The 115,343-nt window shown below is 34.0% G+C and carries 91 protein-coding genes and 2 pseudogenes (2 of these 93 cut by a window edge); 44 read left to right on the forward strand and 49 right to left on the reverse strand.

Annotated features, from left to right (window positions below; translation table 11 throughout):
- A protein-coding gene (locus OA85_RS03935) for a diphthine--ammonia ligase (protein ID WP_039109343.1) crosses the window boundary here: on the forward strand, positions 1-351 show its 3' end. 387 nt of this gene lie to the left of the window's left edge; 351 of the gene's 738 nt are visible here — the last part of the coding sequence; its start codon lies off the left edge, out of view; the stop codon is at positions 349-351.
- 71 nt (positions 352-422) lie between these two features.
- Here the strand turns inward: OA85_RS03935 and OA85_RS03940 are convergent, their stop codons facing one another.
- The 4 genes from OA85_RS03940 to OA85_RS03955 form a co-directional block, all read right to left on the reverse strand.
- Positions 423-1,907, reverse strand: coding sequence for an aminopeptidase P N-terminal domain-containing protein (locus OA85_RS03940; protein ID WP_039108187.1), 1,485 nt, complete (start codon positions 1,905-1,907; stop codon positions 423-425).
- A gap of 247 nt (positions 1,908-2,154) precedes the next feature.
- Positions 2,155-2,577 carry a hypothetical protein gene (locus tag OA85_RS03945; RefSeq protein ID WP_039108188.1) on the reverse strand — a complete coding sequence of 141 codons (423 nt, stop codon included), beginning with the start codon at positions 2,575-2,577 and terminating at the stop codon, positions 2,155-2,157.
- Between the two features lie 208 nt (positions 2,578-2,785).
- Positions 2,786-3,331 carry a DUF1697 domain-containing protein gene (locus OA85_RS03950; RefSeq protein WP_039108189.1) on the reverse strand — a complete coding sequence of 182 codons (546 nt, stop codon included), beginning with the start codon at positions 3,329-3,331 and terminating at the stop codon, positions 2,786-2,788.
- Positions 3,332-3,484: 153 nt separating this feature from the next.
- Positions 3,485-3,928, reverse strand: coding sequence for a DUF2059 domain-containing protein (locus OA85_RS03955; protein ID WP_039108190.1), 444 nt, complete (start codon positions 3,926-3,928; stop codon positions 3,485-3,487).
- A gap of 155 nt (positions 3,929-4,083) precedes the next feature.
- On the opposite strand from OA85_RS03955, the gene recG reads away from it, so the two are divergent.
- From recG to OA85_RS03990, 7 genes are all read left to right on the forward strand, one after another.
- The gene (gene recG / locus OA85_RS03960; protein WP_039108191.1) at positions 4,084-6,192 is read left to right on the forward strand and encodes an ATP-dependent DNA helicase RecG; all 2,109 of its coding nucleotides are present in this window, start codon (positions 4,084-4,086) and stop codon (positions 6,190-6,192) included.
- Positions 6,193-6,498: 306 nt separating this feature from the next.
- Entirely contained in the window at positions 6,499-7,560 is a 1,062-nt protein-coding gene (locus OA85_RS03965; RefSeq protein WP_039108192.1) for an efflux RND transporter periplasmic adaptor subunit, read from the forward strand.
- 91 nt (positions 7,561-7,651) lie between these two features.
- A complete protein-coding gene (locus OA85_RS03970; protein WP_039108193.1) occupies positions 7,652-10,747 on the forward strand; it encodes an efflux RND transporter permease subunit in 3,096 nt (1,031 codons plus the stop codon).
- Positions 10,748-10,808: 61 nt separating this feature from the next.
- Positions 10,809-12,062, forward strand: coding sequence for a TolC family protein (locus OA85_RS03975; RefSeq protein ID WP_231557074.1), 1,254 nt, complete (start codon positions 10,809-10,811; stop codon positions 12,060-12,062).
- Between the two features lie 28 nt (positions 12,063-12,090).
- On the forward strand, positions 12,091-12,954 hold the full coding sequence (locus OA85_RS03980; RefSeq protein ID WP_039108194.1) for a bestrophin family protein: 864 nt from the start codon (positions 12,091-12,093) through the stop codon (positions 12,952-12,954).
- A gap of 263 nt (positions 12,955-13,217) precedes the next feature.
- Positions 13,218-14,171, forward strand: coding sequence for a hypothetical protein (locus OA85_RS03985; protein ID WP_039108195.1), 954 nt, complete (start codon positions 13,218-13,220; stop codon positions 14,169-14,171).
- A gap of 243 nt (positions 14,172-14,414) precedes the next feature.
- A complete protein-coding gene (locus OA85_RS03990; protein ID WP_052257136.1) occupies positions 14,415-15,341 on the forward strand; it encodes an AraC family transcriptional regulator in 927 nt (308 codons plus the stop codon).
- Positions 15,342-15,343: 2 nt separating this feature from the next.
- Here OA85_RS03990 and OA85_RS03995 read toward each other — a convergent pair whose 3' ends face one another.
- Positions 15,344-15,718: a DUF779 domain-containing protein gene (locus tag OA85_RS03995; protein ID WP_039108196.1), complete on the reverse strand. Its 375-nt coding sequence runs from the start codon at positions 15,716-15,718 to the stop codon at positions 15,344-15,346.
- A gap of 75 nt (positions 15,719-15,793) precedes the next feature.
- Positions 15,794-17,299 carry an aldehyde dehydrogenase family protein gene (locus tag OA85_RS04000; RefSeq protein ID WP_039108197.1) on the reverse strand — a complete coding sequence of 502 codons (1,506 nt, stop codon included), beginning with the start codon at positions 17,297-17,299 and terminating at the stop codon, positions 15,794-15,796.
- Between the two features lie 264 nt (positions 17,300-17,563).
- Here OA85_RS04000 and pheT point away from each other — a divergent pair, with 264 nt between their 5' ends.
- Complete coding sequence (gene pheT, locus OA85_RS04005; protein ID WP_039108198.1) at positions 17,564-19,984, forward strand: phenylalanine--tRNA ligase subunit beta; 2,421 nt, start codon at positions 17,564-17,566, stop codon at positions 19,982-19,984.
- Positions 19,985-20,110: 126 nt separating this feature from the next.
- Here pheT and OA85_RS04010 read toward each other — a convergent pair whose 3' ends face one another.
- A complete protein-coding gene (locus tag OA85_RS04010; RefSeq protein WP_039108199.1) occupies positions 20,111-20,665 on the reverse strand; it encodes a fasciclin domain-containing protein in 555 nt (184 codons plus the stop codon).
- Positions 20,666-20,881: 216 nt separating this feature from the next.
- Between OA85_RS04010 and OA85_RS04015 the strand changes: the two genes are divergently transcribed.
- The gene (locus OA85_RS04015; protein ID WP_052257137.1) at positions 20,882-21,826 is read left to right on the forward strand and encodes a cation diffusion facilitator family transporter; all 945 of its coding nucleotides are present in this window, start codon (positions 20,882-20,884) and stop codon (positions 21,824-21,826) included.
- A gap of 72 nt (positions 21,827-21,898) precedes the next feature.
- Here OA85_RS04015 and OA85_RS16975 read toward each other — a convergent pair whose 3' ends face one another.
- From OA85_RS16975 to OA85_RS16980, 11 genes and pseudogenes are all read right to left on the reverse strand, one after another.
- Positions 21,899-25,549, reverse strand: coding sequence for a T9SS type A sorting domain-containing protein (locus tag OA85_RS16975; RefSeq protein ID WP_052257138.1), 3,651 nt, complete (start codon positions 25,547-25,549; stop codon positions 21,899-21,901).
- 179 nt (positions 25,550-25,728) lie between these two features.
- Positions 25,729-27,513, reverse strand: a complete 1,785-nt coding sequence (rpsA, locus tag OA85_RS04025) for a 30S ribosomal protein S1 (RefSeq protein WP_039108200.1) — start codon at positions 27,511-27,513, stop codon at positions 25,729-25,731.
- Positions 27,514-27,870: 357 nt separating this feature from the next.
- Positions 27,871-29,127 (reverse strand): nucleoside permease, encoded by a 1,257-nt coding sequence (locus OA85_RS04030; RefSeq protein WP_039108202.1) that lies wholly within the window; start codon positions 29,125-29,127, stop codon positions 27,871-27,873.
- 73 nt (positions 29,128-29,200) lie between these two features.
- Positions 29,201-29,896, reverse strand: a complete 696-nt coding sequence (gene cmk, locus OA85_RS04035; RefSeq protein ID WP_039108203.1) for a (d)CMP kinase — start codon at positions 29,894-29,896, stop codon at positions 29,201-29,203.
- A 7-nt stretch (positions 29,897-29,903) separates the two neighbouring features.
- Positions 29,904-30,923, reverse strand: coding sequence for a type IX secretion system protein PorQ (porQ, locus tag OA85_RS04040; RefSeq protein ID WP_039108204.1), 1,020 nt, complete (start codon positions 30,921-30,923; stop codon positions 29,904-29,906).
- Positions 30,924-31,090: 167 nt separating this feature from the next.
- Positions 31,091-33,544, reverse strand: a complete 2,454-nt coding sequence (gene lon / locus OA85_RS04045; RefSeq protein WP_039108205.1) for an endopeptidase La — start codon at positions 33,542-33,544, stop codon at positions 31,091-31,093.
- Between the two features lie 261 nt (positions 33,545-33,805).
- On the reverse strand, positions 33,806-35,131 hold the full coding sequence (locus OA85_RS04050) for an MFS transporter (RefSeq protein ID WP_039108206.1): 1,326 nt from the start codon (positions 35,129-35,131) through the stop codon (positions 33,806-33,808).
- 207 nt (positions 35,132-35,338) lie between these two features.
- Positions 35,339-36,154 (reverse strand): M48 family metallopeptidase, encoded by an 816-nt coding sequence (locus OA85_RS04055; RefSeq protein WP_039108207.1) that lies wholly within the window; start codon positions 36,152-36,154, stop codon positions 35,339-35,341.
- Positions 36,155-36,242: 88 nt separating this feature from the next.
- A pseudogene (locus OA85_RS04060) lies at positions 36,243-36,650 on the reverse strand (DUF5110 domain-containing protein); the annotation flags it as partial.
- Positions 36,580-37,818: a hypothetical protein gene (locus OA85_RS04065; RefSeq protein ID WP_039108209.1), complete on the reverse strand. Its 1,239-nt coding sequence runs from the start codon at positions 37,816-37,818 to the stop codon at positions 36,580-36,582. The gene OA85_RS04065 and the pseudogene OA85_RS04060, both read right to left, overlap by 71 nt.
- A 229-nt stretch (positions 37,819-38,047) precedes the next feature.
- On the reverse strand, positions 38,048-42,277 hold the full coding sequence (locus tag OA85_RS16980; protein ID WP_052257139.1) for a T9SS sorting signal type C domain-containing protein: 4,230 nt from the start codon (positions 42,275-42,277) through the stop codon (positions 38,048-38,050).
- Positions 42,278-42,792: 515 nt separating this feature from the next.
- On the opposite strand from OA85_RS16980, the gene OA85_RS04075 reads away from it, so the two are divergent.
- Positions 42,793-43,269, forward strand: coding sequence for a regulatory protein RecX (locus tag OA85_RS04075; RefSeq protein ID WP_039108210.1), 477 nt, complete (start codon positions 42,793-42,795; stop codon positions 43,267-43,269).
- A gap of 25 nt (positions 43,270-43,294) precedes the next feature.
- Here the strand turns inward: OA85_RS04075 and OA85_RS04080 are convergent, their stop codons facing one another.
- The 4 genes from OA85_RS04080 to OA85_RS04095 form a co-directional block, all read right to left on the reverse strand.
- Positions 43,295-44,449 (reverse strand): beta-ketoacyl synthase N-terminal-like domain-containing protein, encoded by a 1,155-nt coding sequence (locus OA85_RS04080; protein WP_039108211.1) that lies wholly within the window; start codon positions 44,447-44,449, stop codon positions 43,295-43,297.
- 99 nt (positions 44,450-44,548) lie between these two features.
- Positions 44,549-45,820, reverse strand: coding sequence for an adenosylmethionine--8-amino-7-oxononanoate transaminase (bioA, locus tag OA85_RS04085; protein ID WP_039108212.1), 1,272 nt, complete (start codon positions 45,818-45,820; stop codon positions 44,549-44,551).
- 55 nt (positions 45,821-45,875) lie between these two features.
- Positions 45,876-46,493 carry a dethiobiotin synthase gene (bioD, locus tag OA85_RS04090; protein ID WP_039108213.1) on the reverse strand — a complete coding sequence of 206 codons (618 nt, stop codon included), beginning with the start codon at positions 46,491-46,493 and terminating at the stop codon, positions 45,876-45,878.
- 9 nt (positions 46,494-46,502) lie between these two features.
- Complete coding sequence (locus OA85_RS04095; RefSeq protein ID WP_039108215.1) at positions 46,503-47,642, reverse strand: 8-amino-7-oxononanoate synthase; 1,140 nt, start codon at positions 47,640-47,642, stop codon at positions 46,503-46,505.
- Positions 47,643-47,938: 296 nt separating this feature from the next.
- Here OA85_RS04095 and OA85_RS04100 point away from each other — a divergent pair, with 296 nt between their 5' ends.
- The 6 genes from OA85_RS04100 (at position 47,939) to OA85_RS04125 (ending at position 54,018) form a co-directional block, all read left to right on the forward strand.
- Complete coding sequence (locus OA85_RS04100) at positions 47,939-48,478, forward strand: hypothetical protein (RefSeq protein WP_156129408.1); 540 nt, start codon at positions 47,939-47,941, stop codon at positions 48,476-48,478.
- 476 nt (positions 48,479-48,954) lie between these two features.
- Positions 48,955-50,160 carry a hypothetical protein gene (locus tag OA85_RS04105; protein ID WP_156129409.1) on the forward strand — a complete coding sequence of 402 codons (1,206 nt, stop codon included), beginning with the start codon at positions 48,955-48,957 and terminating at the stop codon, positions 50,158-50,160.
- 108 nt (positions 50,161-50,268) lie between these two features.
- Entirely contained in the window at positions 50,269-51,171 is a 903-nt protein-coding gene (locus OA85_RS04110; RefSeq protein WP_039108217.1) for a transporter, read from the forward strand.
- Between the two features lie 9 nt (positions 51,172-51,180).
- Positions 51,181-52,737, forward strand: a complete 1,557-nt coding sequence (locus OA85_RS04115) for a vanadium-dependent haloperoxidase (RefSeq protein ID WP_039108218.1) — start codon at positions 51,181-51,183, stop codon at positions 52,735-52,737.
- A 224-nt stretch (positions 52,738-52,961) separates the two neighbouring features.
- Complete coding sequence (locus tag OA85_RS04120) at positions 52,962-53,384, forward strand: DoxX family membrane protein (protein ID WP_231557075.1); 423 nt, start codon at positions 52,962-52,964, stop codon at positions 53,382-53,384.
- Positions 53,385-53,475: 91 nt separating this feature from the next.
- Positions 53,476-54,018: a GNAT family N-acetyltransferase gene (locus OA85_RS04125; protein WP_039108219.1), complete on the forward strand. Its 543-nt coding sequence runs from the start codon at positions 53,476-53,478 to the stop codon at positions 54,016-54,018.
- A 51-nt stretch (positions 54,019-54,069) separates the two neighbouring features.
- On the opposite strand, the gene OA85_RS04130 is transcribed toward OA85_RS04125, so the two are convergent.
- The 7 genes from OA85_RS04130 to OA85_RS04160 form a co-directional block, all read right to left on the reverse strand.
- A complete protein-coding gene (locus tag OA85_RS04130; protein WP_039108220.1) occupies positions 54,070-54,351 on the reverse strand; it encodes a F0F1 ATP synthase subunit epsilon in 282 nt (93 codons plus the stop codon).
- A gap of 69 nt (positions 54,352-54,420) precedes the next feature.
- Positions 54,421-55,932: a F0F1 ATP synthase subunit beta gene (gene atpD, locus OA85_RS04135; RefSeq protein WP_035668832.1), complete on the reverse strand. Its 1,512-nt coding sequence runs from the start codon at positions 55,930-55,932 to the stop codon at positions 54,421-54,423.
- A gap of 259 nt (positions 55,933-56,191) precedes the next feature.
- On the reverse strand, positions 56,192-57,754 hold the full coding sequence (locus OA85_RS04140; protein WP_039108222.1) for a lipase: 1,563 nt from the start codon (positions 57,752-57,754) through the stop codon (positions 56,192-56,194).
- Positions 57,755-57,785: 31 nt separating this feature from the next.
- The gene (locus OA85_RS04145) at positions 57,786-60,620 is read right to left on the reverse strand and encodes a TonB-dependent receptor domain-containing protein (protein WP_039108223.1); all 2,835 of its coding nucleotides are present in this window, start codon (positions 60,618-60,620) and stop codon (positions 57,786-57,788) included.
- A gap of 360 nt (positions 60,621-60,980) precedes the next feature.
- Positions 60,981-62,828, reverse strand: a complete 1,848-nt coding sequence (glmS, locus tag OA85_RS04150; RefSeq protein WP_039108225.1) for a glutamine--fructose-6-phosphate transaminase (isomerizing) — start codon at positions 62,826-62,828, stop codon at positions 60,981-60,983.
- Positions 62,829-62,836: 8 nt separating this feature from the next.
- Positions 62,837-64,519, reverse strand: coding sequence for a DUF4270 domain-containing protein (locus tag OA85_RS04155; RefSeq protein ID WP_039108226.1), 1,683 nt, complete (start codon positions 64,517-64,519; stop codon positions 62,837-62,839).
- Positions 64,520-64,540: 21 nt separating this feature from the next.
- Positions 64,541-65,347, reverse strand: a complete 807-nt coding sequence (locus tag OA85_RS04160; protein WP_039108227.1) for a glycogen/starch synthase — start codon at positions 65,345-65,347, stop codon at positions 64,541-64,543.
- 78 nt (positions 65,348-65,425) lie between these two features.
- Here OA85_RS04160 and panC point away from each other — a divergent pair, with 78 nt between their 5' ends.
- The 8 genes from panC (at position 65,426) to OA85_RS04200 (ending at position 74,497) form a co-directional block, all read left to right on the forward strand.
- A complete protein-coding gene (gene panC, locus OA85_RS04165; protein ID WP_039108228.1) occupies positions 65,426-66,304 on the forward strand; it encodes a pantoate--beta-alanine ligase in 879 nt (292 codons plus the stop codon).
- A gap of 14 nt (positions 66,305-66,318) precedes the next feature.
- Positions 66,319-66,669, forward strand: a complete 351-nt coding sequence (gene panD, locus OA85_RS04170) for an aspartate 1-decarboxylase (protein ID WP_035668843.1) — start codon at positions 66,319-66,321, stop codon at positions 66,667-66,669.
- A 126-nt stretch (positions 66,670-66,795) separates the two neighbouring features.
- A complete protein-coding gene (locus OA85_RS04175; protein ID WP_039108229.1) occupies positions 66,796-67,941 on the forward strand; it encodes an alpha/beta hydrolase in 1,146 nt (381 codons plus the stop codon).
- Positions 67,941-69,302: a DNA repair protein RadA gene (gene radA / locus OA85_RS04180; RefSeq protein WP_039108230.1), complete on the forward strand. Its 1,362-nt coding sequence runs from the start codon at positions 67,941-67,943 to the stop codon at positions 69,300-69,302. Before OA85_RS04175 ends, radA begins: the two co-directional genes overlap by 1 nt.
- 186 nt (positions 69,303-69,488) lie before the next feature.
- Positions 69,489-71,132 (forward strand): carboxylesterase/lipase family protein, encoded by a 1,644-nt coding sequence (locus OA85_RS04185; RefSeq protein ID WP_039108231.1) that lies wholly within the window; start codon positions 69,489-69,491, stop codon positions 71,130-71,132.
- A 269-nt stretch (positions 71,133-71,401) separates the two neighbouring features.
- A complete protein-coding gene (locus OA85_RS04190) occupies positions 71,402-71,806 on the forward strand; it encodes a hypothetical protein (protein WP_039108232.1) in 405 nt (134 codons plus the stop codon).
- A 75-nt stretch (positions 71,807-71,881) separates the two neighbouring features.
- Positions 71,882-72,322 carry a hypothetical protein gene (locus OA85_RS04195; RefSeq protein WP_039108234.1) on the forward strand — a complete coding sequence of 147 codons (441 nt, stop codon included), beginning with the start codon at positions 71,882-71,884 and terminating at the stop codon, positions 72,320-72,322.
- Positions 72,323-72,529: 207 nt separating this feature from the next.
- Positions 72,530-74,497, forward strand: a complete 1,968-nt coding sequence (locus tag OA85_RS04200) for a transglycosylase domain-containing protein (protein WP_039108235.1) — start codon at positions 72,530-72,532, stop codon at positions 74,495-74,497.
- Between the two features lie 69 nt (positions 74,498-74,566).
- Here OA85_RS04200 and OA85_RS04205 read toward each other — a convergent pair whose 3' ends face one another.
- The 3 genes from OA85_RS04205 to OA85_RS04215 all read right to left on the reverse strand — a co-directional run bounded on the left by OA85_RS04205 (position 74,567) and on the right by OA85_RS04215 (position 77,627).
- Positions 74,567-75,604 (reverse strand): NADP(H)-dependent aldo-keto reductase, encoded by a 1,038-nt coding sequence (locus tag OA85_RS04205; protein ID WP_039108236.1) that lies wholly within the window; start codon positions 75,602-75,604, stop codon positions 74,567-74,569.
- 163 nt (positions 75,605-75,767) lie between these two features.
- A complete protein-coding gene (locus OA85_RS04210) occupies positions 75,768-76,709 on the reverse strand; it encodes a flagellar motor protein MotB (RefSeq protein ID WP_039108237.1) in 942 nt (313 codons plus the stop codon).
- Positions 76,710-76,865: 156 nt separating this feature from the next.
- Positions 76,866-77,627 carry an exodeoxyribonuclease III gene (locus tag OA85_RS04215; RefSeq protein WP_039108238.1) on the reverse strand — a complete coding sequence of 254 codons (762 nt, stop codon included), beginning with the start codon at positions 77,625-77,627 and terminating at the stop codon, positions 76,866-76,868.
- Positions 77,628-77,829: 202 nt separating this feature from the next.
- Here OA85_RS04215 and OA85_RS04220 point away from each other — a divergent pair, with 202 nt between their 5' ends.
- Entirely contained in the window at positions 77,830-79,632 is a 1,803-nt protein-coding gene (locus OA85_RS04220; RefSeq protein WP_039108239.1) for a lysophospholipid acyltransferase family protein, read from the forward strand.
- A gap of 50 nt (positions 79,633-79,682) precedes the next feature.
- Here OA85_RS04220 and OA85_RS04225 read toward each other — a convergent pair whose 3' ends face one another.
- Positions 79,683-79,964 (reverse strand): TM2 domain-containing protein, encoded by a 282-nt coding sequence (locus OA85_RS04225; RefSeq protein ID WP_039108240.1) that lies wholly within the window; start codon positions 79,962-79,964, stop codon positions 79,683-79,685.
- A 458-nt stretch (positions 79,965-80,422) separates the two neighbouring features.
- Positions 80,423-81,361 (reverse strand): annotated as a pseudogene (locus OA85_RS04230) (2-hydroxyacid dehydrogenase); the annotation flags it as partial.
- Positions 81,362-81,484: 123 nt separating this feature from the next.
- Between OA85_RS04230 and nhaA the strand changes: the two are divergent.
- Positions 81,485-82,657 (forward strand): Na+/H+ antiporter NhaA, encoded by a 1,173-nt coding sequence (nhaA, locus tag OA85_RS04235; protein ID WP_039108241.1) that lies wholly within the window; start codon positions 81,485-81,487, stop codon positions 82,655-82,657.
- Positions 82,658-82,748: 91 nt separating this feature from the next.
- Here nhaA and OA85_RS04240 read toward each other — a convergent pair whose 3' ends face one another.
- The 13 genes from OA85_RS04240 to OA85_RS17475 all read right to left on the reverse strand — a co-directional run bounded on the left by OA85_RS04240 (position 82,749) and on the right by OA85_RS17475 (position 94,188).
- A complete protein-coding gene (locus OA85_RS04240) occupies positions 82,749-83,345 on the reverse strand; it encodes a hypothetical protein (protein WP_039108243.1) in 597 nt (198 codons plus the stop codon).
- 63 nt (positions 83,346-83,408) lie between these two features.
- Positions 83,409-83,789 (reverse strand): Dabb family protein, encoded by a 381-nt coding sequence (locus tag OA85_RS04245; protein ID WP_039108244.1) that lies wholly within the window; start codon positions 83,787-83,789, stop codon positions 83,409-83,411.
- Between the two features lie 106 nt (positions 83,790-83,895).
- A complete protein-coding gene (locus OA85_RS04250; protein WP_039108245.1) occupies positions 83,896-84,291 on the reverse strand; it encodes a hypothetical protein in 396 nt (131 codons plus the stop codon).
- Between the two features lie 398 nt (positions 84,292-84,689).
- Positions 84,690-85,340, reverse strand: a complete 651-nt coding sequence (locus OA85_RS04255; RefSeq protein WP_039108247.1) for a tetratricopeptide repeat protein — start codon at positions 85,338-85,340, stop codon at positions 84,690-84,692.
- Between the two features lie 507 nt (positions 85,341-85,847).
- Complete coding sequence (proC, locus tag OA85_RS04260) at positions 85,848-86,624, reverse strand: pyrroline-5-carboxylate reductase (RefSeq protein ID WP_039108248.1); 777 nt, start codon at positions 86,622-86,624, stop codon at positions 85,848-85,850.
- Positions 86,625-86,739: 115 nt separating this feature from the next.
- Entirely contained in the window at positions 86,740-88,089 is a 1,350-nt protein-coding gene (mgtE, locus tag OA85_RS04265) for a magnesium transporter (RefSeq protein ID WP_039108249.1), read from the reverse strand.
- Positions 88,079-88,858, reverse strand: coding sequence for a 16S rRNA (adenine(1518)-N(6)/adenine(1519)-N(6))-dimethyltransferase RsmA (gene rsmA / locus OA85_RS04270; RefSeq protein ID WP_039108250.1), 780 nt, complete (start codon positions 88,856-88,858; stop codon positions 88,079-88,081). Before rsmA ends, mgtE begins: the two co-directional genes overlap by 11 nt.
- 102 nt (positions 88,859-88,960) lie before the next feature.
- Positions 88,961-89,485, reverse strand: coding sequence for an ORF6N domain-containing protein (locus tag OA85_RS04275; protein WP_039108251.1), 525 nt, complete (start codon positions 89,483-89,485; stop codon positions 88,961-88,963).
- A gap of 189 nt (positions 89,486-89,674) precedes the next feature.
- Positions 89,675-89,986, reverse strand: a complete 312-nt coding sequence (locus OA85_RS04280; protein ID WP_039108252.1) for a DUF4286 family protein — start codon at positions 89,984-89,986, stop codon at positions 89,675-89,677.
- Positions 89,987-90,045: 59 nt separating this feature from the next.
- A complete protein-coding gene (locus tag OA85_RS04285) occupies positions 90,046-91,824 on the reverse strand; it encodes a tetratricopeptide repeat protein (RefSeq protein ID WP_039108253.1) in 1,779 nt (592 codons plus the stop codon).
- Positions 91,825-92,001: 177 nt separating this feature from the next.
- Positions 92,002-93,273, reverse strand: coding sequence for a serine--tRNA ligase (gene serS / locus OA85_RS04290; RefSeq protein WP_039108254.1), 1,272 nt, complete (start codon positions 93,271-93,273; stop codon positions 92,002-92,004).
- Between the two features lie 92 nt (positions 93,274-93,365).
- Positions 93,366-93,905 carry a DUF4375 domain-containing protein gene (locus OA85_RS04295; RefSeq protein WP_039108255.1) on the reverse strand — a complete coding sequence of 180 codons (540 nt, stop codon included), beginning with the start codon at positions 93,903-93,905 and terminating at the stop codon, positions 93,366-93,368.
- A gap of 112 nt (positions 93,906-94,017) precedes the next feature.
- Entirely contained in the window at positions 94,018-94,188 is a 171-nt protein-coding gene (locus OA85_RS17475) for a hypothetical protein (protein WP_197056052.1), read from the reverse strand.
- Positions 94,189-94,377: 189 nt separating this feature from the next.
- Here OA85_RS17475 and OA85_RS04300 point away from each other — a divergent pair, with 189 nt between their 5' ends.
- The 8 genes from OA85_RS04300 to OA85_RS17480 all read left to right on the forward strand — a co-directional run bounded on the left by OA85_RS04300 (position 94,378) and on the right by OA85_RS17480 (position 101,936).
- Complete coding sequence (locus tag OA85_RS04300) at positions 94,378-95,049, forward strand: hypothetical protein (protein ID WP_156129410.1); 672 nt, start codon at positions 94,378-94,380, stop codon at positions 95,047-95,049.
- Between the two features lie 178 nt (positions 95,050-95,227).
- Positions 95,228-97,288 (forward strand): methionine--tRNA ligase, encoded by a 2,061-nt coding sequence (metG, locus tag OA85_RS04305; protein ID WP_039108257.1) that lies wholly within the window; start codon positions 95,228-95,230, stop codon positions 97,286-97,288.
- Between the two features lie 186 nt (positions 97,289-97,474).
- Positions 97,475-98,062 (forward strand): transposase, encoded by a 588-nt coding sequence (locus OA85_RS04310; protein ID WP_039109358.1) that lies wholly within the window; start codon positions 97,475-97,477, stop codon positions 98,060-98,062.
- 63 nt (positions 98,063-98,125) lie between these two features.
- Positions 98,126-98,812, forward strand: a complete 687-nt coding sequence (locus tag OA85_RS04315; RefSeq protein WP_039108258.1) for an HAD family hydrolase — start codon at positions 98,126-98,128, stop codon at positions 98,810-98,812.
- A gap of 243 nt (positions 98,813-99,055) precedes the next feature.
- Positions 99,056-100,312 (forward strand): OmpA family protein, encoded by a 1,257-nt coding sequence (locus OA85_RS04320; protein WP_039108259.1) that lies wholly within the window; start codon positions 99,056-99,058, stop codon positions 100,310-100,312.
- 214 nt (positions 100,313-100,526) lie between these two features.
- Positions 100,527-101,156 carry a chloramphenicol acetyltransferase gene (locus OA85_RS04325; RefSeq protein WP_039108261.1) on the forward strand — a complete coding sequence of 210 codons (630 nt, stop codon included), beginning with the start codon at positions 100,527-100,529 and terminating at the stop codon, positions 101,154-101,156.
- Between the two features lie 39 nt (positions 101,157-101,195).
- Positions 101,196-101,714 (forward strand): ferritin, encoded by a 519-nt coding sequence (locus OA85_RS04330; protein ID WP_039108263.1) that lies wholly within the window; start codon positions 101,196-101,198, stop codon positions 101,712-101,714.
- A gap of 51 nt (positions 101,715-101,765) precedes the next feature.
- Entirely contained in the window at positions 101,766-101,936 is a 171-nt protein-coding gene (locus OA85_RS17480) for a hypothetical protein (protein WP_197056054.1), read from the forward strand.
- A 158-nt stretch (positions 101,937-102,094) separates the two neighbouring features.
- On the opposite strand, the gene OA85_RS04335 is transcribed toward OA85_RS17480, so the two are convergent.
- Positions 102,095-102,427: a single-stranded DNA-binding protein gene (locus tag OA85_RS04335; RefSeq protein WP_039108265.1), complete on the reverse strand. Its 333-nt coding sequence runs from the start codon at positions 102,425-102,427 to the stop codon at positions 102,095-102,097.
- 186 nt (positions 102,428-102,613) lie between these two features.
- Here OA85_RS04335 and OA85_RS04340 point away from each other — a divergent pair, with 186 nt between their 5' ends.
- The 5 genes from OA85_RS04340 (at position 102,614) to OA85_RS04360 (ending at position 108,662) form a co-directional block, all read left to right on the forward strand.
- Entirely contained in the window at positions 102,614-104,143 is a 1,530-nt protein-coding gene (locus tag OA85_RS04340; protein ID WP_039109359.1) for a bifunctional GNAT family N-acetyltransferase/carbon-nitrogen hydrolase family protein, read from the forward strand.
- On the forward strand, positions 104,140-104,490 hold the full coding sequence (locus tag OA85_RS04345) for a hypothetical protein (protein WP_039108266.1): 351 nt from the start codon (positions 104,140-104,142) through the stop codon (positions 104,488-104,490). Before OA85_RS04340 ends, OA85_RS04345 begins: the two co-directional genes overlap by 4 nt.
- A 100-nt stretch (positions 104,491-104,590) precedes the next feature.
- Positions 104,591-106,912: a M28 family peptidase gene (locus OA85_RS04350; protein WP_052257190.1), complete on the forward strand. Its 2,322-nt coding sequence runs from the start codon at positions 104,591-104,593 to the stop codon at positions 106,910-106,912.
- Between the two features lie 12 nt (positions 106,913-106,924).
- On the forward strand, positions 106,925-107,728 hold the full coding sequence (locus tag OA85_RS04355) for an NAD(P)H-binding protein (RefSeq protein WP_039108268.1): 804 nt from the start codon (positions 106,925-106,927) through the stop codon (positions 107,726-107,728).
- 1 nt (position 107,729) lies between these two features.
- Complete coding sequence (locus tag OA85_RS04360; RefSeq protein WP_039108269.1) at positions 107,730-108,662, forward strand: DMT family transporter; 933 nt, start codon at positions 107,730-107,732, stop codon at positions 108,660-108,662.
- A gap of 60 nt (positions 108,663-108,722) precedes the next feature.
- On the opposite strand, the gene OA85_RS04365 is transcribed toward OA85_RS04360, so the two are convergent.
- A complete protein-coding gene (locus OA85_RS04365; RefSeq protein ID WP_039108270.1) occupies positions 108,723-110,786 on the reverse strand; it encodes a M13 family metallopeptidase in 2,064 nt (687 codons plus the stop codon).
- Between the two features lie 854 nt (positions 110,787-111,640).
- Here OA85_RS04365 and OA85_RS04375 point away from each other — a divergent pair.
- From OA85_RS04375 to feoB, 4 genes are all read left to right on the forward strand, one after another.
- Positions 111,641-113,959: a TonB-dependent receptor gene (locus tag OA85_RS04375; protein WP_039108272.1), complete on the forward strand. Its 2,319-nt coding sequence runs from the start codon at positions 111,641-111,643 to the stop codon at positions 113,957-113,959.
- Between the two features lie 136 nt (positions 113,960-114,095).
- The gene (locus tag OA85_RS04380; protein ID WP_039108273.1) at positions 114,096-114,761 is read left to right on the forward strand and encodes an SCO family protein; all 666 of its coding nucleotides are present in this window, start codon (positions 114,096-114,098) and stop codon (positions 114,759-114,761) included.
- Positions 114,762-114,930: 169 nt separating this feature from the next.
- On the forward strand, positions 114,931-115,173 hold the full coding sequence (locus OA85_RS04385) for a FeoA family protein (protein WP_039108275.1): 243 nt from the start codon (positions 114,931-114,933) through the stop codon (positions 115,171-115,173).
- A protein-coding gene (gene feoB / locus OA85_RS04390) for a ferrous iron transport protein B (protein ID WP_039108276.1) crosses the window boundary here: on the forward strand, positions 115,167-115,343 show its 5' end (the start). It continues 1,926 nt past the right edge of the window; 177 of the gene's 2,103 nt are visible here — the first part of the coding sequence; its start codon is at positions 115,167-115,169; its stop codon lies off the right edge, out of view. The genes OA85_RS04385 and feoB overlap by 7 nt, the downstream gene beginning before the upstream one ends.

Below are 115,343 nucleotides of genomic sequence, written 5' to 3' on the forward strand. Positions count from 1 at the left end.
ATTCCAACCCAAGATTTGATTCAAGAATTTATAAGTCTGGGTTTCAAAACCATCGTCGTTTGTGTCAACGAACGATTTTTAGATAAAAGCTTTGTAGGTCGCGTTATCGATCAGGATTTTATCAACGATTTACCAGAAAACGTAGATGTTTGTGGTGAAAATGGTGAGTTTCATACGTTCACTTTTGACGGCCCAATTTTCTCCAAACCCATAGATTTCGAAATTGGAGAAGTCGTATACAGAAAATACGAAAAGCCAAAAGAACAAGATTCATCGAATACCGCTTGTGACACGAGTGCTTCCGATGCATATGATTTTGGATTTTGGTATTGTGATTTAGTAGCAAAATAATTTTCAATAAAAAACTCCGAAGTCATGAGACAACGGAGTTTTAATTTTTTAGATAATTCTAAAGAAGGTTTTTAATCCAATTTTGGTAAAGAAAAACTATCAAAAATACTTTTTTCTTTCATAAGCGCTTCAATTTCATTTGATTTTCTAGGTGCTTCCCCAGATAAATTTACTGGCCCATTAGACGTAATCAAAATATCATCTTCTATTCGCACAGCGATTCCCCACCATTTTTTATCGCAATCGCTTCCGTTAGGGATATAAATTCCGGGTTCTACTGTGAGTACCATATTTTCTTCAAAATTATTATACAAACCTGGATCATGCACATCTAATCCAATGTGATGGGAAGTTCCATGTGGGAAATACTTTCTAGATTCATCTGCTGCTTTAATAATTCCTAATTTAACTAAACCATCACTGATTATTTTACGTGCCGCCACATCAGGAGCACTGATGCTGTTTCCTATTTTTGCAGTAGCAATTCCTGCTTCTTGAGCATCATAAACCAAATCATAAATTAGCTTTTGCTCAGTAGAGAATTTTCCATTAGCAGGAATAGTTCGGGTAACATCCGCACTGTACCCGTGATATTCAGCTCCTAAATCCATTAGAACCAAATCATTTTCCACTTTCATTTTGCTATTTTCAATATAATGCAATACACAGCCATTATTTCCGGCTCCCACGATTGATGGATAACCTTCAAACTCGCAACCATACTTTTTATATACAAATTCATGTACACCTTGTATTTCGCTTTCAGACATTCCAGGATGCATCGCTTTCATTATTTCACGTTGTCCCATTGCCGAAATTCGAACCGCCTTGGTAAGTAAAACCATTTCCTCTTTGGATTTTTTCTCACGTAAACTCGCCATAAAAGTTGTAATCGATTTGGTATCAGTAGAGGCTTTTTTTGAAGTAATGCTCTTTTTAGGATTAATTTCATTTTGTAAATTAGAATCGGCTTGTTTTTCTGTTTTTACATCATATCCAATTTGTGTTTTAAAAGCTTCAATCAATTTGTATAAATCGGCTTTATCCCGTTTTGAATTTCTGGTGTCATTTTCAAATTCCTTAAACAACACATTGTTGAAACTCATGTAATCAATCCCGGAATTCAGAAAATCTTTTCCATTTAAAGCGACCTCAAAACCTAAATCCTTTTTAGCGCCTTCCGTTCCCAAACGTATTCCGGTCCATTGCTCCGCTTTTGGATTTTTTTCCTGAACGTAAAGCATTTCATTATAGGTTTTTCCGTCTTTATCTGTTTGATTATTCGAAAAAACAACCAAAACACAATTGGGCTCTTTGTATCCTGTTAAGTAATAAAAATCAGGATCTTGATGGTACACATAATCAACATCATTAGCTCGGTTGCGAACAGGATTTCCAAAAAATACTGCCACACTATTATTTGGCATTTTTTTACGCAAAGCCTCTCTTCGTTCTTTGTGAAATTGAGCCGATAAGTAATCGTTTGGAGTTCCATTTTGAGCAATCGAAGTACAGACAAAAAGTACTGTGAGGATAAAAGAAAGTCTAAAAGTCATCTGTTTATAAGTTAGGTTTTAAATACTACAGCTACGCTTCTGTATTGTTAATTAGGAGTAAATGTAAATAATTTTGTGTTTATTATATAACTTTTTCATTCAGAATTGTTTGTTATTTTAGTCTAAAAAAAGAAAAAGAGCACACAAAAGTTAAAAAACTTCGAGTACTCTTTTCAGAAGTGCCACATAATCCTAGAATTAACCCTAACCAAATCTTATGAAAAATGTTGTAACCTGCACTTATAATTTACTTTTTGTATTCTAATCCGGGACCATCACAGCTTTTCCAAGTATTTGATAAGTTGTTGTTATCCGTAAAATAAAGCATCTCTTTTTGATTTCCATAGCAGCTGCCTATAATCTCACTGTCATTAGGATATGTCAATTCTAAATACATTCCGTCCGAATGAATTGAAGTAACATAAGTTCCTGAAATGGTTGTTTTAATTGCATTTCTTTCTCTTGATTTTGTAAATGTTCCGTTAGTGTTGAATAAATAAAATTCTTGCCATTCCATAGCTGTGCCTGTCGTTTCGGAATTAGCCATAGAACCCGACATTTTTACCAAAGTCCATTTTCCATAATAACCCATACTATCATTTACTACAGCATCCTTTGAACAGGAATTAAAAATGGAAAGGAAAGCAACAAGAATGACAAAATGTTTCATGTATCGGTTTTTTCAACTATTAGTTAGATGACAATAATTATAAAAGGTTGCGTTAAATTATATTTATTTTTTTCTAAAGTCAAAAAGGGTTAAAATTGATATTATTTATTGGTTCGTTACCATGTATAAATGAATAGCCGCAGATTCTCTGTTTATAAAAAAATCAGGGAATCTGCGGCTTATTTTTTTACCTGTGAAGTGCTTTGTTTTATCTTTCCTCGTACAGTTGCAACAATTGCGTCACCGTATTCCAGTTTCGGATAGTTGCCGTAACATTTAGTTTTTTCTCGATGTATTTTTGATCAAATCTGGTTTTTCCGGCTCCAACAGCGTATTTAATAAATATTCTGCTACCATCAATACTAGCTTCATCCGGCTTGAATTGACTAATTTTCAAATCATTGATACTAGTGCTTTGCAAAGCTGTAGAAATAAACGCCACGTATAATTTTTTAATATCGATATCCTTTTCCTTCAAAAAAGGATTATTCTTGAAACACGCTTCCAAATCTTCTTTGGCAATTACCACAATAGGCACTTCATGTCCAAAAACCTTGAAAATTTCCTGCTTGATTAGAAAACCAACTTTAGCAGGGCTTTCTTCTTCTGTATCCACAAAAACATTTCCCGATTGTATATACGTTTGCACATTTTGAAAACCAATGGCTTCCAAAGTCGTTTTTAGCGCCTCCATTTTTATCATGTTGTGACCAGAAACGTTTATACCACGTAGCAATGCGAGATGAGTTGTCATTATTTAAGCTTTTTATTTTGCGAAGATATTGTGTTTGGAGGGAATTTAAAACTTTAGTTTAGTATCTCATTATTTTATTATAAACTATTAATTTTAAATAAAGAAATCTTAGAACATTGATAAACACTTAGAGCGAGGATTAGACGACTGTGATTATTCTTTTGGCGCAAATCCTTTTTCCTTTAAATCACTAAAAACTTTTTCTCCAATCTCTTTTCCCCAAGTTTGTCCAACTTGCATTGATTCTTTTACAACTAACGGCATTGTAGATATTACTTTCTTTCCTAAAGAGGACTGATAAAATTCCGTTAGTTGTTTTATTTCCGATTCAGTATAATATTTGTCATAAATTGGAATAATCAAATTTATTAGAGTGTCAGAATTCATTTCTTTTAAAAAATCATCCCAAAATTCAACGGGTACATTAGGATAACTTTTTTTAAAGCTATTAATCATATTTTGTCCAACTTGGACTCCTAATTTTCCAGAGCCAGTTAATTCAAGAAGGTTTTTAATATTATCTGTTTTTGATGAAGATTGTGAAAATCCGCTTGTGAGAAGCCCACATAAAAATAGTGTAATTGAAAATCGTTTCATTTAATTATTATATTTATAATTAGGATCAGTAATATGTTTAAATAAAAACATATCAAATGAATAATATAATTCATTTCTCAAATATACAAATTTTCCTACTCCAATTCTAAACAATCCCATTTCCAAATTTCCAAACAAAAAACTATCTTCGCAGTATGCAGCAAAACCTCCTACTCACACCTATCGAATACCTCAAAGGCGTTGGTCCCAATCGGGGTGAATTGTTGCGTAAGGAATTGGGAATTCATAAGTATGTGGATTTGGTTAATTTTTTTCCAAACAGATACATAGATAGAACACGGTATTATAAGATTAACGAACTGCAAAACAATATTGCCGAAGTTCAGATTATCGGTAAAATCATCAACATCAAAACCGTTGAATTTGGCAGAAACCAAAAACGATTGGTGGCGACTTTTGTAGATGATACGGGTCAAATGGAACTTGTTTGGTTTCAAGGGCACAAATGGATTCGAGAGAGTTTAAAGCTCAATGAAATATGTGTGATTTTTGGGAAATGCACTTCTTTTGGGAACGCTTTCAACATGGCGCATCCGGAAATTGAGTTGATGAGCGAACACGAACAAAGCCTACGTTCGGCTATGCAACCCGTTTATCCTTCTACAGAAACTTTGACAAATCGCGGGATTTCAAATCGGGTGATTAATAAACTGATGCAACAATTGTTTTTGGAAACGCAGGCTTTATTTACGGAAACCTTACCGGATTATTTGATTAATGAATTGAAACTTATTCCTAAAAAAGCGGCTTTATTCAACATTCATTTTCCAAAAAGCGCAGACGTTTTGGCTAAAGCCAAATTCCGATTAATTTTCGAAGAATTGTTCTTTATTCAACTGCAATTAATCACGAAAAATCTCATCAGGAAACATAAAATAAAAGGACATCCGTTTACCACAGTGGGCGAATATTTCAATGATTTTTATCAGCATCATTTGCCTTTTCAATTGACTAATGCCCAAAAAAGAGTCATCAAAGAAATACGAACTGACATGGGCAGCAATGCCCAAATGAACCGATTACTGCAAGGCGATGTAGGTTCCGGAAAAACAATTGTGGCTTTTATGAGCATGCTTTTGGCACTCGATAATGGTTTCCAAGCGTGCTTGATGGCGCCCACGGAAATCCTCGCTAATCAGCATTTTATTGGTTTATCCGAATTAGCCGAAACTCTACATATAAACATCCGAATCCTAACAGGCTCTACCAAAATAGCACAACGCAGAATTATCCATGAAGAGCTGGAAAACGGTACTTTACATATTCTCATCGGAACGCATGCTTTACTGGAAGATAAGGTAAAATTCAAGAATTTAGGCTTGGCCGTGATTGATGAACAACACCGTTTTGGTGTAGAACAACGCTCTAAATTGTGGAAGAAGAATGCGATTCCGCCACACGTTTTGGTGATGACTGCTACTCCTATTCCCAGAACTTTAGCGATGAGTTTGTATGGCGATTTAGACATTTCAGTAATTGATGAATTACCACCGGGGCGAAAACCCATTCAAACCGTTCACCGCTTTGACAGCAATAGATTGAAGGTTTGGAAATTCCTGCGGGACGAAATTGCTTTGGGCCGCCAAATCTATATTGTTTATCCATTAATTCAGGAATCTGAGAAAATGGATTTCAAAGATTTAATGGATGGTTACGAAAGTATTTCCAGAGATTTTCCATTACCGCAATATTCTATTTCAATCTTGCACGGAAAAATGAAACCGGCGGATAAAGATGCTGAAATGAAGCGCTTTTCGGAAGGAAAAACGAATATTATGGTCGCAACTACAGTAATTGAAGTCGGAGTGAATGTTCCTAACGCCAGTGTGATGATTATCGAAAGTGCGGAACGTTTTGGATTATCGCAACTGCATCAACTTCGGGGTCGCGTAGGACGTGGCGCCGAGCAAAGTTATTGCATCCTGATGACGAGCCATAAATTGAGTTCCGATAGTAAAACCCGAATGGAAACGATGGTGCAAACCAATGATGGTTTCGAAATTGCCGAAGTAGACCTTAAACTTCGTGGTCCTGGCGATTTAATGGGGACGCAACAAAGTGGTGTTTTAAATCTTCAAATTGCCGATTTAGTAAGAGACAGAGATACTTTGGCATTAGCCAGAAATTATGCTTTAAAATTACTTAAAGAGGATGCTGGAATGCAAAAACCAGAACATGCTGCTTTAAGAGTTATTTTCATAGAAATGACCAAAAAGAAAAACATTTGGAATTATATTAGTTAAGTCAATATAGGACACCTATTTCTTAAATGTTTAAAACCATCATTAATTCCTATTCACTGAATTAATTCTCCAAAAAATGTTTCTTTTTTCAATTACTGATTAAACCATTTCATCTTTTAAAAGTCCTACTTTCAATTGCATTGTGGGTATTTCTTTTAATTTCAGAATACTATTTTTTGTTAATATTAATATTTGTATGTACAAACGTTAAATAAAAATTAACAAATCCACTAATCTCAGTTCTATAACCTAAATTTGTTTTTTAACAAAAAAACTGACACTTAATCCTACTTTATACCATAAAATATGAAACTAAAATACCTTGTTTACACCTTACTGCTTGTTGGAATTGGTGGTTTTATTGCCTATCGAATTACAACAAACATTTCCAAAAATGATAACTCAAAAGATAAAAACGGGAAAGACAAACCCATGAACGTAAGTGGGATTGTTGTTAAGACGCAAACTTTTGATAACAACCTATCCCTTTCTGGATCTATTGAAGCAAATGAACAAGTAGAAATCAGAAGTGAAGTTTCTGGTATTGTTGAAGGTATTTATTTTCAGGAAGGCAGTAATGTCAGCAAAGGACAAGTACTTTTTAAAGTGAATGATATTGAGCTAAGAGCGCAATTGAGACAAATGACCACAAAAGAAGGTTTAGCATCCGAAAACGAAAGAAGAGCCAAATTATTATTACAAAAAGAGGCCATTAGTCAAGAAGAATATGATGTTGCCAGAGCAGATTTAAAATCGGCACAATCGCAAAGTCAACTGATAAAAGCACAAATATCAAAAACATCCGTAAGAGCACCATTTTCAGGAAAAATAGGACTGCGTTCTATTTCGCCTGGAACGTATATCACACCAACTATTCTAGTAGCTAAATTGGTAAATATTGGTAAACTAAAAATTACTTTTTCGATTCCTGAGAAATATGCATCTCAAGTAAAAACAAATACGCAATTAACTTTTACTGTTTCAGGTTCTCCTGAAAAATATACTGCTAAAATTTATGCCATCGAGCCAGGAGTTGAAGTAGCAACAAGAACATTACAAGTTCGAGCAATTGCAGAAAACAAAAACGGTAAATTATTACCGGGAACATTTGCGAATGTTGAATTGCCTTTGGATATTATTAAAGACGCCATTGTAGTTCCTTCAGAAGCCATTATTCCGGTACAAAACGGGAAAAAAGTTTTCATCTCAAGTAATGGAAAAGCTAAAGAAGTAATGATAGAAACCGCAACAAGAACCGATGCTTCTATTCTAGTTCTTTCAGGCTTGAAAGCTGGAGATACCGTTTTGACAAGTGCTGTAATGTCATTAAAAGATGAAATTCCTGTTAAGGTAAAAGTTAAGTTATGAGTTAATAAATTATGATTTATTGCCTAAAATATAAATCATAGTTAAGAAGCAACAATTCCTAATTCATAGTTACTAATATATAATTCAAAAAATGAGTTTATCTACCACAAGTATAAGAAGGCCAGTATTTACCATTGTCATTAATTTAGCAATTGTATTATTTGGTCTTATTGGATATAGTTTTCTGGGAGTTCGTGAATTTCCTTCGATTGACCCGGCCCAAATTTCGATTCGGACAAACTATGCCGGAGCCAATTCAGATATCATTGAATCCCAAATTACTGAACCGCTCGAAAAAGCCATTAACTCGATTGACGGAATCAGAAACGTTACTTCTTCGAGTGCCCAAGGAAGCAGTAATATCACAATCGAATTTAATTTAGATAAAAATCTGGAAGAAGCTGCCAATGATGTGCGTGATAAAGTGTCACAAGCCGTGAGAAGCTTACCACAAGATATTGATGCTCCACCAGTTGTTTCTAAGGCTGATGCCAATGGAGATGCCATTATTTCGATGACGGTACAAAGTGATACCCGAAATGCATTGGAACTGAGTGATTATGCCGAAAATGTAATTTCACAACGATTAGAAACAATTCCAGGGGTAAGTGGTGTCCAAATTTGGGGGCAAAAACGATACGCAATGCGCTTGTGGATTGACCCTATTAAATTAGCGTCTTATGGCTGTACGATTTCGGATGTTCGAGATGCGTTGAATAAACAAAACGTGGAACTCCCTTCAGGAAAACTGACCGGAAAAAACACGGAACTTACGGTTAAAACCGTTGGTAATCTATCCAAGCCTGAAGAATTCAACAACATCATTATACGTTCAGTTGGTGAAAAAGTAATTCGCTTAAGTGATATTGGAACTGCAAGTTTAGGTCCTGAAAATACCGAAACTCAAATGACACAATCAGGTACGCCTTTAGTTGGTGTGGCTATTGTGCCACTTCCCGGAGCTAATTATTTAGATATCTCTGCCGCTTTTTATAAAGAATTCGCAAAATTAAAAAAAGACTTACCTAAAGATATTAAGTTAAACATCGCCATCGACAATACCATATTTGTAAAAAAATCAGTTATTGAAGTTGCCGAAACCTTAGGGATTTCTATCATTTTGGTAATTTTAATTATCTATTTATTCTTTAGAGATTGGGCTATTGCTTTCAGACCTTTAATTGATATTCCCGTTTCGTTGATAGCAACATTCTTTATTATGTGGCTTTTTGGGTTTTCGATAAATGTATTGACTTTACTGGCGATTGTCCTTGCTACTGGTCTTGTGGTCGATGATGGAATTGTGGTAACCGAAAATATTTTCAAGAAAGTAGAAGAAGGCATGACGCCTATAGAAGCAGCAATAAAAGGATCCAATGAAATATTTTTTGCGGTAATTTCGATTTCGATAACCTTAGCCGCTGTATTTTTACCTGTAATTTTCCTCGAAGGCTTTGTTGGGCGGTTGTTTAGGGAATTCGGTGTGGTTATTGGTGCTGCAGTGCTAATTTCAGCATTTGTATCATTGACCTTAACCCCTATGTTGAATGCCTATTTGATGAAAGGTGGCGAACAAAAAAAATCAAAATTCTATATTCGTACAGAACCGTATTTTGAAAAACTAAACAGTAGTTACGCTAGTGCTTTACAGCGTTTCATGAAAAGAAAATGGTTGAGTTTTCCTATTTTGATTGCTTGTTTTGGACTGATTTATTTGTTTTTTAATATTTTGCAAAAAGAAACTGCCCCTTATGATGACCGTAGTGGATTTGTAATGCGAATGTCAACTCCTGAAGGATCTACCTATGAATATACCGATCGTTTCATGCAGGAAATGTCAAAATTAGTAGATGATTCCATTCCTGGAAAAAAAGTGAGTTTAGTGATTACTTCACCTGGATTTGGATCCTCATCTGTGAATAGTGGATTTATTCGGGTTTCTTTGGTAGAACCTAACGAAAGAAAAGATTCTCAGAAAGAGATAGCAGAAAAATTGACCAAATGGTCCAAACAATATCCTGATGCAAAAACCTCGGTAATTGAGCAACCTACAATCGCTGTAAACAGACGAGGAGGATTACCGATTCAATACATCATTCAAGCTCCAAACTTTGAGAAATTAAGAGCAAAAATTCCAATATTTATGGACGAAGTGGGTAAGAATCCAACTTTTGCAGTAAGTGATGTAAATTTAAAATTCAATAAACCAGAAGTTAATGTAAGTATCAACAGAGAAAAAGCAGAGAGTTTAGGAATATCTGTGATTGATATTGCACAAACCCTGCAGCTTTCTTTAAGTGGTCAACGTTTTGGTTACTTTATGAGAAATGGAAAGCAATATCAAGTCATTGGACAGTTTAATCAAGAAGACCGTTCAAAACCATTGGATTTAACCTCAATGTATGTCAAGAACAATAAGGGGGAATTGATTCAAATGGACAATGTGGTAACCATTGAAGAGAAAAGTAATCCCCCACAATTGTATCACAATAATAGATACATGTCAGCTACGGTTTCTGCAGGTCTTGCTCCAGGCAAAAGTATCAGCGATGGTATTGATGCCATGAATGAAATAAAAGCCAAAGTTTTAGACGACACTTTCACCACTGATTTAGGTGGTGAGTCAAGAGATTATGTAGAAAGTAGTTCAAATACTTCTTTTGCATTTGGATTGGCTTTACTATTGATATTTTTAATTTTGGCTGCCCAATTTGAAAGCTTCATTGATCCGTTTATTATCATTTTAACAGTACCAATGGCCGTTGCCGGAGCATTATTTTCTTTATGGCTATTCAACCAAACCTGGAATATTTTTAGCCAAATTGGGACCGTAATGTTAATTGGTTTGGTAACCAAGAACGGAATTCTGATAGTAGAATTTGCGAATCAGCTACGAGAACAGGGGAAATCTAAAATTGATGCAATTTTAGAAGCTTCAGAAGCCAGACTTCGTCCAATTTTAATGACCAGTTTAGCCATTTCATTAGGGGCTTTACCTATTGCGATGTCGCTTGGTGCTGCTTCAACGAGTAGAATTGGAATGGGAGTCGTTATTGTTGGCGGAACTATTTTCTCTTTGGTTTTAACATTATTTGTAATTCCAGCCATGTATTTAATGTGGTCGAAAGCCAGAAAACATTATCCCGAATTTGATCACATCGAAGAATATGAAAAAGAAAGTAAGTAACATGACAAATTCAAAAAATATATTTAAAAGCTTGATTTTATTTTTCTTTTGCATTTTAAAAATGAATGCTCAAGAAGTTTTAACTGTTGAAGATGCCGTAAAAATTGCATTGGAAAACAATTATGAAATCAAAATTGCATCGAACAATCTATTAATTGACAAAGCCAACGTAAGTTCAGGAAATGCGGGAATGTTGCCAAAAGCAACAGCTACTATTGTAGACAATAATGGTATTCAAAACATTTCACAAACGCGATCAGATGGCACCGTTAATAAACTGGATAATGCCAAAAATAATAGTTTGACTTATGGCGTAGGTTTAGATTGGACTGTTTTTGACGGATTAAAAATGTTTGCAAAAATGGACCAATTAAAAGAGTTGCAAAAATTGGGTGAAGCCCAGTTAAAACTTACTATAATTACCAAAATAAGTGATGTCAATGCGACCTATTTTGATTTGGTACAACAACAACAGCAATTATCCGCTTTAGACTCAACAATAGTCATTTCAAATCAGCGATTGACTTTGGCACAAAACCGATTTACAATTGGAAAAGCATCAAAACTGGAAGTTTTAAATGCACAAGTGGATTTAAACACGGATAAAGTTACACTGTTGAGACAAAAAGAATTATTAGCCAATACTAAAATTCTATTGAATCAAATACTTGCCAGAGATGCTAAAATTGATTTTAAAGTGGTTTATAGAATTGTTGTTGACAATAAATTATTGCTTCCTGAATTAAGCGCTTTGGCAGAAAAACAAAACCCGCAATTAGAAGCCCAAATCATTAATAAAAGAGTTTCAGAATTGCAATTGAAACAAATAAAAGCAGCGCGTTATCCAACCGTAAAACTAAATACCGGCTATAATTTTTCTGATAGTCAATCCAGTCTTGGTTTTACCACACAATCTTCTGCCAGAGGATTGAATTATGGTTTTAGTGCCTCATTGAATTTATTTGATGGATTTGCACAAAACCGAAACGAAAAAATCAGTAAAATTCAAATTGATAATTCAAAAATAGCAATTGATCAACAAAATTTGGCGCTAAATTCACAGTTAGCAACTTCCTATCAAACCTATTTGACAAATTTAGAACTGATAACTTTAGAAGAAAAAAATGAAGCTATTGCAAAACAAAATCTAAATATCACATTGGATAAATTCCGAATTGGAACGATAACCACTTTAGAATTCAGAACAGCACAATTAAATTATGTAAATGCAAAAGTACGTTACAGCAATGCTCAATTTCAAGCTAAATTATCTGAAATTGCTCTGAAAGAATTAGCTGGAAATCTCAGTTTTTAATTTAAATTTGAATAAAATTTTAGCCTAAATGATTTCATACAATACAAAAGACTGGTTTACTTTTATCTTTCGTTTCCATAAAGCAGATACATTTAGAACCTTATTTCCAATAATGCTAGCCATAGGTGCTTATTCTGGAATTATTGGATATTTAGAAGTTGAATATTGGCAATTAGCAGACAATAGCTACGTGAAGAATATTACCATCATGCACGGAATGTTGGGTTTTGTAATTTCGTTATTGTTAGTTTTCAGAACCAATACTGCCTATGACCGTTGGTGGGAAGGACGTAAAATGTGGGGAAGTTTAGTCAATAACAGCCGGAATTTTGCCATAAAATTATCAGTAATCTTACAGGATGAAAAAGATCGGAATTATTTTAGAAAAATGATTCCGAGTTATGCTTCCATTTTGCACAAACATTTGAATGATGCAGATACCAGTAAACAACTATTTGATGATGTAGATTTAGAAATTGACCATCACAAACACAAACCCAATCAGGTAGCAAAAATGCTATTTCAAAAAATCAATGATTTATATACTTCAAAGAAAATAACCGGTGATCAATTGATTATTTTAAATGCTGAAGTATTATCTTTTACTGAAATTTGCGGTGCTTGTGAAAGAATAAAAAACACGCCTATACCTTACTCTTACAGTGCTTTTATCAAAAAATTCATCTTCTTTTACGTGATGACTTTACCTTTTGGCTATTCTTTCAGCCTTGGTTATTATGTGGCACCTGTTGTTGTTTTTATATTTTATGTATTGGCTAGTTTAGAGTTAATCGCAGAGGAAATCGAAGATCCTTTTGGAACAGATGAAAATGATTTACCTACTCATAAAATTGCCGAAAACATAAAGAAACATGTAGAAGAATTAATTTAATTCGTTTTCATAAACACTTTACAAAATGTAAACTATTAAAAAATAGATTCTTCGTTGTTTTCCCTAAATTTTATTAAATAACACTCTTAAAACTGAACTTATATTGCATTTTTAGCAGCATAATTCACACAATCTAAAAATAAAAACTATAAAAAAGTAGTTAAACGTTTAAAAAAACATTTAAACGGGTTTATTTTTTATATATAAACTATATGATAATATTTACAAAAACTTAAATATTATTAATAACTAAACTATTTTAAATGAAAAAAATTATTTTAATCCTTTTTGTTACTTTAATTGCGTTAAGCTGCAACAATGAGCAAGTTGCTGTTGATAGCCAAGCTATTACTACTAATAATAATTCTGCATTAACTGCTAAAGCTGCTGCTTCAACCAGCAACTGGGGAGATTATAACATTGCTGTTTCTGTAAGTGCAGATGGTTCTGTGTGGACTTACAATATTACTCGTGTAAAAGCAAATTCTAAAAATTTAAGCCATTTTATTATTGACCTTAAAAATTGTGGAATTAATAGTGCAACTTTTGGCGATATCCTTTGGGCTACTGTTAATGGTAACCCTGCAGACTTATCACCTACAGAAGGTTCTGGAACAACTTGTAACCCACAAGCTACTACAGACAACTTTGTAAAGTTTGCTAATGTTCCAGCTTCAACAACAGGTTGGACATTAGTGTTGAAATTTGATCGTGGTTACGAAATTTTTACCACTGGAGCTGCTTGGCTTAAAGCAGGAACGTCTTGTAACCAAGGTGTAATTGCCGCTCCCGGTTGTCCAAAAGAAGAACGTTGCTCTTTTTCACAAGGGTATTTCTTTGCTAATGGAGCTGATAATAATGGAGCAAGTGCTTTATGGGTAAACGGACTTACTATTGGAGGAATCAATTATACACAGACACAAGGTAATACTGCTTGGTTTATTGACCGTGGTCGCGGTGGAGATCAAACTATGAACGGATTTTTCCAACTTGGTGCTGTACGCTTGAGTGGTGCTGAAAGTGAAGTTGCTACTGATGCTGCCATCATTGACGCCTATTTTAACGGAATTAATATATTTACAACAGTTGTAACAGTTAATGCACCAACATACCAATATTTCAATCTTCCTGCTTCATCAGGAGGTTATACTAAAGCTCAGGTTATTGCAGCTGGAGCTAAAATAGGAGAATACATTGATGTAAATCACTGTAATTAATTAAAAAATTCTATTTTCCTTAATTATAGATTCATTTTGAAAAGAGGTTTTCCGATAAGGAAAGCCTTTTTTATTAGCAATTAAAAATTTTATTTTGACATAATTTTGTCAAATTAGTTAATACCTTTTATAATCGTATTGGATTTTCTTTTAATTATTTTGAAGAATAAAAATATGATTGAGAATTAAAAAAATCATTTATTTTCATTAAATTTAAACTTTGTCCTTATTAAGTTTGAAACTATGAATAACAATCGTGCTTTTATAAATCCACCGCATTTATCAAACGAGAAATCGTTAAAAACATTAGTAGAAAATAGAACTGTTTACTCACTAAATCATTGTGAATTAAACCTTTTCGAAACCTATGAATCTTCAGCTTTAGTTCCTTTGAAGTTTAATGATTTGGTCGTAACAAGCATGCTAAGAGGTAAAAAAGTAATGCATCTTTTTGACGACCCAAGCTTTGATTATTTACCAGGAGAAACAGTTGTTATTCCTTCGAATGTGGAAATGAAAATCGATTTTCCTGAGGCTACAAAAAGTAATCCTACGCAGTGTTTGGCTTTGGCGATAGACCAAACTAAAATTACCGATACACTGCAATTTTTAAACGAACGGTATCCAAAAGAAGGCAATTCCCAATTCTGGCAATTGAACTATCAAAACTATTTTTTTTACAACAATGTAGAGCTGGCAACAACCATAAACAAATTGATAAAAGAATGCATGAGCACTTCGATTACCAAAGATGCTTTGGCCGATTTGACTTTACAGGAATTATTGATTCGAATTATTCAAACGCAAACTGCAAAAGCAATTGATGACGGTTTGTTTATTGACCCAAAAAATCCTATTACCCAGGTGGTAGAATTCATCCGATTGAATTTGAAGGAAAACATCAGTATGAAACATTTGAGTGAAAAAGCATGTATGAGCACCGCTTCTTTCTACAGGCTTTTCAAAAGAGAATTAGGAATGAGTCCAATAGAATTTGTAATCAGCGAAAAGATAAGATGCGCCAAACAATTGCTTAAAAACCCTACGATACAAATCAATGAAGTTTGCTATTTATCTGGTTTTGAAGATTCTAATTACTTTATTCGGTTGTTTAAAAAATATGAAGGAATTACCCCTAAACAATATCAATTGTTATATATAATAAACTAGATTTATTCAATATATTTCAAAGGTTCAAGCGATTTTTCTTCTTCTGGTGTAAAAATTCGATATTCAATTCGGAATGTTTTTTTTAACGGTGTTTCCAAGGAAAACCCTCCTACCCCAAATGCATCAATTACATCCAAAGTAAAATGAGCATGCTTCCAATATTCGAATAAATCCTTATCCACCCAGAATTCAGTGTTTTCTATTATTCCAATGCATACATCGCCCATTCTCTGATAGAATCCACCTTTTTCAAAACATTGTGGTTGTGTTCCCTCGCAACATCCACCCGCTTGATAAAACATCAAGTCTCCATGTTTTTCCTGCAATATTTTAATTAATTCTATTGCTTTTTCTGTGGCATCAATTCTTTTTATCATCTTTTTTCTTTTAAAATAAAACCTGACAAATTATACAATCTGTCAGGTTTACGATTAACCAATAATCTGCAACTACTAAAAGAAACCTAATTTCTTTTTATCATAAGAAATCAACATATTTTTTGTTTGGCGATAATGTCCAAGCATCATTTTATGATTTTCACGACCAATTCCTGATTGTTTGTACCCTCCAAAAGGAGCTCCTGCTGGATAAGAATGGTATTGATTAATCCAAACTCGACCGGATTGTATTGCTCTTGGAACCTGATAAATTTCATGTGCATCACGCGTCCAAACTCCAGCTCCTAAACCATACATCGAATCATTAGCAATCGCAATAGCCTCTTCCGTTGTTTTGAAAGTAGTCACAGCCAAAACAGGTCCGAAGATTTCTTCCTGAAAAATACGCATTTTATTATGCCCTTTGAAAAGTGTTGGTTTGATATAGTAACCTCCCGCAAGATCCCCATTCAATTGGTTTTCTTCACCACCAATTAACAATTCGGCACCTTCTTCTTTTCCTAATTTAATATAGCTCAGAATTTTCTCTTTTTGAACTAATGAAGTCTGAGCGCCCATCATAGTGGTTCTGTCCAATGGATTTCCTAATTTAATTGCTGCTGTCCTTTCAATAACTCTGGCAATAAATTTTTCATAAATATCCTCATGAACTAATAATCTGGACGGACACGTACAAATTTCTCCCTGATTTAAAGCAAACATTACTGCGCCTTCAATCGCTTTATCAAAGAAATCATCATCAGCATCTCCAACGGATTTCATAAAAATATTTGGTGATTTCCCGCCTAATTCTAATGTTACCGGAATAATATTTTCTGTAGCATATTGCATAACTAAACGACCCGTAGGAGTAGAACCAGTAAATGCGGCTTTTGATACTTTTTTGTTAGTTACTAAAGCTCTTCCAAGTTCTGCTCCAAAACCATTCACAATATTTACAACCCCTGGAGGAAGAATATCGCCTATCAATTCCATTAAAACTAAAATAGAAATTGGCGTGCTTTCCGCTGGTTTTAAAACTACGGTATTTCCTGCAGCTAATGCAGGAGCTAATTTCCAAACGGCCATCAAAATTGGAAAATTCCAAGGAATAATTTGCGCAATTACTCCTAAAGGTTCACTCAAAGCAATAGAAACTGTTTGTGAATCCAGTTCAGCAATAGAACTTTCCTCTGCACGAATTACACCAGCAAAATATCTGAAATGGTCTATCGCCAAAGGAATATCTGCTGCTAAAGTTTCTCGGATTGCTTTTCCGTTATCTATGGTTTCAACGGTGGCAATATATTCTAGATTATCTTCAATAACTTGTGCTATTTTATTCAATAAATTGCTGCGTTCTGTAACAGATGTTTTTCCCCATGTCTGAAAGGCTTCATGTGCTTTATCAACTGCCAAATCAACATCTACTTTAGTCGAATGTGCAACTCTTGTAAAGACTTTTCCATCAATTGGAGAAACAACATCAAAATATTGCCCACCGATTGGCGCAACAAATTTTCCTCCTATATAATTATCATACGTTGCCTTGAATTCAGGTCTTTTTACTATATTATCCATGTCGTTATATATTTTATTTTATCAAAAATAGTCTGCTATTCATCATTAGAATAGCACAATTCATTCAACTAGTAGCATTAAATTTTCATATATGCTTTTTTAACGTTATTTTATTATTTTATTCTTATATATTCATATCTAATACTGTTAAATCATTATTTTCAATACTCCTGAAATGTGACAAATCAGTTATAAAAAACCAAAAAAATTGTTTCTTACTCCAACCTGCAATCCTTATATTTGCAATCTTATTAAAATTGACAGATGAAAATATCTTACAACTGGTTAAAACAATTCATTAAAATAGACTGGAAATCCGAAGAAACAGCAGCATTGCTAACAGATTTAGGTCTGGAGGTAGAAATTGTTGAAAAATACCAATCGGTAAAAGGCGGATTAGAAGGCATTGTTGTAGGACATGTACTTACGTGTATTCAACATCCTGATGCCGATAGATTAAAAATAACTACAGTAGATTTAGGCAATGGTGTCCCTGTACAAATTGTATGTGGAGCCAGTAATGTTGCTGCGGGACAAAAAGTTCCTGTTGCTACAATTGGTACTGTATTGTACGATGCAGCAGGTGTCGCATTTTCGATAAAAAAAGGAAAAATACGCGGGCAAGAAAGTCATGGTATGATTTGCGCAGAAGACGAATTAGGCCTTGGTGAAAGCCATGACGGAATCATGATATTGGATGAAGCTTTAGTACCAGGAACTCCTGCTGCAACTGTTTTTAAAATTGAAAATGACGAAGTATTCGAAATTGGATTAACACCTAATCGTGCTGATGCAATGAGTCATCTTGGAACTGCCCGTGATTTAAGAGCGGGAATGTTACAAAGTGGTGTTAATGTAGAATTGATAACTCCTTCAGTAAGTAATTTTAGAGTAGACAAAAGAATATTGAAGATTGATGTCGATGTAAAAGAAGCTAAACTTGCTCCTAGATATTGTGGCGTTACTATTTCTGGAATTACTGTAAAAGCATCACCAGCTTGGCTGCAAAACAGATTGAAAGCGATTGGAATAAATCCGAAAAATAATATTGTCGATGTAACCAATTATGTTTTACATGAATTAGGTCAGCCACTTCATGCTTTTGACGCTTCAAAAATAAATGGTAAAATAATTGTAAAAACACTTGCGGCAGGAACTAAATTCATAACTCTTGATGACGTTGAAAGAACGTTACACGAGGAAGATTTAATGATTTGTGATGAAAAAGGACCATTGTGTATCGCAGGGGTTTTTGGTGGGAAAAAATCTGGAGTTTCAGAAAATACAAATTCAATTTTCTTAGAAAGTGCTTACTTTAATCCTGTAAGTATTCGTAAAACTGCCAAAAGACATCAATTGAACACCGATGCATCTTTTAGATTTGAAAGAGGAATCGATCCTACTATTACTGAATACGCATTGAAACGAGCAGCTTTATTAATTCAAGAAGTGGCCGGTGGAGAAATAACTTCGGATGTAATTAATGTGTATCCAAAGAAAATAGAAGATTTTACCGTGTTTTTAAACTTTAGTAAAGTAGCCAAAATTATTGGTCAGGAATTACCAAAAGACACCATTAAGAAAATATTAGTTTCATTAGACATAAAAGTAAACAGTGTTTCTGATGCTGGATTGGGATTAACAATTCCTGCATATAGAGTTGATGTACAAAGAGAAATTGATGTTATTGAAGAAATTTTGAGAGTTTATGGATACAACAACATTAACTTTTCAAAAAAACTAAATGCTACAGTTTCTAATTCTCCAAGAAACGAGGATTACAAAATACAAAATACAATTGCTACACAATTAAATTCTCAAGGATTTAATGAAATGATGGCTAATTCATTGACTACAGCATCGTATGTAGCACTTTCTGATGTTTTAAATTCAGAGCATAATGTGACAATGCTAAATCCTTTAAGCAATGATTTAGCAACAATGCGTCAATCTTTATTATTTTCGGGATTAGAAGCAATCTCTTATAATATCAATCGTAAAAATGCCGATTTAAAATTATTTGAATTTGGAAAATCATACCATAATTTCCCTTCAGGTTATGAGGAGCATAAACACTTAACTTTATTCCTTTCTGGAAACAGAAATCAGGAAAATTGGGCTAGTGCGCAAAAACCCTCGGATTTCTTTTTATTCAAAGGATATGTAAACGGCATACTTTCTAGATTAGGCATTCAAAAAACACAAAATTTACCAGTAACATCTGATGTATTTTCTGAAGGAATTGCAATTGGATTTGGTCAAGACATTCTAGTTGAACTAGGAGTAGTTAAAAAATCAATATTAAAACATTTTGGAATAAAACAAGAAGTGTTTTTTGCTGATTTCAATTGGGCTTTAATTTTGAAATTAATTTCTACCAAAATAAAATATACGGAGATTCCTAAATACCCTGAAGTTCGAAGAGATTTAGCTTTGCTAATTGACCAAAACGTAACTTACGATAGTATTTACAATATTGCACGTCAAACAGAGAAATCACTCTTGAAAGATATTAATTTATTTGATGTTTACGAAGGTAGTAATCTTCCTGAAGGTAAAAAATCATATGCTTTAAGCTTTACCATTCAAGATAATTCAAAAACGTTAACTGATGCTCAAATTGATAAAATCATGAGTAAATTGCAAAATAATTTTGAAACAGAGCTTGGAGCGAGCCTAAGATAAAGCCTATTTTATTCTATTAAAAAATCCCAATTCTGAATCTAGAATTGGGATTTTTTTTTCACAAAAAAGTCCTGTATAATTACAGGACTTTTTCAATAAACAACTTTCAACCTCTAATCAAAAAAATTATTGTTTTGGTAATACAACTGCATCAATTACATGAATCACACCATTTGATTGATTCACATCTGCAATTGTAACTTTAGCAGAATTACCATTTTCATCAGTAATGTATAAATCTTTTCCTTTCATCCAAGCTGTTAAAATTCCACCACTAACAGTTTTTAAAGTTGCTTTTCCTTTACCCATTTTAATTGCTTTAGCAATATCTGAGGCATTCATTTTTCCTGCTACTACATGGTAGGTAAGAATTGTTTGTAACATTTTTAAATTTTCAGGTTTCAATAATGTTTCAACTGTACCTTTTGGTAATTTATCAAACGCAGCATTTGTTGGGGCAAAAACGGTGAATGGTCCTTTACTTTGTAAAGTTTCTACTAAACCTGCAGCTTTTACTGCTGCAACTAGTGTAGTATGGTCTTTAGAGTTTACTGCATTTTCAACAATATTTTTAGTCGGATACATGGCCGCTCCACCAACCATAACAGTTTTTTGAGCGAAAGAAGTTGCTCCAAATACTAATGTAAAAAATGCAATCGATAAAAATTTTCTAGTTTTCATAAAATTTATTTTATTAAGTTATATAAATGCATTTACGCTGCTAGTTTGCTTTTGGTTTTAAAAAAATGAAATTATTTTCTAAAAAACTAATTTTCAGATACCTATAATTATAAAATAAATTTATTTGCAAATCATTTTATCAGTTATATTTTCAAGAAAACACCCAATTGATTAATCAATATATCCTTATTTTTATATTTTTAAATTAAAAGCAAAATGGATCAAAATTCTAAAGAGGTTACTAAGGTTGGTAATGGTTCACATCATATTATTCAAAGTCTAATAGTGAACGTCGTGATTGTAATTTCAAAAGGATTTGCAGCTTTTATGACTGGTTCCGGAGCGATGCTGGCTGAAACTATCCATTCATCTGCTGATTGTGCCAATCAATTACTATTATTATTAGGTGTAAAACAAGCCAGACGACCAGCAGATACCCAACATCCTTTTGGTTATGGAAAATCAGTTTATTTCTGGTCATTTATGGTGGCAATGCTCCTATTTTCTATTGGAGGAATGTTTTCTATATATGAGGGAATTCACAAATACAATAATCCTGAACCTGTTCATGAAATTGCATGGGGAATTGGAGTTTTGTTATTTGCTATAACTTTAGAAGGATATGCTACCTATTCCAATATAGTTGAACTCAATAAAAGAAAAGGAAGCTGTAGTTTTTTTGGTTATTTGCGTACCACAAAGGACAGTGATTTGATTGTCATATTTGGAGAAAATTCAGCAGCTGTCTTAGGTTTAGTTTTAGCAATAATTGCGTTGTTAGTTTCTTATTATACAGGAGATAGTCGTTATGATGCCATAGGTTCACTTGCGATTGGTGTAGTGCTGATTTTAGTAGCCATTTTTCTTGCCGTTGAAGTAAAATCACTTTTAATTGGTGAAAGTGCAGATTCAATTATTTTAGAAACTATTGAATCCATAACACTAAAGGATCCTCTAATTATTGAAGTTTTAAATTGCAGAACTATCCAACAAGGCCCAGGAGAAGTTTTAGTTTGTGTAAAAATAAAATGCAGTCCAGATCTAACTACACAATCTATAAGCCAATTGATTAATAACTTTGAGCAAGAAATAAGAACCGTTCATCCTGAAGTAAAATGGCTTTACGTAGAACCTGATTTTCAGGAATGGAAGACAGTTTAAAAATTATTTTTATACATAAAAAGACCATTTCAAATTATCTGAAATGGTCTTTTTTAAATTATGTTCTTTTGATTATTCCTTAATAAACCTTGTATTCGAAGTTCCTTTATCTGAATTTATTTTAATGAAATAATTTCCTGCTGTTAAACTTGAAACATCAATTTTCGAAACTTTCTCCGCATTTGGAATCACCAAAACCAACTGTCCTAAAGTGTTGTAAAAACTGATGGATTCAACTTCAATAGTTTCTTTCGAACTAATATTCAAAACTGATTTGGCTGGGTTTGGATATAAAGTAAAATAATTAGAAAACTCAAAGTCTTGTGTTGTCAAGGTTTTAAATGTTGAAGCTGCTTTGTTAGTTACAACGGGAAAATTATAATCAAAAAAGATGCTTGCGTCATTGGTAAAAGTATCATTGACTGCAAGTGTTGGCAAAGTTTTTATTTTGAAAGCAATATAACCATCATTATTCGCATCGTCAAAAGGAAGATTTATGTTTTCGAAAATAAATTCTACTTTATTACCTTCAGAAATTTTGGTTGTATAGGAATGACTTGCACTAGTAGGAATCAAAGTTGAAATATCAAATTTAGATAAATCAATCATATCTTTTACAACAATATTTTGCGCTGAATAGGTTCCATTATTTTCAAACCGTATCATATAATGAACATATTGACCAATTAAATCTGGAGAAATAATTGTTCCTTCTAAACAGGTTTTATCATTTGGGTCGAATGAATTTACAACAGTTTGGTTAAAATCAAAAGTATTATCTATTGACGTTTCATCTGTTGCTGAACTTGTTATAGCTGCTTTGTAAACTAAAACAAAACCACTATTCACAGCCGGAGTTTCTGTTGGTGAATTTACATTTAAAGTAAATTCAATTTCTCGAGTTTCAAAGGGTCTTAAATTAGTAAAATTCCAAGATAAATTATTGGCAGTTTGAATTGAAGCTAAAGGATTAGCTACAACGAAATCTAAAACACCATCATTAAAAGTAAGATTTACAACTCCTGATTGCATTGTATTTCCTTTGTTTTTATAAACTATTTTATAGTTGGAATCAAAACCAGGTCTTGCGGGTTGCAATGGTAATAAAGTAACTTCTAAATCCGGATGTATTCCATTTGGCACAATGCAGAAATTTTGTGTAAACGGACTGGCTTGTGTTGGGAAACTAACAGTTACAGTATTTGGCGAAACATTGAAATATGTTGGATTTTCTAGAATTGGAGTTATTGTGTGTGTGCCATTTATTAAAGCAGCATTATAATTTCCAGTAGTGTTCGTTATATAATTAAAACTATTTGCTCCTGAAGAAACACGTAATTTTAAATTTGTAAAAGCGTCATCGTTTATATCACAGCCATTACTGTTTGAGTCAATTTTATTTTGACCTTGCATGAAATTATAATCTTCTCCTAATAATCGATTCAATCCTGCTCCAGGATTTTCTATAGAATTTGATAAATTCCCATATATTAAAATTTTACCATCGGTTTGAGAATAAACATTAACCGAAGAATTCCCTGAAGGAATAAATTGATTAAATGTATTATCAACTGAGCCATCACTATTAAGCCTCATAATCGTATGCACAGGAAAGTATAAAGATCCACTAGCTAAATCAATTATAATTTTTTGATTAGGTGCCAATGTAATGTTTCTAACTAATGTAGAGTTATTTTGGAGTGTAAAATTAAATGATGTATCTAAAGTTCCATTACTTAAAATTCGTACGAGACTTTTAGTCACACCACTGATTACAAACTCTCCTGATAATATAATTTTATTATCCTGTTGCACTTCAATTGAAGTAACACTACCTCCACTCAACGATGGATCTATGACAAAAGAAGTGTCAAATGACCAAGAATCTAAATTAAATCTTTTAATTGCTCCAATAGAATAATTTCCTGAACCTAAATGACTTAATCCTATTAACACTTTTCCATCGTTCTGCGTTTTCAAACATGTCACATCATTTCCTACATCAGGAAAACCTAGCCTGCCTCCACTACTGTTCAACGCTAATACTCCATAACAATTAGCCCCATTATATATGCTAAAAGCCCCTGCAACTAAAACAGAGCCGTCTGGTAAAGCTAATAAATCTTTAATTATCCCAGGACTTGAATATCCGTAATCAATACCTTCGCCTACATTGAAAGTTGAGTCATTAGTTCCGTCCACATTTATTCTAACTAAACGATTTGCTTTTTGTCCATTATAAGTAGAAAAACGACCTCCAATATAAACTTTACCATTCGATACAGGTTCAATTGCAGTAATTTCACCAATATTACTATTTGTTTTATTACTACTGTTGTCTTCAAATCCATTTAACCCTCCATATGTTAAAGTAGAATCTACAGAACCATCATAATTTAACCTTGTGAAACCATAGCATTTTGAACCATTATAAGCATGAAAATTTCCTCCTACTAAAATTTTACCATCTGTAATTTGAACAACAGTATTTACAACAGTGTTAAAAAAGCCTTTACTTATATTACTAAAACTGGTATCTTTTGTACCATCGGTATTAATCTTTACAATATAATTACCTAGTTTTTTATTGACACCTAAACTTCCTGAAACCAGAATTTTTTGATCACTAAAAAATGAAACAGAACTAATAGTGTCAAAATCCAAAAAGCTATATAAATTAACAAAAGTATCGTCATTACTGCCGTTTCCATTTAATCTTACTATATTCACTCTATTTAATTGATTAAACGTCATAAAGCTACCACTGACTACTAATTTGCTATCTGATTGTTGAATAATATCGCTGACGGAATCCAAATTATAAGATGAAGACTCATCAAAACCATAGCCTATCTGAAACGAAGTATCGACCAAACCATTACTATTTAGTCTAACTAAATCTCGGGAGGAAGTTGAATTACAACCCGTAAAACTTCCTCCAACAACAATTTTTCCATCGTTCTGAATTAATATTTTTTTTACATAAATATCGCTAGAAGAACTTAATTGAGCAGTTGAAAAACTAGTATCAAAAGAACCATCCGCATTTAATTTGGCTATTTTATTAACCTGTGAATAAAAATCATTATTTGTATTATGAATAACCACATACTTTCCATCAGCTTGAATAGCGACTTTCCCAAAACGATAATTGGGTACTGTAATTAAAGAAGTATCTAATGAACCATTAGAATTCAACCTCTTTAAATTGTCAAAAAATCCTCCAATATTAGTTTCATCTGCTATTATAATAATTTTGTTGTCAGCTTGTATTTCAATTTGTATTACTCCTTCATTTTTCAGACTAACTCCCTGAAGATTAAAACTTTCATCAAGGCTTCCATTTTGATTGAGCCTGATTAACCTTGGAACAGTTACCCCATTATATAAATTAAAAATTCCACCTATAATAATTTTGCCGTCTGGTTGAACAGCAAAATCTTTTAATATACCATCACTACCATTGCTATTGGCAAATCCAATCCCAGTATTAAAGCTAGTATCAATTTGATTTCCCTGCAATCTAACTAGATATCTTCCATTTTTTATCAATATAATTTTTCCATCTGATAAAACTTTACTTTTATTTACTTGGGCATCTACAAAATAATGATTCAATGGTAAATTAAATTGATTAAAGTCTGGATCTACATCCGCAGGATTCTGTGCCCTAAGCCCATTTAAAACACATATAGCAATAACTAAAAAATAAAGTTTTTTCATATTTACGATTATTTAGATGTGTAAATATAAGGCGACAAAATCATTTAATGTATTTTTTCTTACAAAAAAAAACACTCACCATCTGATAAAAATTATTTTAAATAACTCTACAGCATATCCTTAAACAAAAAAAGCCCCGCAAATTGCGGGGCTTTTTATATTCAAAAAGTTTCAAGAAATTATTTTTTCTCTGACTTTTCCATTTTAGCTTTCAATGCAGCTAATACATCATTGTTGTCTCCTAAAGTTGCAGCTGGTGCATTTGTAGAAGAGTTAGATGAACTAGAAGTGTTTTCAGTAGCTGTTTTCACATTTTTCTCTTCTTCTTCACGGAAGATAGCAGTGTGAGATGCAACTACTCTTTTGAATTCTTTGTTGAATTCAATTACTTTGAAATCAGCTGATTCTCCTTTTTTCAATTTCTTACCGTCTTCTTTTTCAAGGTGACGTGTAGGAATGAAAGCAACGATATCATCACCAAATTCTACAGTAGCTCCTTTGTCAACGATTTCAGAAATTTCACCTGTATGGATAGTTCCAACTGCGAAAGAATCTTCGTATTGATCCCAAGGATTAGCAGTAGTTTGTTTGTGACCTAAAGATAATTTACGTCCTTCAACATCTAATTCTAATACTACTACATCAAGTTTTTCTCCAACGTTTACAAATTCAGATGGGTGTTTGATTTTCTTAGTCCAAGATAAGTCAGAGATGTAAATCAATCCATCAATTCCTTCTTCTAATTCTACGAAAATTCCAAAGTTTGTAAAGTTTCTAACGATACCTGTATGTTTAGAACCTACCGGGTATTTAGCAGTGATATCAGTCCAAGGATCTTGAGACAATTGTTTGATACCTAATGACATTTTACGGTCATCTCTATCTAAAGTTAAGATAACAGCTTCAACAACATCACCTACTTTTACGAAATCTTGAGCAGAACGTAAATGAGTAGACCAAGACATTTCAGAAACGTGAATCAAACCTTCAACACCTTCAGCAACTTCGATGAAAGCACCGTAATCAGCGATTACAACTACTTTACCTTTTACTTTGTCTCCAATTGCTAATTTAGCATCAAGAGCATCCCAAGGGTGAGCGTTTAATTGTTTCAATCCTAATTGAATTCTTGTTTTCTCGTCATCGAAATCAAGGATTACAACATTTAATTTTTGGTCTAATTCAAGAACTTCACTTGGGTGGTTAATACGACTCCAAGAAAGGTCAGTAATGTGAATCAATCCATCAACACCACCTAAGTCAATAAAGACACCATAAGAAGTAATGTTTTTAACAACACCTTCTAATACTTGTCCTTTTTGTAATTGACCGATGATTTCTTTTTTCTGGATTTCGATATCCGCTTCAATAAGCGCTTTATGAGAAACAACAACATTTTTGAATTCGTGGTTAATTTTTACCACTTTGAATTCCATCATTTTGTTTACATATACATCGTAGTCTCTAATTGGTTTAACATCAATTTGAGATCCTGGTAAGAAAGCTTCAATTCCGAAAACGTCAACGATCATCCCACCTTTAGTTCTGCATTTTACAAAACCATTAACGATTTCTCCTGTTTCGTTAGCCGAAATAACTCTATCCCATGATTTGATAGTACGTGCTTTTCTGTGAGATAATACTAATTGACCAGTTTTATCCTCACGGATGTCAATTAATACTTCAACAGTATCACCTACTTTTAAGGCTGGGTTGTAACGGAATTCATTCAATGAAATAACACCTTCCGATTTTGCGTTGATATCAACGATAACGTCTCTATCTGTAATTCTAACAACTACACCATCTACAACTTCTTCTTGATCAGTAGCGATAAATGTTTTTGAAACTAGTTCTTCGAATTCTAATAAGTTTTTCTCATCAACTGCATCAATACCTTCTTCGAAATTGTGCCAGTTAAAATTTGCTAAAAACTCTTCTTGTGATTTTAATTGTTCAGACATGCTGATTAAAAATTTGTATTCTGTATTTTCTCGAGTTTCTTAATGTGCTAGAAAACAACAGAAGTTGTTTGTATAATTAGTTGAACCCTAAAGGAAACTCTTATTCACCAAAAGGACTGCAAAAGTAACACATTTATCTTAAATAGCAAAATTTTACAGACAAGATAATCAATTGAGAATCAGGAGCGAATTAATTGGCTTTTTTGCAGGCAAAGTTCCCGCTCTCGCCTTTATCTCTCCGCTGCGCTACGAGGATATCAGCTCCATCGGGGCTAATTAGGTTTTATAGTGATTTTTCAGCAATAAAAAACCCGATAACTCTTAAAGCTATCGGGGTGAATTTTATAAAAAAGGATTTTAATGATTAATTTTTCCTAAAACTTTAGGTCCAAATTTATCTTTAAAAACAAAAGGAAAAATTATTGCAAGAACTAAAGCATACGATGCAAAAGTGATCCAGATATGGAACCAGTCTTTACTTCCATCTTCTAGCGTAAAATATTTTTGAATAATATAACCGCTCGTAAAACTTCCTATTAATGCTCCAAAACCATTTACCATCATCATAAACATTCCTTGCGCACTTCCTCTGATTTTTGAATCTGTTTGTGTTTCCACAAATAAAGAACCTGATATATTAAAAAAGTCAAACGCCATTCCGTAAACAATACAAGACATAATAATCATCCAAAGACCATCTGACGGATTTCCAAAAGCAAACAATCCAAAACGCAATACCCAAGCCAGCATACTAAACAGCATCACATATTTAATACCAAATTTTCTAAGGAAAAATGGAATTGCCAATATAAACAGTGTTTCTGAAACTTGCGAAATCGACATGATTATGGCAGGATATTTTACAGCAATCGTATTTTTATAGATATCGACAGTAGCAAAATCGTGAATATAAGTATCTCCATATGCATTAGTCAATTGCAAAGCAGCTCCCAACAGCATAGAGAATATAAAGAAAATGGCAAATTTCTGTTGTTTAAACAATTCAAAAGCATTCAATCCCAAAGCCTGCGTAAAAGAAGTGCCTTTTTCTCCTTTACACATTGGAGGACATTTAGGAAGTGTAAATGCGTAAATCCCTAATAGTACAGAAACGATTCCTGCAATATAAAATTGATTTGCAGAAGTTTCATTATGCGTTAAACTAACCACCCAAAGTGCAACAATAAAACCTATGGTTCCCCATATTCTAATAGGCGGATAATCTTTTACGACATCCATATCTTTTGCAATTAATGCATTATAAGCTACCGTTATTGATAAGGAAATTGTTGGCATGTAGAAAAACATATTGACTAACATAACCCAGAAAAAAGTAGTAGGATTATCTACTTGAGGTAAGTAAAATAAAGCTGCTGCTCCAAAAAAATGAAGCAAACCATATAATTTTTCAGCATTTATAAATCGATCTGAAATAATTCCTGTTAAAGCGGGCATAAAAACCGAAGAAATTCCCATTGTTGAAAATATGATTCCAAACTCAGTTCCAGACCAATGTTTGTTATTAAACCAATACGCACCAATAGTAAGTAACCAAGAACCCCAAATAAAAAATTGAAGGAAGTTCATTAATACCAACCTGTTTTTAATTCCCATATGATGAATTGTTTTTTATTTTTAAAAATTAACAAAGCGTAAATCTAATATTAATAAAGAGATCTGCAAAAGATTAAAGTATTTTAACAACTTCATCCACTAAATCCAAAACAACTTTAAATTGTTCTTCACGAGTAAGGTAAGAATTATCGATTTCAATGGCGTCATCAGCCATCACCAAAGGTGAATCCTTTCGGTGCGTGTCAATATAATCGCGTTCTTCTACATTTTTTAATACTTCTTCATACGTAACTGAATCTCCTTTTTCCTGCAATTCATCAAAACGCCTTTGCGCTCGGGTATCTGCCCCTGCCGTCATAAAAATTTTAAGTTCTGCATCCGGAAAAACGACGGTCCCAATATCTCTACCGTCCATAACAATAGCTTTATTCTTACCCATTTCTTTTTGTTGCTCCACTAATTTAGCTCGCACTTCCGATATTTCAGCCACTTTACTAACAAAATTAGAAACTTCGATAGTTCTTATTTCTTTTTCAATATTAACATCATTCAAATACATTTCGGCAAAGCCTAAATCAGGATTGAATTTGAACTGTAATTTTATACTTGGCAAACTGTTAATCAATGTTACTTTATCAAAAGAATCAATATTTATGTATCCGTTTTGCATTGCAAAAAAGGTAACAGCACGATACATTGCTCCAGTGTCTACATATACATATCCCAAGTGCTTTGCAAGCTGTTTTGCTAAAGTACTTTTCCCAGTGGATGAAAATCCGTCAATTGCTATGGTAATTTTTTTATCCAAAATAATATTATTGTAAGTTAATAGTTAAACCAAATAAGCTCGTATTTCCCGCTAATGTATATCGGGAATACGAATAATTAAATTTTAATTTATTCATTTTTAATCCAAAACCTAAAGAGACTCCCGAAAAATTGCGTTGCTCCAAAAGTCGTAATTCTTCTGCTCTCCGAAAATTATAACCTAATCGAATATTAAACGATTTTTTAGGAAAAAGCTCAACCCCCATAATTACATGGCGCAAAGCATTATTTATTACGGATACTTTTTCGGCAGTAGAACTTCCATCAATTGAAGATTGAGCTCTTTCTGGATTAGAAAAAGCAATATTCCATTGTTGTAAATTTTCCAATGTAAGATGCCAGCGAATGGGTACATTTTCTAATTCTTGTGAAACACCTGCTATAATTTCAAGGGGCAGTTTTTCGTTTGTACCATTGTAAGTAGTAAATTGAGTTCCTATATTTCGAATTGCCAAACCCCAATTTACATCGTTCCTTTCGTCTATAAAAAGAGCGCCTATGTCAATCGCCCCTCCCAAAGAACTATAACTTTCTAAGGTCGAAGAAATCAATTTAGCATTTGCCCCTAAATGAATAGTGGTATTGGGAATATTGTACGCATAACCTAAAGAAAGAGCAATTTCACTTCCAGTAAATGAGGATGTGGGCTGACCATTTTCATCATAACCGTCAAAATTACCATAATTCACATAATTTACACCAGCCTGAAAAGTTTGCAAATGGCGGTCATAGGTATAAGCATAAGAAGCGGTTCCATACGTCACTTCTTTGAAATAACTCCCATAATTTAAAGCCAAATGATTATTCATATCCGCATTCAGTGTTGCTGGATTAAAATTGACCTGATTCACATCATCGTCATAAATTGTGACAGTTTTCCCTCCTAAAGCTGCTTGTCTTGGCGAAGTCACCAAGTTCAAAAACTGATAGGTGTACTTCCCTCCTATTTGACTGTAAGATACAGCGCACATAAAAACTAAGGAGTATGATAAAAGTTTTTTTAACATGCTTTAAATCGCGATTTATGTAAGGTAAAACGCAAATGCGAAGATAAAATTATAAATACAATAAACAGCAACTTTCAAACTCGTAATTATAAATAAAAATTCCAAATCTCAAGCACTGCAGAACAGGTTTTGAAATTTGGAATTCATATCTTTTTGCTTGTTATCTGTTATTTCAGATCTTTTGCATTTTTTACTTTTTGATCTGTCAAAGCATATTTAAGCACTTCGCTCATTTCTCTAACATAATGAAAAGTCAAACCTTCAAGGTATTCCGGTTTTATTTCATCGATATCACTTTTGTTTTCATGACATAAAATAATTTCTTTGATATTAGCTCTTTTGGCTGCTAAAATCTTTTCTTTTATTCCTCCTACTGGTAAAACTTTTCCACGCAAGGTGATTTCTCCTGTCATTGCTAAGTTTTTCTTAACTCGTTTTTGTGTAAACAATGAAACTAATGAGGTCAACATCGCAATTCCGGCACTAGGACCATCTTTTGGAGTAGCTCCTTCCGGAACGTGTAAATGAATATTATATTTAGAAAGTATCTCCGAATCTAATCCTAAAAATTTAGCATTTGCCTTAATATATTCTAGAGCTATCGTTGCTGATTCTTTCATTACTGTCCCTAAGTTCCCAGTAATTGTCATGGTTCCTTTTCCTGGAGAAAGTAAAGATTCTATGAAAAGAATATCACCACCTACAGAAGTCCAAGCCAAACCAGTTACCACACCGGCTACATCATTGTTCTCGTATTTATCTCTTTCTAATCTTGGAACGCCAAGTGTTTTTATAATATCCTCGTCGGTTACTTTCTTGTTATATGGTTCTTCCATCGCAACTGATTTTGCTGCATTACGAATCACTTGGGCAATTTTAGCTTCTAAACCACGAACTCCTGATTCACGAGTATATCCTTCTACAATTTTTTCTAATTGTTTTTTTCCAATGGTTAAATCTTTAGTTGTTAAACCATGTTCTTTCAATTGTCTTGGAAATAAATGCTGACGCGCAATTTCTACCTTTTCTTCAATCGTATAACCTGACATTTTGATGATTTCCATTCTGTCTTTCAACGCAGGTTGAATTGCAGCCATATTATTAGACGTAGCAATAAACATGACTTTCGACAAGTCATACCCCATTTCAAGGAAATTATCATAAAACGAATTGTTTTGTTCCGGATCTAAAACTTCCAGTAATGCCGAAGAGGGATCTCCATGACTACTATTCGATAATTTATCAATTTCATCCAAAACAAATACAGGATTTGAGGTCCCAGCTTTTTTCAAACTTTGGATAATTCTTCCTGGCATTGCGCCAATGTAAGTTTTTCTATGTCCACGAATCTCCGCTTCATCACGTAAACCACCCAATGAAATTCTAACATATTTTCTACCTAATGCTTCTGCTATAGACCTTCCAATAGATGTTTTTCCAACTCCCGGAGGTCCTGTCAAACAAATTATTGGTGATTTCATATCATTTCGCAATTTTAAAACTGCCAAATGTTCAATCATTCTTTTCTTAACATCTTCAAGACCAAAGTGATCTCTATCCAATATTTTTTGTGCTTTCTTTAAATCAAAATCATCTTTAGAATATTCATCCCAAGGCAATTCTAAAAATAACTCTAAATAGTTTCTTTGAATACCAAAATCTGGCGCTTGAGGATTCATGCGACGCATTTTTGATAATTCTTTTTCGAAATGTTTTTTAGTTTTTTCGTCCCATTTTTTCGTCAAAGACTTTTGCAACATTTCATCCATTTCCTCTTCCTGTGAAACACCACCTAATTCTTCTTGAATGGTTTTCATTTGTTGGTGAAGGAAATATTCTCTTTGTTGTTGGTCTAAATCGAAACGAACTTTAGATTGAATATCATTTTTTAATTCGAGTTTTTGCAACTCAATATTCATATAACGTAAAGTTTCTAAAGCTCTAACTTTTAACTCATTAATAGCTAATAAATCTTGCTTTTCTTTAACTGTCAAATTCATATTAGAAGTGACAAAATTGATTAAAAATGATTGGCTTTCAATATTTTTAATCGCAAAAGTAGCTTCACTGGGAATGTTTGGACTTTCTTTTATAATTTGAATCGCTAATTCTTTTATAGAATCAAGAATCGCGATAAACTCTGTATCATGTTTTTTTGGTCTTTTTTCTGGAACTTCTTTAATTTTTGCTGTTATGTAGGGACTTTCGACAATTACAGAATCAATTTCAAATCGCTTTTTCCCTTGAAGTATAACGGTAATATTTCCATCAGGCATTTTTAGAACCCTTAAAATTCGAGCTACTGTACCTATACTATGAATATCTTCGGGAGTTGGATCTTCGTCCTGCTCATTTTTTTGAGCTACTACACCAATGATTTTACCTGCTGCATTAGCATCATTAATTAATTTTATTGATTTATCGCGTCCAGCAGTAATTGGTATAACAACTCCTGGAAATAAAACCATATTACGCAATGGTAAAATAGGCAAAGAATCTGGCAGTGCTTCATTATTCATTTCCTCCTCATCTTCAGGAGTCAATAATGGGATTAAATCAGCTTCAGAATCAAATTCTTGAAGTGACAGATTGTCAATAGTAAGTATTTTATGATTTGACATATATTATTTAAGTCTTTTTGTCATTAAAAATTTTAATTTGTCAAGCAAATATAAAGTATCATAGCAGGAATTTTAAATAAATCGATATATGACCTGATTAATTAGCTTAACACTAAAAGAGTCAATCATTATGCCAAAGTGAAAGTAAAATAGATTACATCTTCTTACAAATAAAGAAAAAATTTAAAAAACAATAATTAGGAAAATAGCTATTTTTTAAAGTTAAAAAAATAAAAATCAGAAATGCTATTTTATGTTTTATTAATTCAAAGCATTGTTTTTGGGTACTCTTTTCAATAAAACAACACCTATTATAAAAAACACTCCTAAGAAAACTATCGCAAATCGCGGACTTCCGGTAATTTGGTCAATAATTCCATAAACCAACATTCCGATAACAATTCCAATTTTTTCGGAAACATCAAAAAAACTAAAAAAGGAAGCCGTATCCTCTGTCTCTGGTAATAATTTAGAATAGGTTGAACGCGATAAAGCCTGAATTCCGCCCATTACGAGTCCTACTAAACCAGCCATAATGTAAAAATGTATTGGCAATGTTATAAAGTAAGCTGCCGCACATAATAAAACCCAAAAACAATTAATCACAATAAGAGTTGGAATGTTTCCAAACTTCTCTGAAGCTTTTGAGGTTAAAATTGCACCAACAATGGCTACTAACTGAATTAATAGAATGCAAATAATTAAACCTGTTGTACTTTCACTTTTTGATGCCCAAGTAATTTCTTGTGCTCCAAAATAAGTAGCGATAAGCATAACCGTTTGAACAGCCATACTATAAACAAAAAAACTAACAAGATATTTTTTTAAAGCACTATTTTCTTCCAATAAATGCCAAACTTTTTTTAATTCTCTAAATCCATTAAAAACTAAAGCTTTAGTCACTTTGCGCTCCGCATTTCTACTTCCTTTTGGCAAATAATAATATGTATATTGACTAAAAACAATCCACCATATTCCTACCATGATAAAAGAGTATCGCATGGCTTTCATAGCAGCTTCTCCTTTAGTTCCAGTTATACCAAAAATATCCGGCATCATAATCATGCCTAAATTGACTATTAACAATATAACACTTCCTATGTAACCATAAGAATACCCTTTGGCACTTGTTTCATCTTGTTGTTCAACAAAAGCAATATCAGGCAAATACGAATTGTAAAACACTAAACTTCCCCAAAAGCCAATCAAACCTAAAAAATAAAATAATAAACTGATATAAATATTTTCTAAACTAAACCAATACAATCCCACACAGGATAAGGCTCCCAAATAACAAAAAAACTTCATAAAAGATTTTTTATTACCAACATAATCTGAGATTCCTGATAACAAAGGAGAAATTAGCGCCACTACTAAAAAAGCAAATGCAGTAACAAAACTAATCAACGCAGAATTTTTGACACTAAAACCAAAAACGGTTATGTAATGATTTCTATCTGAAAATAATGCTTCATAAAAAATAGGAAATACTGCAGACGAAATGACTAATGGATAAACTGAATTAGCCCAATCATAAAAAGCCCAAGCATTTAATAATTTTTTACTTCCTTTTGGTAAATCTGCCATGTTTCTTTTTTTATGTTGCGAATTTATTTATTTTTTATTTAGTATGATTCAAAAAGTAACTAATTTGACATTAATAAATCGTTATTAACTAATAATCAACCCTATATCATTACAGTTAAAATTAAAAAAATAGGCTATTCTCGTTTGATGAGAATAGCCTATTTAAATCTTCGTTAAATAATAATGATATAAATCAACAATGTGTTTTTATCTGTAAATAACTCCAACTTTAGCAGCTGTTGCTTTAGCTTCAGGAATCAATGCTTTTAAATTTGCAATTCTTGTAGCATCAGATGGGTGTGTACTCATAAATTCCGGTGGTGCTTGTCCTGCAGACTGTGCTGCCATTCTTTGCCAAAAAACCACAGCATCATCTGGATTATAACCCGCAATTGCCATCAATGTAAGTCCAATTTTATCAGCTTCACTTTCATGACTTCGGCTAAATGGAAGCATAACTCCTACTTGAGACCCTAATCCATAATATTGTTGCCACATTTGTTGTTTTTCGGCACTTTGACTACCAGTAGCAACTGCAACTCCTACAGCTCCCAATTGTTGCAATTGAGCAGCACTCATTCTTTGTGCACCATGATTTGCCAATGCATGTGAAACTTCATGTCCCATTACTGTAGCTAAACCCGCATCATCTTTAGTTATTGGTAATATTCCTGAATAAACAACAATTTTCCCTCCTGGCATACACCAAGCATTGACTTCTTTACTATCAATTAATTTATATTCCCAACGGTAATCATTCAAATATTGTGATTGTCCTAAATAGGTTAAATATTTTTCTGCTGCTGCTTTAATTCGCATCCCAACTGTTTCTACTCTTCTTGCATCGGCAGTTCCGGTAATTACTTTATTTTCTTTTAAAAAAGTTCCATATTGTTGAAACGATGATGGAAACAACTCACTGTTTGAAACAAAATTTAGACTTTTCTTTCCTGTAAGAGGATTTGTAGCACAAGAATAAACGAGTCCTAACGCACAAACTCCTAATAATAAGTGTTTTTTCATAATTTTAAGTTTAATTAGTATACAAAAATACAAATAGTTATTAATTTTCTTTTTATATAATTAAATTCAAAAGTATCAACTTTTTTGTTTATTCCCCAATAATATGCAGCTCAGTAAATTCTTTATCTACAATTAGATAATTGCTATTTTCAAAAGTTTTTTTATCAAATAAAACTTTTTCATTATCAATTTCTATCTTTTTAACTTTAAATGGTAATCCGATAAGATTTATTTTATATTTTGAATAATTAGTATCGTATTTTCCTTCTTTATGAACCTGTATTATTAGTTCTTTTTCCTTTCCTGTTGTTTGAAATGACAGAAAGCTATATCGCCCTTTTTTATAATCATATCCATCTTGAGCATCCTCATAAACTACCGACTTTTCTTTGCCTGCTTTGTAATAAACATCCAATGTTAACTCGTCAAATTCTAATTCTCCAACGTATTGTTGAATAGGATATTTTGGAATTATGGAACCTGATTTTACAAAAAGTAGGTTGCGCATTAATGGTTACACCAGATGATGCTACTGAGGTACAAGTTCCCAGTGTAGCCGTTAAGGCATAACTTCCTGTTGGAGCAGTTACTGTATTTCCTGAAATTACAACCCCAGTTGATGGACTTGCAGCATAGGTATAAGATGCATTATAATTAGTTATTGTAAAACTTCCTGTTGAGGTGTTGCAGGTTGGTTGAATTGAAGCGCTTAAAGTAGGCTGAGACGGTGCAGTATTAACAGTCAATATCCCATAATTCCCACTCTTTGTACAAGAAGGAGACCCGGCTGTAATTTTAGCTCTATATTTGTAATTATTCATCCCAGAAACAACACCACTAATAGTAAGAGTTGACGAGGTTACTCCTGAATAAGTAGCACCATTTGTTAAATCAACCCATCCAGTACCATTAGTATTGACCTGCCATAAATATGTAGGTGAGCCGCCATTCGTTGTAACAGTAAAAATAGCATTAAATCCAGAACAAGCAGAAACACTTGCTATATCAGTAATTGTAAATATACAGCTCCCTCCATAAATAACTAGATTAACCAAATCAATTACCGTAGAAGTTTCCGTAGAAGGAAAAATACCCGGAGTTACGTTTCCGTCAATTGTAATAGGCATAATTGATACAGTCGCATTAGGGTCGACGGCATAAATCTGACCTGTTCCATTACCCCCAGTTGTATCAAAAACGCCTATAATATTACCCCCAACAATAACATTCCCTTGCTTTTGAAGGGTTGAAGTCTGAGGGCTAAGTAAATCTCCCGCAATTACAACTGTACTCTTCCAGAAATCAGTAACTCCATTATTAATATAATTTCCATAAACTGCTAATTCAGCCAATCCATTTCCTGTAGGCATCAGAAAACTTCCTCCAGAATTAACTGTGAAATCTCCACTCACTGTAAGCCGTGTTGCATCATTAAGTTTCAAAGTCCCCGAAATACTTACAGTTTTTCCTGATGCATTTGCAGAAATAGTCACAGTTTTTCCTGATGGAATTACAACATTATGTGATGCTGTTGGTACTAAACCTAAAGACCAGTTTGAAGCAGTATTCCAATCACCGTTAGAACCTGTATATGTATTGGTTTGTGAAAAAACAACAGCCTGAACCAGCACTAAAAAAAGAGTAAAAAGTAATTTCTTAACCATATATCTGATGTTATTTTAATACGTTAATTTATAAAGTTAGGTTCTTGTAAAAGAAAAAACTTACATTAAAAAACAAATTAAAATAAACAATATCATAAAACACAATAAAGTCGTTGATAAGCATTTTTATTCGTTATACAACTGTTTTACATACAATTAAAAATCGCCAAAAAAAATACCCTGTCCATTTGAAACAGACAGGGTATTAATGTAAGTAATTTAATATTTTTTAATAAATAATTTTTCTGGTTACTGTTTGTCCATTTTTTAATACAATCTTCAGCAATAAAGTTTGCTCACTGGAAGTCAAGTTCAAAATTGTCATTTCATTGTTGTCAATGTTGACTTTTTTATAAATTAGCTTCCCCGGTATATCAAAAATTAAAATTTTATCAATTATTTCAGTTTCCGAATTAATTTTTATTTGTTTATTTTTAACCGAAACAACTACCTGATTATTTTCTTTGTCAAAATCTCCAGTTCCTAAGGTTTTATCGGTATAACACAACACGAATCTATCATTGAACACACCATCTTCTGTTTCAAAATCATAAGGTGATTGCTTCAAATCATGGATAACACTCAATAACTTATCTTCAAGATAAACAGTTTTATCAACAAATAAACCATCAACTTGACCAATACTTATTGAAAATCCTTCTTTTACACTAGAACTATAACCTAGAACCACTTTATCGTTTTCATCAAATGGTAACGATCTTCCTTGTATGGTTAAATTTTTATCTTCATGAACACTGTAAAAATCAATAAACTGATTCCCATCTAAACTTTCTCCATCAAAAGTAGTATCAAATCCTTCATTTGTAGCATTGGTAACATAACCAACCAGCATTTGTTTAAAAGCCCCTTTTTCATTTGTTAGGTTAAGCCAAACTCTATGTTTTTCAATCGTATTAGCTATTTTTTGTTTTGAATTACTAAACTTAAAAAACTGTGAATTATCCCCAGTAATAGCTCCTACGCCAACTCTCATGCTATTATTAAACACTGCATTCCCATTAGCTATTCCTGTTGCAAAAAATGCTTGACCCGCTGCTATTTTACCTGTTGGGATTACCCCTCCACTAATTGCCGAAGCTGTCGCAATACCTCCAACACCGTTATAAGAAGCATAATCATCTGATGTATAAGCATAAATTCCAGAACCGGCATATGCAGGAAGAACGATAGCCGAAGCTAATTGAATAGTTGTATTATGCGTCCAAAAATAGATTGTACCATCCAGCAATGTTTTATTTGCTAATAAAAATGCATCTGCATCTAAAGCGGACGGATATGGATTTCCTATAAGATTTGATGTTTCAACGCCAGTATAAACAACTGGAAATGTATAATTTCCGTTATTCGGAACTCCAAAAAAAGAAGCTTTATGATATCCGCTTGGAGGGTTTGGTGCAGGAAAAAACTGTGGACCACGTACAATATATCCCTTTCCAATTACCATTGCAATCCCAGTATTAGCAAAATCCCAATAATCCGTAACTGGATTAAAGGAATAAAACTTATCCCAAAGTGTATTAGGAGACAGGTCATACAACGTTTGTGGTGAAACTGGAGAGGACCAGTATGTAAAATCAAATTTATTGATTAAAGTTGTATTTCTTTTATATTTTATGTTTCCTGCATTTACAGCCGCATCATTAATCTGAACCAAACTTGCATCATTTTCAAATGTTAAAGTTCCAGCTCCTACTCCTGTTCCTAAAACAGTCACTTCATTAACTATTTTCAAAATCCCTCCTGACAAAATGGTTGCTGAAACACCTGCGCTTACCTTGCAAGAACAACCATCAACATTGGTTGCTGATGAATAAAATCCATTAAAAACAATATTGTCTGAAAGAGTTGGTGCTCCATTAAGCCAAGTTGATCCATCCCATGTTTTTGTAATCAATCCTATTACAGGCACATTTGCAGACTGAGATGAAGTACAAGTACCATTAGAAACTGTATAATTATAAGTTCCTGCTGCAATTCCAGAAATAGTGGTACTTATACCTGAGCCAGTATATCCTCCTGGATTTATTGTCCATGAGCCGGAGGACGGCAAACCGCTTAAGACTACACTCCCAGTTCCTAGAGCACAGGTGGGTTGAGTAATCATCCCTACTATTGGAGCTGACGGAGTTGATGGTTGTGGATTTACAGTAACACTTTTTATTGACGAAACACATCCTGATGCATTTTTTGCCGTAACATTATAAGCTCCTACTCCCACAGAGCTAAAAACACCTGTTGTATTTGTATAATTAACCCCATCTATACTATATGTCATTCCTGAACCCGTTGGAGCAGTAATCGTTATTGTTCCACTAGCACTTGAACAACTAGGTTGTGAGGTTACACTTGCAGTTGGTGTGGCTGGAGAGCTATTGCTTAAACTAACCCATAAATAACTTTGACCAGTGTTACCACATCCTAAATTATTAGCATATACTGAAATATTATTACTTTGCAATGTCGTTCCTGTTGTAACTACTAAAGAAGTCGTTCCCTGTCCGCTAACATAAGTCCATCCTGTAGGAATAACCCACGTATAACTAGATGCATTCGCTACAGGTGCAATACTAAATGTTACAGCTGTTGAGGCACAATACGTTGTTCCTGGCGATGCCGCAATACCAGCTCCACCATTTACAGATATCAATCCAGGAGTAGAAACGGTTCCATAAACCGTAATTTTAACTGAATTTGAGTACAATAAACTACAACCTCCATTTTTTACCACTGCACGATAATAAGTATCAGCAGTACGGTTACTGGCAGTATAAGGAGATCCTGTATTCGCAATAGACGTGCCAGCAGTAGCAAAATTATCAGTAGAAGATTCCCATCTGACAATGCTTCCTGTATATCCTGATAATGTTAAATTAGTGCTATTAAACCCTGAGCAAACGTTAGTATTAGCAGGCGTTAAAGTTCCGGCAACTGTTGTTGCAGATACTGTGACAAAAGAATATGCTGCTCCCGAAGTACCACAACCATTAGCTGCTGTAACAGTAATATTACCTGAACCAGCAGAACCAGTTGTTATAGTAATTGAATTTGTTCCTGCACCACTTATTATTGTCCCTACTGGAACTGTCCAGTTATAAGTAATCGCATTTGGGACAGCAGCAACACTATATACCTGCCCCGTAGTTGTTGCGCATTGAGCAGTTAAACCTGTTATTGCACCAGGTGTTGCTGGTGCAGCCGGACTAATTACAAAAGAAACAACATTGCTATTATTACTACAACCTGCATTTACATTACTTGTTATTACACGTCGATAATATCTATTTAAATTACCAGTTGCTGCTGTAGCAGTAATAATAGGAATAGTATAATCCTCACTGGTAGCTCCTGATATATTTGCCCAATTTGAATTATCAGAAGAAAACTGCCATTGAAAAGTAATTGTTCCAGCAGGAAATCCATATGTTGTAAAACTAGATCCGTCTAATGTAGTTGTAAAAGGTGAACAGACATTAATCGTAGGCTGTACTACTGTATTCAAAGTGCTTAACGATTTAATATCAAAACCTACCTGACTTAACCCTCCATTTTCGTAATAATCATAAATCAAATTACTACTGCCTGAAAGATATACCATAGCATAACCCGTTTGAATACCATGATCATTCCAATTATCATAAACCCTTGTACCGTCTACGTAAAGTCGATTTCCGTCATCTCCTTTTAGAGTAACGATATAACAACCCGCAGCCTTCGTTGATTTCATGCTATATCGAACTGCAAAACTTTGCGCATCTATATTTACTAAATTAGTTCCGTTTGATAAAACCGGAAAACAATAATTATTTGTTGCAACACCTCCTCCAGAAAATTCTTGATAAAAATTCTCTGATTCAGTATAATAACCTGCATAGCTACTAGATAAATAAGGATTTGTATTGGTTGGAACTGTTGTTGGAGATGCTCCTCCAGGAGAACCGCCGGCTACATAATTGTATATATGACCTATCCAAGAATCGGCACCTTGAGCAGTTTGTGAATCTTGAGTATTTCCTAGACTTACTAATGTCAAAGTAAGTGTTCCCCCAAGTGAATTATCATTTAAACAATTGCCTCTTGATAAAAGAATTTTTATTTGTCCAGAAATTGTAGAAGTCCAATTTGTTATAGAAGCCGTATTTCCGCCACTTGCTGAAACAGGTATAGCAAAATTCGCATTAGTTGAAGCATCAAGAAGGGTAAGATTTTCTTGACCAGAAAAAACATTTCCAACATAAAAAGTATAAGTATACCCTTTTACAACATTTAACAAAGCATATTGGCCTGCATTTACGGTTGCAGTAGTTATAGGGCTATTATTATCAATACAAAAAGTGTATGTTCCTACGGACGTAAGTGGAGTACCTGTATAAGTACACTGTCCATAACCTATTACAATATTTAAAAAAAGTGAAATAACGAGAAGTGAAAATTTATTCATTAAGGGGGCTTGGTATCTAACTGAAATTTATTTGACAAATACTATTTAGTGTTTTAAAAACATCTTCCAACTAAATAATTTAGCAGAGAAAACATTTAACATGTTTTAAGTATTTAAATACTAATTACTTATCTTACAAAGATACTCTGCACGCATGGCTTATCAAAACAAATTAAATTTTATCGACTAAAAACCATTTTAATCGATTTTATACCATTTTGTTTAACACATAAAAAATAAATAAACATTTAAATATATACTAATCAATAAATTAAATTAAAAAATTAAAAAAAATAAGTTAAACAAAATAAAGACTAATTCACTCTATAATTATATTTAAAAAATATACGAAAACGTAATAGTAAAAATGAATTAACTTATTTAATTCTAAGAAATAATAGTTCAAAAAACAAATCCCCTTTTTTATATTTCAAAAAACAAATAATTAAAATGTTATTTTTACCACTAATTTATCTCTATTATTCTTTGCATATTTACAGATTCTTCCCATAACCATGAATGATATTTTTTCCATAAAAGAAGCCATAAATAAGATAGAGCATTTTTGTGCCTATCAAGAACGTTGTCACGAAGAAGTAATGCAAAAATTGAGAACTATGAAAATGGATTCAGAAGAAATCGACACCATTATGGTGCATCTTATCAGTGATAACTTTCTCAATGAAGAACGTTTTGCCTGTAGTTTTGCAAGAGGAAAGCACCGAATTAAACAGTGGGGGAAAATTAGGATTATAAACGAATTAAAGTCAAAAAAAATAACACAAACTCTTATCAATATTGCATTGAAAGAAATCTCATCTGAAGAATATGCAACAACTTTTCACACTTTAGCAGAAAGAAATTGGGAATCCATACGAGAAACTAATTTGATAAAAAAACGTAAAAAATTCTGTGATTATATGTTACGCAGAGGGTTTGAGAGCAATTTAGTCTTTGAAAAAGTCAAAGAGCTGGAGAATTTAAAAGAGTAATAAAAAACACCTATGGAATCCTAAATTACAAACTCAAAAGTACGCTTACAGCATTTCCACCAAAACCTACAGCATTAATTAATACTTTTCTAATCGGTTTTGTCTGCAATTGTGCTTCCGCATAAGGAACTCCGATGAAGGTATTGTGTTGCATCATCATCATGGCCAATTCCATACTGAGTATTCCTGAAGCGCCAAAAGTGTGTCCAATTTTCCATTTATTGGTAGTCAACAAAGGAAGTGTTTCACCAAAGACTTTCTCAATGGCCCTGTATTCAGTTAAATCACCTTTTATAGTTCCCGGTGCGTGCATGACAATCACATCAACTTCGGATAAATCCGTATTTTGTAAAGCCATTTTCATCGATTTCTGGAAACAAGTCGCTTCCGCCGAAATGGAAATATTATGTTCCAAAACTTCCGTAGCATAACCAATTCCTTCTATATAAGCCAGTGCATTTTCTGTTGCACCAATTTCGAGACAACAAACTCCGGCACCTTCCCCAAGAATCATCGTGCTTTGTTTCTTTTCTAAATCAAGAGCACGATTGGGATACGTCTCTTCACTATTCGAATAAATTTTCAACGCCCGCATTTGCGCAATCGTAAAATCTGTTAAAGGCGCTTCGCTACCACCAACCAGAAATTTATCAGCCATTCCAGATCGTAGCCAAGCCACTCCATTTAATACTGCATGCAAAGCGGTGGAACAAGTTATGGAATGCGAGATTTCCGGACCTGAACTTTGCAAATCATGGCTCACCCACGAGGAAATATTTCCCAGAGTTGTTGTAGGTGAAGCAAGTGTATGCGCTTTTCCGGTTTCTAAATAGTCGCGATAATGCTTTTCGAATAAATCTGTTGCACCGCGAGAAGAACCAATGTTGATTCCAAAAACATCATTTTGAGTCCAACCTGCATTTCGCATCGCTTTTCTTGAAGCTGCCATTGCATACAAAACGGACTTATCTAACGATTTGTATTTATTATCCGATTCTCGTAATTCGGAAATAACTTGCTCTGAGTTAGTGTCTAACGCCGCTACAAAGGTCTTTTTACAATCTAAGTCAAGCTTTGTAAAACAATGATTTTCATTCCGGTAATTTTTCCAAATCTCTTCTGGTGTATTCCCTAAAGGTGAAATGGAAGCTATGGCAGTTATGGAGATTGTTTGAGACAAAATAGTTGTTATTTAAGCGCAAAGGTCGCAAAGTTTTTTGCAAAATTCACGAGGGTTTGAAAATTTATACATTCAAAACACCGCTTTATTGTTATAAATTTAAGCTATTTCTAAAGCCTTTTCGACCACTTGATATACTTTTTGCAATTGCTCATCGGTGATAATATAAGGAGGCAAAATGTAAACTATGTTGCCTACAGGACGCAGAATTATTCCGTTTTCGATAAAGAAATCATAGAGTTTGTTGCGCAAGGTTCCATAATAACTGGCGGCACTGTCGGTTTTTATTTCTAATGCAAAAATGACTCCGAGTACACGCGTTGTGGTTACTTTTGGATGTTTTTTTATATGTTCCTGAAAGTCCAAATGACTTTGATTTACTCTGACAATATTAGCTTGCATTTCATTGGTTTTCAACAATTCAAAACTTGCCAAAGCCGCCGCACAACCCGTAGGATTTGCCGTAAAAGTATGTCCGTGAAACAATGCTTTATTAATATCTTCATCATAAAATGCCTCGAAAATGTCTTGGGTAAAAGTCGTAATCGCCATAGGAATAGTGCCGCCGGTCAACGCTTTTGACAAACACATCATGTCTGGCTTTTCAACCTGATAATCTGTTGCAAAAGTTTTACCTGTTTTTCCAAAACCCGTCATCACTTCATCGGCAATGGTGAGCACTTTATTTTCCTGACAAATACGCATCAATTCATCTAATGCTTCCGGCTCATACATCACCATTCCTGCTGCTCCTTGAACCAAAGGTTCATAAATAAAACCAGCGCAGCTATTCTCTTTTATTACTTTATTCAGTGCATCGTAACTTTCCTGTTCTTTTCCTTTCATGGGAACCGGAATCCGAACCACATCAATAAACATCCCTTGAAAAGCTTGCGTATAAAATGAAATTCCGCTTGCCGCCATTGCTGCAAAGGTATCGCCATGAAAAGCATTTTCAAAAGCAATTATTGTAGTTCTCTTTTCCCCTTTATTGAAAAAATATTGTAAAGCGACCTTTATAGCTACTTCAACCGCCGTAGAACCATTATCCGAAAAGAATATTTTTTGCTGATTTTTTGGTAAAATCTCCATCAACTTCTCCGCAACAAAAATAGCTGGCTCATGTGTAAACCCACCAAAAAGTACGTGTTCTAATGTCGTGAGTTGTTTGTAAATCGCATCGGCAATGAATTTATTTGAATGCCCGTAAGGATTCACCCACCAGGAAGCGATTGCATCAATATATTCTTTATCATTTTCGTCCCAGAGCAAAGCGCCTTCTCCTTTTTTAATAGCAATTGGCAACGCTGCAGTTTTATGTTGTGTATAAGGATGCCAAAGATATTGGCTGTCTCTTTCTTTTAAATTCATTTGAATTTTTGATTTTTGATTAACGATTGCTGATTTCAGATTTCTAAATTAGATGTTACAACTCCAATAAGTTATCCCGAAACAAATCAGCATATTCTTTTATTACATTTTGGTCAAAATACGGTTCTTGTTCAATTCTTCCAATGCATTTTATACCAGTTTTATTCAAAATTATTGTTTCCGTAGCTTTATTTTCTTCACCATTAAATAGGATTCCAGCAATATTGATTTTTCGATTTTGCAACGCTTCAATCGTGAGCAAAGTATGATTGATACTTCCCAAATAATGTCTGGAAACAACAATAACTTTATAATCGGGTTGAATCAAATCAATAACCGAATCCGTATCATTTAATGGAACAAAAACACCTCCAGCACCTTCAATTACTAAATGATTAGCTGTCTTAGGTTCTGTGATTTTCTTTAAATCAATAATGATCCCATCTAATTCTGCTGCTAAGTGCGGACTTGCCGGCGTATTCAAAGCATAACTATTAGGATGAATTACCGTCTTTTTATTAGACAAAAACGATTTAATTTTATGACTGTCCGAATTTTCTAAATCACCAGCTTGGATTGGTTTCCAATAATCGGCTTCTAGTGATTCCGTTATAATGGCTGATGCAATGGTTTTGCCTACATCGGTAGATATGCCTGTAATGAATAGTTTCATTTTTTTATTTTAAAAGACAAAAGTACTCAACAATCGTAATACTTCGGAGATTTCTTCTTTTGAATTAAAGCTGTGCAAACAAAATCGCAAACGCTCTTGCCCTTCAGGAACGGTAGGAGATAAAATAGCTTTTACATCAAACCCTTTTTCTTGTAGTTTTTGGGCTATGGATTTAACATTTTCATTTCCCGGAATAATCGCTGATTGTATGGCTGATTTGCTTCGAACAAACAATTGTTTTAATCCTAATAAATTCTTCTCTTGGTTGAAATGAATGATGTTTTCTCTAAGTAGTTCTATATTTTTATTTTCTTTGTCTAAATAGCGGTACCCCATTAAAATCGTGGCAACCGAATGTGGCGAGAGCCCTGTGGTGTAAATAAAGCTTCGGGAAAAATTCACTAAATAATCCCTCAATTCTGGAGCACCTAAAATCGCAGCACCATGACATCCCAATCCTTTTCCGAAAGTCATAATCCGGGCGAAAACCTGATCTTGCAAGTTTAAATACTGAACCAATCCTTCGCCTTTTGAGCCAAAAACTCCCAAAGCATGCGCTTCATCAATAACTAAATAACAATTGTGTTTTTCAGACACTTGAACTAATTCTTCAAGATTTGGCGTATCACCATCCATCGAAAAAACAGACTCGGTAACTATATAAATGACAGCGCTTTGATTTCTAAGAATTAATCGTTCCAAATCCTCAAAATCATTATGATTAAATTTATACGCTTTGGCATTCGATAATTGTATTCCATCCCGAATGGAAGCGTGACACAATTCGTCGTATAAAATCAAATCCCTTTTTTGCGGAAGCGAACTAAAAAATCCAACATTGGCATCATAACCTGAATTAAAAATTAATGCCGATTCCGATTTATGAAACTGTGCTATGAAGTTTTCAGTTTCCTGATATAGTTTATGATTTCCAGATAATAATCTGGAGCCAGTTGCACCGTTTTGAATATCATTAGTTTCAATTAGATACTGGTGCGTCTTGTGAAAAATAGTTTCTGATTTAGACAATCCAAGATAATCATTGGAGGCAAAATCAATCCCTTTACTTGATAAAGGCAATTGTCGCAAGGCATTGTTTTGCTTTCGGACTTCAAGTTTAACAGATAGATTTTCTGGAAATTTTCTCATAGGTCACAAAAATAAGCAACTTTTTCGGTTTATATATTTTGTATCATTTTTGTTTGACGACTTCTTAAAATTAAGCTGTTTTTAAGATATTGCTTCGACTTCCAAATTGCATTATATTATTCATAAAAATTAAATTCTTTAAAAATTAACAATTGAAAAATAATAGCTGAAATAAAATTGATAAAAATTTACGAAAACGGTTTCGATTCAATATTTTGTTAATATTATGTTAAAATTATCTTAAAATTAACTCCAAAAATATTTCATTATAAAATAGTTTTCTACTTTCGGCCATTATGAAACGAATTGCATCACTTTTCTTATTAGTAACATTGTTTTACAATGTTCTGGGATACTATCTGATGTTTGCTTATCAACAAGAGCAAGCATGGGTGACTAGTATGGAAAAAGCACCTAGTTCAGAGATGCACGTAATTAAATTGAATGCCACTTTATATTCTTTCATTGAAGACACTGATTTTGAATACGTAAATGAAGATGTGGTTATTAACAATAAAAGTTACCATATTTTCAAAAAAAGAATTCAAAATAACATCCTAAGCCTTTATTATCTTCATAATTCACATCAAGATGCAATAGGCAAAGACTTAAAAGACATTGTTGACAATCAATTATTCAATGGCGCTTCTTCAAAAGATGCTCCTGTAAAAAAACTGATGAAATCTTTTCTACAAGATTACATCCCAAATAATACTGTTGCGGTTGATTTTTCTCCCAAAACAGCTATACATTCGATTGAACCTATCATTACGCCAAACATGGCATTAGATTCTGGATACTTTTCTTTATCGTATTCTCCACCAGACATCGCATAATCTTCTTTTATTTCTTGTGAAATCTTTCACAGAGGTAAACATTTGCAAAAGCATTATAATTCATGATTGCTTAAGCTAAAATGTACATTAATTACAAATATTTAAAATTCACCAGTTAGAAAACACAAACCATTTTACTGTGTTTTTAAAAACTTCTCGTTTTTGAGAGTAAAATATTGGCCTATTTACTATTTTTAATTTGCAGTTACGTTTTTCTGCTTTCTTTATCTAGACTTAAATTCATTTGCAAATCCCTAAAAGAATTTCTTAAAACCATTTGTTCCAAAGTAATCTTTTAGTCATTCATTTTCTTTGTTAAACTAGACAAAAAAATTGGCGAAAGCCAAAAAAATCTCATTTACAAAGTTAAGAAATCTATTAATCAGCTTACATTTTTTTAATACCAACCTACTCTATCGCGAAAGAAGTTGTTGTTGGTGAATTTTATACTATTAACCATTCAAACAAACCAAACCTTGAAAAATTTATCTTTTTTACATTCCGCTTTTATTTTTATTTTATTCCTTACAATTGCTTTTAATACTCAAAACATGACAGCTCAAGGTTGTGTAGCCGTACGTCAAATGGGAGGACAAAACATGAACTCTTCTAATTCCTACGATCTAAATGAAGGTGAGTTCCAGGTTGGAACCAATTATCGCTATTTTCATTCTTGGAGACACTTTGTCGGTAAAGAAGAACAACCACAACGCCAATTAACTGGAGGTGGATTTGATGCAAATGGGAATGAACGCGGTAATGCAGTAAATATCTATTCTCATGCAGTCGATTTAAATATATCTTACGGATTAACTGACCGTATCCAGTTGAATGCGACATTACCTTATGTAAATAATGAACGCTCTCAAGTACTAAAACAAACTACTCCGGTAAAAAACACCTATCGTTATAGTGTTTATGCTGATGGTATAGCTGATGCACGTTTAAGTGTAAACTATTGGGTTTTTGATCCTAAAACGGCAAAAAAAGGAAACCTTATGGTAGGATTAGGTGTGAAATTAAACACAGGTAGTCATGATCGAAGAGATGATGCTCCACAAGCAGACGGAACTACCAAAAGTGTTGTAATGGACCAAGCTATTCAACCTGGTGATGGAGGTGTTGGTTTTTCAGTAGAATTACAAGCCTTTAGACAATTAACTGGGCGTCTTTATGGTTTTGCAAATGGATATTATTTATTTAATCCAAGAGAATCTAATGGCACTTTCAAATCAGCACCAAAAGCTGGATTGGAAGGATATGAAATCTACGCTAGTCCAGACCAATATTTTGGCCGAGCTGGTTTTATGGCTGCTGTTGACAAAAAAGAAAATTTCACAGTATCATTAGCCGGAAGATTTGAGGGCATCCCTGCTTATGACGCTTTTGGTGGCCAAGTGGCATACCGTCGTCCTGGATATGTTATTGCTGTTGAATATGGCTTTTCGTATCGCATAGGAAAACATGGTTTCAGTCTTTACATCCCTTACAATGTTGTAAAAAACCGTATTCAAAGCGCTGCTGATATTGCTTCTCAAGATTTACAAAATTCAGTAATTACTGATCCAAGTAAATATGTACATGTTCAAGGTGATGCCGCTTTTGCTGATTACTCTATCAATGTTGGTTATTCGTATCGTTTCAATTTAAATAAAAAAATGACAATGTCAATGAAGCATTAATTTTAGATTAATAAATGAAGAGAATTAATTCTCTTCATTTATTCTTTTAGAAAAAATTGCAAACAAAAGATTACTAATGCCATTTCATAATTAAACCATTTTATTAAAATGAAAAAATTTTACTTAAGTTGCTTATTATTAGCGCCTATTTTTATGAATGCTCAAACAGATATTGACGGTATCATGATGAGTAAAAACAATTTTTGTGTTGGAGCAATATATCAATACAGTAGCTGGGATGAATATTGGGAAGGATCTCTTAAAAGAGAGAATCTAAATCTTGGCACGGTATCCACAAAATCAATTGGACTTATGGGAAATTATGGTATCTCAGATAAATTGAATGCTATTTTTAGTGTGCCGTATGTAGAAACAAATGCTTCTGCCGGAACCATGAAAGGTCAAAAAGGAATACAAGATCTTTCGCTTACGCTAAAATACATGCCTCTGGAGAAAACAGTTGGCCAGTCAACCTATTCCATTTATGCATTGGGAAGTTTTTCAACACCTCTATCCGATTATCCAGCTGACTATTTACCCTTAAGCCTTGGTTTACATAGCAAAACAGCTACATTGCGATTAATGGGAGATTATCAAAGAGGAAACTTCTTTGCTACATTATCTGGTGCTTATATAAAAAGAGCGAATATAACAATTGACAGAAATGCTTATTTAACTGACGAAATCCATTACACGAACGAAGTTGATATGCCTGATGCTATTTCAGTGAACTTTAGAGCTGGTTATCGTTCTAATAGATTAATTGCTGAGTTCATTATAGACAATTGGGTAACCCAATCTGGAGGATTTGACATTACAAAAAATAATATGCCTTTTCCAAGTAATACCATGAATGCACTAAAATATGGTGTTAATTCAAAATATACATTTAAAAAAATACCTGAATTATCTCTTGTAGGCGGTTATAACTATGTTGTAGAAGGTAGAAACGTTGGAAAATCAGACACCTTTTATGGTGGTTTGTTTTATGTGATTAATTTTAAAAAATAGCAAATCAAGATGAAAAATAATATACAAAAAATAGCCTATACTACTCTTATAACTTTATTTCTTGCCTGTACTTATTCGTGTAGTGATGATATTACTGAAAAAAACGAACAATTTCAAGCTTTAAATCCTACCAATACAGACGATGCAGCCGGAACTTGGAAAACTTTTTTATTAACAACTCCAAGCGAATTCCCACTTGATGCACCTGTTGCCACAAGTACACCAGCATACACAAGAGAAATCAATGAAATAAAAAGCTACCAAGTCAATATATCAGAAGATCAAAAAAGAATAATAAAATATTGGAGCGCTGGTGGCGTTTTACGCTGGAATGAAATCATGCGAACTTTAGTGGCAAGACACAACCGTCCTCCTTATCAAAATGAAGATGGAACCTATCCTGCACCATCAGCGGCGAATCCTTTTGCAAATCCGCAATTTCCATTTTCAAATCCACCTTATGCAGCAAGAGCTTATGCCTATGTAAGTGCAGCCCAATATGATGCAATGGTTGCCACTTGGTATTATAAAAAACTATACAATAGAGCAGCTCCGTTTACTGTTGATGCAACATTACAAGTTTTAATTCCAAAAAGTCCTATGCCTTCTTATCCTTCAGAAGACGGTGTATTATCTGGTGTAACTGTTGAATTATTAAAACTATTGTTCCCAACTGAAATCGCATACATTGACGGAAAAGCGGAAGAACAAAAACTATATCGTATTATTAGCGGTGCTAATGTTCGAAGTGACGTAGAAGCCGGTATTATTTTAGGCAGAAAAATTGCTGCAAAATTTATTGCACGTGCCAGTACAGATGGGGCTGGAGCTGCAATTGGAACCCCAGCAATTTGGGCTCAATTAGAAACACAAACTGCGGCTACAGGAGAAACACCATGGAAGTCTTTGGATTTACCGGCAAGACCTCCAATGTTGCCTTTATTTGGAAAAGTAAAATCATTTCTTATGACTCCTGAAATGGTTGTAGCGAGTCGTCCAGTGGCACCGCCTTCCACAAAATCAGAGCAATTTGCAAAAGAATTAGCTGAAATAAAAAATTATGGCAATAATCCATCAAGAAAAAACATGGAAATTGTTACTTTTTGGGCTGATGGTGTAGGAACTTATACACCACCTGGGCACTGGAATGCTATTGCATCAGCGTCATTTGTAGAACAAAATTATAGCGAAGTGCGATGGGCAAGAAATATGGCATTACTGAATATTGCCATGATGGATGCCGCCATTAGCTGTTGGGATGCTAAGTATACTTATTTTAATCCAAGACCATCACAAATGGATCCTTCTATAAAAACAATAACTGGAGTTCCTAATTTCCCTTCCTATGTATCGGGTCATTCTACTTTTAGTGGTGCTGCTTGTGTTGTTTTATCGCATTTTATTCCTGCAAAATCACAAATTTTTATAAATATGGCAAAAGAAGCATCTGATTCTAGAATGTTTGGCTGTATTCACTACAGAAGTGATTGTGAAAAAGGACTTGAATTAGGTGAAAAAGTAGGTGGCTTTGCCATTGCAAGAGCCGCTACAGACGGTGCTGAATAATTTAAATAAATAAGTTGATACTTTGTTTTAATGGTTTGTTTTAATATTTCATTTTATCAACCAAAGCCTAACAGACGTTGGAAATCTGTTAGGCTTTTATTCTTTAACTATTCAAAATACAACAACAATCTTTTCTGATTTTCGAAAAACAGGAAATGCATACAACTAATAATTTCATTATGAAACCAACATTCAACATCCTTTATTTTAGATTTAGCAAAAAAATGGAAAAACACAGTGTCAATATGATGCGAATATCTCTAGCCATTGTCTATGTCTGGTTTGGTGCATTGAAAATTTTTGGAATGAGTCCTGCTGGTGATTTAGTAGAACAAACAGTTTATTGGTTTAAACCAGAAATATTTATTCCAATTCTAGGTGTTTGCGAAGTAATTATAGGACTTGGTTTGCTCATAAAACGATTCATTCCTTATACAATTATATTGTTATTGATGCATATGGCCGTTACATTTTTTCCAATTTTTATACTAAAAACAGTCTGTTTTGACGCTTTCCCCTACTGCCCTACTTTAGTTGGTCAATACATAATTAAAAATCTTATTTTAATTTCAGGAGCTCTTGTAATTGCAGCAAAATACAATGAAAAGTATTATACTGAAATGAATTCGAAACTAATTATAAAATAAAAATTTGCTAAGCATAATCTAAGATTTCCTAATTTTATAATTACAGCTAAAACAAATCGTAATTAATAAACGTGTTAATCAATAGAATTGGATGAAACCTATAATTTATAAAAGAGCGTCAAGTCTAGACGAACTAGAACAAATTAGAACACTACAATTACAAAATAGTTCTCAAAACATAACTTCTGAAGAAAAACTTCAAGAAGGATTTGTTACCGTACAACACACCATTGCCTTATTAGAACAAATGAATTCAGCCTGTGCACATATCATTGCAAAAGACAATGATATCGTAGTAGGTTTTGCATTGGTAATGCTATCCAGCTTTAGAAACGAAATTGAGGTTCTTATACCCATGTTTGAAAGAATTGATGGATTAGTGCCCAAGGATAAAACATTCGTTGTAATGGGTCAAATTTGCGTAGATAAAAACTATAGAAAACAAGGAATATTTCGAGGTCTTTATCATTTTTACAGAAAGGAGCTGCAACATGAATTTGATTATTTAATCTCCGAAGTTGCCACTATAAACCTTCGCTCAATGCAAGCACACGAAGCCATTGGTTTCAAAACAATCGATAATTATGAAGAAGAGGATACAGTTTGGAATATAATTGCTTGGGATTGGACATAAAAAAAGCCTAACGATTAAGTTAGGCTTTAATTTTTTATAATCGAAATTACTTTAGTCCGCTAAAATAATAACTTTATTATCTTTCATTTCAATTGTTCCTGAAGTGATTGCTAGCGTATAATTTTGATCATCTAGCTTTGTGAATTTACTGGCTACTTCTTTTGCGAAAGCAAAATTAGAAGCTGTAATTTTCACAACACCTTTTCCTAAAATAGAAACGATTGGTGCGTGGTTATTCAAAATTTGAAAGCTTCCATCAACTCCTGGCAATGTAACCGAAGTCACTTCTGCTGAAAATAATTTTGCTTCTGGTGATACTATTTCTAAAATCATAGTTTTTAGTTTACAGTCTCAGTTTACAGTCACAGTACTGAATACTGCGACTGAATACTGAATCCTAATTTATGCTTCAGCCAACATTTTTTCTCCAGCTTCGATAGCTTCTTCAATGGTACCTTTAAGGTTAAAAGCTGATTCTGGCAAGTGATCTAATTCACCATCAATAATCATATTAAATCCTTTGATAGTATCTTTAATATCAACTAAAACTCCTTTTAATCCTGTAAATTGCTCAGCAACGTGGAAAGGTTGAGATAAGAAACGTTGAACACGACGCGCTCTTGAAACGGCTAATTTATCATCTTCTGATAATTCTTCCATACCAAGGATCGCGATGATATCTTGTAATTGTTTGTATTTTTGTAAAATTTCTTTTACTCTTTGAGCACAGTCATAATGCTCATCACCTAAAATTTGTGGTGTAAGGATTCTTGAAGTTGAATCCAATGGATCCACTGCAGGATAAATCCCTAACTCAGCAATTTTACGAGACAATACAGTAGTAGCATCAAGGTGAGCAAAAGTTGTAGCCGGAGCAGGGTCAGTTAAATCATCCGCAGGAACGTAAACCGCTTGTACAGATGTAATAGAACCTTTGTTTGTTGATGTAATACGCTCTTGCATCGCACCCATTTCAGTTGCCAATGTTGGTTGGTAACCTACCGCAGATGGCATACGACCTAAAAGTGCCGATACCTCAGAACCAGCTTGTGTAAAACGGAAGATATTGTCAACGAAGAACAATACGTCTTTTCCTTGATCAGTACCTGCTCCATCACGGAAATATTCAGCGATAGATAATCCTGAAAGTGCTACACGAGCACGAGCTCCAGGAGGCTCATTCATTTGTCCGAAAACGAAAGTAGCTTTAGACTCTCTCATTCCTGGCATATCAACTTTAGATAAATCCCATCCTCCATTTTCCATAGAGTGCATGAATTCATCCCCGTATTTTATAATTCCTGACTCTAACATCTCACGAAGTAAGTCATTTCCTTCACGTGTTCTTTCTCCTACTCCTGCGAATACTGAAAGTCCACCGTGACCTTTTGCGATATTGTTAATCAACTCCTGAATCAATACTGTTTTACCAACACCAGCACCACCGAACAATCCAATTTTACCCCCTTTTGAGTAAGGCTCAATTAAATCAATTACTTTAATACCTGTGAATAAAACTTCAGAAGAAGTAGATAAATCTTCGAATTTTGGTGCTTGTCTGTGAATAGACATTCCGTTTTCACCTGTTTTTGGCAAGTTTCCTAAACCATCAATGGCATCTCCAATTACGTTAAACAAACGACCGTAAACATCGGCACCGATTGGCATTTGGATAGGGTTTCCTGTTCCAACTACTTCATAACCTCTACTCAAACCATCTGTTGAGTCCATCGAAATGGTACGAACTGTGTTTTCACCAATGTGAGATTGTACTTCAAGTACTAATAATGTACCATCTTTTTTTGTGATTTCTAACGAATCATAAATTTTTGGAAGTTCAACATCCTTACCGTTGAAAACAACGTCAACTACTGGGCCAATGATTTGGGCAACTTTTCCTATTACTTTAGACATTACTTATGTATTTATTAAATAGCTATTTAGGTTTATGAAATAATACCAACCGAAACTTATCGATTAGACACTTTTTTCAGTGTGCAAAGATAATTTTTTAAAATATAAAATCAATATTTTTTTTTATAAAAAACAGCATAATTTTATCGCTTTGTTTTTAATGTCGTTTTAAAACACACAAAAACCTATTATTTAGATGAAAACAAAAAACCACCACGTCATAAAACGGGTGGTTTTTTTGGCTTGACCAAAATCACGATTATGGAATTATGGCCGGATATAATATTGGATAATGACTCAAATCAACAGGTTTTAATGTTGAAGAATATTTAGCATTAATGGCCGCCGTAAATGCATTTGCAATTAATGCATAACCTCTTGGTCCTGGATGAACACCATCAAGAGAAAACGCCCCACCAGTTACATAAGTAGAAGTAAGTGTAAAACTATTACTGACAATTCCTCCACTTGACAATTGAGTCATAATCACTTTCGTGTCAACAAAAGCCAATCCTTTAGCATCAGCAATTGCTTTTATGGTAACATTATAAGCATCAGTAGCAACTTTAACATCCGCAATTTCAGTTGGTATCAATACATGCTTGTCTTGAAGCGGATATGTAATTCCAAATTTATTTAATGGCGATGGTGGTGCCATCCCTATACCGGAATCAAGAGCTGTAGGAGCTGCACCTATTGCAGATTGAGTAGGCAAAAGTACTAAATCTGTAGCAGTAGCTTGTCTAGCTTGTCCAAAAACATTTCCATAAAAAGTCGCAGTAGCTAACCCCAAACTAGGAGTAAAAGCCGCGGTTAATTGAGCAGACAAATTTGTTAAAGACTCATCTTTAATCAACATTGGATTAGCCGCCGTTGTAGAAAGAAGGTTAATCCTCTCTCCTGCTCCAAATGCTGTTAAAGCTTGTTTTAACGGTCCGTACAACTGAGCATTTAAAGCCGTTATAGTAGCTTGACCAACAGCTACATCGCCTCCTCCAAGAACTTTAGCCGTCAATGGATTGTAAGGGACAGTCGTGAAATAAGGAAGCGTACTTACATAAGGAAGATTTGCAACCACTCCTTTTGCTCCATTTGCCGTTAAATTAGTAACCAAACTTGAATAAACACTTGCAAAAACATTAGGATCGGTTATATCATTTCCACCATAAGTAGCTGGATTTAAATTTCCTGTTTGGTTTACACCAATTCCACCAGAAGTTGCATAACCTAAAACATCATTACCCCCAATCCACAATGAAAAGAAAGTAGGTGTTTGAACTAAAGCATCTGCCAAAACGGTCGTCCCGGACGAAGTTGCAAATCTTGCAAAATAAGGATTTGCTTTACCCGTCGGAACTCCAGCAACATTTCCATATCCTGGCGCTACTAAATGATAACTTTTTGCCCCTGGAACTCCTAAATTATTAAATGGTCCAGTAATCTTAGTACTCACTTCAGTCGTAGGTGTTCCACTAACCGGCACAGGTCCCGTACCGTTAAAATATAAACGAACTCCAGCAATTACATTTCCTCCCAACAACAATCCACCAAAATTATCTGATGTAAAAGGCGTTTTGAAGTCTCCTCCTCCAGCAGTAGCAAATTGCTGAGACACTATATTCACATAAGAACCTTCTTGCCCTTTTTTGAAAAGCGCACCGTCACTATATCCTGCAGCAAAAGAATCTCCTAATGCTACATATTTTGTAAAACTAGCCGTCCCTGAACTCACTGGCTCTTCAACAACAGTTGTATTATCATCATTATTACATGCTACAAAGCTTAAAGAAACCAATAGTAGCCATTTGAAATTTTTTATCATGGTTGTATTTTTTTTTAAATTAAAGCCTTAATTATGGGTTGATTGTCCAAGAAGCAAAAAACTGCTGTCCAATTAATCCCGCACCTAATACTTGAGTATATTCTTTTCCACCAATGTTTGAAGCTCCTAACTTAAGAGTTGATTTTAGTTTTGGCATGTTATAATTTACTTGAGCATCGATTACTGTAGCTGAAGCGATCATACCATCCACCATTGTAGATTGCCATAAATACTCACTATTCCATCTTCCGCTAACGTTAAATCCAAAATTATCAAATAACTTTTCATTTCCAAATGATGCTTTTACTCTATGTTTTGGTGTATTAAAACCAGCTTCAAAACTTGGATCTTTCTCTTGATCGAAATTAAATTCAGCATAATTATAGTTCACCCCAACTTCGAAATTTCTATATACTTTTTTAGAAAGCCCAATACCAAAACCAAGGGATTTGATTTCTATATTAGTATTCGTATACAATTGATACGCTCTGTAATTACCATTTTGAAGCGCATGTAATGACTGTGCTCCAGAATCTGTTGGTCCTCCTAAAGGATTTGGAGAGTCTTGTGCTGTACCATAAAAAGGAGCTACAACATTTAAATTTCCAATAAAGTCATTGTAAATATTATAATATCCATTAATATCAATTGATACGTCTTTTATGAATGAACGATATCCTAACTCAAATGCTTTAACCTGCTCTGGTTTTACATAATTTACATTTGTTTTTCTCAACAAAGCTGACCCAGCAACAGGATTACTCGCTGCCAAGGCGCTGAACGCACCTACCGAAGATGCTGTATAGGAGTTATTATAAGCATTCAATCCCGTCATAACAACAGTTGATCCACCAGCAAAAGCTTGACCTACTGCAGTCGAAACCGGTAAAGTTTCACTATATCTTGTTAAGTTATCAGGAGCTGAACCAAGCAATATCGCACTTCCCACATTGAAACCAATGTATTGATCTTGTGTTGATGGATTTCTAAAACCGGTTTGAAAAGAAGCTCTAAAGTTGTGTTTCTTACTTTCTCCAGCAGAATATACTAGAGATACTCTAGGTGAAAAACTACCATCGAAATTTTTTGATTTATCATAACGAAGAGATCCTGTAAATTTCAATCTATCCTCTACAAATCTTTTTGTTAACTGTGTATAAGCACCGTATTCATTGTAATTAATAGGTCCGTTTGCATCTGTATAAATTCTACCATGAGAGTTTAATTCATATAATCTAAAAGATCCACCCACTTGAATTTCGGCAAATTTTATAACATCCTTAAAATTATAATTTGCATCCGAATGGTATATTTTAGAATTATCAACCAATTTTGAACCCGAAAGCACACTTGGATCAGCAATTACTTGATTGAAAGCATTTTTAAACTCTGGTGAACCTGGCAAAAATCTACCTGTATCAGCAGTAGCTCTAGCCGCTATATGCGCATTTTCAGGAGTCATACCTGCTAATGTAGACTGAATGTAAGCACCTGCGTACTGTCCAAACCATGTTTTATCATCCTTCCATTTTCTATTTACATTAATCCCTGTAAAAAGCATATCATAAGAATCTCCACCATCTTCAGTAGTAGTATACCCTCTTACAAAAAAGTTCTTCCCTTTAAATTCTAATTTATGTTGTTGCATAAAAAAGTTATTTAAATAATACCTATTAGCCCCTTGATATACTGCATTTCCAAAACCAAATTTACTTTGCCAAATAATTTCTAAATTCTCATTTCCAAAAGGTCTGTAATGAAGAGAGAAATCAATTTTAGTATTACTTGCTTTGTTATCTGTTAAATTAACCTCGTTATACCCAGTTCTACTTACATTATAATTAGGAAGTAAGTTTACGGCTCCTTGAGGTATTAATCCTAAAGTAGCTAATGATTGTCCAACTCCTTTTAAATTTGTAGTAACTTCATCCCCATATACATTTATACCATCGTAATTTACATTACTTCTGTCTATACCAGGATGAGTCTTGTCATCATAATTTGTCGCATGCCAATCTGTACCTCTCATATAAGTAAAGTTAACTTTACCTGCTAATTTTGAACTAAACGCATGTGCCATTCTCACTCCATAATCAATAAAATCATTTGACCCTGCAGCCTCTTGACTGGTTTGTCCATATTTTGCGTAAGCTGTAATTCCCTGACTTGTAAATGGACTTTTACTGTTCATAAACAAAATACCATTAAAAGCATTTGCCCCATATAAAGCAGACGATGCACCTGGCAATAACTCAACATTTTGAACGTCTATTTCTGAAACACCAATCAAATTCCCTAATACAAAATTCAACAACGGTGAAGAATTATCCATTCCGTCAACCAATTGCATAAAACGGGTATTCGCTACAGTGGCAAAACCACGAGTATTTATTGACTTAAAAGACAAACTACTAGTATTCATCTGAACTTCTTTCAAATTTTCTAAACCATCATAAAAAGTTGGAGATGCTGTTTTTTTAATATCCGCAATACTCATTCTTTCAATTGTAACCGGAGATTCTAATACTCTTTCTGGGGTTCTAGAAGCAGAAACGACAATCTCATTCAATTTTGTTTCTTCATCGGCAAGTTTAACCGTCACTTTTTGATTATTTGAAGAAACATTTACTCTTTGAGAACCATAACCTACACTTGTAACAGTAAGCACATAGGGTGGTTTTTTTGATGAATTTAAAGTAAATTTTCCATCAATGTCGGTAATGCTACCAGCGGTTTCTCCAACAATTTTGATGTTGGCTCCAGGAATAGGTTGATTGTTACTGTCTGTAACAATACCTGAAATTGTGTTTTGAGCAAAAGTTAGGCTACAAAAAAACAATGACAAAAAAAGTAAATACACTCTCATTGGGTTATAATTTGTTGGTTTATGAAGCCAAAATACAAATATTTTTGATATTAATAAAAAACAGCCTTTAAAATTTCATAATTATCAGTGATTTTAACCCATTTATGCTTATTCTTTATTTTTTGTTTTTTATTTTTTGTTAAAAATTAAGTAAAAATATCAAAATAACACTATGCACGCATATAATAAATGCATTAATCTTAATAATTTTATTAATTTTTAGCTATTTAATAAAAATGATTTCAAGAAGAAAAAAAATCGTTTTTCAAGATATTTTTTCTTCTTGGCAAAAAAACAAGCATAAAAAAACCTCGAAAGAAAAATCTTTCGAGGTTATATCTTAAAGCAAATAATATCTTATTATTCTACAGTAACTGATTTTGCTAAATTACGGGGTTGATCAACATTACAATCTCTCATCACAGCAATATGATATGACAAAAGCTGTAAAGGAATTGTTGTTATTAACGGTGACAAAGCATCTGAAGTTTCTGGAATTTCGATTACATAATCTGCCAATTCACGAACTTGGGTATCACCTTTGGTTACTACCGCAATAATTTTTCCGCTTCTGGATTTAATTTCCTGGATATTACTGACAATCTTATCGTAATGACCTTGCTTAGGCGCAATAACAACAACTGGCATATGCTCATCAATAAGCGCTATTGGACCATGTTTCATTTCAGCAGCCGGATACCCTTCCGCATGGATGTATGATATCTCCTTAAGTTTCAAAGCGCCTTCAAGAGCTACCGGGAAATTATATCCTCTTCCTAAATACAAACAGTTAGGAGCATCTTTAAATGTAGCAGCAATTTCTTTTGCTCTTTCATTTGTTTCTAAAGCCTCTTTTACTTTTTCAGGTATGATTTCTAATTCTTGCAAATACCTATGGAAATCTGTATTAGACATTGTTCCTTTGGCTTTAGCCAAACGCAACGCCATCATTGTCAATACTGTAATTTGAGTAGTAAATGCTTTTGTAGAAGCAACACCTATTTCAGGCCCTGCATGAGTATAGGCTCCTGCATGAGTTTCTCTTGAAATAGAAGAACCTACGACATTACAAACCCCAAATACAAAAGCTCCATTTTCTTTAGCCAATTTTATCGCTGCCATAGTATCAGCAGTTTCTCCTGATTGAGAAATTGCAATAACAACATCTTTACTGCTTATTATTGGATTTCTATATCTAAATTCAGAAGCATATTCCACTTCAACCGGAATACGAGCAAACTCTTCAAATATATATTCCGCTACTAAACCGGCATGCCAAGAAGTACCGCAAGCCACAATTATTATTCGGTCAGCATTTAGAAATTTTTCTAAATTATCCTCAACACCAGACATTTGAATAATTCCTTCATTTGCATGAAGTCTACCACGATACGTATCTTTAATTACGCTAGGTTGTTCGTAAATCTCTTTCAACATAAAGTGATCGTAACCTCCTTTCTCTATTTGCTCCAAATTCATTTGAAGTTCTTGAATATAAGGATCAACTAAAGAATCATCTTTAATTTTTCTTACTTTCATTGGTTTATGCAACCTGATGTTTGCCATCTCACCATCTTCTAAATAAATGGCGTTTGAAGTATATTCAATAAATGGAGAAGCATCAGAAGCAATAAAATACTCCCCTTCACCTACACCAATTGCTAACGGACTTCCTAAACGTGCCGCAACAATTTCATTTGGATTTTTTTTATCAAAAACGGCAATTGCATAAGCACCAACCACTTGGTTTAAAGCAACCTGAACTGCTTTACCAATTTTTAATTTTTCTTTTTTCTGAACTTCTTCGATAAGATTTACAAGAACTTCAGTATCTGTATCAGAATGAAAAACATATCCTCTTTTTATCAACTCCTTTTTCAATGGAGCATAATTTTCAATAATTCCATTGTGAATTATAGCCAAATCACCTGAATTAGAAAGATGTGGATGCGAATTTACATCGTTTGGAACACCATGTGTAGCCCAACGCGTATGTCCCATTCCTATAGTTCCATTAATAGAAATTTCTTTTACAGCTCTTTCTTCTAAATCTACAACTTTACCTTTAGTTTTAGAAATTTTCAAGTTCTCGCCATCATATAACATGACACCGGCACTATCATACCCTCTATATTCTAATCGTTTCAACCCTTTTATAACAATAGGGTAAGCTTCTCTATAACCGATATATCCAACAATTCCACACATAGCTTTACTTAATTAGGTTTTGTATAAAAAATTTCAAGTTTTAATCTTTTGTCATAATTAGGATCACCGAAAGGAATGTTGTTTCCAAATAAAATGGTCCCTAATGGATTCATTACACTGGCTTTTGGAGCTTGAGTAATAACTGTATTTGGTGTTCTCAATTTATACGAAGCAACAGTATTTATATCTTCAGTAACCACTAATCCTAATTTAACATTAGTTGAATCGACATTTTTAATAAGATTACGAATCTGATTTGTAATCCTGATTTTATAGGTCAATCCTCTTTTAGAAGTAGCATCTGTATTTATATTACCATCAAATACTAATTTTGATTTTTTAGCATCAGCACTTGTTGTAGCGTCATTGTAATAATCAACAACAGGCCTATGATTTGTAAAATCGTACAAATAAATCCTTCTTGGCTCATAGTTATTAGCCATTGTACTTGCATCAATATGGAAAACAAGATTCGCTTCATTGACTAACCACTTTTTACCATCAGCCGGATATCTTAAATCATCTAATTCATCTGAAACTCCATTAGGCCCAGTTAGATTCCCGTTAACATCATATCCTTTCAAATCTTTTTTATCAAACAGATCAATGATAGCCATAGAACCTTCACCACCTTTTAAATATAATTTCCCATCTCCAGCAGTTGTATTTCCAGTATTTGGCAACGCATTATAGGTAACACCCGCAGCTCCAAAGCTATTATTCAATAAACTTACAGAATTTCCGGTCATGTTAAGAACGATACTTTTTTTAACTCTTGTCACTGTCACAACACCACTTGTTGCTGTAGTAGATAAATCTTCATTATAATTAATGGTAATTTTTCCAGCTTTGAAATTTAACATCGCTACATTTCCTTCGCTACTTCCTGATTTCTCCATTTTAAAATAAAGCCCTCTAAAATACTCTTTGAAAACATCATTTGAGGCCAACTTACCAGCAATAGCACCGTCAATAATCTTTGTTTTAAAATAACCTTTATTCAAATTCAACTGCATTCCCGGAGGAGTTCGTGTTACAGTCTCTACTTTAGTAATAGAATCCGTTGTTTTAACAACATGTTCAGCCGGATCAAAGAAAAAATCATCGTTCTGAGCTAAATCACTATCATCATTCAAACGACTGGAAACTTTAGCATTTTCGAAATCAGTATTTTGGTTGGTATAATATTTTTGAGCTAGTTGAAATCCACCTGTAGGATCCGTATCTCTCATATAATATCCAGATTCGTAAACGCTTAATTTCATTGGTGCTTTATCAACACCATAAATCGAGTCTAATGTATAAACATGACTACCGTCAGTATTTGTAACTGTTTTCGAAGCATTATAATAATAAGGAATCGTCAAAACTACACTCGTAATAAAAGGCTTTGCACTAATACCTGTGGCAGTTACAGTGGAAGCTAAAGTCAATTGTGTGTTAAAATTGGCAGTCGTTTCTCCAAAATTAGGATTTTTATATATTCCTAATGGATTAATAGCAAGATTATCAGATTGAATAGGTCCAATTTTTTGGTTATAAGCCAACACATTTGATGTATATGTGCTAAGATCAAAATGGTTATCCCCAATTAAATCTCCACCAATCGCATTATAATCTTTATCACAGGAATACAAAAGAATGATACTTGATAAAACCAGTATTTTCTTGAAAAAAGAAATATTGTACATATTAAATAATAAAAGTTTAATTTAAAGAACCTCGTTTTTATAGAAATTAGTATACGCTTCCGCGAATTTATCTTTCGGGACGAAAGGTAAAAAAGGTTTACCCGAAGATTCTATAAATTTTGTTAAACTTGAAGACAGGTTTTCTGAAGCAATAATTACTGCATCAGAATGCATTACAGTTGCTTTTATAATGTTTTCATAATCTGGAACCGACAAATCAGCTATTGCTTCATCAGGAATACCATCAAATTTAACCTTATTTATCATCTCTACGTCTAAAGTCCCTTCAAAAGACTGACTGTAAACTGAGGTTACAATCTTTGTTTCTGAAAATAAAGCTTCATTTTTATAAAAATGTTTCATGTAAATAGGCAACATTGCCGCCATCCATCCATGAACATGAATAATATCAGGAACCCAATTTAATTTTTTCACGGTTTCTACCACTCCTTTTGCAAAGAAAATAGCGCGCTCATCATTATCTGGGTACATAACCCCTTCTTCATCTGCAAATGTGGCTTTCCTTTTGAAATATTCATCATTATCAATAAAGTAAACTTGTATCCTCTCTTTAGGAATTGAAGCTACTTTTATAATCAATGGCATATCTAAATCATTTACTACCAAATTCATCCCCGAAAGTCTAATTACTTCGTGTAATTGGTGTCTTCTCTCATTTATATTTCCATATCTAGGCATGAAAATTCTTATTTGTCCTCCCTGATCATTAATCATTTTCGGCACGTCATAAGACATTAAAGAAACCTCATTTTCAGCGAGATAAGGCACCACTTCAGATGATACATATAATATCCTCTTATCTTTCATATTGTAATTTACTTAGTTTATTGGTAATAAAAACCACGCAAAATTACAAAATTTTATGCAGTTATTAACTAAAATATTATGTTTGCATTTAATTTTAATAATACCACCATGCATATTTTCTATGGAAAAGCAGCTTTGAGAGACTATTTGAAATCTATCAAAACTTCAAATTCCACCATTGGATTCGTTCCAACTATGGGCGCTTTACATCAAGGTCATTTGGCTTTAATGCAAAAATCGCTATTGGAAAATGAAAATACTGTAGTGAGTATTTTTGTAAATCCTACTCAATTTAACAATCCGGAAGATTTAGCAAAATACCCAAGGACTTTAGAAGAAGATGTGAAAAAACTTACTGCTTTGAATCCAAAAATTATCTTGTATGCTCCAACTGTCGAAGATATTTATGATGGGCAGCCACTATCACAATCCTTTGATTTTGACGGATTAGAAAACCAAATGGAAGGAGAATTCAGACCCGGACATTTTAATGGTGTTGGCACTATTGTAAAACGTCTTTTTGAAATTGTAGCACCTACAAACGCCTATTTTGGCGAGAAAGATTTTCAACAATTGCAAATCGTCAAAAAAATGGTTGCTAAAGCCAACTTGAAAGTAAATGTAATTGGTTGTCCAATTTACAGGGAACCCAACCATCTGGCTATGAGCTCCCGAAATGAACGTTTATCCTCACATGAAAGAGAAGAAGCCGCAATAATCTACAAAACACTAACAATTGCGAAAGAAAAATTTCAAACAGAAAGTCCCGAATCAGTAACGGAATGGGTTAAAAAAGCTTTCGAAAACAACACCCTTTTCGCATTAGAATATTTTGTAATTGCCGATGAGGAAACACTATTGCCCAGCGCAATAAAAGAACCAAATAAGAAATACCGCGCTTTTATTGCCGTTTTTGTCAACAATATTCGTTTGATTGATACCATTTCATTAAATTAATTTACTTTTGTAGCATGCAAATTCAAGTCGTAAAATCAAAAATACACCGAGTAAAAGTAACTGGAGCCGATTTAAATTATATCGGAAGCATTACTATTGACGAAGCTTTACTAGATGCTTCTAACATTATTGAAGGTGAAAAAGTCTCCATCGTAAACATCAACAATGGGGAACGCTTTGATACTTATGCTATCAAAGGCGAGAAAAATTCAGGTATCATTACCCTAAATGGTCCGGCTGCTCGAAAAGTACAAAAAGACGATATCATCATTATCATTTCATATGCCACTTTAGAATTTGAAGAAGCCAAAACCTTCAAGCCGTGGATTATTTTTCCAAATGAAAATGACAATTCATTGACCTAGATTTTTAGAATAAAAACAAATTGTTTGCTTTTTTGAACTGTAGTGTTTTTTGCTATTTCTATTTTAATAAAAGTAGTATATTGCTACTCCATTTAGAATAAATTTAATTTCTAAAACACCCAAATCATGAAACAAGTAGTACTCTTTTTACTCTTTTCTATTTCAGTATTTTCTCAAAAAACAACACTCCCTTTCGATTCAAACAAATTAGGAAGCCGGGAAATCACAATTGGATTACCGCCGTCCTATGAGAAAAATCCAAACAAAAGATATCCAATACTCATTTTACTTGATGGTGACTACTTGTTTGACCCCTTTTATGGTGCTTTAAACTATGGTGCCTATTGGGATGATTTGCCGGAAACAATAGTTGTTGGTATCAACCAAAATAAAAAAGACGAACGAGTAGACGACAGTAATTATGATGCTGCAGATGGAGTTCCCTCAGGAAAAGGAGCTGATTTTTTTGAATTTATCGGTGGTGAATTACTTCCTTATCTCGAAAAAAAATACCGTACCGCACCCTTCCGAATTATTGCGGGACATGATACCACAGCAGGGTTTTTAAACTTTTTTCTATACAAAGACGCGCCATTATTTAACGCCTATATTTCTTTAAGTCCAGAACTGGCTCCTGAAATGGAAAACCGCATCCCAGAAAAACTTTCGAATACAAAACAAGCTATATTCTATTACCAATCCACAGGAGACGGTGATGTAAAACAACTTCAGGAGCCTATAAAAAGCCTCGACCAAAATATGAAGCTAGTTACAAATCCTTTAGTCAATTACAAATTTGATAATTTCAAAGGAGCGTCACATTATTCACTCGTACTTTATTCGATACCAAATGCTTTGTATCAGTTTTTCGACTCCTACAAACCAATTTCATCAACTGAATACGCCGATAAAATTGCTATACTTCAAGCTGGCTATGTAGATTATTTGACGAATAAATACGATGTTATGTCAAAAAATTTAGGCTTAAAAATCCCCATTCGAATCAATGATTTCAAAGCAATTGAAGCGGCAATTCTAAAAAACAAAGCCTATCAAGAATTAGATAAACTCTCTGATATTGCCAAGAAAAATTATCCAAAATCCATGCTTGCCAATTATGAATTAGGGCTTATGTATGAAAAAATGGGTGATGCTAAAAAAGCAGCAAAATTATATCAGTCCGCTTCACAATTAGAAGAAATTGGATCTTTGACCAAAGATATGATGTACCAAAAATATGACGATATGAAAAGTCTAACACCAAAAAAATAATGTCAAAAGTAAAAACTACTTTTTTTTGTCAGAACTGTGGAGCGCAATATGCCAAATGGCAAGGACAATGCAATTCCTGTAAAGAATGGAATACTATAGCGGAAGAAATCATTCAAAAACAAGAAAAAGTAGCTTGGAAAAGCGAACCAACTTCCAGTAATAAAGCACCAAAACCATTAAAAATAAACGAAATTGATTCCACTCAGGAAATCCGCATGGATACTACTGACGGCGAACTCAATCGCGTACTTGGTGGCGGAATAGTTCCCGGTTCTTTGATTCTTTTAGGCGGTGAACCCGGCATTGGAAAAAGTACCCTTTTACTTCAAATATCTTTAAAACTACCTTATAAAACCTTGTATGTTTCGGGCGAAGAAAGTCAGAAACAAATAAAAATGCGTGCCGAAAGAATCACGCCAAGCGGAGACAATTGTTATATACTTACTGAAACCAAAACCCAAAATATCTTTAAACAAATTGAAGCCATACAACCTGAAATCGTGATTATCGATTCCATTCAAACGCTTCATACGGATTATATCGAATCTACCCCGGGAAGTATTTCTCAAATACGCGAAACTACGGCCGAACTGATAAAATTTGCCAAAGAAACCAATATTCCCGTGATTCTAATTGGTCATATTACCAAAGACGGAAATATTGCAGGACCAAAAATTCTGGAACACATGGTCGACACGGTTTTGCAATTTGAAGGCGACAGAAATCATGTGTATCGTATTTTACGTTCGTTGAAAAACCGTTTCGGTTCCACTGCTGAAATTGGTATTTATGAAATGTTAGGCAACGGTTTGCGCGAAGTTTCGAATCCTTCGGAGATATTGATTTCACACAAAGACGAGGAATTATCAGGAACTGCAATTGCCTCCACTCTTGAAGGCATGCGTCCTTTAATGATCGAAATTCAATCCTTAGTAAGTACCGCAGTTTACGGAACTCCGCAACGCAGCACAACAGGTTATAACGCCAAAAGACTAAATATGATTCTGGCCGTTTTAGAGAAAAGAGCTGGTTTCAGGCTTGGCGCCAAAGATGTTTTCCTCAACGTAACCGGAGGAATATCTGTAGATGATCCTGCGATAGACTTAGCCGTTGTTGCTGCCATTTTATCTTCGAATGAAGACATTCCTGTAAATAAAGATTTTTGTTTTGCTGGCGAAGTGGGACTTTCCGGTGAAATTCGTCCTGTAAACCGCGTGGACCAACGCATTCAGGAAGCCGAAAAATTAGGATTTTCGACCATTTTCGTTTCGAAATATAATAAAATTGCCTTGAAAAACACGGGAATTAAAATTCGATTGGTTGCAAAGATTGAAGACATCGCTAGTGAATTATTTGGATAAGACTCGATTTACTCCCATAAAAACACTAAGCAAAGCATTTCACAATCAGCTATGTAAACACAAATTAGCTTCAGATTTATAACAGAATTCAGGAAATAAGTGAAATGAGTGTCTTATTTAGTTTTTACTTGTAACTATTTATCCTTTATGAAAACAAATAACATTACACGATAAAACACATAAATTATGAATCTAAAAATAAAATGCATTGGGTTTATGCTACTGGCAATTCCCTTCTTTTCACAAGCGCAGCATGCCGAAAATCAAAATGCTTTCCCTGTTCAGATAACCACTGCAAACGGAATTATAGAAGGCGAATTTGATGTAAAAACAAACATTCAAAGCTTCAAAGGAATTCCCTTTGCACAGCCACCAGTGGGTAATTTACGATGGAAAGCGCCTCAAGCTTTAACGAATTGGGTCGGAGTAAAACAAACGAAAAAATTTGGACCAAGAGCAATCCAGTCCAATGTATTTGGCGATATGGGTTTTAGAAGTGACGGGACGAGCGAAGATTGCTTATATCTTAATGTTTGGTCTCCAGCTAAATCTGCCAATGAAAAACTTCCTGTTTTAGTCTATTTCTACGGGGGTGGTTTTGCCGCTGGTGATGGTTCCGAAAATCGTTATGATGGCGAAAATATGGCCAAAAAAGGAATTGTAACGCTAACCGTAAACTATAGATTAGGGATTTGGGGATTTTTCTCCCACCCAGAATTGACTAAAGAATCTCCAAATCACGCTTCAGGAAACTACGGATTATTAGATCAAAATGCTGCCTTAAAGTGGGTGCAGGCCAATATTTCAAAATTTGGAGGTGACCCAAAACGCGTCACTATTGCAGGAGAATCAGCAGGTTCAATTGCCGTGAGCGCTCAAATGGCTTCTCCATTATCAAAAGGACTTATCGCAGGAGCTATTGGCGAAAGCGGCGGTTCCATTTTCCCTACTTTATCTCCAGTTCCTTTGGTCGAAGGCGAAAAAACAGGTCTCGATTTTGCCAAAAAAATTGGTGCTTCATCCTTAAAAGACCTTCGTGCTATGTCCACTTTTGAGCTGTATCAAAAATCAGTTGGAACAAGTTTAGGTGTTTTTAAAACAACCATTGACGGCTATTTTTTACCAAAATCGTTACCGGAAATTTTTGAAGCCAAACAACAAGCTATGGTTCCTTTATTATTGGGATGGAATTCAGAGGAAATGAACTACCGCGCTTTAACAATGGGAAAAGACTTAGACAATGACAGTTATATTCAAAAAATAAAGGAATTATATGGCAACAAAGCGGATGAAGTATTGAAATTATATCCTGCTGGAACTCCTGACGTAACGGAACAATCTGCCACCGATTTGGCAGGAGACCGTTTTATTGCCTACAGCACTTGGAAATGGTTTGATTTGCATCGAAAAAACAGTACACAGCCTGTATATCGTTATTATTATGCACACCCAAGACCCGAAATGCGCGACAATGAACTTGAAGCCGCTCTTGCAGGCGGTGTCATTAAAAAAGACAAAAACACTCCAAAAGCACCTATACCAAAAGGGGCGGTTCACTCTGCAGAAATAGAATATGCTATGGGGAATTTAGCATCTAATAAAAATTATGCTTGGACAGACGATGATTATAAAGTTTCGGATACAATGATGAACTTTTTTGCCAACTTCATTAAAACAGGAAATCCAAACGGTGATAAGCTTCCTATTTGGCCTATCGCAAAAAATGAAGAAAATCCAGAAATTATGGTTATTGATGTAAATTCAAAATCAAAAAAAGCAGAAAATGAAGCACGCTACTTATTTTTAGAAAAAGAATATTCGAAAAAATAATTTTACTGCTTTTGCAAAAAAGAGGATGTCATTAAAAACGGCATCCTTTTTTTTATGCCCACATAATTATAATTAGTACGATTTCTATTCATAAGAAAAAGCCATAATTACTCCGAGTCAATCTGAATGATTATTTTCATTTTATTTGAAAATCAAGCGATTATACACAATAAAATAAAAATACTACTTAATAAAAAATGAAAATCCAGAATGAGATTCATTATTTTGTTGTAAATTTATGTGTTGTTTTTTTATCTAAAGATTGAAAAATGAAACCATCACACCAAACTATGACTCACCTCTATGAACACTTAGGAAAAGTGTTTTATTGTATTGCGGCCATAGATAAAACTATTCGAAAAGAGGAAATCGCACAACTCAAAGAAATTGTAAAAACAGAATGGCTTCCGCTTGAAAATACTTTTAATGAATTTGGAGACGACACAGCCTATGAAATTGAAATTGTTTTTGACTGGCTTGTAGCCAATAAATGGGACACTGAACAAGTAATTCCTGATTTTAAAATTTTCAGAAAAGAGCATGACCATTTGTTTACCCCAGAGGTTATCACCTTGATTCTTAAAACTGCAAATGCCATTGCAAGTTCTTTTTTAGAAAAAAATAAATCAGAACATGTTTTCATAAGTCAACTAAGCGCTATTCTGATAAAATAATAGGTGATTAAATCTTTTTTGAATCAAAACAAAGCTGTTTTAAAACAATCTACTTTAACATAAAAAATCAAAGACATGAAAAAGCAAACTGGCATTTGGATAGACTCCTCAAAAGCAATAATTGTTGCTCTTGATGGTGATACAGAAAAAATTACCGAAATAGATTCTGATGTTGAAAACAGCGTTTATCACAACAAAGAAGGCAATAAAGGAACTTTTTCGGGAAGTCATCATGGCGATAGCGATAAAAAATTTGATACCCGAAAAAAACAAGAACTGGATTATTTTATAAAATCAGTACTATCTTATGTTAAAAAATCGGATGAACTTATTGTTTTTGGTCCGGCACAAACCAAAACAAAACTGGAACAAAAATTAATGGATGAAAACTTAATTGAACCCGGAAAACTAAAATCAGTGGAAACAGCAGATAAAATGACCTTAAATGAAATTGTGGAAAAAGTCAGACGATTCTATAACCCATTTGAATACAAAGAACCAAAGCCGAAAAGCTAATTTAAATACCCTAAAACAAATTTAGAAACTACAATACTTTTAGGTTGTAGTTTTTTCATGCTTTTTAAAGAAAATAAATCGTTTTTACGCATCAAAATTCTAAAGAAAACCATAAAAAAATTTCCTTTTGTATTATTTTCCTTTTCTTTATACGCTAGATTCTAAGTACTATCTATTTTAGAATTTTTATCAAATACGAAACTGTTTATGAAAACCGGAAAACAAAAAATAATTCTAGCGACAAAAATACTTTGTGTAGTATTTGTAGCTCTAATTGTTGCTTTTTACATCTTTCGTGATGCGGTTTTACAGCAAACCATTGCTAAGGTTTCTAATGAAATGGAAGTCGATTACAACAGTACTTTTTCAGTAAAAAAAGCTTCTTTTGACGGAATCTCAGGGGTAAATCTTTCTGATGTAGTATTAGCGCCAAAAAATGCCGATACCCTTTTTAAAATACAAAAACTGAAAACGAGTGTCAATATATGGCAATTATTAGTAGGCAATGTGCAACTGGGAACTTTAGAAATCAAGAATGGTTTTGTACAGCTCGTAAAGAAAGGAAAAGTGAGAAATTTTGATGCTTTTCTAAAAAAAGACAAACAAACAGAAATAGGGAACGAAAAAAGAGATTACGCTCAATTTGCCTACAGAATCATCTCGAAAGCGCTGAATTTAGTTCCAACCGATATGGTTTTGGACAATCTTTCGTTTCGACTGGATGACAACGGAAAAAAAGCGATGATTAATTTACAAAAATTGAGATTGGTCAACAAGCAGCTTGAAACTTCAATAAAAGTCCAAACCAATACCTTTACACAACGTTGGAAAATCAAGGGATTTGCAGATCCAAGAAATAAAAAAGCCGATATTCGTTTCGTAAATATTGATACTGGCGCCATTAAAGTTCCTTATTTTGACGAACGTTTCAATTTGAAATCGAGCTTTGAATCCATACGGTTGAATATTGAAAACATCGATAAAGATGGTGACGAACTTCATATCGATGGTTTTATGGCTATTGCCAATTTAAAAGTAAATCATCCAAAAATTGCCAGTAAAGATGTAGTAATCAAAAATGCTAAATTTGATTACCGATTCTTATTGGGTTCTGATTTCATTTCAATAGACAGTACTTCAACAGTTCAATTCAATAAAGTGAAATTCCATCCTTATGTGGCTTATGAAACCGAGGAAGATACTATCTTCAAGCTCAAAGTAGCCATCCCAAAAATGAAAGCACAGGACTTTATCTCTTCGCTTCCTGATGGCTTATTCACCCATTTTCAGGGAATGGAAGCCGAAGGCAATTTTGACTACAATTTGAATTTTATGTTCAATAAAAACAAACCCAACCAACTGGTTTTTGACAGTAAGTTGAATAAAGAAAATCTAAAAATTACAAAATACGGCGAAGCAGATCTTAATAAACTCAATGGAGAATTTATTTATCGGGCACTTATAAAAAATGTATTGCAACGCCCAATTTTAGTTGGCTCAGCAAACCCTAATTATACGCCTTTAGACCAAATTTCCCCTTATTTAAGAAAATGTGTTTTAACAACCGAAGACCCTTCGTTCTTTTCACATCATGGTTTTATTAACGAAGCATTCAAGCAATCCATTGTTAAAAATATAAAAACCAAAAAGTTTTCCCGTGGTGCCAGTACCATCAGCATGCAGTTGATAAAGAATGTTTTTCTTACCCGAGAAAAAACAGTCTCGCGAAAACTGGAAGAAATTTTATTGGTTTACATCCTGGAAAATAACAGAATCGTAAGCAAGGAACGCATGCTGGAAGTCTATTTTAATATTATCGAATGGGGGCCAAATGTATATGGAATTGGCGAAGCGAGTCGGTTTTACTTCCAGAAGAGTCCTTCAGAATTGAATTTAAATGAATGCCTTTATCTTGCCCGAATTATTCCGAGTCCAAGAAAATTCATGTACCAGTTTAATGACCAAGGGATGCTGAAAGATTTTGCCATGAAACAAGAGTCTTTTTTAACCAATATCATGTTTAGAAGAGGGCTTTTGAGTCCTGACGACACCATTTATAAAACGCAACCTATCCTAATTTCAGGGCCTGCAAAATCTTTTCTAAGGATAAAAGCTCAAGATACCACACAAATAAAAATCGATTCTTTGGCAGTTGACGAAGAATTTGATCTTTAATTAAAAAACCCTGTCAGGGTTCAAAACTCTGACAGGGTTTTTTATAAATTACTTTATCTTTTCAACAAATTATGGTGCCGGATCAGGAATTACCGCTTGAACTTCGTCAATTGCTTTTAAGATTTCATCAGAAAGTGAAATATGAATTGTATCAATATTTTCTTTTAATTGTTCCATTGTGGTGGCGCCAATAATCGTGCTGGTTACAAACGGCTGTTGCTCTATGAATGCCAAAGACAATTCAGTCAAGGTCAATCCGTTTTTCTTGGCAATTTCCTGGTACAATCGAGTAGCTTCATAACATTGTTCGCTGTTGTATCTTGAAAATTGTGGGAACAAATTGATTCTCGCATTTGGAAGACTTTCGCCAGTTAGAAATTTACCCGACAAAACACCAAAAGCCATTGGTGAATACGCCAATAATCCCACATTTTCTCGCATACAAATCTCAGCGGAACCCGCTTCAAAAAGTCTGTTGAGTAACGAATACGGATTTTGAATCGTTTTTATTTTTGGCAAATTATGGTATTTGCTTTCTTCCAGAAAACGCATAATTCCCCAAGGCGTTTCATTAGAAAGTCCAATGTGTTTGATTTTTCCTTCTTTGACAAAACCGTCTAAGGTTTCGAGAACATTGTGAATATTATCTTCCCAAGCATCTTCCTGCACTTTGAAACCGCGTTGCCCAAAAAAATTAGTTTTGCGTTCTGGCCAATGCAACTGATACACATCAAGATAATCGGTTTGCAAGCGTTGTAAACTTTGGTCTAATGCAAACTTGATACTGGCTGGCGAAAAATCATTTTTCTCCCGCATGTATGTGAAATTAGGATTTGGTCCCGCAATTTTTGAAGCCAAAACTACTTCTTCTCTTTTGCCTGATTTTTTGAACCAGGTTCCAAGAATTTTCTCTGTACTTCCGTAGGTTTCCTGACGTGCTGGAACAGAATACATTTCGGCGGTATCAAAGAAATTAACTCCGTTTTCTAAAGCATAATCCATTTGGGCATGACCGTCAGCTTCTGTATTTTGTTGTCCAAAAGTCATGGTTCCAAGGCAAATTTTGCTGACTTTTATATCGGTATTCGGTAAAGTAGTATATTTCATAATTAAGGGAATTGTATTTTAATTTTTCAAAAACAAAGATAAAATTAGTTTATTGTTTTGGTTTCCAGTTAACAGAAATTTTGGAAACGTTTATACATTTTGACAATAAAAAAGGTCCAAAGTAAAACTTTGAACCTTTGTATTTTTAAACCTTTACTTCTATTTAATTGATATCATTCAACATTTTAGAAATCTCATCTAATCTTGGTGTCAAAATAATTTCGATTCTGCGGTTTTTTGCTTTTCCTTCAGCGGTTGAATTGCTTGCCAAAGGAGAAAATTCTCCTCTACCTGCAGCGGTTAAGTTTTCCTTATTGATTTTCTTGTTTTCACTTAAAATGGCAACAATTGCGGTGGCCCTTTTAGTGGATAAATCCCAGTTGTCTGCAATTGGTCCTGAAGCTGTAAAAGCATCGTCATCCGTATGTCCTTCAATAAGAACCGAAATTTCCGGGTTATCACCCAAAACTTTTCCTAACTCTACTACTGCCTTTTTACCTTCGGAACCCACTGCCCAGCTTCCAGAATTGAAAAGCAGTTTGTTTTCCATGGAAACATATACTTTTCCATTTTTTTGTTGAACAGTCAACCCTTTTCCTTCAAAGCTATTCAAGGCTTTAGACAGCGTTTCTTTTAGTTTTTTCATGCTGGCTTCTTTGGCAGCAATCAAGGATTCCAACTCATCTAAACGTTGTGCGCTTTTGTTTAAACGCTCTTGTTCTAATGCTAACGCCTTTCCTTTCTCGTCTAATTGATCCAGCAAATCACGATTTTTCTTCATGTTGTTTTGCAAAGCGTCACTGCTATTTTTTTCTAAAGCTGCATAGGAATCCTGCAACACTTTAAATTTATTTTGGGCGGCTGCATAATCGGCTTTCAATTTTTCCAGTTCCGATTTTGATTTACTTAAATCTGATGTTAAAGCACTTCGGTCTAGTTCTAATTGATTTTTAGCCTTTAAAAGATCTTCATTCTCATCCATTAATCTTCTGTTTTCTTTTTTGGAATCGGTGTACTTGCTTTCTAAATCATTGTATATTTTCTTGGATACACAGGATGTTGAAAGTGCCAATACTAGTAATCCGATGGAAACTCTTTTTATCATTTTTATTGGTATTTATGTTGTTTCTACTGTTGTTTTGAAAGCAAAACGCAAATTATATTCGGATGCCCTAGCCCCGATAAAAGTGAAAATCCTTGTTGTTTTTTCTTTAAAAACAACAAGATTGCAACGGATAGCGGGAAATAGCTCCAGAAAATATTACTCCATTTCTACCAAAATAGGGCAATGGTCTGAATGCACTGCGTCTGATAAAATAACGGCTCTTTTTAATTTATGTTTTAAGGTGTCGCTAACTAAATTGTAATCAATGCGCCAACCCTTGTTGTTTCCTCTTGCTCCGGCGCGGTAACTCCACCACGAATATTGGTGTGGTTCACTGTTGAAATGGCGGAAACTATCCACAAATCCGGACTTCATGAATCCATCAAGCCAAGCTCTTTCTTGTGGCAAAAATCCCGAAACGGTTTTGTTTCTGATGGGATCGTGAATATCAATTGCTTCGTGACAAATGTTGTAATCCCCACAGATAATCAGGTTTGGCGTTTCTTTTTTGAGTTCGTCAATGTAAGTCTGAAAATCATCCATGAACATAAATTTATGGTCTAATCGCTCGATATTTGTCCCCGATGGCAAGTACAAACTCATCACAGAAAACCCATCAAAATCAGCCCGAAGGTTTCTTCCTTCAAAATCCATGTGGTGAATTCCGGTTCCATGAACGACATTATTGGGCTTGATCTTTGATAAAATGGCCACACCACTATACCCTTTTTTGGTAGCTGAATAATAATATTGGTATGGATAACCCGCCTTTGTGATATCATCTACCGGGATTCGGTCTTCGGTAGCTTTAATTTCCTGTAGACAAATAATATCCGGGTTTGCGTGCTGTAACCAGTCTATAAATCCTTTTGAAATGGCGGCTCTTATTCCGTTGACGTTGTATGAAATAATTCTCATTAAAGTATTTTTTTGAGTTTGATTCGATAAATTATTGTTAGCCTAAAGTTTTCAGGAACCCACTTTTTAATTTTATCGAAAGAAACATATTATTTTTTATGTGGGTTTCAAATGTAATAAAAAAGTATAAGTTTGGTTCAGAAAAAGAGAGAAAATGGAGTTTTTTGCTATCTTTGTTTCTTGCCTTAAAAATAAAAAATACATGGGTTTAGTTACCGCCAAAGAAGTTGCAAAAGCAATAAATGCTGATAAGTATGGAGTTCTGGGTACTTTTTCTGGATGGTTGCTTATGAAGGTGCTAAAAATTTCTACCTTAAACAAAGTATACGACAGAAACAAGCATTTGAAAGATGTTGATTTCCTCAATGGAATATTGGATGATTTACAAATAAAATTCGAAATTCCTGAAGAAGACTTAAAGCGCTTGCCAAAAGAAGGCGCTTACATCACGATTTCAAATCATCCTTTGGGAGGAATTGACGGTGTTTTATTATTGAAATTAATGCTTGACAAAGAACCTAATTTCAAAATTATCGCCAATTTTCTTTTGCATCGAATTGAGCCACTCAAGAAATACATCATGCCGGTTAATCCTTTTGAAAACCATAAGGATGCCAAATCTAGTGTTGTAGGAATAAAAGAAACCTTGCGCCATTTAAGCGACGGAAAGCCCTTAGGAATGTTTCCTGCAGGGGAAGTTTCTACGTATAAGGACGGAAAATTAATGGTTGACAAACCGTGGGAAGAAGGCGCCATAAAAGTTATCAGAAAAGCCCAAGTCCCTGTTGTTCCTATTTATTTTCATGCGAAAAACAGTCGGTTTTTCTATATGCTTTCAAAAATTGGCGGCACATTACGTACCGCTAAATTACCATCGGAAGTGTTTAGCCAGAAGAATCGTGTGATAAAAGTACGTATTGGAAAACCTATTTCGGTAAATGAACAAAACGAACATAAAACCATTGAAGAGTACACAGAGTTCTTGAGAAAGAAAACCTATATGCTTGCCAATCCATTTGAAAAAGAAAATAATTTTTTAAATACGTCCAGTTTAAAAAGTCCAAAAAGTCCAAAGCAAATCGTTACTCCTGCAAATGGAGAAAAAATGATTGCCGAAGTAAATGCATTGAGAAGTACGGATTGCAGGCTTTTGCAAAGTAAAAACTACGAAGTGTTTTTTGCCGAAGCCAATAAGATTCCAAATATCCTTCATGAGATTGGTCGATTGAGAGAAATTACTTTTAGAGAAGTAGGTGAAGGAACTAACGAATCGATTGACTTAGACAAATACGATCAATATTACCACCATCTTTTTTTGTGGGACGATGATACTAAAAAGATTGCCGGAGCCTATAGAATGGGCTTAGGGGCAGAAATATATCCTAAGTATGGAATAGATGGTTTTTATTTAAACAGTCTTTTTCGTTTTGAACCTGAATTACACGACATGATGCACAAATCCATTGAAATGGGAAGAGCATTCATCATTAAAGAATACCAACAAAGACCAATGCCATTGTTCTTGTTGTGGCGCGGAATTATTCATACCACCTTGCATTATCCGGAGCACAAATTTTTATTGGGTGGTGTAAGTATCAGCAATCAATTCTCAGATTTTTCAAAATCTTTGATGATTGAGTTTATGAAATCACACTATTATGATCCTTACATTGCGCAATATATTCATCCTAAAAAGGAATATAAAGTAAAACTAAAGGATGCCGACAAAGATTTTGTATTCAACGAAACAGATGCCGATTTGAATAAATTTGACAAAATCATTGACGAATTAGAACCTGGCGTACTTCGTTTGCCTGTTTTAATTAAAAAATACATCAAGCAAAATGCCCGTTTGGTCGCTTTTAATGTTGATCCGTTATTCAACAATGCTATTGATGGATTAATCTACTTGAGAATAGCGGATATTCCGGAAAGCACCATGAAACCGGTAATGGAAGAATACCAAGCCGAACTGGAAAGAAAACTGAACGATAAAGAAGATTGATTTCAGATTATATAAAAAAATCCCGATTTTAAATCGGGATTTTTTATGCTTTAAAACCAAGCTTTTTTACCAACCTGATAGGTTTGATAAAACTCTTCATCTGATTTTGTTAAATATATAATTCCCTCAATTAAACCTAATACACCTGTTACTGTTCCACAAGTACACAAACTAATTACCAACCATATAATACCTTCATTAGTATAACCTAAAAGGAACTTATGAATTCCTAAAGGTCCTAAAAGAATAGCAAGAAGTCCCGCTGCTATTTTTTTATTGTCTTGATAAACTGGTCTTGGATTATTCCATTCTTCATGCTTTGAATTTTCCATAAATTAATTGTTATAAGATTGTTTTTCAGTGATTAAAAGTATAAAAATTATTGGAATACTTTATCAATTGGCTCCCATAGTTCTATTTTATTCCCTTCGACATCCAGAATCCAACCAAATTTACCATACTCATAAGACTCCATATCACCCACAATTGTTACACCTTCCTCCGATAATTTTTTTAACAAATTTTCTAAATCATCCACTCTGAAATTTTGCATGAATTGTTTTTCGCTTGGCGCAAAATAAGTCGTGTCGTAAGCAAACGGTGACCATTGGGTAGAACAATCATTCCCGTCTTTATCTTTCCACCAAAAAGCAGCGCCATAATCATCCGTTTTTAAACCCAAGTGTTTTCCGTACCAAGCTATCAATTCTTTTGGATTCTTTGATTTAAAGAAAAAACCACCAATTCCCGTAACCCGTTTTTCCTTCTCATTAACTTTGGCTTGACCAAAATATTTTGCTTTAATCTTATCTACAATCACTTGCGCCAATCGTTCATGACTCTCGAATGTCCAACCGGCAATATGAGGAGAAAGAATTACATTCTTAGCTTGTAACAAATACTGGAAAGCCTCCGGTGTATTTTTATCTTGAAAAAGGGTTTCAAAAGACAATTTCTCATATTCTAAAACATCTAAACCGGCTCCAAGTATTTTACCTGATTCCATCGCCGAAACTAAATCGGCAGTGACAATATTCTTGCCACGAGAGGTATTTATAATCCAAAAGGATTTGGCAAACCCATTGATAAAATCAGCATCAACCATTTTATTAGTTTCAGGAGTCCACGGAATATGAAGGCTTACTACATCTGCTTTTTGTTGAAATTCTTCCAATGAAACTTGCTTGGCATTGCTGTCCCCAACATTTTCCTGAATGTCATAACACAACACTTCCACATCAAAACCACGGAGTTTTTTGGCAAATGATTTCCCCATATTTCCGTACCCAATAATCCCAACCGTTTTCCCATCAAGTTCATGACCGCGGTTGCTTTCCCTGTTCCAGTGACCGGATCTAATCTCGCTATCGGCTTCATTCAATTTATTGAAAAGTGACAAAATCATTCCTAAAGTATGCTCGGCTACTGCATTTTTATTTCCTTCGGGTGCTGCTATAAGTGTAATATTTTTTGACGATGCATACTCACAATCGATGCTTTCTAAACCTGCTCCTACGCGTGCTATAAATTGCAAATTAATGGCTTTATCCAAGAATGTTTTATCAATTTTGAATCGACTCCGAATAACAATCCCCTGATAATCTTGAATTTTAGCTTCAATTTCTTCTTTGGATGATGTGAAATCACTGTGATTTATAAAACCAGCATTTTGCAGTTGATCCCAAAGTAAGGGATTATTGCTATCGATATGAAGGATTTTAATATCCATAAAAAAAGTTTCTAAGTTTTTGTACCCCAAATTAACAAAAAAATAGCTCCCAAATGTGTAAATTAGCATTCTTTCTATTTTTGAGACACATCTCAAAAGTTCATTAGTAATAAAACTCAAAAAATGAAATTAACAAAAACATTCAAGGCATTCTTTGAAAGTGAAAAAGCCGGAGGATTACTTTTACTCTTTGTAACCATTCTTTCTCTTTGTCTTGCTAATTCTCCTTTTCAAACGGAATATATTGCATTTTGGGAAACCCAATTGGCGCATCATTCCATTACACATTGGATTAATGACGGACTGATGACTATCTTTTTCCTATTAATTGGTTTAGAGCTGGAACGTGAAATTTATCAGGGTGAATTGTCCAGTATCAAGAATGCTGCGTTGCCTATTTTTGGTGCTTTAGGTGGGATGGTTGTTCCTGCCGGAATCTTTTTAGCGCTAAATTTTGGAACAATTACACAAAATGGAGCCGGAATTCCTATGGCTACGGACATTGCTTTTGCTATTGGTATTTTATCCTTATTAGGAAATCGTGTTCCTACATCGCTTAAGGTATTTCTAACTGCCTTAGCGGTAATTGATGATTTGGGCTCCATAATTGTCATTGCCATATTCTACACGGCAACAATTGCTTTTGTAAATTTATTTATAGCCTTTGGTATTCTAGGCTGTTTGTTTATTCTGAATCGAATGAAGGTTCACAGTTTATTCCCGTACTTAATTGGCGGTGTTGCCATGTGGTATTTCATGCTTAATTCTGGAGTGCATGCCACTATAACTGGGGTTTTATTGGCTTTTGTAATTCCGTTTGGTGATGGCGGCAAAAAAACATCATCTTATAAAATTCAGCATTTTTTACACAAACCCGTAGCCTTTGTTATTCTGCCTTTGTTCGCTATAGCCAATACGTGTATTGCGATAGATTCTAATTGGCATGAAGGACTGAACCATCCTAACACGATAGGAATCATATTAGGACTTGTTATTGGAAAACCACTCGGAATTTGGCTTTTCTCTTTTTTAGGTGTCACTCTGGGGATTTGTGTTTTGCCCAAAGATTTACAATGGAAAACTATTATTGGCGCAGGAATGTTGGGCGGAATTGGTTTTACGATGTCCATATTTATAACACTCCTTGCTTTCAAAAATGACGGCGAAGAAGTAATTACCTATTCTAAAATTGCGATTCTGATTGCTTCCTTTATAGCCGGAACTGCTGGTTTTCTTTGGTTGAAATACAGCTTAAAAACCCCAATCAAAAAAAGGAAGATTAAACCAATCGTTTAATTGATTTATCCAATAAAAAAGGGTGTTTAGCTTTAAAACTAAACACCCTTTTTTATTTTTTTCAATCTGTATTCGATTGGTTCAATTCTTACTAAAAAATGTAGCCAATTCCCACATGCACATATGGAATGTATTGATTTCTATTATAAGCGCCATCTACATTTTGAACATTCCCGTTAACCGAATTCTCTTTCAAATACACCACGCGATACCCAAATCCTACAGCGGTTTCATACGTAAAATGAATCCCTATTTGACGTTTCACCCCCCAGGTAGGAACAATTGCTAAATCAGCTGTTTTAGTTACATTATCCGCTAAATTTATTACAAACCAATCTGGATGATAACTTGTTTTAATGGAGAAATAATTCCCGCTATTATTCGCAGTATTTTTACCTTTTGAATTCCTTTTTTCCAGATTGTAATAATATCTGGGCTCTACTGTTAATACCGGTTGCAAAATAAAACCGGCGCCGTCATAATGATCTCCAACAGTAAAATCTTTTTCAAGACCAATCTCGCTTCGTAATGCGATGCTATTTGATAATTTACTTTCATTATTGAACCAAATTCCTATGTGTACTCCAAATCCAGCATGTACTCCAAAAATTGATTTTTCAACGCTTACTTCTTGAGCGGTTGCATTTATATTGAATACCAGAATTAGGAATGCTATTACTTTTTTCATTTAAAGGATGCAAATTAATTATTTAGTAATTGTTTATTTTCTGTATTTTAAAATAGATTTCGCTTACTTATTAGCCCAATAATCAAACACCGTGACTTTCTCAGGAGCAGGATTTAAAAGCGCTACAAAAGCTTTGTGATCCGGATGAATGAGATAAGCATCTCTATCACTTTCGCTACTGAATGTAAGTATAAAGCAATGCGTTAAACCATTATTCAAATTTTCAGGACTGTTATTGGTTCCCCACTCAAATGATTTAATGGTTGGGATTTTATGCTTCAAATCACTCAAAGCTGTTACCACTTTATTGATGTAAGCAGCATCCGTTCCTTCTTTCCATCCAAACATCACTACGTGGCGCAACACCGGTTTGTGTTTCTCTTGTTGAGCGTTTACGGTATAAGTTGAAAGTAAAATAAGAGTAAATAACAATAGTTTTTTCATGGTAGTTTTTTTTGAAATATACGAATTATATTAGATTGGCAAGAGGCATGAAAACTATTTGAAAAGAATTAAGAATGTTATTATTGCAAATTCCCATTATCGCTAATTATTGTTTGACATATTCACTTTGATAACAATCATAACATTCATCGTTCAAAAATAATTTATCTCCTACTACACTAAATGATTGACTAGGCTTACCCAAAGCATACACCATCATTTGTCGCTGTCCCCCAAAAATTGACTCTTTTGTTTCAATAGCATAGGGGTTGTTTGATGATAAATTTCCATTCTCTAGAATTTTCACTTCCAAATTTGATATTTCTATCACAATCGATTTACCAGTAGAACTTGGTGTTAAGGTTTCGCCAGAAATTCCACCACTAGATTTTGTCCATTCCCATTTCCCAATAATTGACTTTTGCTTAATAATGGATTCACTGTTATTGGAACAACTAAAAAAAGTAAAAATTAGAGCACCGTAAATTAAAAGTTTTTTCATAATCCAAAGTTTTTAATAGAGATACCAAATAGTTCAATTGGTTGCGTTGATTTCTATTATACTTTCATTTTACAACCAATCCCAGTTTATACTTACTTATGCCATTTGTTTATTGTTGTGGGTGCAAAATCAGAGACGTTTGCGCAGCTACACGACGAACACTTTGCGGAGCAGGTTCATTTCTATTATACTTTCTAGCTGCTGTTTTTAAGCAATCTTAGCTTATAATTACTTATGTTATTTGCTTATTGTTATGGGCGCAAAGTCGAGACGTTTGCGCAGCATAAACGACGAACACTTTGCGGAGCTGGGGTATTTTTGGCTAAACGAAAATACGAATTAAAAACGATAAATTCCACTAAATTCCGCAATAGCTACAAACGTGTGTTGGCAGGCGTTTATTTCTTTTTAGCAATATTTCTTACTTCAGGATTAACAAATTTAGAATCTATTTCGTCAGTCTTTTTTATGTATTTTATTAAACTGTCTTTCTGCATTAAATAAGCGTATGAACTCGCTAATTGTCCTAATGCTCTTCCATTTTTAGGTTCAATTTTTACTGCTTTTTTTAAATTTTCAATTGTCAGATTTAAGTATTTAATGTCTTTCGTTTTAAAAAATATTTGTCCGTAACTTACAGAAATACATTCGTAAACTTTAGCATTGTTTGGATCTAAATCAATTGATTTTTTTAAGAATTTGACAGATTCATCAAATTTGTTTTTCTTACCTAATAAATTTCCAAAGCCCCAATAAGTTTGTGGATTTGATTTGTCTAAAAGCCAAGCTTGATTAAATCTTTTCATTGATGTGTCATTGTCATCTTTATAAAAATATTCCCAAGCTTTAGAAACATAATATTCAGATGCTTCTTTTCTATTTTTGAATTGTTTTTCAGATTCTATGATAAATTCATTGTCTAATTCAATTTGTTTTTCACACTTTTGAACTTCGCCATACATTGGTAACAAATTGATTCCTTCTGGACATTCAGTTTGTGATTTACAACTAATTTGACATAAAAAAATTAAAAATAATATTTTCTTCATTTATCTTGTTAAGTATTGATTTTGTTGAGTTTTTTCTTAAATGTCTGCCAGCTTGTGACTTTGCGCTATAAAGCAGCGTATATACACCCAATTTGTTGGCTTTGCGCTATAAATACAGTGTATTCATTCTCTACCAAAATTAATGATTTTACTTACATAAAACTAATTTCACAATAAAACGCATTTTAACAGCGTCAGATTTGAAGTAAAAACTAACTAGTATTTTTATAAAAAAATAGTCTCTATAACAAATCTATCAAGATGAAAACACATTACTTTACGGCTTTCCTCATTTGAGTAAAAAAAATAAAATGATTGTAGATTTTGATCAACGATTTTTGATTTTTAGCTATAGAGAACCACGTACAAAATCGCTTAAAGTTGCGTGAGGGATAGAAGCTAGCTACCGAAGTAGCGCGGATAGCCCGACGCCAATAAAAAAAAGGGTCCTCTCAACAGTTACGCTGAGAAGACCCTTTTTTTATTGGGGGCACGCCCTAATGACGTTTATCCCTTGATTTGTTTCAAAGAAGTTTTGATTCCTCGTATCAATGAGGAACTGAATCCGTGCATTTCCATTTCGTTCAATCCCGCAATGGTACAGCCTTGTGGTGTGGTTACACGGTCAATTAATTGTTCCGGGTGTATTTGTTCTTCCATGATCATTTCGGCAGCGCCTTTTACGGTTTGTGCCGAAATTGCTAGTGCGGTTTGCCAGTCAAATCCTATTTCGATTCCGGCTTGCATCGATGCACGAATGTAACGCAACGCAAATGCAGTTCCACTAGCCGCAAGAACGGTTGCTGCATCCATCAATTTTTCGTCTATAATAGGAGCAGTTCCTAAATCTTTAAAAAGAGCCACCGTATTTTGAGCTTTCTCTTTATTTTTTTCGTTAAAAGCAATACAGGTTGCCGAAGCGCCAAATTGTGAAGCGATATTGGGCATAATGCGGACGGCGCTATTCCCATCGCCTATCTTATTTTGTAAATTTTCTATGGACAATCCACTCACTGCCGAAGCGATTACTTTATTAGAAATTACAGGAAGAATTTCGGCCAAAACGGTATCTACCTGATACGGTTTTATAGTAAGAATGATAATATCTGCATCTTGAATTTGATGTTTGTTATCTGTTGAAACAGTTACGCCCAGTTGCTCCAAATAAAGAATGCTCGCTGTATTTCTTCGGGTGATGGTAATTTGATTTCCTTGCGAAAATTTTGATAATCCTTTTGCGATAGCTACGCCAAGGTTTCCTCCGCCAATTATATGTACTTTCATGCTGATTGTGGTTTTCCTCTCCCCTCCCGAAGCTTCGGGACCTCTCCGAAGAACTTATGATATGGGAAAGTGTTAATTATAATTTTTAGTTTTTTGGTTGGTTGTGTTGTTAGTATTAAAATCCTAAAATGAGATTGGCAATTCCGAAGTAAATCATAATTCCAAAAACATCATTTGTTGTTGTAATAAAAGGTCCTGTTGCAATGGCGGGGTCGATATTGTTTTTGTGCAGGAAAAGTGGCACCAAAGTTCCTAAAGTAGCAGCAAATAATATGACTACAACAATAGATATGGAAATTGCCATTCCCACCTGAAATTGTCCATACATAAACGTATGATAACCCAATACCAACAGTGCAATTATAGTCCCGGAAATCATGGCTACAGAAATTTCTTTACTAAAATAATTACGGCTAAATTCTTTCAAAGTACCATTTGCCAAACCTTGGACAATAATTGCCGAAGCTTGTACCCCAATATTTCCTGCTGTTGCCGAAAGCAAAGGCATAAAAATAATTAAGGTGTAAAATTTTTGGGAAGTGGCTTCATTTCCTTTAATAACATAAGATGCAATAAGTTCAATGAACATTCCGATTAACAACCAAGGCAAACGTGCTTTGGTATGCTCGTAAATACTGTCATTTGTTTCAACATCTTGGGTAATACCCGCAGCCATTTGGTAATCTTTGTCGGCTTCATCCTTGATTACATCTATAATATCATCAATGGTGATTCGGCCTACAAGTCGTCCCAATTCATCAATAACAGGAATGGCTTCTAAATCATATTTCTGCATGATTCTCGCCACCTCAACATCTTCAGTATCTACATTCACCGAATTCAATTTTCGGATGTACACATCACTTATCGCCGTTCTGGTTGAAGTCGTCAATAAATCCTTAAGCGACAATCGTCCTTTTAACCGGTCTTCATCATCCACCACATAAATAGAATGCACCCGAGAGATATTTTCGGCCTGGATTCGCATTTCTTTTACACAAGTAAGCACGTTCCAATTTTCATTGACCTTAACCAACTCTTTGTGCATAATTCCACCCGCTGTATCCTCATCATAACGCAATAAGTCAACGATATCCTTGGCATGCTCAACATCCTGAAGTTCTGATATTACCTCTGCTTTAATCTCTTGCGAAAGTTCGGCGATAATATCGGCGGCATCATTCGTCTCTAATTCATCTAATTCTTCGGCAATCTCTTTTGGCGAAAGCCTGCTTAATATATTCTCCCGCAAATCATCTTCTAATTCAAGAAGAATCTCAGCCGTTTTTTCACTGTCTAATACTTTAAAAATATAGGTTGCTTCGTCAAAATCAAGCTCGTCAAGAATCTCGGCAATATCAGCATGATGCATGTCATTGAGTAAGGATTCTAATTCCTTATCATTTTTATTAACAATGTGTTGCTCTAATTCCTGGATTAGCGCTTTGCTGATTTTAAACTCCATCGGCTTCTATTTTTTGAGTGAGTTCTATGAACTGTTCTACATTTAATTGCTCTGGTCGAAGATCAAAAACGGTATCTTCTCTTAAACTATCGGACAAATTTAAGGTTTTTAAACTGTTTCGCAAGGTCTTTCTGCGTTGTTGAAAAGCCGTTTTAACCACAGTGAAAAACAATTTTTCGCCGCAAGGCAAACTATAATCTTTTTTTCTACGCAAACGCAACACTCCCGATTTTACTTTTGGCGGCGGAATAAATACATTCTCGTCAACGGTAAATAGATATTCGGCATCATAAAAAGCCTGAACTAAAACCGACAGAATTCCATACGCTTTTGTTCCCTTTTTTTCACAAATACGCTGTGCCACTTCTTTTTGGAACATACCCGCAAATTCAGGAATCTGATTGCGATATTCTAATGCTCTAAAAACAATTTGAGTCGAAATATTATACGGGAAATTCCCAATTATAGCGAATTGCTTTCCTTCAAAAATTTCGTTAATGTTGTATTTCAGAAAATCTTTGGAGATAATCTTATCCTTTAATTTTGGATAATTTTCGTCTAAATACGTCACTGATTCGGTATCGATTTCTATCACATACGTATTGATTGGTTTGTCCAATAAATACTTTGTCAAAACACCCATTCCGGGACCTATTTCTAATACATCATCATATCCTTCTAAATTCAACGTGTCTGCAATGTCTTTTGCAATGCTTTCGTCTTTCAAGAAATGTTGTCCGAGGTGTTTTTTGGCTTTTACTTTTTCCATTTTGTTTTTTTCTCGCAAAGACGCAAAGGCGCAAAGCAATTATTTTATTTTTTGTATTCTATTTAAATTTACATAGAGCTCATGTAAACTGAATATCGATAACTATTTCTTGTATCCTATTTTTTCTCGTGTTGGATTTGTCTCCTTTTTTTCAATTAATTCATCGAGATATTGAAAAACGAGTTCAATATTTTTACCTTGATTCTCTATTTTCTTTTTAATTGTTTCCACATCCAAACGTATTTCGGTTGTATCTAGAAGCATTTGTCTGATTTTTGTAAATATCCTCATGATTTGAATATTAGTTTGTATTGCTTTTTCGCTATTTAATACACTTGAAAGCATCAATACACCATGTTCTGTAAAGACATAAGGCAATTTTCTAATCCCTCCCCAACTTGAAGTCGCAAATTGCGACTTCAAGTTTTGAAATTCAATTTCGTTAAGTTGAAACATAAAATCTTCAGGAAATCTAGTTAAATTCCTTTTAACTTGTTCATTCAGCCTTTTGGTTTCAACTCCGTAAAGCGTTGCCAAATCACGGTCCAGCATTACTTTTTGGTTTCTGATGAAATAAATTTTATTCATTACCACATCATCGGGAACTAAAGAAATTTCGTTACTCATAAATCTAAATGCTAATTGTTTTTAAATTGGAGGTCACAAATTGCGACCTCCAATTTTTATGCTTTATTATAAATTCAACTTGATATCGCTAATTGCGACTTCAAGATTTACTATTTCAAATTGAACACTAACAACTGAGTGTGATTGCTTCTTTCCTCGCAATGACAACTGAATACTGAACACTTTCCTCTAATGTTCCGAAATCAATTCCAACTCGGTTCTAAAAGCAAGCATTTTGTCTCCAAACAATTTCACTCCTTCTTCGCGAAAAGCGGGCGCATCTTCCTGATAATATTTCTCCAAAGTCTCTTTACTATCCGTAGTATATTGAACAGAATAAGTCACTCCTCCCATTTCTTCTTCAATTAAAACCCGCACCATTCTTGCTGAGGAAAATTTTCCAGTAGCCAAAATTTCGGGAATGTGTTTGTGCTGCATCCAAATCATCCATTGATCGTGAACGCTTTCATGTATGTTTGTGGTAACGTTGTATATTATCATTTCTTACTGTTTAATCGTTGATTTTTTAATCGGTTAACAATAACCGATTAAACATTAATTTAAAGATTCGTGTCGCCTCGCAATTGCCTGAATTTCTTTCTGGCTTCCACAAAATAGATACTGTCTTCGTGACTGAAAATTATCTTTTCGTATAATGGTTTTGCCTTTTCGGGCTGTTGTAACTTTTTGTTATAAATTTCCGCAGAAAAATATAAAGCTTCATCAATATAAATACCGTCGCTATGCTTGTCTATAATAGTTTGATATTGGCTTAAAGCCAAAGTAAAATCACCCAGTTTCTCATAAATTTTACCCAAACGCAACAATGTCACTGCCTCTATTTCCTGCCCTTTATAGTTCTTCAATATTGTTTGAAACTGCGTTATCGCTTCCTGATTTCTGTTTTGATATAAAAGGTAATCTCCTTTGGCAAACTGTTTCAAAGCTGTTTGTGTCGAATCGGCAACGGTATTGTCATTTATTAAAAGAAAATATTCCAAAGCATCATTGGCAATCAATTGTGTATTGGCTGATTTTAATTCCTTGAATTGTTTCAAAGCCCAAATAAAATCCGTTTTGAAATAACTCGTTTTAGCGGCTTTCAAACTCGCTTCATGTGCCACAATATCATTTTTCAAATCCAATTCTATCTGTGAATAATAGATTAAAGCCTGATTGAATTTTTCTTCGTAAAGCAAAATATCCGCCAATTCCATTTTGGCCTGAGCCACTTCGTAATCGTTCAACTGTAATTCGAGCAATTTTTTGATTATTGCCTTTCCTTCCTCCGGTTTTTTCAAATTAAAAGCTACAAAATGCGCCTGAATCAGCTGCAAAGATAAGGTAAAAGGACTTATTTCAAATTGTTTCAACAAACCCTCTAATTCTGTATTGATGGCAGCATACTCTTTTTCTTGCGCTTTTTCTATTTTCATTTTAATCAAATAGGAATTCGCCTGAATTAACAGTTCTAAATCTTTTGTGTTTTCCAATACAAAACCAAGGATTTCCTTTGCCGCTTCCTGATTGTCTTCTTCAATAGCCAATTGTCCTAAATTCACAATATTGGAAAGGGATTCCGGATCGCGTTTGTAAATGGCTTTTTCCTGAACGAATGCTTTTTCGAACTCTTTTTGTTGGGTATAAAACCAACTCAAATAATGATTCCAGAAAAGATCTTGATTTTTTTGAGCTCTTATAATTAATGCTTTTCGAAGTATTTCGCTAAAATTGGCATCACCCTCATCCACCATAAAACGAGACAGTTGATTTTGAATTTGTATCGAATTTTGGGGATTCACATAGGCTTCATTCAGAAAGGTATTAATCATCATTTCCTGATTGCCTAATTGTCCATAAAGCAATCCTATTTGGTAATTAAAATTAAAATTCGGTTCTAATTCTGTTGCAGTTTGATACGATTTCAAGGCATATTCCAACAACACTTTTCTCTCAAAAGAATTGGAAATACCGTATACTTCATTTGGATTTTTTTTGATTCTGTCTAATGCCTGCTCGTAGTAAATTTTGGCTTTGGCATCATTTTTTTGCAACTGGTAATTGTATCCCAATTCCACCAAAAGATTCCCTTGTTTGTATTTGTCTAATCGGTCCAGTATTGCTTTTTCGGCAACAGAAAATTGCTGTAATTGTTGGTAACAGTCAATGGTTCTTAAAAAATACTGTGTGTTTTGTGGCAGGTTTTCCAGTAACTCTTCATAACTGATTTTGGCTTTTTCAAAATCACCTTTGTCATAATAATACTGCGCCAATTGTTCGTTTTGAGAAAAACAAATCAATGAAAAAAACAGATTTATATATAGAAATATTTTTTTCATTTTTTAATTGCAATTTGTTTCGTCAAACATCAATTTTTATAAACCATATAAGGAATTTAAATACATTTAAGACTAGTGTTTTATTCCTTGTGTTTTAAAATCCAACGTTGTCCGTTGATTTTTTCACAGAACACTTATGTGATCTTAAATTACTTATATGGTTCAAATTTTTTGATTTTAGTCAATAATATCAAATCCGCAATACGGACGTAAAACTTCTGGAATTACGATTCCTTCCGGAGTTTGGTAATTTTCTAAAATTCCGGCCAAAACTCTTGGCAAAGCCAATGAACTTCCGTTTAAGGTATGTGCCAATTGGTTTTTTCCGTCTTTGTCTTTGAAACGCAATTTCAAACGATTCGCTTGAAAAGTCTCAAAGTTAGAAACTGAACTGATTTCTAACCAACGATCTTGCGCGGTAGAAAAAACTTCGAAATCATACGTCAAAGCTGATGTGAATCCCATGTCGCCGCCACAAAGACGCAATATTCTATATGGTAATTTCAACTCCTGTAATATATTTTTAACGTGTTCTACCATTCCGTCCAAAGCTTCGTATGATTTATCCGGATGTTCTACACGAACAATTTCCACTTTATCAAATTGATGCAAACGGTTCAATCCACGTACGTGCGCGCCATAAGAACCTGCTTCACGACGGAAACATGGCGTATAAGCTGTTGTTAAAACGGGCAATTCATTTTCGTTTAAAATCACATCACGAAACAAATTCGTCACCGGAACTTCAGCCGTTGGAATCAAGTATAAATCATCTGTTTTATCATGGTACATTTGCCCTTCTTTGTCCGGCAATTGTCCCGTTCCATAAGCAGATGCTTCGTTCACCATGTGCGGAACCTGAACTTCATTGTAACCCGCTGCCGTGTTTTTATCCAAGAAATAATTGATTAAGGCACGTTGTAATCGTGCCCCTTTTCCTTTGTAAACCGGAAATCCTGCTCCAGTGATTTTTACTCCAAGTTCAAAATCGATGATGTCGTATTTTTTTACCAATTCCCAATGCGGTTGTGCGCCTTCGTGCAAAACTGGAATTTCTCCTTCTTCAAAAACGTTTAGGTTTTCCTCTGGCGTTTTTCCAACAGGAACAATATCAGCAGGAAGATTGGGTAACGTATATAATTTCTCTAAAAGTTCTGCGGCAAGTGCATCAGCAGTTTCAGCTAATTTCTTGCTTTTCTCTTTATTTAAAACGGTTTTTTCTTTTAAGAAAGCGGCTTTCGCTTTCTCTCCGGCTTTCATCAATTCGCCAATGTCTTTGGATAATTTATTAGATTCGGATAAAATGTTGTCTAGCTCCACTTGCGTAGCGCGACGTTTTTCATCCAGTTGTACCACTTCTTCAACAACACTTGTAGCATCGATGTTTCTCTTTGCCAAAGCGGTGATTACTTTTTCTTGATTCTCTCTAATAAATGCGATTTGTAACATAGTTGATTTTTTTAACGCTAACTTATATAATAATGGAAGCAAATTTAAGGAAATGTTTTATAGAAACAGGACAAAGTTTCGATGAAAATTAGCTACGCTCTTTTAATCTCATGCCCTACAAATTCTTCTAAGGTCGCAAACATGTCGTCTACAGAAAGGACTTCGAAATCGGGGTGTGTTTTAAGGAAATCAGCATTCAAAGTAATCAGGTTTTCTTCTATTTCGAAAAAAGTGTCGTTGTTGAGCAAATCTCGGATAGGATTTACGCCTTCCAATTTCCCTTTCAGAAACTTATTGAGTTTTACACTGCTCATTAATTTTACTTTTTTGGATTGTTGTTGGAACAATGCCAAATGGTTGTAGGCCCCAATCAATGCCAAACCTTCTTCTATCAATTCATTCAGTTCTTTATCCCAACCCGAATTATATACAAACTGAGCAAAATTTCCTTCGGTATATTGCGACGTATAATAATCTAAATAATAACTCATTATAGCATCTTCGTGAATCAAATCATCGTTCACGCCTTCCTCCCGCATTAAGTTGATTACCGAAATATTAGAGTGAATTACATCTTGAAGGTTCTCACTATTAAAGGCTGTTTCTGAAATAATTATTCTACCGAATTCCATAGGTTTTGTCTTTGAATATTTGCTGCAAATTTCGGGTAAAATAGTGAAGAATCGAAATGTTTTTTTCTGCCACAGATTACACAGATTAACACAGATTGATTAGCGCGAACATTTAACTGACATCAGATTCATTATTATTTTTTTTCTGATTCATTTTTGTAACCAAAGCTTTCAAACGCATAGCTTTTTCTTTTTTTTCTTCTTGAAGTTTAGCCTTTTTCCGATTGAGCAATTTGGTATGTAAAGCCTTATTTTTGGTGTTTTTTTCGGGTCCTTTTGCCATAATGTAAAAGCTTCTTTAATTACGGGTACAAATATAAAGAAAGCCACATTAAAAATGCGGCTTTCCTTCCTCGAAGCATTGAATCGTTTTTTTACCACAGTTTTCACAGATTTTCACAGATTTTTTGTTTATGAAAATCTGTACTTAATTTTACTAATATGGTTTTAGTATATTTGGTAATAAAAATAAATGAAAAATAAGACCCTCTTCTTTTTGGCAAGTCTAATAATCTTGTCTCTATGGATATCAGAAACATTTTTTAAGATTCCTTACATGAACACAAACATCTTAAATACTTTGTTTACTGGGCTAGGTATAATTGGACTAATCACTACTTTATTCCTTCAACAAAATCAAATATCTGAAAATAAAAAAGATGCAGATGCTCAAGTTGAAAACTTAAAAATTCAAAATTTTGAAAATAGATTTTTTTCTTTAATTAATAATTATCAAAAAAGCATCAGTTTGAATTATTTTATTAATGATAAAAATATGTTTAGAACATTTTTCAATAACTACAAAAGCTGTATGGAAAATGGCAAATATGATGCAGACAGCCTTATTGATACATTTGATAAATTTAGAAAATCATATCAACATTTAATTGAATATTCATTTATAAATCAAATTACATTTCTAATAAATATAATTGAAGAGAATACATTAATTGACAAATCCATTTATTACAAAAATTTAAACTGCTTATTTTCAGATATTGAAAAGAAATGTCTTTTTATAATCATAAATTATGACACAACAATTAGCAGCGAGACTAAAGAATTATTTAAGATTAAATTTGAATTTATAACAGTTGATCCAGAAAAATTATTAAAAAGCAAGAATGAATTTTTTACTTTTTAATTTGATAGAACTTTAGCAAAATTAGCCTTTTCATTTAAAAAACGAAATCTCCTAGCCCCGATAGGAGTGAAAATCCTTTTACTTTTTTCTTTAAAAAGTAAAAGATTGCAACGGATAGCGGGAAATAGCTTCAAATAAAAATTCTATTGCTTATTTTTGCACTCAATAAAATTGAATCATGATACAGAATCCAAAAAGATATACGATTACAGCAGCATTGCCTTATACGAACGGGCCGATTCACATTGGCCATTTGGCGGGTGTTTACGTGCCTTCGGATATATATTCCAGATATTTAAGATTGCAGGGAAGAGATGTTTTGTTTGTTTGCGGAAGTGACGAACATGGCGTGGCGATTTCGATGAAAGCCAAAAAAGAAGGCATTACGCCACAGGAAGTAATCGATAAATATGATGGGATTATCCGTAAATCGTTCTCTGATTTTGGAATTTCGTTTGATAATTATTCCAGAACTTCGGCTAAAATTCATCATGATACCGCTTCGGAGTTTTTTAGAAAACTGTATGATAAAGGTGATTTTATCGAGGAAGTGACGGAGCAATTGTATGATGCAAAAGCGGATCAATTCTTGGCAGACCGTTTTGTGGTGGGAACTTGTCCAAAATGTGGCAACGAAGAAGCCTATGGCGATCAATGCGAAAAATGTGGTTCTACACTCAATGCTACGGATTTGATTAATCCAAAATCGACAATTACGGGTGAAACTCCTATTTTAAAATCTACGAAACACTGGTTTTTGCCTTTGGACCGTTATGAAGATTTCTTGAAAGAATGGATTCTCGTTGGACATAAAAACGACTGGAAACCGAATGTTTACGGGCAAGTAAAATCGTGGATTGATGGCGGTTTAGAACCTCGTGCGGTAACTCGTGACTTGGATTGGGGAATTGATGTTCCGGTTGAAGGTGCCGAAGGAAAAAAATTATACGTGTGGTTTGATGCGCCGATTGGCTACATTTCATCTACGAAAGAATGGGCTTTGCGCGAAGGAAAAGATTGGGAACCATACTGGAAAGATAAAGACACCAAACTGGTGCACTTTATTGGGAAAGATAATATTGTTTTCCATTGCATTATTTTTCCTGCGATGTTGAAAGCTGAAGGAAGTTATATTTTGCCGGACAATGTTCCTGCAAATGAGTTTTTGAATTTGGAAGGAAATAAATTATCTACTTCTAAAAATTGGGCAGTTTGGTTGCACGAATATTTGGAAGAATTTCCAAATCAGCAAGATGTTTTGCGTTATGCGTTGACATCGAATGCTCCGGAAACGAAGGATAATGATTTTACCTGGAAAGATTTTCAGGCTAGAAATAATAATGAATTAGTCGCGATTTACGGGAATTTCATCAATCGTGTGGTGGTTTTAACCAATAAATATTACAACGGAATAGTTCCTCAACCGAATGAACTTTCAGAAGTGGACGAAGCTACTTTAACCGAATTGAAAGCGTATCCAGCTGTGATTTCGAGTTCTGTGGAGCGTTATAGATTTCGTGAAGCCTTGAGTGAATTGATGAATGTAGCGCGTTTAGGAAATAAATATTTGGCAGATGAAGAGCCTTGGAAAGTTATCAAAGACAATCCGGAGCGCGTGCAAACGCAAATGTATGTGGCGTTGCAAATTGCGGCTGCTTTGAGTTCACTTTGCGAACCTTTCTTGCCATTTACAGCAAAGAAATTATCAAGAATTCTAAAAATAGAAAGTCCGTTGAACTGGAATACTATTGCTCAAAATTCTGATTTAATTCCGGCTGGACACCAAATTGGAGAAGCGGAATTGTTGTTTGCCAAAATTGAAGACGAGGAAATCCAAAAACAAATTGACAAACTGGAAGCAACTAAAACCGCCAATACCGCCGAAAATAAAAAAGCGGAACCACAGAAAGAAGCAATTCAATTTGAGGATTTTGCTAAAATGGATATCCGTACAGGAACGATTCTGGAAGCCGAAAAAATGCCGAAAGCGAACAAGCTTTTGATTTTGAAAGTAGACACCGGAATTGATGTTCGAACTATAGTTTCTGGAATTGCCGAGAGTTTTAAACCGGAAGATATTGTTGGAAAAAGAGTAACAGTTCTAGTGAATTTGGCTCCAAGAAACCTTCGTGGCGTAGAAAGTCAAGGAATGATTTTGATGACCACAAATGCCGAAGGAAAATTGGTATTTGTAAATCCGGATGCGGATGGGGTTGCGAATGGTGAGACGATAAATTAAACATTCATATATCCACGATTACGTAGAGACGTTGCAATGCAACGTCTCTATCTGTTTTAACCAAGAACCATTCAAAAATTATATAAAAAATTATTATATTCGTTACCATCAACATGCAGGAGACGTTGCAACACAAGAGACGTTGCAATGCAACGTCTCTACCCGATAAATCCGAACGAAAATAATATGAATAACAAATTCCAAAATAAATACCGCATACCCTCTGCTCGATTGAAAAATTGGGATTATGGAAATAACGGTGCCTATTTTATAACGATTTGTACTTCAAACCGGGAACATTTTTTTGGCGAAATCGTTCTGGTTAATGATGAAAATGAAATGCAGTTGAATGAAATCGGAAAATTAGCTGAGCGATTTTGGGCTGAAATACCAAACCATTTTCCATTTGTTGAATTGGGAAATTATGTTATTATGCCGAATCACATTCATGGAATATTGATAATTAATAAAAAGAATATCGTTGATGACATTGTAGAGACGTTGCAATGCAACGTCTCTACCGTGAATGCGACAGAAGCAATCAATAAAAAGGAACTGATGGCGGAGATTTCACCTAAATCGGGTACAATTTCAACCATTATTCGTTCCTACAAATCGGTGGTAACCAAAAACGCACATTTTATACACGCTGATTTTGAATGGCAAGAACGTTTTCACGATCATATTATCCGAAATTCAGAATCGTTTGAAAGAATGCAAAATTATATAGAAACCAATCCTGAACAGTGGAAAGAAGATAAATTTTACAACTAAACTAGTTGCAAAATTCTAACTTAGAAGTAGCTTTTGTAATTATACCAAAAAACATAACATAATATGAGCCTAAAAGTAGTTGCTTTCGACGCCGATGATACCTTATGGATCAACGAAACCTATTTTGATGAAACCGAGAAAAAATTCTGTGGTTTGATGGAAGATTATTTGTCGCATCAAGGAATTTCCAAAGAACTTTTCAAGGTCGAAATTGATAATCTGAAATTATACGGTTACGGAATAAAAGGCTATATTCTTTCGATGATTGAAGCAGCGATGTCTATTTCGAGTAATACACTTCCCATAGAAATAATTGAAAAAATCATTCAGTACGGAAAGGAATTACTGGAAAAACCGATTGTTTTATTGGATGGTGTGGAAGAAACTTTAGAAACTTTACACGGAAAATACAAATTGGTTGTTGCCACAAAAGGTGATTTATTAGACCAACGCCGCAAACTGCATAATTCCGGTTTAGGTCATTATTTTCATCATATCGAAGTGATGTCAGACAAGCAGGAAGTAGATTATTCTGATTTGATTAAACGTTTAGAGATAGAACCTTCCGAATTTTTCATGATTGGAAATTCTTTAAAATCGGATGTTTTGCCGGTTTTGGCCATTGGCGGACACGCCGTTCATATTCCGTTTCATACGACTTGGGCACACGAAAAAATCGACCATACAATAGAACATGAAAACTTTAGTGCTTTTGAAAAAATAACTGATGTTTTAAAACGATTAGAATAAAATAAAAATTGATGATTTATTAGGTCATTCATTAACTATTCTTGGCCTAATAAATCTTTAATTAAAGTCTTTTTCAACTGAAATACGACACGTATTTAGAAAAAAAACTCCCAAATCACCGTTAAAAAGCACATTTAGAGCTGTTCTTTACAGAATTAAAAGGAATGCTTTCATAATTCACTGTTTAAAATTTCATATCAAAATTTGTGCTGTAGTTTTGCCTTGAATTTAAATAATAAAATTATGAAAAAAATCATACTTACGTTAGTTTTTGCTTCTGCAATGACCACTATGAGTGCTCAAACTGAACCTGTAAAAAGCACAGAAGATGGCTTTAACAAATGGTCTATTGAATTAGCCGGTGGTGTTAACAAACCACAAAGACCAATGACTTCTGGTTATTTCACATCGACACCAAGTCCTTATGTTGTTGATCTAGGTGTTCGATACATGTTTAACAATAAATTTGGTTTGAAAGCTGATTTTGGCTACAACAGTTTTCAAGGAAAAAATAATTCTAAAGATTTTGACACTAAATATTACAGAGCAGACATTCAAGCTGTTGCTAACTTAGGAAGAATTATGAACTTTGAAACTTGGACCAAAACAATTGGTTTATTGGGTCATGCAGGTTTTGGTTTAGCACAATTAGAAGATCAAAATTCAGCTTTGAAAGATAGAATGGGTAATTTTATGGCTGGTGTAACTGGTCAAATCAGATTATCTGACAGAATCGCTTTAACAGGGGATTTCACAACAATCCTTAATGCTGCACAAGATGCTACTTTTGATGCTGCCAGTACTCGCGCCTCAAGAGGATTTTCAGGAATTCTTTTTAATGGTACTGTAGGTTTAGCAGTTTACTTAGGTAAAAATGCAAAACATGCTGACTGGGTAATCGATAATGAAGGTCGCTTTGATGCAATTGACGCCAGGTTTATGGCTATTGAAAATAAAATGCTAGACACTGATAAAGATGGTGTAGCTGATTATTTAGATGAAGAAGCTAATACACCAGCAGGCGCTATGGTTGACACTAAAGGAAGATCTATTGATAAAAACAATAATAATGTTCCTGATGAAACAGAAGCATATATCTTGAAAAATTATGGTAGCACTACTAATAATTCTCCGCTTTTAACAAACAACGAATTGATTAGAAGCTTAATCAACGGTGGTTATGTTGCAGTTTATTTTGACTTCAATAAATCTACTCCGACTAATGTTTCTACAGAAGGTACTGATTTTATCTTAACATATTTAAGAAACAATCCTACTGCTTCAGTTGATATTATAGGTCATGCTGACGAAATAGGAAGATCAGCTTACAATGACAAGTTATCTAATGCAAGAGCTAACAATGTAAAAAACACTTTAGTGAAAGCTAATGTTGATGCTTCAAGATTGAATGTAATTGCTGCTGGTGAAGATACTTCAGTAGATATCGATTCAGAAAATGCAAGAAGACTAGTTAGAAGAGTTACTTTCAGAGTAAAATAAACTTAGTTTTATATTTCCAAAAGGCCCTAAAGAAATTTCTTTTAGGGTCTTTTTTCATGTCTACTATTCTGGAGTTTTTATCAGAAAATATTTTTCAATAGCGCAGCATTACAAATATCAATTTTCGTATCATTTACACCAAAAGTTAAATAAAATGAATTTAAGGTTCAAAAGAATAGCTGTACTTTTGACAAATAAATAAAATTACAAAATCTTGAAAACACTTTTAGATATAGAGAACTGGAACAGAAAGGAACATTTTCATTTTTTTAGACAATTTGAAGAACCTTTTTTTGGTGCTACAGTCGAAATTGATTGTACCAAAGCTTATGCAACTGCAAAATCGCTGGATACTTCCTTTTTTATCTATTATTTACACAAAACATTAGTTGCAGTTAATGCAATCGAATCGTTTCGCTATAGAATTTCGGATGATAAAATATACGTTTGTGACCAAATTAATGCTTCAGCAACTATTGGTCGTAAAGATGGCAGTTTTGGATTTTCTTTAAATGAGTATAATGCTGATTTTACTGTTTTTACGGCTACTGCTTCGGCGGAGATTGAACGAATACAAAATACAACAGGACTTTTCACCCGAACATTTGAAGAGGATAACGTAATCCATTTTTCGGCAATTCCTTGGTTAAACTTCACTTCCTTATCCCATGCCAGGAGTTATACGTTTCCGGACAGTTGCCCAAAAATTTCCTTTGGAAAAATGATTGTTGCACAAAACGGAAAAAGAACCATGTCCATGTCTGTCCATGTGCATCACGGACTAATGGATGGTTTGCATGTAGGTCAATTTGTAGATTATTTTCAAGAGATTATGAATCAGTAAATTAAGTATTTTTTGTAACTTTACTTAAAACTTACTGCCATGCTATCAAAAAATATAGAACTCGCGTTGAATCATCAGATTCGCATTGAAGCTGAATCATCCCAAACCTATCTTTCTATGGCTTCTTGGTCAGAAACTCATGGTTTGGAAGGAATTTCAAAATTTATGTATGCCCAATCTGATGAAGAACGGGCACACATGCTTAAATTGGTCCGGTATATAAATGAAAGAGGCGGCCATGCAAGAGTAAGCGAATTAAAAGCTCCGAAAATTAGCTATGAAACATTCAAGGAAATGTTTGAAGAACTTTACAAACACGAAATTTTTGTTTCTGAATCAATTAACGAACTGGTTCATATTTCGTTTTCAGAAAAAGATTATGCCACACATAACTTTTTACAATGGTATGTAGCCGAGCAAATTGAAGAAGAAGCCCAAGCTAAACTTATTTTAGATAAGATAAATCTAATTGGGGATGACAAAGGTGGTTTGTATTTGTTTGACAGAGATATTCAACAAATGACTTTAAAAAGTACTACATCCAAAGATTCAAAATAGCTAAACACACTTTAGAATCTATAATATAACTTGATTTTAATGCTTTGAAAATTGAGTAAAAAGAAAAAAAATAAGGAAAAGAAAAAGGATAAAAAAGAGTCCCATAAAAAGGATGTTCCTAAGGGAAAACTCAAATCAAAATGTTGTGAAAGTTATAAAGAAGGTGAAAACAAGCGTTGCAAACGTTGCCCTAGATTTGATTTACGAAAAAAAGAAAAATAAAAGTACTCCGTCGCAGTTTACAGTCGCAGTCCACACATTTAATTTAAAAAAAACCACCGATGACTGTCGATGGTTTTTTTGTTTGGTTTTCAGTCACAGTTTGCAACATTCCAATATCTGTAAACTGAAACCGAAAACGGGGACTTATCACTAAAAAACTATTTCCCTAAAAGAAGCACATCGTTAACCACGACTTCCGTAATATAGCGTTTTTCTCCGTTTTTATCATCGTAGCTTCTGTGGGTCAATTTGCCTTCAATGGCTATTTCTTTTCCTTTGGTTACATATTTTTCTATGATTTCAGCAGTTTTTCCCCAAGCTACCAGTTTGTGCCATTGGGTTTCTTCTACTTTTTCTCCTTTGTCGTTTTTATAGCTTTCATTTGTCGCTAAAGTGAAATTGGCTAATTTTTTTCCTCCGTCAAAAGTTTTGATTTCCGGATCATTCCCTACGTGTCCAATTAACTGTACTTTGTTTCTTAATGCATTCATGGCGTGTAAAATTTAAATGTTAGTGTATATAAGTTATTTGTTGAATCATTGTTACAAATCAACATTGCAAAGATGCGGTGGGTTCCAAAAATTATTCGGTTACTAACTGTTTACTTTCGGTTGTAACTATTTGTAAACGTTTGTAAATGGAAATATTTGATTATATTTGATGGAAATCAACTTCTTATGCAAACGAAAATAAAAAAAGTAGAATTACGAAATCTAGCGTTTGACGACTATAAGCAGTTAAAAAAATCAATGGTGGAATCTTATCCAGAAATGGTTGATTCGTATTGGAAAGAACAAGATATTGAGCAATTACTGAGTCTGTTTTCTGAAGGGCAATTAGTAATTTTAGCCGATGGAAAAGTGGTTGGTGCAGCGCTTTCATTAATTGTAGACGAAGTTTTAGTGGACAAAAATCCTAATTATGCTAAAATAACCGGAAATTTTACTTTCTCGACACACAATCCAAAAGGAGAAATTCTGTATGGAATTGATGTTTTTATTCATCCTGATTATAGAGGCTTACGACTTGGCAGACGATTGTATGATGCCCGAAAAGAATTGTGTGAAAAATTAAACCTAAAGGCTATTGTTTTTGCCGGAAGGATTCCAAATTATAACAAACACGCTGAAAAGCTGACTCCAAAAAAATATATCGAAAAAGTAAAACTAAAAGAATTGCATGACCCTGTGCTTTCCTTTCAGTTGAGTAATGATTTTCATGTGATGAGAATTATGAAGAACTATTTGGCAGGAGACACCGATTCCAAAGAATTTGCAGTGCTATTAGAATGGAACAATATTTATTATGATGAAAGCCCTCAATTAATAAATACCCAAAAAAGCATCATCAGACTCGGATTAATTCAATGGCAAATGCGCCCTTTAATAAATTTAGACGCTTTATTTGAACAAGCTGAATTTTTCATTGACGCCATATCCGGTTATAAAAGTGATTTTGCCCTTTTTCCGGAGTTGTTCATTGCTCCTCTTATGGCAGATTACAATCATTTATCGGAACCAGATGCTATTAGAGAACTTGCAAAATACGCAGATCCCATTCGCAAAAAATTTCAGGAACTCGCCATCTCTTATAATATTAATATCATTTCAGGAAGCATGCCTTATTTAGAAAATGGCACTTTGTACAATGTTGGGTTTCTTTGTAAAAGAGATGGAACCTCTGAAATGTATTATAAGATTCACATCACTCCAAATGAAGTACTGCATTGGGGAATGAAAGGCGGCTCACAAATTAAAACTTTTGATACTGATTGTGGAAAAATAGGCATCATGATTTGTTATGATGTTGAATTTCCGGAAATGGCGCGATTAATGGCCGATGAAGAAATGAATATTTTATTTGTCCCATTTTTAACCGATACCCAAAGTGGTTACACCAGAGTAAAACACTGTGCACAAGCCCGAGCCATAGAAAATGAATGTTATGTTGCGATTGCAGGATGCGTGGGAAATCTTCCAAAAGTGAACAATATGGACATCCAATATGCACAAACCGCTGTATTTACACCTTCGGATTTTGCATTTCCCAGCACTGGAATAAAAGCGGAAACGACCCCTAATACTGAAATGACTTTGATTGTAGATGTCGATTTGAATTTACTAAAAGAGCTTCACGAACATGGAAGTGCCAGAATCCTAAAAGACCGTAGAACTGATTTATATGAAATTAGAAAAATAAATCCATGAATAAAACCTGCTTAGAATGTGGAGAAAAGATTGTAGGCCGCGAAGACAAAAAGTTTTGCAGCGACGGTTGTCGTAATGCTTACAATAACAAAATAAACAAAGACAGCACCAATTTTATGCGCAACATCAACAATAAGTTGCGCAAGAATTACCGCATTCTATCCGAACTCAACACCGAAGGAAAATCAAAAACCACTCGGGCGAAACTCCTCAGCAAAGGTTTTGATTTTGAGTTTTTTACCAATATTTTACAAACTAAAACAGGGAATACCTACTATTTTCTGTACGACCAAGGCTATATGCTTTTGGACAATGATTTTTATATGTTAGTCAAAAAAGATATTTAATACCACAACCCCAATCTACTTCCTAATCATGAAAAAAGATTATTCCTCCATTTTTGCCAGTTTATTTATCCTAGTCATTCTGGGATTGATTTACTTTACAATGATGCCACATTGGACTTCGGATGACGAAGGTTCACTTTCTGAATTTTCGACCAAAAGGGCTTTGGCCCAAGTAAAAGCCATTTCAAAACAACCCCATTATGTAGGTTCCGAAAATCATGAAGTCGTGGCTAATTATCTCATAAAAGAGCTTAACAAACTTGGATTAGAAACAACTGTTCAAGAAGGATATACGTTGAGTGATTGGGGAAATCTGGTAAAATCTAAAAATATATTGGCTCGAATAAAAGGAACCAATAGTTCTAAAGCCTTACTGCTGCTTACCCATTATGACAGCGCACCGCATTCCTACTCTCACGGCGCTAGTGATGCCGGCTCCGGCGTAGCGACAATCTTAGAGAGTGTTCGTGCTTTCTTGTACAATAAAACACCGCATAAAAACGATATTATCATTCTGTTTTCGGATGCCGAGGAATTGGGATTGAATGGCGCAGCACTTTTTGTAACCCAACATCAATGGGCAAAAGAAGTAGGTTTAGCGCTCAATTTTGAAGCACGCGGTTCTTCTGGACCCAGTTATATGTTGATGGAAACTAACAAAGGAAATGCCGGATTGGTGAAAGAATTTGCTGCTGCAAAAGCTACTTTTCCGGTATCAAATTCCTTGATGTATAGCATTTATAAAATGTTGCCCAATGATACGGATTTGACCGTTTTTAGAGAGCAAGGCAATATTCAAGGATATAATTTCGCCTTTATAGATGACCATTTTAATTACCATACTGCTCAGGATGACATCAATCATTTAAACAAAAATACTCTAGCGCATCAAGGCACGTATTTAATGCCTTTGTTAAATTATTTTTCGAATGCTGATTTGAGCACCACACAAGCTACTGATGACGATGTTTATTTTACCATTCCGTATACTTTTATAAGTTATCCTTTCAGTTGGGTTTTGCCAATGGTGATAATCGCACTGGCATTGTTTATTTTCCTGTTGTTTTTAGGAAGAGCCAAACGCATTTTATCATTCCGGGAAATTGGCAGAGGATTTATTCCATTTTTGGGTTCCCTAATCCTTACTGGATTAATTACTTTTTTTGGATGGAAAGCGTTGCTGAAAGTGTACCCACAATACAATGATTTACTCAACGGATTTACGTATAATGGACACGCTTATATCGCTGCATTTGTACTTTTGGCCCTAGCAATAAGTTTGGCATTTTATACCCGATTTTCTGCCAAAAAGGTAACGATGAATCATTATGTAGCACCATTATTTTTATGGATCTTAATCAATGGAGGTCTTGCTTTTTCTTTACAAGGTGCAGGCTTTTTGATTATTCCGGTTTACTTTGGGCTATTTATATTTAGTGTTTTTATTGTTACCCAAAGATCTAATAAAACACTAAATCTTATTTGCAGCATTCCTGCTTTGATTATCATAGCGCCATTTATACAAATGTTTCCTATCGGTTTGGGATTAAAAGTGCTGTTTGGAAGTGCGATTCTTACCGTATTGACATTCAGTTTATTATTGCCCGTTTTTGGGGCTTTCGCCAAAAAGGGAATCTGGTCATTCGTGTTTTTTGTACTCGCTATCGGCTTTTTTGCGAAAGCGCATTCTGAATCAGGATACGAATTTGGAAAGGCCAAATCAAACAGCTTGTTGTACGTCTATAGTGCCGATACGAACCAAGCCAATTGGGTAACGTATGACACCAATCTTGATTCCTGGACCAAAGGCTATTTAGGCGAAAAACCCAAAGAAGCGACCGCCATGGAGGACACACCATTGCCAAGTAAATACAATACTACCTTTACATATCAAGCGGAAGCTCCCATAAAAGTATTGGAAAAACCAAGTATCGAATTTCTTGAGGACCGGATTGTGGGCAATCAAAGGTATTTAAAAATAAAAATTTCTCCGAACCGAAAAGTAAACCGTTATGATATTTTTGCCAATGAAAAAATGGCTTTTCATAATTTTAAAGCAAACGGCGTGACCTCTTTAGGTCAGAAAAATTCATTATACCAACGAAAAGGAAAGAAAATATTGAGTTACTATGTAGTTGACAATGCGCCTTTGGAAATACAATTCACTATAAATATTGCTACCGTTTTTGACATGGAATTAATGGAAAGTTCTTTTGACTTAATGACCAATCCTTTATTTGGAATTGCAAAAAGAGAAAACTGGATGATGCCAACGCCTTTCGTTTTGAATGATGCGGTAGTGATTAAAGAAAAAATAAAACCAAGTCCAGTAGTGGTTGTAAACACTTTGAATAATGACATTGTAACTCCTGTTGTAAAAGATAGTTTGACGATTGTAAAAGACAGTTTAAAAGTCAAATAATTTAAAAATAAAATGACAAAAATTAGCATTCTAGGTTGTGGTTGGTTGGGTTTGCCTTTGGCGAAAGCCTTATTAAGAAATGGATTTTCAGTAAATGGATCGACGACTTCAGTAGAAAAATTATCAGTGTTGGAAAATTCAGGAATCAATCCTTTTTTAATTGCGCTTTCAGAGCATAAAACGGATGGAAACATAACCGATTTTCTGGGGGATTCTAAAATTTTGATAGTTGATGTTCCACCAAAACTTCGTGGTTCAGAAAAAGAAAACTTCGTTTCAAAAATCAGAAATGTGATTCCGTTTATAGAGAAATCTTCTATCAACAAATTGATTTTCATCAGTTCTACTTCCGTTTATGGAGATACTCATACTGTCGTTTCAGAAGAAACAGCACCTCAACCGGATACCGAAAGTGGAAAACAATTATTGGAGACAGAACAGCTTTTGCAAAGCAATAAAAACTTCAAAACTACTGTTATTCGTTTTGGCGGTTTAATTGGTGAGGACCGACATCCTATAAAATTTCTGGCGGGGCGTGAAAATCTTGATAATCCTGAGGCGCCTATAAATCTAATCCATCAGGAAGATTGCATTGGTATTATTCTAAAGATTATCGAGACCAATTCTTGGGATGAAGCCTTCAATGCGGTAACACCATCACATCCTTCACGAGAAATGTATTATACCCAAAAAGCAATTAGTTTGAATTTGGCTTTGCCAAAATTTAATCATTCAGCACCATCAATAGGAAAAACTATTTTGAGTGATAAAGTAGAAACTATTTTAAATTATACTTTTACAAAACCAAATTTATAAAGTGAGAACTAAAATTAAAAACGCCTTTTCATCTAAAATAAACACCATTGGCTTACCCATATTAGCGTTATGCTGGGTTAGTTTTTTTTGGGGTACCACTTGGATCGCTTCAAAAGAAGGAGTAAAACACATGCCGGCTTTACAGCTCGCAGGCATCAGACAATTTATAGGTGGGTTTCTTTATATTTCCTTTTTTATGTTTAAAAAAACGCCTTGGCCAAAAGGAAAACAGTGGAAAACTATTATCATTCTCAGCATTCTTAATTTCGTTTTAAGCAACGGACTAAGCACTTGGGGCGTGAAATACATCAGTAGTGGTCTAGGTGCTATTATAGGCGCTCTTGTTCCGTTATGGGTTGTTATTATCAGTTTTTTTAGAGGCGAACGATTGGCACGATTAGCCGTTATTGGTCTGGTGGTCAGTTTTGGTGGTGTATGTGTTATTTTCTACGATCATTTAAGCGATTTTCTACTTCCTGATTTTAGATTTGGAATTTTTATTTCAATAATTTCTACGTTAACCTGGGCGTTTGGAACCTTATATACTAAGAAAAAAGCAGCCAGTTTCAATCCTTATTTTAGTTTAGGATTGCAGATGTTTTTATCCAGTATTTTACTTTTTGCTTTTACCGGCGCAACAGGAACATCCGTAAGTTTAAGTTCAATTCCTATGATTTCCTGGTTATCAATTGCTTATTTAGTGATTTTTGGCTCTGTTCTTACTTTCATTGCATTCATCTATGCACTTCAAAACCTACCTGCAGAAATAAATAGCATTTATGCTTATATCAACCCAATCGTGGCTGTTATTTTAGGCACTATTATTTTTGGTGAATCACTTACAACTGCAATAGCCATTGGAGGTGGGGTTACATTAACAGGATTGTATATGGTAAATTATTCTTTAAGAAAAGGGCGTAGTAAGATATTATAAACAAAAGTCCCGTCTGAATAATTACAAACGGGACTTTTATCTCTAATTAAGCTAAAACCATTACCAGATTTTTACTCGTTTTTCCGGTTCAATAAACATACCATCTCCTTTTTGAATTCCAAATGCTTTATAAAATGCATCTAAGTTTTGGATTGGCACATACGCACGGAACATTCCTGGAGAATGCGGATCTGTTTTCACCTGACTTTTTAAAGCTTCATCACGCATTTTAGTACGCCAAACGGTAGACCAAGAAATAAAGAAACGTTGTTCAGGCGTGAAACCGTCTATTAATCCAGGATTCCCATTCTCTTTTAAATACATCTGTAATCCATCATAAGCTGCATTTACCCCGCCTAAATCACCTATGTTTTCTCCTAAAGTGAATTTTCCGTCCACATGAATTCCAGGCAAAGGCTCTAAAGCACTGTATTGGTCAGCCAAAGCCGCTCCAAGAGTAGTAAATTGTTTTAAATCCTCTGCTGTCCACCAGTCTACAAGGTTTCCATCGGCATTGTATCGCGCTCCTGAATCATCAAATCCATGAGAAATTTCGTGTCCGATTACGGCGCCAATTCCACCATAATTTACTGCTTCATCTGCTTGATAATTGTAAAAAGGAGGTTGTAAAATAGCCGCTGGAAACACAATCTCATTATAAGAAGGATTGTAATATGCATTTACAGTTTGCGGTGACATACCCCATTCTGTCTTATCAACTGGTTTGTTGAGTTTATCTAACTCTTTTTGAAAACTCCAACGGGAAAGGTTTTTTACATTTTCAAAATAACTTCCTCCTTCAGATGGGCTAATTATCGTTAAAGCCGAATAATCTTTCCATTTGTCCGGATAACCAATTTTTACTGTGATTTTATTTAATTTTTCAATTGCTTTAATTTTTGTCTCGGCAGACATCCAAGTCAAATTATTTATTCTGTTTTGATACGCCAAAACAACATTTTTAATCATTTTCTCCGCTTTGAATTTGGCTTCAGCCGGAAACATTTTTTCAACGTATAATTTTCCTAGCGCCTCACCTATTGTGTTATTTACCGTTTGCAAGGCTTTTTCTTCACGAGGTCTTTGCTTTTTAGCTCCTGTTAAGGCTTTACCATAAAAGTCGAAATTAGCCGCTTCTATAGCCGCAGTCAATTGTCCTGAAGATTTACTGAGTAAAGACCATTTCAAATATTCTTTCCAATCTGCCACCTTATTTTCTTTGAAAACAGTTTGCATGGCTTTCATGTATCGTGGTTGGGTAACAATTATGGAATCCAATTTTGAAAAGCCAATCCCCGCAAAATAATTTTTCCAATTGATTATTGGTGTCATTTTTTGCAAATCGGCAATCGTCATCGGATTATACTGCAATCTACTGTCTCTTCTTTCAACACGGTCTAATCTAGGTTGTGACATTGCCGTTTCTAATGCTAAAATCTTGATTGCACTTGCTTTTGCCTGCGCTGGGTTTTCACCAATAAACTGGAGCATTCGCTCTACGTGAAGTACATATTTATCTCTTTTTTCTTTAGAATCTTTATCATCTGAAGTATAATAATCTTTGTCAGGCAAACCTAATCTTCCAACTTCCAAACTAACCGAATTCTTAGTACTATTTTTATCGTCAGCTCCTACGCCTACGCCAAAAAAACCAATACCACCAATCGGTTCCATTTCAATCAACAATTTTTGTAAATCCTGAATGTTTTTTACGGCATCAATTTTTGCCAAATATTTCTTTAATGGTTTTATTCCCTCTTTTTCTCTCGCTACTGTATCCAGAATTGATTTGTAAAGATTAACCGCTTTTCCTTGATCTGTATTTGACTTGTAAAGAGGGTTTAGAGAAGCCTCTTTCAAGATGGCTAACGCATCTTTATCGGTCTTTTTTAATAACTCATTAAAACTTCCCCATGAAGTTCTGTCATTTGGAATTTCTGTTTTATCAAGCCATGTTCCATTTACATATCTAAAAAAGTCATCATTAGATCTGACTTTTGTATCCATATTAGAAAGATTAATTCCGGGTTGCAAATGCACTGGAACATTCTGCGCATTACTAACATTGAGTCCAAAGATTGCAGGAATCACAAAAAGAAACTGTTTACTAAATTGTTTTTTCATTTTTTATAATGGTTAAGACGTATACACAAACTTATCAATAATATTTTTAATATTTGTTAAATTTCACACTTGAACAACATTTTGTTAAATACTTAGAATCAAGATCTTCTTTTCGTATTTTACATCAAATTACTTTGCTCTTCGTATTTTCAATTTTGCTGCTCTATATTTCTATTTTAATTGAGAGGTAATTTTTTTTAGCTGCTTTTTCATCTATTTTCACCAAAAAACAGCGACGCAAAACAAAAAATTCACTAACTTTAATACGCCAAAACCAAAAAAAGCTTCAATAGCAAAACCCATAAAACACTGAAGTGAAAGTCCGTTTGTCGTTTCTTTAAAAAAATGGATTTGGTCGTAGGTTTGAAACGGCAAGATAGCGCCTAACTTTAGGTGATTAGAACTTGCAAAATAAATTCGATAATAAAACATAAGAAGAAAGCACGACACTTCCATCTATAGAAGCAAGAACACAAATAGAAAAATTTAAACACTGGTTGCTATCCAACCGCTGTAGTCGCAATATTACAAAAAAGCATACTGTGGCATTAAAATCATTTTTGGTTTTCTTTAATGAAAAAACAGTTGCCGAAATCACCAAGGATGTGATACTTTACAATACTAACTTCATCCTTAAAACTATTTATCGGCATACTCTCAAAACCAAATTGTAAATACGATAAAACTATTTTTCAGGACAGTTGAATTCTAAAAAATGGAGATAAAACAAAGCCAGTGGTTATGTAAAAGGGAACAGAAAAAATGTTTTATGGAATTGATTGAGATTACTTAGTCCTACCTGAAGAGGCATTTTTTTTCCAACAAATTATCAATTATTAATAAAAAAAGAAATCATGAAAAAATCTTTATTTATTATATTGGTTCTCACAGTAAATATAGTTTTTGCACAACAAATAGTAACTGGGGTAATAACCGACAAAACAAACAGACCTATTGAAAGTGTAGAAATTAGTGTGAAAAACACAGACCTAAAAACTGTTACAGATGCGGCAGGAAGGTATTCCATTGAAGTACCGGCTGCTACAGGAACTCTTGAATTTACAAAAGAAAATTTCAAAGTGCAAGTGGTTGAAATCACCAGTGATACGGTAAATTTAAACATAACATTGATTGCCGGCGTTGATTTTTTTGAACTCAGTCTGGAAGAACTAATGAATGTTGAAGTCATAACTGCTTCTAAAAAATCAGAAAATCAGAAAATCGCACCAGCAACAATTTATGTTGTCACTGAAAAAGATATCATTGAAAACGGTTATACAGATTTAACAAATTTATTGGAAAACGTTCCGGGTATGGTGGCCATAAGAACCGACCATTTTACTTTTGGTGGACAACGTGGTTTTTTAAGTAATTTTTCGCAAACGTTACTGTTGGTAAACGGACGGGAAATGCAAAATTTATTTGCTTCCGAAACATTTATTTCAACACAATTTGCAACGCATAACATAAAACAGGTTGAAATTCTACAAGGACCTGCTTCTGCTCTTTATGGTGCAAATGCTTTAGTTGGTGTTATTAATATCATCACAAAAAATGATTCCCCTGATTTTAATAAAATAGAATATCATACTGAAATTGGAACTCAAGGAACTCAATCTCAAAGCATTGTTTTTGGACGAAATCTAAATGATTTTCGCATTAGCGGGAGTTTTAGATATTTCCGTAGCAATCTTTGGGATTATAAAGATTTTATAAAAGACACCATAAATTTCAGACAAGGAGTTCCTTCTAAAGCGTTTCCCGTAAACCAAGAATTTAGACAGACTAGCTGGTCGCTTCCCTATGCTGCAAAAATTTCTTATAAAGGCTTTTATGTGGGAATAGAGGGTTATGAGCTTAAAGGCAGTAAAGGGCTTGAAAACATTTCGCTAGATTACACTAATCAAAGTGATTTCCGTCAATTAGCCTTGTATTATGCCGGTTTAGAAAAAGAAATTACTGCCAAACTTAAAATTAATGCAGAACTTCAATTTTATAAAGAACGATTTTGGGGGGTAAACTACACTTTTGATAATGCTATCTATGACACTCTTGTGAAAAACGGGCATAATCCGGACTTATCCCTTACGGATCAAGAAATTAAAGACAATTTTATGATGGCATATTCACAGCAATCAAGTTCAGGTTCCAAACGATATAAAGGAAATATACAATTAAATTATGTTCCAAGTCAAACCTTATCGATTATTGGTGGGTATACTTTTGATATGTTTGATTTGTTAGGTTTAGCTCTTTCTACAGATAAATTAAATCCAAGTTTTGATGAAACACGCTCTATTGAAAATAGAATGCGCAAGCCATTTTTTCGTCAGTATAAAAATTCACTGTTCTTACAATTACAAAAGACACTTTTTGATAAACTATATATCACACTGGGCGGACGATTTGATTATCACAATATCTATAAATCCATTCTTACCTTTCGCAGTGGTTTAGTTTACACACCATTTCAAAAAACTTCGATACGATTTCTTTTTGGGCAAGCTTTCCGGGAGCCTAATATTTTTGAACTTGGTGCCTCATCCACAAAAAATGTGGTTAATGAACTTGATCCGGCACGTATGAATACTTTTGAGGTTGGAATTAATCAATCATTTACAAGTAATTTAATAGCAAATATTGTTGCCTACAAAAATATAGCAACAAATTTTATTGAACCTACCGAAACGGGAGGATTCATAAATTCAGATAATGTAATAAATGTCTTTGGTATTGAAAGCCAATTGTTTTATAAAATAGGGAACATTAGAACTGAAATTGGTTATTCGTATGTCAAAAAAGATGCTGATGATTACGCCGGTGTCAGTACCGTAAATCTGGGCGTTTATCCCCATAGAATAACCGGAGGTTTGACTTTTAATGCAACTGATAACTTTACAATCAATTCAAGAATCAATTATTATTCTCAAATTCAAGCAAAGCATGGTAATAAGGATGTTACACAAATAATTACCATTCCAGCTTTTGCTAAGGTTGATTTGACATTTTCTTATGTAAAAATAAAAGTGTACGATGCCGAAATTACTACACAATTACTAGTTACAAATGTGTTTGATTCCCAATTTTATCAACCCAATATAAGAATAGGTGGTCCAAAACAATTTTTACAGCATGGAAGACAACTATTTTGCAATTTAATCATTAAATTTTAAAAATGATAAAGGAATGCAATAGTATTTATCTTAAAAATACAGCTGTTTTCAATTTTTTTGCTATTGAAATTTGATAAAATTAAAAGAGATTCTTTTTTAAAATTACCTTTTCGTATTTTTGCTCCAAATTACTTTTATGAAATCTATTTTTTATAAATACCGAAAGTTCTTTGGTGTTTTATTAGTCTTTTCTATCATAACAATTTACTTGTTTTATGTGGCTCTAAAACCAAGTAAAACACTACCCATTTATAATCCTTCAGATGTAAACCCGGAATTAGTAGACAGTACCGTTCAATACATCAGTAAATACCATACCATTGCTGATTTTTCGTTTGTAAACCAAAATGGAAAAACCATTACTCAAAAGGATTATGAAGGCAAAGTATATGTGGCTGATTTTTTCTTTACTACTTGCGGTTCTATTTGTCCAAAAATGACAACTAATTTAGCTGAAGTTCAAAAAGCAATTATCAATAACCCAAAAGTAATGTTGCTTTCCCATACCGTATTTCCGGAAGTCGACAGCATACCAGTTTTGAAAGCATATGCACTAAAAAACGGAGTTGTTGACAGCAAATGGAACTTAGTAACCGGCGATAAAAAAGCCATTTACACGATGGCAAGAAAATCCTATTTGGCCGTAAAATTAGGGAGACCCGATCAGTTGTATGATATGGTTCATACCGAGAATTTTGTTTTGGTTGACACTAAAAAACGGGTTCGAGGTTTTTATGATGGAACTAAAAAAGAAGACATGAAACGCTTGATAGAGGATATTAATTTTTTGTGTACCGAATAAAATTCGATTAAAAAATTGGACTCCAGCCGTTTCCTTTCTTTATTAGTCCAGTAAACAGTCTCCATTTCTTAGCTTTTATTTATCCCAAAAGGTTACAAAAATGATAATTATCATTTGTTTTGGCATTATAATATGTACTTTTGCAATCTTAATTCAATCTAAATAAGTCTTGCGAACAACGATACAGTCCCTCAAAAAAGGCGAAAAAGCCATTATCAAAGATTTTGATATTGATATCGTTCCTTTAAAACTATTAGAAATGGGTTGTTTACCCGGAAATATGGTAGAATTACTTCAAATTGCTCCTTTTGGAGATCCTTTATATTTAAATATTAATGGTTCACATGTTGCTATTCGTATAGAAACGGCGAAAGAAATCGAAGTTGAAATCATGAAAACCAACTTATGGTAAGCAATCGAAACATTAATGTCGCTTTAATAGGAAATCCTAATGTAGGGAAAACTTCTGTTTTCAATCAATTGACAGGTTTAAACCAGCAAGTGGGCAATTATCCGGGAATTACGGTTGAGAAAAAGATTGGATTTTGCAAATTACCCAATAATGTAAAAGCCAATATTCTA

This window comes from Flavobacterium sp. AED (assembly GCF_000812945.1).
GTDB lineage: Bacteria > Bacteroidota > Bacteroidia > Flavobacteriales > Flavobacteriaceae > Flavobacterium.

Coding starts and splice junctions, on each gene's coding strand:
- OA85_RS04240 (WP_039108243.1), bottom strand. CDS start 83,345: ATGAAAAAAGTAATAGCATTCCTAATTCTGGTATTCAATATAAATGCA.
- OA85_RS04175 (WP_039108229.1), top strand. CDS start 66,796: ATGAAACAAGTAGTACTCTTTTTACTCTTTTCTATTTCAGTATTTTCT.
- glmS (WP_039108225.1), bottom strand. CDS start 62,828: ATGTGTGGAATTGTTGGATATATCGGTTATAGAGAAGCTTACCCTATT.
- rsmA (WP_039108250.1), bottom strand. CDS start 88,858: ATGGAAAAAGTAAAAGCCAAAAAACACCTCGGACAACATTTCTTGAAA.
- OA85_RS03970 (WP_039108193.1), top strand. CDS start 7,652: ATGAGTTTATCTACCACAAGTATAAGAAGGCCAGTATTTACCATTGTC.
- OA85_RS04010 (WP_039108199.1), bottom strand. CDS start 20,665: ATGAAAACTAGAAAATTTTTATCGATTGCATTTTTTACATTAGTATTT.
- porQ (WP_039108204.1), bottom strand. CDS start 30,923: ATGTTAAAAAAACTTTTATCATACTCCTTAGTTTTTATGTGCGCTGTA.
- lon (WP_039108205.1), bottom strand. CDS start 33,544: ATGTCAAATCATAAAATACTTACTATTGACAATCTGTCACTTCAAGAA.
- nhaA (WP_039108241.1), top strand. CDS start 81,485: ATGAAATTAACAAAAACATTCAAGGCATTCTTTGAAAGTGAAAAAGCC.
- bioA (WP_039108212.1), bottom strand. CDS start 45,820: ATGAATTTAAAAGAAAGAGACAGCCAATATCTTTGGCATCCTTATACA.
- OA85_RS04160 (WP_039108227.1), bottom strand. CDS start 65,347: ATGAAAGATAAGAGGATATTATATGTATCATCTGAAGTGGTGCCTTAT.
- OA85_RS04195 (WP_039108234.1), top strand. CDS start 71,882: ATGAAAAAGCAAACTGGCATTTGGATAGACTCCTCAAAAGCAATAATT.
- OA85_RS03995 (WP_039108196.1), bottom strand. CDS start 15,718: ATGATAAAAAGAATTGATGCCACAGAAAAAGCAATAGAATTAATTAAA.
- OA85_RS04125 (WP_039108219.1), top strand. CDS start 53,476: ATGAAACCTATAATTTATAAAAGAGCGTCAAGTCTAGACGAACTAGAA.
- OA85_RS04095 (WP_039108215.1), bottom strand. CDS start 47,642: ATGAGAAAATTTCCAGAAAATCTATCTGTTAAACTTGAAGTCCGAAAG.
- OA85_RS04000 (WP_039108197.1), bottom strand. CDS start 17,299: ATGGATAATATAGTAAAAAGACCTGAATTCAAGGCAACGTATGATAAT.
- OA85_RS04185 (WP_039108231.1), top strand. CDS start 69,489: ATGAATCTAAAAATAAAATGCATTGGGTTTATGCTACTGGCAATTCCC.
- proC (WP_039108248.1), bottom strand. CDS start 86,624: ATGAAAGTACATATAATTGGCGGAGGAAACCTTGGCGTAGCTATCGCA.
- serS (WP_039108254.1), bottom strand. CDS start 93,273: ATGTTACAAATCGCATTTATTAGAGAGAATCAAGAAAAAGTAATCACC.
- OA85_RS03940 (WP_039108187.1), bottom strand. CDS start 1,907: ATGACTTTTAGACTTTCTTTTATCCTCACAGTACTTTTTGTCTGTACT.
- OA85_RS04255 (WP_039108247.1), bottom strand. CDS start 85,340: ATGAAGAAAATATTATTTTTAATTTTTTTATGTCAAATTAGTTGTAAA.
- OA85_RS04355 (WP_039108268.1), top strand. CDS start 106,925: ATGACAAAAATTAGCATTCTAGGTTGTGGTTGGTTGGGTTTGCCTTTG.
- OA85_RS04155 (WP_039108226.1), bottom strand. CDS start 64,519: ATGTACAATATTTCTTTTTTCAAGAAAATACTGGTTTTATCAAGTATC.
- OA85_RS16975 (WP_052257138.1), bottom strand. CDS start 25,549: ATGAAAAAACTTTATTTTTTAGTTATTGCTATATGTGTTTTAAATGGG.
- OA85_RS04130 (WP_039108220.1), bottom strand. CDS start 54,351: ATGATTTTAGAAATAGTATCACCAGAAGCAAAATTATTTTCAGCAGAA.
- atpD (WP_035668832.1), bottom strand. CDS start 55,932: ATGTCTAAAGTAATAGGAAAAGTTGCCCAAATCATTGGCCCAGTAGTT.
- OA85_RS04055 (WP_039108207.1), bottom strand. CDS start 36,154: ATGAAAAAACACTTATTATTAGGAGTTTGTGCGTTAGGACTCGTTTAT.
- OA85_RS04285 (WP_039108253.1), bottom strand. CDS start 91,824: ATGAAAAAAATATTTCTATATATAAATCTGTTTTTTTCATTGATTTGT.
- OA85_RS03945 (WP_039108188.1), bottom strand. CDS start 2,577: ATGAAACATTTTGTCATTCTTGTTGCTTTCCTTTCCATTTTTAATTCC.
- OA85_RS04065 (WP_039108209.1), bottom strand. CDS start 37,818: ATGGTTAAGAAATTACTTTTTACTCTTTTTTTAGTGCTGGTTCAGGCT.
- metG (WP_039108257.1), top strand. CDS start 95,228: ATGATACAGAATCCAAAAAGATATACGATTACAGCAGCATTGCCTTAT.
- OA85_RS03955 (WP_039108190.1), bottom strand. CDS start 3,928: ATGAAACGATTTTCAATTACACTATTTTTATGTGGGCTTCTCACAAGC.
- OA85_RS04380 (WP_039108273.1), top strand. CDS start 114,096: ATGAAATCTATTTTTTATAAATACCGAAAGTTCTTTGGTGTTTTATTA.
- OA85_RS04245 (WP_039108244.1), bottom strand. CDS start 83,789: ATGAAAAAACTATTGTTATTTACTCTTATTTTACTTTCAACTTATACC.
- OA85_RS04295 (WP_039108255.1), bottom strand. CDS start 93,905: ATGGAATTCGGTAGAATAATTATTTCAGAAACAGCCTTTAATAGTGAG.
- OA85_RS04140 (WP_039108222.1), bottom strand. CDS start 57,754: ATGATAAAAAATTTCAAATGGCTACTATTGGTTTCTTTAAGCTTTGTA.
- OA85_RS04320 (WP_039108259.1), top strand. CDS start 99,056: ATGAAAAAAATCATACTTACGTTAGTTTTTGCTTCTGCAATGACCACT.
- OA85_RS04075 (WP_039108210.1), top strand. CDS start 42,793: ATGAATGATATTTTTTCCATAAAAGAAGCCATAAATAAGATAGAGCAT.
- OA85_RS04210 (WP_039108237.1), bottom strand. CDS start 76,709: ATGATAAAAAGAGTTTCCATCGGATTACTAGTATTGGCACTTTCAACA.
- OA85_RS04350 (WP_052257190.1), top strand. CDS start 104,591: ATGATGCCACATTGGACTTCGGATGACGAAGGTTCACTTTCTGAATTT.
- OA85_RS04310 (WP_039109358.1), top strand. CDS start 97,475: ATGAATAACAAATTCCAAAATAAATACCGCATACCCTCTGCTCGATTG.
- OA85_RS04030 (WP_039108202.1), bottom strand. CDS start 29,127: ATGGGAATTAAAAACAGGTTGGTATTAATGAACTTCCTTCAATTTTTT.
- OA85_RS04340 (WP_039109359.1), top strand. CDS start 102,614: ATGCAAACGAAAATAAAAAAAGTAGAATTACGAAATCTAGCGTTTGAC.
- OA85_RS03975 (WP_231557074.1), top strand. CDS start 10,809: ATGAATGCTCAAGAAGTTTTAACTGTTGAAGATGCCGTAAAAATTGCA.
- OA85_RS04330 (WP_039108263.1), top strand. CDS start 101,196: ATGCTATCAAAAAATATAGAACTCGCGTTGAATCATCAGATTCGCATT.
- OA85_RS03985 (WP_039108195.1), top strand. CDS start 13,218: ATGAAAAAAATTATTTTAATCCTTTTTGTTACTTTAATTGCGTTAAGC.
- OA85_RS04115 (WP_039108218.1), top strand. CDS start 51,181: ATGAAAAATAATATACAAAAAATAGCCTATACTACTCTTATAACTTTA.
- bioD (WP_039108213.1), bottom strand. CDS start 46,493: ATGAAACTATTCATTACAGGCATATCTACCGATGTAGGCAAAACCATT.
- OA85_RS04375 (WP_039108272.1), top strand. CDS start 111,641: ATGAAAAAATCTTTATTTATTATATTGGTTCTCACAGTAAATATAGTT.
- OA85_RS04315 (WP_039108258.1), top strand. CDS start 98,126: ATGAGCCTAAAAGTAGTTGCTTTCGACGCCGATGATACCTTATGGATC.
- OA85_RS04225 (WP_039108240.1), bottom strand. CDS start 79,964: ATGGAAAATTCAAAGCATGAAGAATGGAATAATCCAAGACCAGTTTAT.
- OA85_RS04100 (WP_156129408.1), top strand. CDS start 47,939: ATGAAACGAATTGCATCACTTTTCTTATTAGTAACATTGTTTTACAAT.
- OA85_RS04190 (WP_039108232.1), top strand. CDS start 71,402: ATGAAACCATCACACCAAACTATGACTCACCTCTATGAACACTTAGGA.
- rpsA (WP_039108200.1), bottom strand. CDS start 27,513: ATGTCTGAACAATTAAAATCACAAGAAGAGTTTTTAGCAAATTTTAAC.
- OA85_RS17475 (WP_197056052.1), bottom strand. CDS start 94,188: ATGGCAAAAGGACCCGAAAAAAACACCAAAAATAAGGCTTTACATACC.
- OA85_RS03965 (WP_039108192.1), top strand. CDS start 6,499: ATGAAACTAAAATACCTTGTTTACACCTTACTGCTTGTTGGAATTGGT.
- OA85_RS04280 (WP_039108252.1), bottom strand. CDS start 89,986: ATGATAATATACAACGTTACCACAAACATACATGAAAGCGTTCACGAT.
- OA85_RS03950 (WP_039108189.1), bottom strand. CDS start 3,331: ATGACAACTCATCTCGCATTGCTACGTGGTATAAACGTTTCTGGTCAC.
- OA85_RS04120 (WP_231557075.1), top strand. CDS start 52,962: ATGGAAAAACACAGTGTCAATATGATGCGAATATCTCTAGCCATTGTC.
- OA85_RS04050 (WP_039108206.1), bottom strand. CDS start 35,131: ATGGCAGATTTACCAAAAGGAAGTAAAAAATTATTAAATGCTTGGGCT.
- OA85_RS04220 (WP_039108239.1), top strand. CDS start 77,830: ATGGGTTTAGTTACCGCCAAAGAAGTTGCAAAAGCAATAAATGCTGAT.
- panC (WP_039108228.1), top strand. CDS start 65,426: ATGTTTGCATTTAATTTTAATAATACCACCATGCATATTTTCTATGGA.
- OA85_RS04205 (WP_039108236.1), bottom strand. CDS start 75,604: ATGAAATATACTACTTTACCGAATACCGATATAAAAGTCAGCAAAATT.
- OA85_RS04275 (WP_039108251.1), bottom strand. CDS start 89,485: ATGAGTAACGAAATTTCTTTAGTTCCCGATGATGTGGTAATGAATAAA.
- OA85_RS04015 (WP_052257137.1), top strand. CDS start 20,882: ATGGATCAAAATTCTAAAGAGGTTACTAAGGTTGGTAATGGTTCACAT.
- pheT (WP_039108198.1), top strand. CDS start 17,564: ATGAAAATATCTTACAACTGGTTAAAACAATTCATTAAAATAGACTGG.
- OA85_RS03980 (WP_039108194.1), top strand. CDS start 12,091: ATGATTTCATACAATACAAAAGACTGGTTTACTTTTATCTTTCGTTTC.
- OA85_RS04110 (WP_039108217.1), top strand. CDS start 50,269: ATGAAAAAATTTTACTTAAGTTGCTTATTATTAGCGCCTATTTTTATG.
- OA85_RS04300 (WP_156129410.1), top strand. CDS start 94,378: ATGAAAAATAAGACCCTCTTCTTTTTGGCAAGTCTAATAATCTTGTCT.
- OA85_RS03990 (WP_052257136.1), top strand. CDS start 14,415: ATGAATAACAATCGTGCTTTTATAAATCCACCGCATTTATCAAACGAG.
- OA85_RS04215 (WP_039108238.1), bottom strand. CDS start 77,627: ATGAGAATTATTTCATACAACGTCAACGGAATAAGAGCCGCCATTTCA.
- mgtE (WP_039108249.1), bottom strand. CDS start 88,089: ATGGAGTTTAAAATCAGCAAAGCGCTAATCCAGGAATTAGAGCAACAC.
- OA85_RS16980 (WP_052257139.1), bottom strand. CDS start 42,277: ATGAATAAATTTTCACTTCTCGTTATTTCACTTTTTTTAAATATTGTA.
- OA85_RS04345 (WP_039108266.1), top strand. CDS start 104,140: ATGAATAAAACCTGCTTAGAATGTGGAGAAAAGATTGTAGGCCGCGAA.
- OA85_RS04200 (WP_039108235.1), top strand. CDS start 72,530: ATGAAAACCGGAAAACAAAAAATAATTCTAGCGACAAAAATACTTTGT.
- OA85_RS04250 (WP_039108245.1), bottom strand. CDS start 84,291: ATGAAAAAACTTTTAATTTACGGTGCTCTAATTTTTACTTTTTTTAGT.
- panD (WP_035668843.1), top strand. CDS start 66,319: ATGCAAATTCAAGTCGTAAAATCAAAAATACACCGAGTAAAAGTAACT.
- radA (WP_039108230.1), top strand. CDS start 67,941: ATGTCAAAAGTAAAAACTACTTTTTTTTGTCAGAACTGTGGAGCGCAA.
- OA85_RS04365 (WP_039108270.1), bottom strand. CDS start 110,786: ATGAAAAAACAATTTAGTAAACAGTTTCTTTTTGTGATTCCTGCAATC.
- OA85_RS04145 (WP_039108223.1), bottom strand. CDS start 60,620: ATGAGAGTGTATTTACTTTTTTTGTCATTGTTTTTTTGTAGCCTAACT.
- recG (WP_039108191.1), top strand. CDS start 4,084: ATGCAGCAAAACCTCCTACTCACACCTATCGAATACCTCAAAGGCGTT.
- OA85_RS04335 (WP_039108265.1), bottom strand. CDS start 102,427: ATGAATGCATTAAGAAACAAAGTACAGTTAATTGGACACGTAGGGAAT.